At 67.1% G+C, this 115,343-nt stretch carries 103 protein-coding genes, 3 tRNA genes and 1 pseudogene (2 of these 107 cut by a window edge); 51 read left to right on the top strand and 56 right to left on the bottom strand.

Translation table 11 applies throughout. The annotated features are described in order from the left end of the window. The 4 genes from glp to HWX25_RS14695 all read right to left on the bottom strand — a co-directional run. A protein-coding gene (glp, locus tag HWX25_RS14710) for a gephyrin-like molybdotransferase Glp (protein WP_175908917.1) crosses the window boundary here: on the bottom strand, positions 1-1,044 show its 5' portion. The gene continues 204 nt to the left of window position 1, outside the view; the window shows 1,044 of its 1,248 coding nt (coding positions 1-1,044); its start codon is at positions 1,042-1,044; its stop codon lies beyond the left edge, outside the window. Positions 1,045-1,311: 267 nt separating this feature from the next. After that, a complete protein-coding gene (gene thrC, locus HWX25_RS14705) occupies positions 1,312-2,763 on the bottom strand; it encodes a threonine synthase (RefSeq protein WP_175908916.1) in 1,452 nt (483 codons plus the stop codon). Between the two features lie 14 nt (positions 2,764-2,777). Continuing rightward, positions 2,778-4,106: a homoserine dehydrogenase gene (locus tag HWX25_RS14700; protein WP_175908915.1), complete on the bottom strand. Its 1,329-nt coding sequence runs from the start codon at positions 4,104-4,106 to the stop codon at positions 2,778-2,780. Between the two features lie 56 nt (positions 4,107-4,162). Then, on the bottom strand, positions 4,163-5,401 hold the full coding sequence (locus HWX25_RS14695) for a pyridoxal phosphate-dependent aminotransferase (RefSeq protein ID WP_175908914.1): 1,239 nt from the start codon (positions 5,399-5,401) through the stop codon (positions 4,163-4,165). Between the two features lie 316 nt (positions 5,402-5,717). Here HWX25_RS14695 and HWX25_RS14690 point away from each other — a divergent pair, with 316 nt between their 5' ends. The 9 genes from HWX25_RS14690 (at position 5,718) to HWX25_RS14650 (ending at position 14,081) form a co-directional block, all read left to right on the top strand. Then, positions 5,718-6,092, top strand: coding sequence for an Mth938-like domain-containing protein (locus HWX25_RS14690; RefSeq protein WP_175908913.1), 375 nt, complete (start codon positions 5,718-5,720; stop codon positions 6,090-6,092). 134 nt (positions 6,093-6,226) lie between these two features. Continuing rightward, positions 6,227-7,903, top strand: a complete 1,677-nt coding sequence (locus HWX25_RS14685) for a glycosyltransferase family 39 protein (RefSeq protein ID WP_059693280.1) — start codon at positions 6,227-6,229, stop codon at positions 7,901-7,903. A gap of 13 nt (positions 7,904-7,916) precedes the next feature. After that, positions 7,917-8,288 carry an EamA family transporter gene (locus HWX25_RS14680; protein ID WP_014896865.1) on the top strand — a complete coding sequence of 124 codons (372 nt, stop codon included), beginning with the start codon at positions 7,917-7,919 and terminating at the stop codon, positions 8,286-8,288. Between the two features lie 137 nt (positions 8,289-8,425). Beyond that, positions 8,426-9,577 (top strand): DegT/DnrJ/EryC1/StrS aminotransferase family protein, encoded by a 1,152-nt coding sequence (locus HWX25_RS14675; RefSeq protein WP_175908912.1) that lies wholly within the window; start codon positions 8,426-8,428, stop codon positions 9,575-9,577. Between the two features lie 6 nt (positions 9,578-9,583). After that, positions 9,584-10,606, top strand: a complete 1,023-nt coding sequence (locus tag HWX25_RS14670) for a glycosyltransferase (protein WP_059529818.1) — start codon at positions 9,584-9,586, stop codon at positions 10,604-10,606. Then, positions 10,603-11,550, top strand: a complete 948-nt coding sequence (locus HWX25_RS14665; RefSeq protein ID WP_175908911.1) for a formyltransferase — start codon at positions 10,603-10,605, stop codon at positions 11,548-11,550. The genes HWX25_RS14670 and HWX25_RS14665 overlap by 4 nt, the downstream gene beginning before the upstream one ends. Further along, positions 11,547-12,602: a bifunctional UDP-4-keto-pentose/UDP-xylose synthase gene (locus tag HWX25_RS14660; RefSeq protein ID WP_059529811.1), complete on the top strand. Its 1,056-nt coding sequence runs from the start codon at positions 11,547-11,549 to the stop codon at positions 12,600-12,602. The genes HWX25_RS14665 and HWX25_RS14660 overlap by 4 nt, the downstream gene beginning before the upstream one ends. Before the next feature lie 12 nt (positions 12,603-12,614). Continuing rightward, the gene (locus tag HWX25_RS14655) at positions 12,615-13,511 is read left to right on the top strand and encodes a polysaccharide deacetylase family protein (RefSeq protein ID WP_059529808.1); all 897 of its coding nucleotides are present in this window, start codon (positions 12,615-12,617) and stop codon (positions 13,509-13,511) included. A 108-nt stretch (positions 13,512-13,619) separates the two neighbouring features. Continuing rightward, positions 13,620-14,081, top strand: a complete 462-nt coding sequence (locus HWX25_RS14650) for a peroxiredoxin (protein WP_006756046.1) — start codon at positions 13,620-13,622, stop codon at positions 14,079-14,081. 192 nt (positions 14,082-14,273) lie between these two features. On the opposite strand, the pseudogene HWX25_RS33900 reads toward HWX25_RS14650, so the two are convergent. Next, positions 14,274-14,518, bottom strand: a pseudogene (locus HWX25_RS33900) (hypothetical protein); the annotation flags it as partial. Between HWX25_RS33900 and HWX25_RS14645 the strand changes: the two are divergent. Together HWX25_RS14645 and HWX25_RS14640 are read left to right on the top strand one after the other, a co-directional pair. Next, a complete protein-coding gene (locus HWX25_RS14645; protein ID WP_175908910.1) occupies positions 14,414-16,222 on the top strand; it encodes a PhoH family protein in 1,809 nt (602 codons plus the stop codon). The pseudogene HWX25_RS33900 and the gene HWX25_RS14645 overlap by 105 nt on opposite strands. A 236-nt stretch (positions 16,223-16,458) precedes the next feature. After that, entirely contained in the window at positions 16,459-17,517 is a 1,059-nt protein-coding gene (locus HWX25_RS14640) for a C40 family peptidase (protein WP_175908909.1), read from the top strand. A 124-nt stretch (positions 17,518-17,641) separates the two neighbouring features. On the opposite strand, the gene HWX25_RS14635 is transcribed toward HWX25_RS14640, so the two are convergent. The 10 genes from HWX25_RS14635 to HWX25_RS14590 all read right to left on the bottom strand — a co-directional run bounded on the left by HWX25_RS14635 (position 17,642) and on the right by HWX25_RS14590 (position 25,281). Further along, entirely contained in the window at positions 17,642-18,652 is a 1,011-nt protein-coding gene (locus HWX25_RS14635) for an inorganic phosphate transporter (protein WP_059449911.1), read from the bottom strand. A 10-nt stretch (positions 18,653-18,662) separates the two neighbouring features. Further along, positions 18,663-19,289, bottom strand: a complete 627-nt coding sequence (locus HWX25_RS14630; RefSeq protein ID WP_044847234.1) for a DUF47 domain-containing protein — start codon at positions 19,287-19,289, stop codon at positions 18,663-18,665. A 146-nt stretch (positions 19,290-19,435) separates the two neighbouring features. Continuing rightward, positions 19,436-20,818: a replicative DNA helicase gene (locus HWX25_RS14625; RefSeq protein ID WP_044847233.1), complete on the bottom strand. Its 1,383-nt coding sequence runs from the start codon at positions 20,816-20,818 to the stop codon at positions 19,436-19,438. Positions 20,819-20,953: 135 nt separating this feature from the next. Then, complete coding sequence (gene rplI / locus HWX25_RS14620) at positions 20,954-21,406, bottom strand: 50S ribosomal protein L9 (protein ID WP_047900882.1); 453 nt, start codon at positions 21,404-21,406, stop codon at positions 20,954-20,956. Positions 21,407-21,433: 27 nt separating this feature from the next. Further along, entirely contained in the window at positions 21,434-21,709 is a 276-nt protein-coding gene (gene rpsR / locus HWX25_RS14615) for a 30S ribosomal protein S18 (protein WP_004193360.1), read from the bottom strand. A 4-nt stretch (positions 21,710-21,713) separates the two neighbouring features. Beyond that, on the bottom strand, positions 21,714-22,013 hold the full coding sequence (gene priB, locus HWX25_RS14610) for a primosomal replication protein N (RefSeq protein WP_006486250.1): 300 nt from the start codon (positions 22,011-22,013) through the stop codon (positions 21,714-21,716). 40 nt (positions 22,014-22,053) lie between these two features. Then, positions 22,054-22,428 carry a 30S ribosomal protein S6 gene (rpsF, locus tag HWX25_RS14605; protein ID WP_006755436.1) on the bottom strand — a complete coding sequence of 125 codons (375 nt, stop codon included), beginning with the start codon at positions 22,426-22,428 and terminating at the stop codon, positions 22,054-22,056. Between the two features lie 242 nt (positions 22,429-22,670). Beyond that, positions 22,671-23,570, bottom strand: coding sequence for a zf-HC2 domain-containing protein (locus tag HWX25_RS14600; protein ID WP_175908908.1), 900 nt, complete (start codon positions 23,568-23,570; stop codon positions 22,671-22,673). After that, positions 23,560-24,207 carry an RNA polymerase sigma factor gene (locus tag HWX25_RS14595; RefSeq protein WP_175908907.1) on the bottom strand — a complete coding sequence of 216 codons (648 nt, stop codon included), beginning with the start codon at positions 24,205-24,207 and terminating at the stop codon, positions 23,560-23,562. The genes HWX25_RS14600 and HWX25_RS14595 overlap by 11 nt, the downstream gene beginning before the upstream one ends. Before the next feature lie 162 nt (positions 24,208-24,369). Next, positions 24,370-25,281 carry a LysR family transcriptional regulator gene (locus HWX25_RS14590; protein WP_059529794.1) on the bottom strand — a complete coding sequence of 304 codons (912 nt, stop codon included), beginning with the start codon at positions 25,279-25,281 and terminating at the stop codon, positions 24,370-24,372. A 171-nt stretch (positions 25,282-25,452) separates the two neighbouring features. Between HWX25_RS14590 and gcl the strand changes: the two genes are divergently transcribed. The 4 genes from gcl (at position 25,453) to lysM (ending at position 29,957) form a co-directional block, all read left to right on the top strand. Beyond that, complete coding sequence (gene gcl / locus HWX25_RS14585; RefSeq protein WP_059529790.1) at positions 25,453-27,228, top strand: glyoxylate carboligase; 1,776 nt, start codon at positions 25,453-25,455, stop codon at positions 27,226-27,228. A 44-nt stretch (positions 27,229-27,272) separates the two neighbouring features. Then, a complete protein-coding gene (gene hyi, locus HWX25_RS14580; RefSeq protein WP_011657073.1) occupies positions 27,273-28,082 on the top strand; it encodes a hydroxypyruvate isomerase in 810 nt (269 codons plus the stop codon). A 54-nt stretch (positions 28,083-28,136) separates the two neighbouring features. Then, positions 28,137-29,030 (top strand): 2-hydroxy-3-oxopropionate reductase, encoded by an 894-nt coding sequence (locus HWX25_RS14575; protein ID WP_059693297.1) that lies wholly within the window; start codon positions 28,137-28,139, stop codon positions 29,028-29,030. A 456-nt stretch (positions 29,031-29,486) separates the two neighbouring features. Then, positions 29,487-29,957, top strand: coding sequence for a peptidoglycan-binding protein LysM (gene lysM / locus HWX25_RS14570; protein WP_021162125.1), 471 nt, complete (start codon positions 29,487-29,489; stop codon positions 29,955-29,957). Between the two features lie 83 nt (positions 29,958-30,040). On the opposite strand, the gene HWX25_RS14565 is transcribed toward lysM, so the two are convergent. After that, positions 30,041-31,063 carry an asparaginase gene (locus HWX25_RS14565; RefSeq protein ID WP_175908906.1) on the bottom strand — a complete coding sequence of 341 codons (1,023 nt, stop codon included), beginning with the start codon at positions 31,061-31,063 and terminating at the stop codon, positions 30,041-30,043. A 271-nt stretch (positions 31,064-31,334) separates the two neighbouring features. On the opposite strand from HWX25_RS14565, the gene HWX25_RS14560 reads away from it, so the two are divergent. The 3 genes from HWX25_RS14560 (at position 31,335) to HWX25_RS14550 (ending at position 33,218) form a co-directional block, all read left to right on the top strand. Continuing rightward, the gene (locus tag HWX25_RS14560; protein ID WP_044843641.1) at positions 31,335-31,625 is read left to right on the top strand and encodes a PsiF family protein; all 291 of its coding nucleotides are present in this window, start codon (positions 31,335-31,337) and stop codon (positions 31,623-31,625) included. A gap of 317 nt (positions 31,626-31,942) precedes the next feature. Further along, positions 31,943-32,404 carry a hypothetical protein gene (locus tag HWX25_RS14555; RefSeq protein ID WP_059464355.1) on the top strand — a complete coding sequence of 154 codons (462 nt, stop codon included), beginning with the start codon at positions 31,943-31,945 and terminating at the stop codon, positions 32,402-32,404. 226 nt (positions 32,405-32,630) lie between these two features. Next, positions 32,631-33,218 (top strand): YSC84-related protein, encoded by a 588-nt coding sequence (locus HWX25_RS14550; protein WP_059817611.1) that lies wholly within the window; start codon positions 32,631-32,633, stop codon positions 33,216-33,218. A gap of 99 nt (positions 33,219-33,317) precedes the next feature. Here the strand turns inward: HWX25_RS14550 and HWX25_RS14545 are convergent, their stop codons facing one another. From HWX25_RS14545 to mltG, 9 genes are all read right to left on the bottom strand, one after another. After that, positions 33,318-34,382, bottom strand: a complete 1,065-nt coding sequence (locus tag HWX25_RS14545) for a glycosyltransferase family 4 protein (RefSeq protein ID WP_059529776.1) — start codon at positions 34,380-34,382, stop codon at positions 33,318-33,320. Positions 34,383-34,667: 285 nt separating this feature from the next. After that, positions 34,668-35,843, bottom strand: coding sequence for an AAA family ATPase (locus HWX25_RS14540; RefSeq protein WP_175908905.1), 1,176 nt, complete (start codon positions 35,841-35,843; stop codon positions 34,668-34,670). A gap of 22 nt (positions 35,844-35,865) precedes the next feature. Then, positions 35,866-37,038, bottom strand: a complete 1,173-nt coding sequence (locus HWX25_RS14535) for a mechanosensitive ion channel domain-containing protein (protein ID WP_175908904.1) — start codon at positions 37,036-37,038, stop codon at positions 35,866-35,868. A gap of 96 nt (positions 37,039-37,134) precedes the next feature. Next, a complete protein-coding gene (locus HWX25_RS14530; RefSeq protein ID WP_006755340.1) occupies positions 37,135-37,491 on the bottom strand; it encodes a Rap1a/Tai family immunity protein in 357 nt (118 codons plus the stop codon). Between the two features lie 120 nt (positions 37,492-37,611). Further along, complete coding sequence (locus tag HWX25_RS14525) at positions 37,612-38,322, bottom strand: ankyrin repeat domain-containing protein (protein ID WP_059817616.1); 711 nt, start codon at positions 38,320-38,322, stop codon at positions 37,612-37,614. Between the two features lie 43 nt (positions 38,323-38,365). Further along, on the bottom strand, positions 38,366-39,145 hold the full coding sequence (locus HWX25_RS14520) for a TatD family hydrolase (RefSeq protein ID WP_059529764.1): 780 nt from the start codon (positions 39,143-39,145) through the stop codon (positions 38,366-38,368). 79 nt (positions 39,146-39,224) lie between these two features. Next, positions 39,225-40,253: a DNA polymerase III subunit delta' gene (locus HWX25_RS14515; protein WP_175908903.1), complete on the bottom strand. Its 1,029-nt coding sequence runs from the start codon at positions 40,251-40,253 to the stop codon at positions 39,225-39,227. Positions 40,254-40,271: 18 nt separating this feature from the next. Next, complete coding sequence (gene tmk, locus HWX25_RS14510; RefSeq protein ID WP_059529758.1) at positions 40,272-40,892, bottom strand: dTMP kinase; 621 nt, start codon at positions 40,890-40,892, stop codon at positions 40,272-40,274. Then, positions 40,892-41,911, bottom strand: a complete 1,020-nt coding sequence (gene mltG, locus HWX25_RS14505) for an endolytic transglycosylase MltG (RefSeq protein WP_059529755.1) — start codon at positions 41,909-41,911, stop codon at positions 40,892-40,894. The genes tmk and mltG overlap by 1 nt, the downstream gene beginning before the upstream one ends. 77 nt (positions 41,912-41,988) lie before the next feature. Here mltG and HWX25_RS14500 point away from each other — a divergent pair, with 77 nt between their 5' ends. Both HWX25_RS14500 and HWX25_RS14495 read left to right on the top strand, forming a co-directional pair. Continuing rightward, positions 41,989-43,023: a folate-binding protein YgfZ gene (locus tag HWX25_RS14500; protein WP_175908902.1), complete on the top strand. Its 1,035-nt coding sequence runs from the start codon at positions 41,989-41,991 to the stop codon at positions 43,021-43,023. Between the two features lie 76 nt (positions 43,024-43,099). After that, positions 43,100-43,945: an NRDE family protein gene (locus tag HWX25_RS14495; RefSeq protein WP_175908901.1), complete on the top strand. Its 846-nt coding sequence runs from the start codon at positions 43,100-43,102 to the stop codon at positions 43,943-43,945. 19 nt (positions 43,946-43,964) lie between these two features. On the opposite strand, the gene HWX25_RS14490 is transcribed toward HWX25_RS14495, so the two are convergent. The 5 genes from HWX25_RS14490 to HWX25_RS14470 form a co-directional block, all read right to left on the bottom strand. Then, positions 43,965-44,405, bottom strand: coding sequence for a GNAT family N-acetyltransferase (locus HWX25_RS14490; protein ID WP_044843655.1), 441 nt, complete (start codon positions 44,403-44,405; stop codon positions 43,965-43,967). Between the two features lie 34 nt (positions 44,406-44,439). Continuing rightward, positions 44,440-45,399, bottom strand: a complete 960-nt coding sequence (locus HWX25_RS14485; protein ID WP_175908900.1) for an alpha/beta hydrolase — start codon at positions 45,397-45,399, stop codon at positions 44,440-44,442. A 61-nt stretch (positions 45,400-45,460) separates the two neighbouring features. Further along, positions 45,461-46,459 carry an NADP-dependent oxidoreductase gene (locus tag HWX25_RS14480; protein WP_175908899.1) on the bottom strand — a complete coding sequence of 333 codons (999 nt, stop codon included), beginning with the start codon at positions 46,457-46,459 and terminating at the stop codon, positions 45,461-45,463. 108 nt (positions 46,460-46,567) lie between these two features. Next, entirely contained in the window at positions 46,568-47,047 is a 480-nt protein-coding gene (locus HWX25_RS14475) for a PaaI family thioesterase (RefSeq protein ID WP_011885047.1), read from the bottom strand. Beyond that, entirely contained in the window at positions 47,044-47,358 is a 315-nt protein-coding gene (locus HWX25_RS14470; RefSeq protein WP_059529737.1) for a Dabb family protein, read from the bottom strand. The genes HWX25_RS14475 and HWX25_RS14470 overlap by 4 nt, the downstream gene beginning before the upstream one ends. A gap of 882 nt (positions 47,359-48,240) precedes the next feature. Here HWX25_RS14470 and HWX25_RS14465 point away from each other — a divergent pair. Next, the gene (locus tag HWX25_RS14465; protein WP_175908935.1) at positions 48,241-50,382 is read left to right on the top strand and encodes a hypothetical protein; all 2,142 of its coding nucleotides are present in this window, start codon (positions 48,241-48,243) and stop codon (positions 50,380-50,382) included. Between the two features lie 145 nt (positions 50,383-50,527). On the opposite strand, the gene HWX25_RS14460 is transcribed toward HWX25_RS14465, so the two are convergent. From HWX25_RS14460 to HWX25_RS14440, 5 genes are all read right to left on the bottom strand, one after another. Then, a complete protein-coding gene (locus HWX25_RS14460; protein ID WP_059817633.1) occupies positions 50,528-51,928 on the bottom strand; it encodes a sensor domain-containing diguanylate cyclase in 1,401 nt (466 codons plus the stop codon). 297 nt (positions 51,929-52,225) lie between these two features. After that, positions 52,226-53,404, bottom strand: a complete 1,179-nt coding sequence (locus tag HWX25_RS14455; RefSeq protein ID WP_059693340.1) for an acetyl-CoA C-acyltransferase — start codon at positions 53,402-53,404, stop codon at positions 52,226-52,228. A gap of 51 nt (positions 53,405-53,455) precedes the next feature. Beyond that, on the bottom strand, positions 53,456-54,088 hold the full coding sequence (gene pncA, locus HWX25_RS14450; protein WP_175908898.1) for a bifunctional nicotinamidase/pyrazinamidase: 633 nt from the start codon (positions 54,086-54,088) through the stop codon (positions 53,456-53,458). Between the two features lie 43 nt (positions 54,089-54,131). Then, positions 54,132-56,216: a 3-hydroxyacyl-CoA dehydrogenase NAD-binding domain-containing protein gene (locus HWX25_RS14445; RefSeq protein ID WP_175908897.1), complete on the bottom strand. Its 2,085-nt coding sequence runs from the start codon at positions 56,214-56,216 to the stop codon at positions 54,132-54,134. A 181-nt stretch (positions 56,217-56,397) separates the two neighbouring features. Next, positions 56,398-58,041: a 3-(methylthio)propionyl-CoA ligase gene (locus HWX25_RS14440; RefSeq protein ID WP_175908896.1), complete on the bottom strand. Its 1,644-nt coding sequence runs from the start codon at positions 58,039-58,041 to the stop codon at positions 56,398-56,400. Positions 58,042-58,205: 164 nt separating this feature from the next. On the opposite strand from HWX25_RS14440, the gene HWX25_RS14435 reads away from it, so the two are divergent. From HWX25_RS14435 to HWX25_RS14415, 5 genes are all read left to right on the top strand, one after another. Further along, positions 58,206-59,774, top strand: coding sequence for a protein adenylyltransferase SelO (locus HWX25_RS14435; protein WP_175908895.1), 1,569 nt, complete (start codon positions 58,206-58,208; stop codon positions 59,772-59,774). A 38-nt stretch (positions 59,775-59,812) separates the two neighbouring features. After that, entirely contained in the window at positions 59,813-60,244 is a 432-nt protein-coding gene (gene msrB / locus HWX25_RS14430) for a peptide-methionine (R)-S-oxide reductase MsrB (protein WP_059529717.1), read from the top strand. A gap of 124 nt (positions 60,245-60,368) precedes the next feature. Next, positions 60,369-60,899 (top strand): septation protein A, encoded by a 531-nt coding sequence (locus tag HWX25_RS14425; protein ID WP_011352350.1) that lies wholly within the window; start codon positions 60,369-60,371, stop codon positions 60,897-60,899. A 1-nt stretch (position 60,900) separates the two neighbouring features. After that, the gene (locus HWX25_RS14420; protein WP_059529714.1) at positions 60,901-61,209 is read left to right on the top strand and encodes a BolA family protein; all 309 of its coding nucleotides are present in this window, start codon (positions 60,901-60,903) and stop codon (positions 61,207-61,209) included. An 18-nt stretch (positions 61,210-61,227) separates the two neighbouring features. Next, positions 61,228-62,010 carry a peptidylprolyl isomerase gene (locus HWX25_RS14415; RefSeq protein ID WP_059529712.1) on the top strand — a complete coding sequence of 261 codons (783 nt, stop codon included), beginning with the start codon at positions 61,228-61,230 and terminating at the stop codon, positions 62,008-62,010. A 164-nt stretch (positions 62,011-62,174) separates the two neighbouring features. On the opposite strand, the gene HWX25_RS14410 is transcribed toward HWX25_RS14415, so the two are convergent. Both HWX25_RS14410 and purL read right to left on the bottom strand, forming a co-directional pair. After that, the gene (locus tag HWX25_RS14410) at positions 62,175-62,717 is read right to left on the bottom strand and encodes an N-acetyltransferase (protein ID WP_175908894.1); all 543 of its coding nucleotides are present in this window, start codon (positions 62,715-62,717) and stop codon (positions 62,175-62,177) included. Next, entirely contained in the window at positions 62,717-66,781 is a 4,065-nt protein-coding gene (gene purL, locus HWX25_RS14405) for a phosphoribosylformylglycinamidine synthase (RefSeq protein ID WP_175908893.1), read from the bottom strand. Before purL ends, HWX25_RS14410 begins: the two co-directional genes overlap by 1 nt. Before the next feature lie 330 nt (positions 66,782-67,111). Here purL and HWX25_RS14400 point away from each other — a divergent pair, with 330 nt between their 5' ends. The 3 genes from HWX25_RS14400 (at position 67,112) to pgi (ending at position 71,743) form a co-directional block, all read left to right on the top strand. Continuing rightward, positions 67,112-68,413 carry an FAD-dependent oxidoreductase gene (locus tag HWX25_RS14400; protein WP_059817645.1) on the top strand — a complete coding sequence of 434 codons (1,302 nt, stop codon included), beginning with the start codon at positions 67,112-67,114 and terminating at the stop codon, positions 68,411-68,413. Positions 68,414-68,464: 51 nt separating this feature from the next. Then, positions 68,465-70,009, top strand: coding sequence for an NAD(P)H-hydrate dehydratase (locus tag HWX25_RS14395; protein WP_175908892.1), 1,545 nt, complete (start codon positions 68,465-68,467; stop codon positions 70,007-70,009). Between the two features lie 111 nt (positions 70,010-70,120). Beyond that, the gene (gene pgi, locus HWX25_RS14390) at positions 70,121-71,743 is read left to right on the top strand and encodes a glucose-6-phosphate isomerase (RefSeq protein ID WP_175908891.1); all 1,623 of its coding nucleotides are present in this window, start codon (positions 70,121-70,123) and stop codon (positions 71,741-71,743) included. 75 nt (positions 71,744-71,818) lie between these two features. Here the strand turns inward: pgi and HWX25_RS14385 are convergent, their stop codons facing one another. Further along, entirely contained in the window at positions 71,819-72,520 is a 702-nt protein-coding gene (locus HWX25_RS14385; RefSeq protein ID WP_059529693.1) for an ABC transporter ATP-binding protein, read from the bottom strand. Here HWX25_RS14385 and HWX25_RS14380 point away from each other — a divergent pair. After that, positions 72,519-73,193, top strand: a complete 675-nt coding sequence (locus tag HWX25_RS14380) for an arylesterase (RefSeq protein ID WP_059693358.1) — start codon at positions 72,519-72,521, stop codon at positions 73,191-73,193. The two genes, HWX25_RS14385 and HWX25_RS14380, sit on opposite strands and share 2 nt — an antisense overlap. A 112-nt stretch (positions 73,194-73,305) precedes the next feature. On the opposite strand, the gene HWX25_RS14375 is transcribed toward HWX25_RS14380, so the two are convergent. The 7 genes from HWX25_RS14375 to tig all read right to left on the bottom strand — a co-directional run bounded on the left by HWX25_RS14375 (position 73,306) and on the right by tig (position 81,957). Next, positions 73,306-75,240 (bottom strand): SurA N-terminal domain-containing protein, encoded by a 1,935-nt coding sequence (locus HWX25_RS14375; RefSeq protein ID WP_175908890.1) that lies wholly within the window; start codon positions 75,238-75,240, stop codon positions 73,306-73,308. 137 nt (positions 75,241-75,377) lie between these two features. Then, a tRNA-Asp gene (locus HWX25_RS14370) sits at positions 75,378-75,454 on the bottom strand. A gap of 23 nt (positions 75,455-75,477) precedes the next feature. Next, positions 75,478-75,553 (bottom strand) — tRNA-Val (locus HWX25_RS14365). A gap of 206 nt (positions 75,554-75,759) precedes the next feature. Beyond that, a complete protein-coding gene (gene lon / locus HWX25_RS14360) occupies positions 75,760-78,183 on the bottom strand; it encodes an endopeptidase La (RefSeq protein ID WP_044843675.1) in 2,424 nt (807 codons plus the stop codon). Positions 78,184-78,380: 197 nt separating this feature from the next. Next, positions 78,381-79,652 (bottom strand): ATP-dependent Clp protease ATP-binding subunit ClpX, encoded by a 1,272-nt coding sequence (gene clpX / locus HWX25_RS14355; protein WP_006754177.1) that lies wholly within the window; start codon positions 79,650-79,652, stop codon positions 78,381-78,383. 164 nt (positions 79,653-79,816) lie between these two features. Beyond that, positions 79,817-80,470, bottom strand: coding sequence for an ATP-dependent Clp endopeptidase proteolytic subunit ClpP (clpP, locus tag HWX25_RS14350; protein WP_006496351.1), 654 nt, complete (start codon positions 80,468-80,470; stop codon positions 79,817-79,819). A 140-nt stretch (positions 80,471-80,610) separates the two neighbouring features. Then, the gene (gene tig, locus HWX25_RS14345; protein ID WP_059817653.1) at positions 80,611-81,957 is read right to left on the bottom strand and encodes a trigger factor; all 1,347 of its coding nucleotides are present in this window, start codon (positions 81,955-81,957) and stop codon (positions 80,611-80,613) included. A 387-nt stretch (positions 81,958-82,344) separates the two neighbouring features. Here tig and HWX25_RS14340 point away from each other — a divergent pair, with 387 nt between their 5' ends. Beyond that, positions 82,345-83,490: a glycerate kinase gene (locus HWX25_RS14340; RefSeq protein ID WP_175908889.1), complete on the top strand. Its 1,146-nt coding sequence runs from the start codon at positions 82,345-82,347 to the stop codon at positions 83,488-83,490. 62 nt (positions 83,491-83,552) lie between these two features. After that, positions 83,553-84,002, top strand: coding sequence for a MarR family transcriptional regulator (locus tag HWX25_RS14335; RefSeq protein ID WP_059693366.1), 450 nt, complete (start codon positions 83,553-83,555; stop codon positions 84,000-84,002). 154 nt (positions 84,003-84,156) lie between these two features. Here the strand turns inward: HWX25_RS14335 and HWX25_RS14330 are convergent, their stop codons facing one another. Together HWX25_RS14330 and HWX25_RS14325 are read right to left on the bottom strand one after the other, a co-directional pair. Further along, positions 84,157-85,155 carry a 2-dehydropantoate 2-reductase gene (locus HWX25_RS14330; protein ID WP_175908888.1) on the bottom strand — a complete coding sequence of 333 codons (999 nt, stop codon included), beginning with the start codon at positions 85,153-85,155 and terminating at the stop codon, positions 84,157-84,159. Positions 85,156-85,256: 101 nt separating this feature from the next. Next, on the bottom strand, positions 85,257-86,402 hold the full coding sequence (locus tag HWX25_RS14325; RefSeq protein ID WP_175908887.1) for a LuxR C-terminal-related transcriptional regulator: 1,146 nt from the start codon (positions 86,400-86,402) through the stop codon (positions 85,257-85,259). Between the two features lie 302 nt (positions 86,403-86,704). On the opposite strand from HWX25_RS14325, the gene HWX25_RS14320 reads away from it, so the two are divergent. From HWX25_RS14320 to HWX25_RS14305, 4 genes are all read left to right on the top strand, one after another. Then, positions 86,705-87,751, top strand: coding sequence for a porin (locus HWX25_RS14320; RefSeq protein ID WP_175908886.1), 1,047 nt, complete (start codon positions 86,705-86,707; stop codon positions 87,749-87,751). Between the two features lie 22 nt (positions 87,752-87,773). Continuing rightward, entirely contained in the window at positions 87,774-88,991 is a 1,218-nt protein-coding gene (locus tag HWX25_RS14315) for an MFS transporter (RefSeq protein ID WP_175908885.1), read from the top strand. A gap of 15 nt (positions 88,992-89,006) precedes the next feature. Continuing rightward, complete coding sequence (locus HWX25_RS14310; RefSeq protein ID WP_175908884.1) at positions 89,007-90,116, top strand: class II histone deacetylase; 1,110 nt, start codon at positions 89,007-89,009, stop codon at positions 90,114-90,116. Positions 90,117-90,213: 97 nt separating this feature from the next. Beyond that, positions 90,214-90,444, top strand: a complete 231-nt coding sequence (locus HWX25_RS14305) for a hypothetical protein (protein ID WP_059529650.1) — start codon at positions 90,214-90,216, stop codon at positions 90,442-90,444. A gap of 113 nt (positions 90,445-90,557) precedes the next feature. Here HWX25_RS14305 and HWX25_RS14300 read toward each other — a convergent pair whose 3' ends face one another. Both HWX25_RS14300 and HWX25_RS14295 read right to left on the bottom strand, forming a co-directional pair. Then, positions 90,558-90,896 carry a hypothetical protein gene (locus tag HWX25_RS14300; protein WP_244138771.1) on the bottom strand — a complete coding sequence of 113 codons (339 nt, stop codon included), beginning with the start codon at positions 90,894-90,896 and terminating at the stop codon, positions 90,558-90,560. A gap of 139 nt (positions 90,897-91,035) precedes the next feature. After that, positions 91,036-91,122: transfer RNA gene (locus tag HWX25_RS14295), tRNA-Leu, on the bottom strand. Between the two features lie 236 nt (positions 91,123-91,358). On the opposite strand from HWX25_RS14295, the gene hpnD reads away from it, so the two are divergent. Then, positions 91,359-92,192: a presqualene diphosphate synthase HpnD gene (gene hpnD, locus HWX25_RS14290; RefSeq protein ID WP_175908883.1), complete on the top strand. Its 834-nt coding sequence runs from the start codon at positions 91,359-91,361 to the stop codon at positions 92,190-92,192. A 24-nt stretch (positions 92,193-92,216) separates the two neighbouring features. Here the strand turns inward: hpnD and HWX25_RS14285 are convergent, their stop codons facing one another. From HWX25_RS14285 to HWX25_RS14275, 3 genes are all read right to left on the bottom strand, one after another. Further along, positions 92,217-93,440 carry a DUF1501 domain-containing protein gene (locus HWX25_RS14285; protein ID WP_059693483.1) on the bottom strand — a complete coding sequence of 408 codons (1,224 nt, stop codon included), beginning with the start codon at positions 93,438-93,440 and terminating at the stop codon, positions 92,217-92,219. A gap of 67 nt (positions 93,441-93,507) precedes the next feature. Next, positions 93,508-94,920: a DUF1800 domain-containing protein gene (locus tag HWX25_RS14280; RefSeq protein ID WP_175908882.1), complete on the bottom strand. Its 1,413-nt coding sequence runs from the start codon at positions 94,918-94,920 to the stop codon at positions 93,508-93,510. Between the two features lie 120 nt (positions 94,921-95,040). Beyond that, a complete protein-coding gene (locus HWX25_RS14275; RefSeq protein WP_059529638.1) occupies positions 95,041-95,319 on the bottom strand; it encodes a hypothetical protein in 279 nt (92 codons plus the stop codon). Between the two features lie 267 nt (positions 95,320-95,586). Here HWX25_RS14275 and ompR point away from each other — a divergent pair, with 267 nt between their 5' ends. The 4 genes from ompR (at position 95,587) to HWX25_RS14255 (ending at position 99,056) form a co-directional block, all read left to right on the top strand. Next, on the top strand, positions 95,587-96,312 hold the full coding sequence (gene ompR / locus HWX25_RS14270) for a two-component system response regulator OmpR (RefSeq protein WP_004199523.1): 726 nt from the start codon (positions 95,587-95,589) through the stop codon (positions 96,310-96,312). 40 nt (positions 96,313-96,352) lie between these two features. Then, positions 96,353-97,714 carry an ATP-binding protein gene (locus tag HWX25_RS14265; RefSeq protein WP_059693488.1) on the top strand — a complete coding sequence of 454 codons (1,362 nt, stop codon included), beginning with the start codon at positions 96,353-96,355 and terminating at the stop codon, positions 97,712-97,714. Positions 97,715-97,903: 189 nt separating this feature from the next. After that, positions 97,904-98,452, top strand: coding sequence for a peroxiredoxin (locus HWX25_RS14260; protein WP_031399305.1), 549 nt, complete (start codon positions 97,904-97,906; stop codon positions 98,450-98,452). Positions 98,453-98,528: 76 nt separating this feature from the next. Then, a complete protein-coding gene (locus tag HWX25_RS14255) occupies positions 98,529-99,056 on the top strand; it encodes a carboxymuconolactone decarboxylase family protein (RefSeq protein ID WP_175908881.1) in 528 nt (175 codons plus the stop codon). Positions 99,057-99,199: 143 nt separating this feature from the next. On the opposite strand, the gene ispF is transcribed toward HWX25_RS14255, so the two are convergent. Both ispF and ispD read right to left on the bottom strand, forming a co-directional pair. Continuing rightward, on the bottom strand, positions 99,200-99,685 hold the full coding sequence (gene ispF / locus HWX25_RS14250; RefSeq protein WP_059817673.1) for a 2-C-methyl-D-erythritol 2,4-cyclodiphosphate synthase: 486 nt from the start codon (positions 99,683-99,685) through the stop codon (positions 99,200-99,202). Between the two features lie 28 nt (positions 99,686-99,713). Then, positions 99,714-100,424, bottom strand: coding sequence for a 2-C-methyl-D-erythritol 4-phosphate cytidylyltransferase (gene ispD, locus HWX25_RS14245; protein WP_059693491.1), 711 nt, complete (start codon positions 100,422-100,424; stop codon positions 99,714-99,716). A gap of 108 nt (positions 100,425-100,532) precedes the next feature. On the opposite strand from ispD, the gene mfd reads away from it, so the two are divergent. The 4 genes from mfd (at position 100,533) to HWX25_RS14225 (ending at position 107,008) form a co-directional block, all read left to right on the top strand. Further along, positions 100,533-104,003 carry a transcription-repair coupling factor gene (gene mfd / locus HWX25_RS14240; RefSeq protein WP_175908880.1) on the top strand — a complete coding sequence of 1,157 codons (3,471 nt, stop codon included), beginning with the start codon at positions 100,533-100,535 and terminating at the stop codon, positions 104,001-104,003. A 96-nt stretch (positions 104,004-104,099) separates the two neighbouring features. Then, complete coding sequence (gene argE, locus HWX25_RS14235; RefSeq protein WP_175908879.1) at positions 104,100-105,320, top strand: acetylornithine deacetylase; 1,221 nt, start codon at positions 104,100-104,102, stop codon at positions 105,318-105,320. Between the two features lie 61 nt (positions 105,321-105,381). Continuing rightward, positions 105,382-106,401 carry a threonine/serine dehydratase gene (locus HWX25_RS14230; RefSeq protein ID WP_059817680.1) on the top strand — a complete coding sequence of 340 codons (1,020 nt, stop codon included), beginning with the start codon at positions 105,382-105,384 and terminating at the stop codon, positions 106,399-106,401. 133 nt (positions 106,402-106,534) lie between these two features. Beyond that, positions 106,535-107,008, top strand: coding sequence for a DUF3574 domain-containing protein (locus HWX25_RS14225; protein ID WP_244138770.1), 474 nt, complete (start codon positions 106,535-106,537; stop codon positions 107,006-107,008). 87 nt (positions 107,009-107,095) lie between these two features. Here the strand turns inward: HWX25_RS14225 and HWX25_RS14220 are convergent, their stop codons facing one another. Next, positions 107,096-109,615: a penicillin-binding protein 1A gene (locus HWX25_RS14220; protein ID WP_175908878.1), complete on the bottom strand. Its 2,520-nt coding sequence runs from the start codon at positions 109,613-109,615 to the stop codon at positions 107,096-107,098. A 437-nt stretch (positions 109,616-110,052) separates the two neighbouring features. Here HWX25_RS14220 and HWX25_RS14215 point away from each other — a divergent pair, with 437 nt between their 5' ends. The 4 genes from HWX25_RS14215 (at position 110,053) to HWX25_RS14200 (ending at position 113,452) form a co-directional block, all read left to right on the top strand. After that, positions 110,053-110,733, top strand: a complete 681-nt coding sequence (locus tag HWX25_RS14215) for a PspA/IM30 family protein (RefSeq protein ID WP_044843730.1) — start codon at positions 110,053-110,055, stop codon at positions 110,731-110,733. A 78-nt stretch (positions 110,734-110,811) separates the two neighbouring features. After that, positions 110,812-111,993: a tetratricopeptide repeat protein gene (locus HWX25_RS14210; RefSeq protein WP_175908877.1), complete on the top strand. Its 1,182-nt coding sequence runs from the start codon at positions 110,812-110,814 to the stop codon at positions 111,991-111,993. A 249-nt stretch (positions 111,994-112,242) separates the two neighbouring features. Beyond that, the gene (gene mscL, locus HWX25_RS14205) at positions 112,243-112,674 is read left to right on the top strand and encodes a large conductance mechanosensitive channel protein MscL (RefSeq protein WP_034207569.1); all 432 of its coding nucleotides are present in this window, start codon (positions 112,243-112,245) and stop codon (positions 112,672-112,674) included. A 331-nt stretch (positions 112,675-113,005) separates the two neighbouring features. After that, the gene (locus HWX25_RS14200; RefSeq protein WP_027784713.1) at positions 113,006-113,452 is read left to right on the top strand and encodes a hypothetical protein; all 447 of its coding nucleotides are present in this window, start codon (positions 113,006-113,008) and stop codon (positions 113,450-113,452) included. Positions 113,453-113,529: 77 nt separating this feature from the next. Here HWX25_RS14200 and HWX25_RS14195 read toward each other — a convergent pair whose 3' ends face one another. After that, complete coding sequence (locus HWX25_RS14195) at positions 113,530-114,423, bottom strand: NAD(P)-dependent oxidoreductase (protein WP_175908876.1); 894 nt, start codon at positions 114,421-114,423, stop codon at positions 113,530-113,532. Between the two features lie 134 nt (positions 114,424-114,557). Here HWX25_RS14195 and HWX25_RS14190 point away from each other — a divergent pair, with 134 nt between their 5' ends. Continuing rightward, positions 114,558-114,767 (top strand): dodecin, encoded by a 210-nt coding sequence (locus tag HWX25_RS14190; protein ID WP_006755984.1) that lies wholly within the window; start codon positions 114,558-114,560, stop codon positions 114,765-114,767. 220 nt (positions 114,768-114,987) lie between these two features. Further along, positions 114,988-115,343 carry the 5' portion of a LysR substrate-binding domain-containing protein gene (locus tag HWX25_RS14185; RefSeq protein ID WP_006762467.1) on the top strand. 574 nt of this gene lie beyond the right edge of the window, so the window shows 356 of its 930 coding nt (coding positions 1-356); its start codon is at positions 114,988-114,990; its stop codon lies off the right edge, out of view.

The raw sequence follows: 115,343 nt of genomic DNA, 5'->3' as shown, positions 1-115,343 counted from the left end.
GAAGTCCGCGCGCAGCGACAGCGCACGCGGCGCGACGTCGCGCACGCCGGACAGGCGCAGCAGGAACGGCCGCACGAACAGCAGGAACGTGACGAAGCTCGACACGGGATTGCCCGGCAGCCCGATGAAATGCGCGTCGGGACGCGCGTCGCCGCGGCGCACCGCGCCGAACGCGAGCGGCTTGCCCGGCTTCATCGCGATCTGCCACAGCGCGAGCCGCCCCTCGGCCTCGACGGCCGGCTTCACGTGATCCTCGTCGCCGACCGATACGCCGCCGCTCGTCAGGATCACGTCGTGATCGCGCGCGGCCTCGCGCAGCGTGTCGCGGGTCGCGGCGAGCGAGTCGGGCACGATCCCGAAGTCGGTCACATGGCAGCCGAGCCGCTCAAGCAGCCCGCGCAGCGTGAAGCGGTTCGAATTGTAGATCGCGCCGGGTTTCAGCGGCTCGCCCGGCATCGTCAGTTCGTCGCCGGTGAAGAACACGGCGACGCGAATCCGCCGCGCGACCGACAGCTGCGCGCAGCCGACCGACGCGGCCAGCCCGAGCGCCTGCGGCGTGAGCCGCGTCCCGGCCGGCAGGATCACCGAGCCCTGGCGGATGTCCGCGCCCTGCGCGGTGATCCATTCACCGGCCTTCGGCGTGTGGAGGATTTCGACCGCATCGCCGTCGGCCGACGTCTGCTCCTGCATCACGACGGCGTCGGCGCCGGGCGGCACCGTCGCGCCGGTGAAGATCCGCGCGGCCGTGCCCGCCGCGAGCGGCGCGGCCGGGTGGCCGGCCGGGATCCGCTGCGACACCGGCAGGCGCCGCTCGCCGTGCAGCAGGTCAGCGACGCGCACCGCATAGCCGTCCATCGCGCTCGTATGCATCGGCGGCACGTCGAGCGGCGAGCTCACGTCGGCCGCCAGCACACGGCCGAGACCGTCGAGCGTGGCGACGGTTTCGGCGCCGTGCAGCGGCTTCGCGGCTTCGAGCAGCGCGGAGAGCGCTTCGGCGGTCGACAGCATCGGCGCGCGCGGCGCCGCGGGATTCGGGTTCGACATCGATGGAATCGGGGATCGTTGGAATCAATACGTCATTGTAGCGACGCCATCGCGCCCACGCGCGATATGCCGGACATGCGGCAACTGTGATCGGCGCGATCGCGCTGCACTGGCACTTGTTTCGCGCGCCATCCGGCAACGCGCCCGCGCGCGGCCGCCACCAAGCGAAACGGCCGGAACCCCGATCCGTGCGACGAATCGGCATTCCGGCCGTCCTGAGTCGCGGAGCTTGCGACCCCGCGGCCCGGCGCTGCTCCGGGTGCTACGTTATGCGCCCGTATGCGCGGCGATGAAGTCCTTCACCTGCTGCGCATCGGCCTTCACGACCTCGAAACGCTGCGGCAGCGCCTCGAGCCCGTCGAATGCGGCCGGCCGCTCGGCCTCACGATCGAGCGCCTCGCGGATCGTCTCGCCGAACTTGATCGGCTGGGCCGTCTCGAGCACGATCATCGGCACGCCCGCGTCGAGGTGCTCGCGCGCGACCTTCACGCCGTCGGCCGTGTGCGTATCGATCATCGTGTCGTAGCGCGAGAACACGTCGCGGATCGTCGCGATGCGGTCCGTGTGGCTGCTGCGACCCGACACGAAGCCGAACTCGGCGACGCGCGCGAAGTCGCCGCTCGCCGCGAGATCGAAACCGCCCTTCTCCTCGACGTCGCGGAACAGCTGCATCACGCGTGCCGGATCGCGGCCGAGCAGGTCGAACACGAAGCGCTCGAAGTTCGACGCCTTCGAGATGTCCATGCTCGGGCTGCTCGTGTGATACGTGTTTTCCGCGCTGCGCACGCGATATGCGCCGGTGCGGAAGAACTCGTCGAGCACGTCGTTCTCGTTGGTCGCGACCACGAGCTTCGCGATCGGCAGGCCCATCATCCGCGCGATGTGACCCGCACAGACGTTGCCGAAGTTGCCCGAGGGCACCGTGAACGACACGCGCTCGTCGTTGGACGTCGTCGCCGCGAAATAGCCCTTGAAGTAGTACACGACCTGCGCGACGACACGCGCCCAGTTGATCGAGTTGACGGTGCCGATCTTCTGCTGCGCCTTGAACGCGTGATCGTTCGACACGGCCTTCACGATGTCCTGGCAGTCGTCGAACACGCCTTCGACCGCGAGGTTGAAGATGTTCGGATCCTGCAGGCTGAACATCTGGGCGGTCTGGAACGCGCTCATCTTCTTGTGCGGCGACAGCATGAACACGCGCACGCCGGCCTTGCCGCGCATCGCGTATTCGGCCGCGCTGCCCGTGTCGCCCGACGTCGCGCCGAGGATGTTCAGCGCTTCGCCGTGCTTCGCGAGCGTGTACTCGAACAGGTTGCCGAGCAGCTGCATCGCCATGTCCTTGAACGCGAGCGTCGGGCCGTTCGACAGTTCGAGCAGCGAGATCGGCGCGCCGTTCTCGCTGCCGAGCGTCTTCAGCGGCGTGATGTCGGACGCGTTCTCGCCGTGGCGCGTGTTGCTGTACACGGCGGCCGTATACGTGCGGCGCGTGATCGCGCGCAAGTCGTCGGCCGGCACGTCGTCGCAGAACTTCGACAGGATCTCGAACGCGAGATCCGCGTACGGCAGCGTGCGCCAGCGGGCCAGTTCGTCGGCCGACACCTTCGGGTACTCGGCCGGCAGGTACAGCCCGCCGTCCTTCGCGAGACCGCCGAGCAGGATGTCGGAGAACGTGTGGCGCTCGCCGATGCCGGCGCCGCGCGTGGAGATGTAGTTCATGTCGTTCCTGGTCCTCAGTTCAGCGCTTCCATGCGCAGCTTCGTCACCTTCGAGACCACCGTCGCGAGGCCTTCGATCTGCGCGATCGCCGCGTTCACGTGCTTCTCCAGCGTCTCGTGCGTGATCAGGATGATGTCGGTTTCGCCGTTCGCGTCGTCGACCTGCTCCGATTCCTTCTGCAGCAGCGCGTCGATCGAAATGCCCGTCGCGGCGAGGATGCGCGTGATGTCCGCGAGCACGCCCGTCTGGTCGGCCACGCGCAGGCGCAGGTAGTAGCCGCTCGTCACTTCCTCGATCGGCAGGATCGGCGTGTTCGACAGGCTGTCCGGCTGGAACGCGAGATGCGGGACGCGATGCTCGGGGTCGGCCGTGTGCAGGCGCGTGACGTCGACGAGATCCGCGACGACCGCCGACGCGGTCGGTTCCGCGCCCGCACCCTTGCCGTAATACAGCGTCGTGCCGACCGCGTCGCCGTGCACGACGACCGCGTTCATCGCACCCTCGACGTTCGCGAGCAGGCGCTTCTCGGGAATCAGCGTCGGATGCACGCGCAGCTCGATGCCGTTTTCGGCGCGGCGCGTGATGCCGAGCAGCTTGATCCGGTAGCCGAGTTCTTCCGCGTAGCGGATGTCGGTCGCGTCGAGCTTGCTGATGCCTTCGACGTACGCGCGGTCGAACTGGACCGGCACGCCGAACGCGATCGCGCTCATGATGGTCGCCTTGTGCGCGGCGTCGACGCCTTCGATGTCGAAGGTCGGATCGGCTTCCGCGTAACCGAGCTCCTGCGCGGCCTTCAGCGCGGTTGCGAAGTCGAGGCCGCGATCGCGCATTTCCGACAGGATGTAGTTCGTCGTGCCGTTGATGATGCCGGCGATGTACTGGATGCGGTTCGCGGTCAGGCCTTCGCGCAGCGCCTTGATGATCGGAATGCCGCCGGCGACGGCCGCCTCGAACGCGACCATCACGCCCTTTTCGCGCGCGGCCTCGAAGATCTCGGTGCCGTGCACCGCGAGCAGCGCCTTGTTCGCCGTCACGACGTGCTTGCCGTTCGCGATCGCGCGCAGCACGAGCTCGCGCGCGATGCCCGTGCCGCCGATCATCTCGGCGATGATCGAAATCGACGGATCGTCGACGACCGCATTGAAATCGTCGGTGATCTGCGCGGTGCCGGCGTTACCGCCGAGCGCGGCCTGCGCCTTGGCCGGTTTGCGCACCGCGATGCGCGCGACCTCGATGCCGCGCCCCGCGCGTCGCTTGATTTCTTCCTGGTTGCGGTGCAGCACCGTGAAGGTGCCGCTGCCGACGGTGCCGAAGCCCAACAGGCCAACTTTGATCGGTTCCATGCTGCGTGTGATCGATGAGTAAGAATGAATGAATGAATGCCGGGGACCTTGTCCGCTCAGACCGAATGGCGCTTGCGGTAGCCGTCGAGGAAGCGCGCGATCCGGTTGATCGAATCGGTCAGGTCGTCGAGGTTCGGCAGGAAGACCACGCGGAAGTGATCCGGCGCCGCCCAGTTGAAGCCCGTCCCCTGCACGAGCAGCACGCGTTCCTCGAGCAACAGGTCGAGGATAAACTGCTGGTCGTTCTGGATCGGATAGAGCTTCGGATCGAGACGCGGGAACATGTACAGCGCGGCCTGCGGCTTCACGCAGGTCACGCCCGGAATCGACGTGAGCATGTCGTACGCCAGCTCGCGCTGCTTGTACAGGCGCCCGCTCGGCACGATCAGCTCCTTGATGCTCTGGTAGCCGCCGAGCGCGGTCTGGATAGCGAACTGCCCGGGCACGTTCGCGCACAGGCGCATCGACGACAGGATCCCGAGCCCTTCCAGATAATCCTTCGCGCGCCGGCGGTTGTCGCCGCCGAGGCCCGACACGGCCATCCAGCCCGCGCGATAGCCGCACGAGCGATAGCTCTTCGACAGGCTGTTGAACGTGACGGTGATCACGTCTTCCGACAGCGAGCCCAGCGCCGTGTGCTCGAGCCCGTCGTAGACGATCTTGTCGTAGACCTCGTCGGCGAACACGATCAGCCCGTGCTGGCGCGCGATCTCGAGCAGATCGCGCAGCAATTCGTCGGAATAAAGCGCGCCGGTCGGGTTGTTCGGGTTGATCACGACGATCGCCTTGGTGTTCGGCGTGATCTTGCGGCGGATGTCGTCGAGGTCGGGCATCCACGCGTTCTGCTCGTCGCACACGTAATGCACGGGCGTGCCGCCCGACAGGCTCACGGCGGCCGTCCACAGCGGGTAGTCGGGCGCCGGCAGCAGCACTTCGTCGCCGTCGTTCAGGAGCGCCTGGGTCGCCATCACGATCAGTTCGGACGCGCCGTTGCCGATGTAGATGTCGTCGAGACCGACGCCGACGACACCCTTTTGCTGCGTGTAGTGCATCACGGCCTTGCGGGCCGAGAACACGCCCTTCGAATCCGAATAGCCGGACGACGCCGGCAGGTTGCGGATCATGTCCTGGATGATTTCGTCCGGCGCGTCGAAACCGAACGGCGCGAGGTTGCCGATGTTCAGCTTGATGATGCGGTGGCCTTCTTCCTCGAGGCGCTTCGCGTGCTCGAGCACCGGGCCACGGATGTCGTAGCAGACGTTGAGCAGCTTGTTCGACTTCTGAATCGGTTTCACGACGACACGGTTCCTGGGTTGGCCTTGCGGCCGGGGGACGGGATCAAAACTGGAGAGCGGCCGGTCTGTGCGCGCTGTCTAGACTGGGGAAAATGCGGGCGGTCGGACGCGGCTTGTGGCGACGCACGATGCAAGTGGCGCCCGGGGGCGACCAAAAAGTTATAATTTAGCGGATTTTGGCCGACTTTCGCAATGCACCATGGCCGCTCCGGGCCCGCGCCGTCAGGCGTCCCGCGCGCGGCGGTCGCGAAACCGGCCGCCCGGGCCCGTGCGGCCCTTGCCAGACACTCCCTCCACGGAACCGCGGAATACCGATTTGAAACTGCACCAGGACGCGAGCGGCGCGCTCAACACCGTCACCGGCTACGGCCCCGATTATGTCGACGTCAACCTCCAACGCCACGAAAGAAGCGTCATCGTGCTGCCCGGCGCACCGGTGCGGGACTGGCCCGTGTCGTCGTTCGACGCGCTCGCGCCCGAGCATTTCGCGATGCTGCTCGACCCGGCGCCCGAGCTCGTGATCTTCGGCAGCGGCGCACGGCTGCGCTTCCCGCACCCGCGTCTCGTGGCCGCGCTCACGGCCAAGCGGATCGGCGTCGAGACGATGGATTTCCAGGCCGCCTGCCGCACCTACAACATCCTGATGGCCGAGGGCCGCAAGGTCGCCGCCGCGCTCTTAATTGAACGTTAATCACTGTTGCGGTAAAACTCGGGCCGGCACACCGGGTCGATCCCCGGATCGTCGTCCGGGTCGATGACCGGCAAGCCGACCGCCCCGGCGCAACCCGCCGGCGGCTCTCACAACAACCAACAGGCTGAAAATCCATGAACGATACGCCGTCGAGGCTACCGCTCAACCGCATCACGCTCGTCCTCCTGCTCGTCGCACTCGCGATCGTCTGGTTCGCGCCGCTCGGGCTGCGCCACCTGATCCCGAGCGACGAAGGCCGCTACGCGGAAATGGCGCGGGAAATGTTCGTCACCGGCGACTGGATCACGCCGCGCTACAACGGCTACAAGTACTTCGAGAAGCCGCCGCTGCAAACGTGGCTGAACGCGCTGACGTTCGCGTGGTTCGGCATCGGCGAATGGCAGGCGCGCCTCTACACGGGCCTCGCCAGCTTCGCCGGCGTGCTGCTGGTCGGCTTCACGGGCGCGCGCCTGTTCAACCCGCTGTCCGGCTTCCTCGCGGCCGTCGTGCTCGCGTGCTCGCCGTACTGGAACCTGATGGGCCACTTCAACGCGCTCGACATGGGGCTCGCGTTCTGGATGACGCTGTCGCTCTGCTCGCTGCTGCTCGCGCAGCGGCCCGGGCTGCAGGCGGGCGCGGCGCGCGGCTGGATGTGGGCGTGCTGGGCCGCGATGGCGTTCGCCGTGCTGTCCAAGGGCCTTGTCGGCCTGATCCTGCCCGGCGCCGTGCTGGTGCTCTATACGCTGATCGCCCGCGACTGGGCGCTGTGGAAGCGGCTGTATCTGGTCAGCGGGCTCGTGATCTTCTTCGCGATCGTCACGCCGTGGTTCGTGCTCGTCCAGCAGCGCAACCCCGAGTTCTTCAACTTCTTCTTCATCGTCCAGCAGTTCCGCCGGTACCTGACCCCGGAACAGAACCGCCCGGGCCCGCTCTACTATTTCGTGCCGGTGCTGCTGGTCGGCTTCCTGCCGTGGCTGTCGGTCGCGTGGCAGAGCCTCCGCCATGCACTGCGCATGCCGCGTCAGCCGAACGGCTTCTCCCCGATGCTCGTGCTGCTGATCTGGAGCGCGTTCATCTTCCTGTTCTTCAGCGCATCGCATTCGAAGCTGATCTCGTACGTGCTGCCGGTCGCGCCCGCGCTCGCGCTGATGATCGGCGCGTACCTGCCGCTGATGAGCGCCGACCGGTTCCGCCGTCACCTGCTCGGCTACCTCGTGTTCTTCGTCGTCGCGGCGTTCGGGATCATCTTCCTCGCATATCAGGGCGACGCCCGCACGCCGAATGCGCTGTACCGCGCGTTCCAGCTATGGCTGTACGCGGGCCTCGCGGTCGCGGGCGCGCTGACGCTCGCGGCTGCATGGCTGAACCGTCGCGTGGGCGTCGCGGCCGCGATCACCGCGTTCGGCGCCGCGTGGCTCGCGTTCGGCACGATCGGCGGCACCGGTCACGACGAATTCGGGCGCTACAGCTCGGGCGCGCTGCTCGCGCCCGCCGTGCGCGCCGAACTGGCGAAGCTGCCGCCCGACACGCCGTTCTACTCGATCGAGATGCTCGATCACACGTTCCCGTTCTATATGGGCCACACGACGATCATGGTCCAGCGCCAGGACGAACTCGCATTCGGGATCTCGGTCGAGCCGAACAAGTGGATCCCGACCGTCGACCAATGGATCGAACGCTGGAAGCAGGAAACCCATGCGCTCGCGATCATGCCGCCCGGCCAGTACGACACGCTGGTCAAGCAAGGCGTGCCGATGCGCGTGATCGCGCGCGACAACCGCCGCGTGATCGTCGAGAAACCGCAATCGTAAGGACGCCCGCCGCATGAATCCCGTTTCGTTCGTCTGCATCATCACCGGCGTGATGCTCAACGCCTGTGCGCAACTCCTGCTGAAAGCCGGCGTCAACGCCGTTGGACACTTCGAATTCAGCCGTGCGAACATCATCCCGGTCGGCCTGAAGATCGCGACCCAGCTGCCGATCATCGGCGGCCTCGGCTGCTACGTGCTGAGCGTGGTCGTCTGGATTCTCGGGCTGTCGCGGGTCGACGTGTCGATCGCGTACCCGATGCTGTCGCTCGGCTACGTGGTCAACGCGTTTGCCGCCTGGTACCTGTTCGGCGAGGTGCTGTCGGTCCAGCGGCTCGTCGGCATCGGCATCATCCTGATCGGCGTGCTCGTGCTCGCGCGCAGTTGAGCGCGCCCCGGCCCGGCGGCATTAAGCGTCCGCCTACAAAAAATCACGGTACGAATCCGGCAACCGGTGTTTAATGCCGGTTTCGGGCCGGATCGCCCGACCCCTTTATTACCAGCCATTACAGGCCACAAGCGTTCATGAGCCAGACTACCGCTCCGTTCCTGCCGTTCACCCGCCCCGAGATCGACGAGGAAACCATCCAGGGTGTCGTCGAAGTGCTGCGCTCGGGCTGGATCACCACCGGCCCGCAAAGCCAGAAATTCGAGGCAGCACTGTCCGAGTACTGCGGCGGCCGTCCGGTCCGCGCGTTCAATTCGGGGACCTGCACGCTCGAGATCGGCCTGCGCATCGCGGGCGTCGGCCCCGGCGACGAGGTGATCACCACGCCGGCGTCGTGGGTGTCGACCAGCAACGTGATCCTCGAGACGGGCGCGACGCCCGTATTCGCCGACATCGACCCCGTCACGCGCAACATCGACCTCGACAAGCTCGAGCAGGCGCTCACGCCGCGCACGAAGGCGATCATCCCGGTCTACCTGGCCGGCCTGCCGGTCGACATGGACCGCCTGTACGCAATCGCGCGCACACACAACCTGCGCGTGATCGAGGACGCCGCGCAGGCGCTCGGCTCGACCTGGAAAGGCAAGCGCATCGGCGCAATCGGCGACATCGTGTCGTTCAGCTTCCACGCGAACAAGAACCTGACGACGATCGAAGGCGGCGCGCTCGTGCTGAACAACGAGGACGAGGCGACGCTCGCGCAGAAGTACCGCCTGCAGGGCATCACGCGCACCGGCTTCGACGGGATGGACTGCGACGTGCTCGGCGGCAAGTACAACCTGACCGATGTCGCCGCGCGCGTCGGCCTCGGCCAGCTGCCGCACCTCGAGCGCTTCACCGCGCAGCGCAGCGCTCTCGTGCGCGCGTACTTCGACGCGCTCGACGGCGGCCCGGCCGTGAAGCTGGGGCTCGGCCTGCCCGTCGCCGATTTCGAGAACAGCAACTGGCACATGTTCCAGGTCACGCTGCCGCTCGACCGTCTGTCGATCTCGCGCGCCGATTTCATGGCGCAGATGAAGGAGCGCGGGATCGGCACGGGCGTCCACTACCCGGCCATCCATCTTTTCACGCTGTATCGTGCACGCGGCTTCAAGGAGGGCATGTTCCCCCACGCCGAACGATACGGCGCATCGACCGTCACGCTGCCGCTCTTCACCCAGATGACGGAAGACGACGTGCGTCGCGTGGCCGACGCCGTCAACCAGATTTGCGAACAATACGGAAAATAAGCGTACATGAATCACCTTGAAGCACGCGCCGGGCATCCGGGCGCCGCGAACCCGGAGGTATCGGTCATCATCCCCGTGTACAACGAGGAAGAGGGCCTGGCCGCGCTATTCGCGCGCCTGTACCCGGCACTCGACGCACTCGGCACGTCGTACGAAGTGATCCTGATCAACGACGGCAGCCGCGACCGCTCGGCCGCGATGCTGGCGGACCAGTTCCACGTGCGCCCCGACACGACGCGCGTCGTGCTGCTCAACGGCAACTACGGCCAGCACATGGCGATCCTCGCCGGCTTCGCGCAGTCGCGCGGCGACATCGTCATCACGCTCGACGCCGACCTGCAGAACCCGCCCGAGGAAATCGGCAAGCTGATCGCGAAGATGCGCGAGGGCTACGACTACGTCGGCTCGATCCGCAAGCAGCGTCAGGACAGCCTGTGGCGGCGCAAGGCATCGCAGATGATGAACCGGCTGCGTGAGCGCATCACGCGGATCAAGATGACCGACCAGGGCTGCATGCTGCGCGCGTACAGCCGCCGCATCATCGACACGATCAACGTGTGCGGCGAAGTCAACACGTTCATCCCCGCGCTGGCCTATACGTTCGCGCAAAACCCGACCGAAATCGAGGTCGCGCACGAAGAACGCTTCGCGGGCGAGTCGAAATACTCGCTGTACAGCCTGATCCGGCTGAACTTCGACCTCGTGACGGGCTTCTCGGTCGTGCCGCTGCAGTGGCTGTCGTTCATCGGCGTGATCCTGTCGCTCGGCTCCGCCGCGCTGTTCGTGCTGCTGCTCGTACGCCGTTTCATCGTCGGCGCGGAAGTGCAAGGCGTGTTCACGCTGTTCGCGATCACGTTCTTCCTGCTCGGCGTGATCATCTTCGCGCTCGGCCTGCTCGGCGAATACGTCGGCCGCATCTACCAGCAGGTGCGTGCACGGCCGCGCTACCTGATCCAGGCCGTGCTCGAACAGCATGACGGCATGCCGGCGGTGCCGGCCGGCACGAATCGCACGGGGGTGTCGCAATGAAGCCGCGCGCCGTCGTCTTCGCGTATCACAACGTCGGCGTGCGGTGCCTGCAGGTGTTGCTGGCACGCGGCGTCGACGTCGCGCTCGTCGTCACGCACGAGGACAACCCGAACGAGAACATCTGGTTCGGCAGCGTCGCATCCGTCGCCGCCGAGCACGGGATCCCGGTCGTCACGCCGGCCGACCCCACCGATCCGGCACTGCGCCGCGCGGTAGCCGACGCGCAGCCGGACTTCATCTTCTCGTTCTACTACCGCCACATGCTGCCGGTGGACCTGCTCGCGATCGCGCCGCGCGGCGCGTACAACATGCACGGTTCGCTGCTGCCGAAATACCGGGGTCGGGTACCGACCAACTGGGCCGTGCTGAACGGCGAAACGGAAACCGGCGCGACGCTGCACGAGATGGCTGCGAAGCCCGACGCCGGCGCGATCATCGGCCAGACCGCGGTGCCGATCCTGCCGGACGACACGGCCACGCAGGTGTTCGACAAGGTGACGGTGGCCGCCGAGCAGACGCTCTGGCGCGTGCTGCCCGCGCTGCTCGCGGGCGATGCGCCGCATCTGCCGAACGATCTCTCGAACGGCAGCTACTACGGCGGACGCAAGCCGGAGGACGGCCGCGTCGACTGGTCGAAGCCGGCCGCGCAGGTCTACAACCTGGTTCGCGCGGTCGCGCCCCCGTATCCGGGCGCGTTCACCGACGTCGGCGGCACGCGGTTCGTGATCGCCCGCGCGCGCCTCGCGGCGCCCGGCAGCGCGGTCGCCGCGGCCGCGGCGGATTTGCCGCCCGGCCTGCACGTAAGCGATAATGCGCTATTCGGCGTCTGCGGCGACAGCCGCGCCCTATCCATTCTCGAGCTGTGGCAGCAGCGCGACGGCAGCGAAACCGTCGTGACGCCCGCGGAATTCGCGCAGTTCATTCATTCTTCCCGTCATTCATGAAAGCAAAAAAAGTCCTGATCCTGGGTGTGAACGGCTTCATCGGCCATCACCTGTCGAAGCGCATTCTTGAAACCACCGATTGGGAAGTGTTCGGCATGGACATGCAGACCGATCGGCTGGGCGACCTCGTCAACCACGAGCGGATGCACTTCTTCGAAGGCGACATCACGATCAACAAGGAGTGGGTCGAGTATCACGTGAAGAAGTGCGACGTGATCCTGCCGCTCGTGGCGATCGCGACGCCCGCGACCTACGTCCAGCAGCCGCTGCGCGTGTTCGAGCTCGACTTCGAGGCGAACCTGCCGATCGTGCGTTCGGCCGTCAAGTACGGCAAGCACCTCGTGTTCCCGTCGACCTCCGAGGTCTACGGCATGTGCTCGGACGAGCAATTCGACCCGGATGCATCGGCACTCACCTACGGCCCGATCAACAAGCCGCGCTGGATCTACGCGTGCTCGAAGCAGCTGATGGACCGCGTGATCTGGGGCTACGGGATGGAAGGCCTGAACTTCACGCTGTTCCGTCCGTTCAACTGGATCGGCCCGGGCCTCGATTCGATCTACACGCCGAAGGAAGGCAGCTCGCGCGTCGTCACGCAGTTCCTCGGCCACATCGTGCGCGGCGAGAACATCAGCCTCGTGGACGGCGGCTCGCAGAAACGCGCGTTCACCGATATCGACGACGGCATCAGCGCGCTGATGAAGATCATCGAGAACAAGAACGGCGTCGCGTCGGGCAAGATCTACAACATCGGGAATCCGAAGAACAACTTCTCGGTTCGCGAGCTCGCGCACAAGATGCTCGAACTGGCCGCCGAATACCCGGAATACGCCGGCTCCGCGAAGCAGGTGCAGCTCGTCGAAACGACGTCGGGCGCCTACTACGGCAACGGCTACCAGGACGTGCAGAACCGCGTGCCGAAGATCGACAACACGATGCAGGAGCTCGCATGGGCGCCGCAATCGACGTTTGACGACGCGCTGCGCAAGATCTTCGAAGCGTATCGCGGCCATGTCGCCGACGCGCGCGCGCTGGTCGAGCAGCAGAACTGACGGGACGCTCGCTTGGCTCGTATCGTCCTCAAGATCGACGTCGACACGCTGCGCGGCACGCGCGAAGGCGTGCCGAACCTCGCGCGCATCTTCGACCGCTTCAGTGCGCGCGCGACCTTCCTCTTCAGCCTCGGGCCCGATCACACGGGCTGGGCGCTGCGGCGCGTGTTCCGCCCCGGCTTCCTGAAGAAGGTGTCGCGCACGTCGGTGGTCGAGCATTACGGCGTGAAGCAGCTGATGTACGGCGTGCTGCTGCCGGGCCCCGACATCGGCCGCCGCGCGATCGCGGACATGCGCGCGATCCACGAGGCCGGCTTCGAATGCGGGATCCACACGTGGGATCATGTGTACTGGCAGGACAACGTGCGCGTGCGCGATCGCGACTGGACCGCGCGTGAAATGCAGAAGAGCCACGCGCGCTTCGTCGACGTCTTCGGCGCGCCGCCCGTCACGCACGGCGCGGCCGGCTGGCAGATGAACGACGCGGCGTTCGAGCAGATCGACGCATGGGGGATGCGCTATGCATCCGACGGTCGCGGCCATTCGCCGTACCTGCCCGTGGTCGGCGGCCGCACGCTGTCGCACGTGCAGATGCCGACCACGCTGCCGACGCTCGACGAAGTGCTCGGCATCGACGGCATCGACACGCACAACGTCGCCGCGCATATCCTGAAGTTCACGGAGACCAATCCGCACGACCAGGTGTTCACGCTGCATGCGGAACTGGAAGGCCAGAAGCTCGCGCCGGTGTTCGAGCAGCTGCTCGCCGGGTGGCGTGCGCAGGGCCATACGTTTGCGACGATGGGCGATTACCACGCGACGCTGGACCGCGACTCGCTGCCATCGTACCCTGTCACGTGGGGCGAGATTCCCGGCCGCTCCGGCGAACTGATCGTCCAGCCCGACTGAGTTCGCGCGCGCCGGCGCCGCCGGCCCCGCCCTTGCGGCGTGCCGCCGCGACGTCCCGCCGTACCGCGCCGCCCGAGCGGCGCCTTTCCATAACAACAGGAGAAACACGTGTCCGTCGAAGTTGACCGTCAAGTTCCCGATTTCACCGCACCGGCTACGGGCGGCGACATTTCGCTGTCCGACCTGAAGGGCAAGAAGCTCGTCCTGTATTTCTATCCGAAGGACAACACGCCGGGCTGCACGACCGAAGGCCTGCAGTTCCGCGATCTCTATCCGAAGTTCAAGAAGGCCGGCGCCGAAGTCATCGGCGTATCGCGCGACAGCCTGCGCTCGCATGACAACTTCAAGGCAAAGCTCGAACTGCCGTTCCCGCTGATCTCCGACGCCGACGAAGCGCTGTGCGCGCTGTTCGATGTCATCAAGATGAAGAAAATGTATGGCAAGGAAGTGCGCGGAATCGAGCGTTCGACGTTCCTGATCGACGCCGACGGCGTGCTTCGCCAGGCATGGCGCGGCATCAAGGTGCCCGGTCACGTGGACGACGTGCTAAGTGCTGTACAAGCGCTTTGAGCCGCGTTATATTGGGCCGCAATGAATGCCAGTTCGCCCCATATTTCTCGTAGCTGCACCGGTGCCCGTTGCGATGCTTTCCGGCACCTGACGCGCATTACGACGGTATCAGCCGAGCCGCATGTCCCTGTCGACGGGGCAGCGGCTTTTTTTATGGACTGCGCGCCGGCCCTCGGTCCGGCCCTCACCCCGTCAAGGAGCTGATCGACACTTAGGCGAACCGGCTAGACGATATTCCTGTGCGCCACCGCGCGCAAACTGCATGCGTGTACGTCACGCAGGATGCGATCAGCGGCGCACTTCATGCGACACGATTCCTCCCGAGGGACACCATGCCTTTGCCTACCCCCCCCAGCAAGCTCGGCAGCCTGCTGCCGCCCGACGAATACAAGGCGAAAGCGCGGCCCGCGAAAGCCGCGAAGAAATCCGCCGAAGGGGACGCATCCACAGCCGGTGACTATGGCCCGGCCAGCGTGGCCCAACCGATGACCGAAGCCGCGAACACGGCCGCGCCGCTGCGCGCCGTCGCGTCGTCGGCGCAAGAAGCCGCGAGCACACCCGCGCGCGGCCGCAAGACCAAACAGACCGCGGCGCTGCTGCAGCCGATGCAGGCGCCGGTCGAAGCAGCGCCCGCCGCGCCGGTCGAGGCACGCCACGACAAGCCCGCCGCCGGGAAACCGGCCGCGGCGCCCGCACGCGATGCCGGCGCCGCGACGAAGTCGCGCAGCCGCAAGCCGGCCGAGGCCGAACTGCAAAAGTTGTTCGTGCTCGACACCAACGTGCTGATGCACGACCCGAGCAGCCTCTTCCGCTTCGAGGAACACGACGTCTATCTGCCGATGATGACGCTCGAGGAACTCGACAACCACAAGAAGGGGATGTCGGAAGTCGCGCGCAACGCGCGCCAGGTGAGCCGCACGCTCGACGCCCTGGTCGCCGACGCGGGCCTGATCACGAACGGCATTCCGCTGTCGCGCCTCGGCAGCCGCGAGGCGCTCGGCCGCCTGCACTTCCAGACGACGCTCACCAACATTCCGCCCGTCGAAGGCCTGCCCGAAGGCAAGGCCGACAACCAGATCCTGGGCGTCGTGCGCGCGCTGCAGCGCGACCGGCCGGACCGTCAGGTCGTGCTGGTGTCGAAAGACATCAACATGCGGATCAAGGCGCACGCGCTCGGCCTGCCCGCGGAAGACTACTTCAACGACCAGGTACTCGAGGACAAGGACCTCCTCTATACCGGCGTGCGCGAACTGCCGCAGGACTTCTGGACCCGGCACGCAAAGGGCATGGAGAGCTGGCAGGACACGAAGACGGGCACCACGTATTACCGCGTGACGGGCCCGCTCGTCGCGTCGATGCTCGTCAACGAGTTCGTCTATCTCGAGCCGCAGAACGGCGAACCGACGTTCCATGCGATCGTCCGCGAGCTGAACGGGAAGACGGCGCTGCTGCAGACGCTGCGCGACTACAGCCACCACAAGAACAACGTGTGGGGCATCACCGCGCGCAACCGCGAGCAGAACTTCGCGCTGAACCTGCTGATGAACCCCGAGATCGACTTCGTCACGCTGCTCGGCCAGGCCGGCACCGGCAAGACGCTCGTCGCGCTCGCGGCCGGCCTCGCGCAGGTGCTCGACGACAAGCGCTACAACGAGATCATCGTGACGCGCGCGACCGTGCCCGTCGGCGAGGACATCGGTTTCCTGCCCGGCACCGAGGAAGAGAAGATGCAGCCGTGGATGGGCGCATTCGACGACAACCTCGAAGTGCTGCAGAAAACCGACGACGCAGCCGGCGAATGGGGCCGCGCGGCGACGCAGGAGCTGATCCGTTCGCGCCTGAAGGTGAAGAGCATGAACTTCATGCGCGGGCGCACGTTCGTCGACAAGTACCTGATCATCGACGAAGCGCAGAACCTCACGCCGAAACAGATGAAGACGCTCGTCACGCGCGCGGGCCCCGGCACGAAGATCGTGTGCCTCGGCAACATCGCGCAGATCGACACGCCTTACCTGACCGAAGGCAGTTCGGGCCTGACCTACGTCGTCGACCGCTTCAAGGGTTGGGGCCACAGCGGCCACGTCACGCTCGCGCGCGGCGAACGCTCGCGGCTCGCCGACTACGCGTCGGACATCCTCTAACGCGCGACCGGCTGCCCGCCAGCCGTCAACGCCATGCGGCGCTCCGTTTCCGGAGCGCCGTTTTTATTTTTGGGGTCGGAAACGTTGGTCACGCTTCGTTACGCAACAGCCTCACTTACGCGCGAAACTTCAAGTAAATTCTCAGGAATGGTTGCCTAAGCCCCGCCGGAACGTCTACCATCGGGTCTGTCTGTTGTCATACGATTCGCGAGCGTTCCGCGCTCGTCCGCCTTGTCATGCTTCGAATCTGGGTTCCCGTCGCCGTCGTTTCACTGCTCGCGGCCTGCTCCAGCGTGCCGCCGCAGTCGGCCTCGCGCACCTCCGGCATGAAGATCACGACGCCGCGCGCGTTCCCGGCGCCCGCCAATTTCCCGAAATTCGTCGATCACAGCGTCGGTCAGGAAGAGATTTCGATCCAGGCGATGAGCCTCGTCGGCGTGCCGTATCGCTGGGGCGGCAACACGCCGACGAGCGGCTTCGACTGCAGCGGGCTCGTGCGCTACGTGATCGGCCGCGCGGCCGACGTGAACCTGCCGCGCACGACCGCCGACATGAGCAGCCGCGGCGTGTCGATCGACCCCGACCAAGTCGCGCCGGGCGACCTGATCTTCTTCAATACGACCGGCCGCCCGCATTCGCACGTCGGCATTTACGTCGGCAAGCTGCGCTTCGTCAACGCGCCGTCGACCGGCGGCACCGTGCGGCTCGACTACCTGACGAACCCGTACTGGGCCAAGCGCTTCGACGGCATTCGTCGCGTCGCGCCGCCGCGCGGCACGCCGACGCCGTTCGATGCACCGACCTACGAGGCACGGCGCGATGCGCCGACGGCCGCACCGGCCCCGGTCGTTGCAGCCGCCTCGCCGCGACAGCCGGCCTACGCTTCGTCACAAGCCGGCGCGGCACCGTCGCCGGCTCCAGTCATCCAGGCAGTGCCGGTCGTATCGACCGCAGCGGTCGCCCCGGCAGCCGCCACGACCGCCGATCCGTACGAACCTCCGTCGCCGCGCATGCCGGCAGCCCAGCAGCAGGCGGCATCCGCGAATGGCGAGATGACCGCGACGACGGCGACCACGGCCCCGACGGAAACCGGCACGCAGATTCCGACGATGGCACTGACGGCCGCCCAGGCTGCCGCGTTCGATGCGGAGCCCCCGCCCGCCGCCGCCGCGACGTTGCCGCGCGGCGTCGAGCCCGTGCAGGTACTGCGTGCGTCGACGCAATCCGCACCGCTCGGCCCGCGCACCGGCACCGCGGACGATCCGATCGCCCGCTTCGCGAACGGCAGTTACTGACCGGCCTCATCCCGGCCACAACCCCGCCATTCCCGGCCCATCTGCGCCTTTCCCGATCTCCAAAGAAAATGCGCCGCAACCTTTCGGTGTGCGGCGCATGTCGCGTCGTCAGTGAGCGTCGGAATCAGAAGATCTGATGCCCGACCCACCATCCGCCCGCGGCGATCAGCGCGGACGCCGGAATCGTCAGCACCCAGGCCCACACGATATTGCCGGCAACGCCCCAGCGCACGGCCGACAGCTTCTGCGTCGCGCCGACGCCGACGATCGCACCGGTGATCGTGTGCGTGGTCGACACCGGAATGCCGAGGAACGACGCGATGAACAGCGTGATCGCCCCGCCGCTTTCGGCACAGAAACCGCCGACCGGCTTGAGCTTCGTGATCTTCTGGCCCATCGTGCGGACGATGCGCCAGCCGCCGAACAGCGTGCCGAGACCCATCGACAGGTAGCACGCGCCGATCACCCACGCGGGCGGCGCGTCGGACGTCGCCGACGCATAGCCCGACGCGATCAGCAGCATCCAGATGATACCGATCGTCTTCTGGGCGTCGTTGCCGCCGTGACCGAGGCTGTACAGACCGGCCGACAGCAGCTGGAGCCGGCGGAAGCGCCGGTCGACCTTGCTGGGTGCGGTACGGAAATACAGCCACGACACGCCGAGCATGAACAGCGAGCCGAGGATGAAGCCGAGCAGCGGCGAGATGAAGATGAACGCGACGGTCTTCATCAGGCCGTCGATGTTCAGCGAGCTCCAGCCGGACTTCGCGAGCGCGGAGCCGACGAGGCCGCCGATCAGCGCATGCGACGAGCTCGACGGAATCCCGTAATACCACGTGATCACGTTCCAGCCGATCGCACCGACCAGCGCGCCGAACACGACATAGTGGTCGACGATCTCGGGATCGATCGTGCCTTTACCGACCGTCTGCGCGACTTTCAGGTGGAAGATGAAATACGCGATGACGTTGAACGCGGCCGCGAACACCACGGCCTGCTGGGGTTTCAGCACCCCGGTCGACACGACGGTGGCGATCGAGTTCGCCGCGTCGTGAAAGCCGTTCATGAAGTCGAATACGAGCGCGACGAGCACCAGCGTCGCGACCATCCATAGGGCGAGTTGTATCGAATGCATCGTGATCCGCTCAGGCGTTTTCCAGCACGATGCCTTCGATGATGTTCGCGACGTCCTCGCACTTGTCGGTGATCTCCTCGAGCAGTTCGTAGATCGCCTTCAGCTTGATGAGCGTCTTCACGTCGTCTTCCTCGCGGAACAGCTTCGACATTGCCGCGCGCAGCACGCGATCGGCCTCCGACTCCCAGCGGTCGATCTCCTCGCACTGCTTGAGGATCTGCGCCGACTGCTTCATGTCGGACAGCAATCCGACGGCCTGCTGCACGTGCTGCGCCGACTGCGTGACGATGTGCGCGAGCTGGCTCGCCTCGGACGTGACGGATTGCACGTCGTACAGCGATACGGCCGTCGCGACGTCCTCCATCAGGTCGAGGATGTCGTCCATCGTCGTGATCAGCTTGTGGATCTCGTCGCGATCGAGCGGCGTGATGAAGGTCTTGTGCAGCAGATCGATCGCTTCATGCGTCAGCTTGTCAGCGGCCTTCTCGGCGGTCTGCACGTTTTGCTTGTGAATCTCGGCGTCGGCGAGATTGTCGATCAGCAGTTCGAGCTCGCGGCCACCGGAAACGATGTGCTTCGCGTGCGCGTTGAAGAGTTCAAAGAACTTGCCCTCGGTGGGCATGAATCGACCGAACATGGGATTCCTGAGAGATTGTCAAACGACTGTCACGAAAACGGGCGATATTGTACCGTTTTCGGTTGCGACGCGACGCGCGCATATGCGCGCGCCGGGATTGGATACAACGCTTGGTGAAATAACGGTTTACATCTGGCGAAGAAGTGTTACTCGCCGTAGAAGTTCTGCGCCCCCGCAAAGTTGTCGAACTTCGTGTATTGGCCCAGGAACGTGAGCCGAACGGGTCCGATCGGGCCGTTACGCTGCTTGCCGATGATGATTTCGGCCGTACCCTTGTCCGGGCTGTCCGGATTGTAGACCTCGTCACGATAGATGAACAGGATCACGTCCGCGTCCTGTTCGATTGCGCCCGATTCACGCAAATCGGACATCACCGGGCGCTTGTTCGGACGCTGTTCCAGCCCGCGGTTCAACTGCGACAGCGCGATCACCGGTACATCCAGCTCCTTGGCCAGACTCTTCAGCGATCGCGAGATTTCCGAGATTTCGGTCGCGCGGTTCTCGCCCTGCGACGAGCCCGACATCAGCTGCAGGTAGTCGACGATGATCAGACCGAGCTTGCCGCACTGGCGGGCCAGACGCCGCGCGCGCGAGCGCAATTCCATCGGGTTCAGGCCGCCCGTCTCGTCGATGAAGAGCTGCGCCTCGCTCATCTTCTGCACCGCGTGCGTCAGCTTCGGCCAGTCTTCGTCCGTCAGCCGGCCGGTACGCATCCGGTGCTGGTCGAGCCGGCCGATCGAACCGAGCATACGCATCACAAGCTGCGTGCCCGGCATTTCCATCGAGAACACCGCGACCGGCAACCCGTACTCGACCGCGACGTATTCGCCGATGTTCATCGAAAATGCGGTCTTACCCATCGACGGCCGCCCTGCGACGATGATCAGTTCGCCGCCGTGCATCCCGGACGTCATCCGGTCGAGGTCGACGAAGCCCGTCGGCGTGCCCGTGACGTCGCTCGGGTTCGCGGTGTGATACAGCGTGTCGATGCGCTCGACGACCTGCGTGAGCAGCGGGCCGATCTCGAGAAAGCCCTGGTTGCCGCGCGCGCCCTCTTCGGCGATCGAGAACACCTTCGATTCGGCCTCGTCGAGCAGCTGGCGAACTTCCTTGCCCTGCGGATTGAACGCGTCGGCCGAGATTTCGTCGGCGACCGACACGAGCCGACGCAGCACCGCGCGGTCGCGCACGATTTCCGCGTAGCGACGGATGTTCGCGGCGCTCGGCGTATTCTGCGCGAGTGCGTTCAGGTACGCGAGGCCGCCGACGTCGTCGGCCTTGCCGGACGTGGTCAGCGCTTCGTACACGGTCACGACGTCGGCCGGGCGCGTCGACGCGATCAACCGGCCGATGTGCTCGTAGATGATCCGATGGTCGTAGCGATAGAAGTCGCCCTGCGACAGGAAGTCGGCAATCCGGTCCCATGCCGCGTTGTCGAGCAACAGGCCGCCGAGCACCGACTGCTCGGCTTCGACCGAATGCGGCGGGACTTTCAGCGATTCGATTTGAGGATCTTGCGGCGCGTTCATGGGTTGGGATTATCGCGAATTGATCGCGGCAGCGCTACCGCTCCGGCGATCGGGCAATAAAAAAGGCAGGCCCCGGTTGCCCGGGCGCCTGCCCTTGTCCGGACGGCGGAAGCCGCCCGGAAAGCTTGCATACGCTTACGCGTGGTCGCCGATCACGTTGACCGTGACGTCGACGACGACGTCCGTGTGCAGCGCGACCTGAACGTTGTGCTCGCCGATCATCTTCAGCGGGCCTTCCGGCATGCGAACTTGCAGCTTCTCGACTTCGAAACCTGCCTTCTTCAGCAGTTCCGCGACGTCGCCGTTCGTGACCGAGCCGAACAGACGGCCGTCGACGCCCGACTTTTGCGTGATTTCGAACGACTGGCCGTTCAGCTTCTCGCCGACTGCCTGCGATGCCGCCAGCTTTTCAGCGGCGATCTTTTCGAGTTCAGCGCGGCGAACTTCGAATTCGGCGATCGCTTCCTTCGTTGCACGGCGAGCCTTGCGGTTCGGGATCAGGAAGTTGCGAGCGTAACCGTCCTTGACCTTGACGATATCGCCCAGGTTGCCCAGATTGGCGACTTTTTCCAACAGAATGATTTGCATTCGAATTCTCCTTATTGCGTCGCCTGATTACGCCTTGTGCTGATCGGTGTACGGCAGCAGCGCGAGGAAACGCGCACGCTTGATTGCCGTGTCCAGCTGACGCTGATAGTGCGCCTTCGTACCCGTCAGACGAGCCGGCGTGATCTTGCCGTTTTCGCCGATGAAGTCCTTCAGCGTTTCCGTGTCCTTGTAGTCGATCTGCTCGACGCCGGCAGCCGTGAAACGGCAGAACTTCTTGCGCTTGAAGAGCGGGTTTTGTTGCTGACGACGCTTGTCGAATTTCTTACCAGTCGGGCGGGCCATGATTTCAGTCCTTTCCTATGTCCTGCAATGCAGTGATGTGAAACACCAAGGTTCTCGCGTTGCGGCTCTTCTTTGCCAGAAAGCCCGTGAACAGCGTTTCGACGCCCATCTCACGACTTTCCAGCTTGCCGCTCGCCTCACCGGCCGCCACCGCCTCGATCGTCATTTCGACCTGACGGGGAATGCCTGCTTCGACGACTTCCGTGCGGTGATGCAACGTGGCGCTTGCGATCGGAACACCTGCCGGCGTATATCGCACCGGTGCGCGTTCGACGACGCTCGCCGTCAATTGCAACCTGTTCACGTGAGTGGCGCGCTCCTTGATGGCTTAATGAGTGACGAACTTAAGCCTGCGCTTCGGTCGGCTGAGCTGCAGCCGCCTTCTTGGCTTCTTCGCGCTGAACTTCCTTCATCATCGGCGACGGGCCGGTCTCGGCCTTCTTCATCTTGACGATGAGGTGACGCAGCACGGCGTCGTTGAACTTGAACGCGTGTTCGAGTTCGTCGAGCGTCGTCTGGTCGCACTCGATGTTCATGCAGACGTAGTGAGCCTTCGCGAGTTTCTCGATCATGTAGGCCAGCTGGCGACGGCCCCAGTCTTCGACACGGTGGATCTGGCCGCCGTGCGTCGTGATCGTGGTCTTGTAACGCTCGATCATCGCGGGCACTTGCTCGCTCTGATCGGGGTGCACGATGAATACGATTTCGTAATGACGCATTACACACTCCTTGTGGATTAAAGCCACCCGGGCGTCTGAACCGGTGTGGCAAGTGAGAAGCCGAAGATTCTAACCCGGATACGGGGCGCATGCAACACCGATCGACGATTTCCGACCGGATTCGGCCATGTTTTCAAAGACTTGAACGGCGCCGACAGCCGAAAAGGCCGTCGGCGCACCTGTTCATGAATCGGGGACGGAGCATCGCGCATGGGATAACGTTCCGGCGACGCGGCCTGCCGTCACTCGCTGCGCGCCCCGCCCAGTCGCGCGTCGAGCGCCGTCCTGAACGCGTCCAGCGCCGACGGCTCGGCGTCGGTCACGGCCCACCACGTCATCCCGGCCGCATCCCAGCGGTCGAGCGCGTACCCCTGCGACACGGCCGCATACGGCGCAGCTTGCCGCCCGACGCCGGCCGGCCACACGTACACGTCGATCACGTGCTGCCGATACCGGTAGACGAGCACTGCGACGCGACGCCGCCCGACATAGTCGAGCCGCCCCCCGGCCAGCGGGAAACCGCTCGCCGACAGGTCCTCGACCGGCGGCGCATAGTCGAGTCGGCCGTTGAACCACGGCTTGACCGTATGCCGGTCGGTCGAGATCACGTCGATGTCGCGCGCCGACAGGCCGGCCCGAACGTGGCTCGCGACCAGTTCGTCGACCGTCTGGCCGGTTTCGGCGTGGCGCGTGGACACCACCATCCCGGCGGCCGCGGCCAGCGCGATCACCAGCGCCATGCCCCAGCCGAGTCCCGGCAGCGCCGGGACACGCGGCCCCGGCCCGGCAGGCGCCGGGCGAGCCGGCTCGCCGCGCCCGGTCGGCCATGAAAACCAGCGGCGACCGTTCGGTCGAGGCCGCGGCCGCGCCGCCACGTCAGGCCCAGGTGCCGCGTGGGCCTGGCTGCGCTCTCCCGCGCCGCCCGCCGCCGGCAGCCCCGCGAGGATGCTCGCCCGCAGCGCATTCGGCGCGCGATGATAGTCGGCCTGCCGCACGATCCGCCCCAGCGCGACGATTCGTTCGCGTTCGCGGCGGCACGCGTCGCACCCTTCGACATGCCGCTGGATGCGCAATGCATCGGGCGCCGACAGCTCGCGGTCGACGTCCGCGTCCAGCAACGCTCGCGCTTCGTTACAGTCCATCGATCGCCTCCGATGCGGTTCCGCTTGCCGACGCTCGTCCCGGCGCGGGTTTGGACGTCGACGCCGGCGCCGCCGCGTCGCCCAGCAGCGCGGCGAGCCTGCGCCGGCCGCGCGCAAGCCGCGACATCACGGTGCCGACGGGCACGTCGGCGATCGCCGCGATCTCGCGGTAACTCAAATCCTCCATCTCGCGCAGCACCAGCACCTCGCGATATTCGGGCGCCAGCTTCGCGAGCGCCGTGTTCACGAGCCGCACGTTCTCGCCGCGCAGCAACTGCGCGAGCGGATCCTCGGTCGCCGGCTGCCAGTCGTCGGGCACCTCCGTGTCGTCGAGCGTATCCGGCAATGCAACCTCGTGCGCGTGGGTACGGCGGCGCCATTCGGTGTACCAAGTGTGGCGCACGATCGTCAGCAGCCACGGCCGCGCGTTGTCGCCGCGGCACGAGTCGACGAAGCGCAGCGCGCGCATGCACGCGTCCTGGACGACGTCGTCCGCGTCGCCCGCATTGCCGCTCAGCCAGCGCGCGAGGTTGTACGCGGCGTCAAGATGCGGCAGCACGAGCGCGCGAAACCGCTCGCCGCGCGCGACCGCGTCGCCCTCCGTCCGTTCGTCGACCGCCTGTCCGGCTTGCCCCACATGGCCTCCCTCGTCCCGGCGGCCGAAGCCGCGCCCGTTCCGCGCCCGGTGCCCGGACAGACCGGCAGCGTGCGCACTCGATGACCTTACCGCCGCTGCGTCGAGTTTATTCCCGCATGCAGCCGACGATGCGCAAAAAAATGCCGGAACCTGCCGCGCCCGTTACGGCGTGGTGCTCCAGTAGCCTGGGCGCGCATACGCTTCGCGCAGGTAGTCGATGAAGTAGCGCACGCGCGCGGGCACGTAGCGTTGCTGCGGATAGACCGCGAGGATGTCGTAGTCCGGCAGCGCATATTCGTCGAGCACCGTCTCGAGTTCGCCCGTCTCGAGCTGCGCGGCAATTTCCCAAGTCGAGCGCCAGCCGAGCCCGAGGCTTTCCGCCACCCAGCGATGCAGCAGCTCGCCGTCGTTGCAGTCGAGATTGCCGGCCACCCGCATCGTCACGATCTTGCCGTGGCGCTGGAAATACCAGCCGCGGTTCTGGCCCCCCTGCAGGTTGAAGGCGAGACAGTTGTGCCTGAGCAGGTCGTCGAGCGACTTCGGCCGGCCGTGGCGGCGGAAATAGTCGGGCGTGCCGCACACGACACGCCGGTTCGACGCGAGCTTTACCGCGACGAAGTTCGGGTCGACCGAGCCGCCGATCCGGATCGACAGGTCGTAGCCTTCGCGCACGAGATCGACGACGCGATCGGTCAGGTTGAACGACAGCTGCATTTCCGGCTTGTCGACGAGGAAACCGGGCGCGTGCGGCGCCACGTGCTTGCGGCCGAACGCGGCCGGCGCGGATACGATCAGGTGCCCGCTGACCGCGCGGCGGCCGGCGGCCAGCTCGTTCTCGGCCTGGTCCCATTCGGACAGCAGCCCGCGGCAGCGCTCGAGGAACGCGGCGCCCTCCTCGCTCACCACCAGCCGCCGCGTCGAGCGGTACATCAGCTTCACGCCGAGGCGCTTCTCCAGCGCGTCGATGCGCCGCCCGAGCACCACCGGCGACACACCCTCCTCGAGCGCGGCCGCCGCGAGGCTGCCCGCGTCCGCGACCCGCACGAACGTCTCGATCTGCTTGAAACGATCCATCTCCCGTCTCCGTCCCGGCTCCGACACCGGCGGGAAGCCCCGTCCGGCCGTCATTCCATACTTTTAGTTTCGAAATAAGCGACTTCGGCTGATCTTATCAAACCTTTCCTGCGTCCCTAAAGTGTTCCCAACAGACCGATTCGCAAGATCCGCACATTCAAGGAGACATTCATGGCCAAGATGAGAGCCGTCGACGCAGCCGTACTCGTGCTCGAGAAGGAAGGCATCCAGACCGCATTCGGCGTGCCGGGCGCGGCAATCAACCCGTTCTATTCCGCGATGCGCAAGTCGGGCGGCATCAGCCACGTGCTGGCCCGCCACGTCGAGGGTGCGTCGCACATGGCCGAAGGCTTCACGCGCGCCGCGCCGGGCAACATCGGCGTGTGCATCGGCACGTCGGGCCCCGCCGGCACCGACATGATCACCGGCCTCTACTCCGCATCGGCCGACTCGATTCCGATCCTCGCGATCACGGGCCAGGCACCGCGTGCGCGCCTGTACAAGGAAGACTTCCAGGCCGTCGACATCGAGTCGATCGCGAAGCCCGTCACCAAATGGGCCGTCACCGTGCGCGAGCCGGCGCTGGTGCCGCGCGTGTTCCAGCAGGCGTTCCATCTGATGCGCTCGGGCCGCCCGGGCCCGGTGCTGGTCGACCTGCCGATCGACGTGCAGCTCGCCGAGATCGAATTCGACATCGACACTTACGAACCGCTGCCGGTCTACAAGCCCGCGGCGACCCGCGCGCAGATCGAGAAGGCGCTCGCGATGCTCAACGACGCGGACAAGCCGCTGATCGTGTCGGGCGGCGGCGTGCTCAACGCGGCGGCCGAAGACCTGCTCGTCCAGTTCGCCGAAACGATCGGCGTGCCCGTGATCCCGACGCTGATGTCGTGGGGCGCGATTCCGGACGACCACCCGCTGATGGCTGGCATGGTCGGCCTGCAGACGTCGCACCGCTACGGCAACGCGACGATGCTCGCGTCCGACTTCGTGCTCGGCATCGGCAACCGCTGGGCGAACCGCCACACGGGCAGCGTCGAGGTCTACACGAAGGGCCGCAAGTTCGTGCACGTCGACATCGAGCCGACCCAGATCGGCCGCGTGTTCGGCCCGGATCTCGGCATCGTGTCGGATGCGAAGGCCGCGCTGGAGCTGTTCGTCGCCGTCGCGCAGGAATGGAAGGCCGCCGGCAAGCTGAAGGACCGCAGCGCGTGGGTGTCCGAGTGCCAGGAACGCAAGCGCACGCTGCAGCGCAAGACCCACTTCGACAACGTGCCGGTCAAGCCGCAGCGCGTGTACGAAGAAATGAACAAGGTGTTCGGCCGCGACACGTGCTACGTCAGCACGATCGGCCTGTCGCAGATCGCCGCCGCGCAGTTCCTGCACGTGTTCAAGGCGCGCAACTGGATCAATTGCGGCCAGGCCGGCCCGCTCGGCTGGACGATCCCCGCCGCGCTCGGCGTGCGTGCGGCCGACCCGCGCCGTCCGATCGTCGCGCTGTCGGGCGACTACGACTTCCAGTTCATGATCGAGGAGCTGGCCGCCGGCGCGCAATTCAAGCTGCCGTACGTGCACGTCGTCGTGAACAACTCGTACCTCGGCCTGATTCGCCAGGCGCAGCGTGCGTTCGACATGGACTACTGCGTGCAGCTTGCGTTTGACAACGTCAACGCACCGGAGCTGAACGGCTATGGCGTCGACCACGTGGCGGTCGCCGAAGGCCTCGGCTGCAAGGCGCTGCGCGTGTTCAAGCCGGAAGAGATCGAGCCGGCGCTGAAGCAGGCGCAGGCGCTCGCGGAAGAGTTCAGCGTGCCGGTCGTCGTCGAAGTGATCCTCGAGCGCGTGACGAACATCTCGATGGGCACCGAAATCGACGCGATCAACGAGTTCGAGGAACTCGCCGAGAAGGCCGAACACGCGCCGACCGCGATCTCGATGCTCGACTGATCCGCACGACATTTTTTGACTGACCGACCGAAGAGGCTTAGCTCATGCCGAAGTTTGCTGCAAACCTGACCATGCTGTTCAACGAAGTGCCGTTCCTCGACCGCTTCAAGGCGGCCGCGGACGCGGGCTTCGACGCCGTCGAGTTCCTGTTCCCGTACCCGTACGCGAAAGAGGAGCTCGCCGAACGGCTCGAGACGCACCGCCTGCGCCTCGTGCTGCACAACCTGCCCGCCGGCAACTGGGACCAGGGCGAGCGCGGCATCGCGTGCCTGCCCGATCGCGTCGGCGAGTTCCAGGAAGGGGTTGGCCGTGCGATCGAGTACGCGAAGGCGCTGAAGGTGCCGCAGCTGAACTGCCTCGTCGGCATTCCGTCGGCGAGCACGGCGCGCGACAAGACGTTCGTCACGATCGTCGACAACCTGCGCTTCGCCGCCGACGCGCTGAAGCGCGAAGGCATCCGTCTGCTGGTCGAGCCGTGCAACAGCTTCGACATCCCCGGTTTCGCGCTGAACCGCTCGTCCGAAGGGCTCGACGTGATCCGCGCGGTCGGCTCGGACAACCTGTTCCTGCAGTACGACATCTATCACATGCAGCGCATGGAAGGCGAACTGGCCGCGACGATCGAACGCAACCTCGCATCGATCGGCCACGTCCAGCTCGCGGACAACCCGGGCCGCAACGAGCCGGGTACGGGCGAGATCAATTACGCGTTCCTGTTCGCGCTGCTCGACCGGCTCGGCTACGCCGGCTATGTCGGCTGCGAATACAAGCCTCGCACCACCACGACGGAAGGGCTCGGCTGGCTGCAAAGCGTCGCCGGCTGCGCACCGGGCTCGGCGCGTCGCGCCGCCTGAGATCCGCCCTTCCCGCGGCTTTCCCACATACGCCCCAATAGGAGACTTTCACACATGGCAACCATCGGTTTCATCGGCCTCGGCATCATGGGCGCGCACATGGCGCGCAACCTGCTCAAGGGCGATCATCAGCTCGTCGTGAACGGTGCGTTCCCGATTCCCGACGACCTGCGCGCCAGCGCGAAGGTCGTCGCGAACTCGACCGAAGTCGCGCAGAACGCCGACATCATCATCTCGATGGTGCCGGACACGCCCGACGTGCGTAACGTGCTGTTCGCCGACGACGGCGTCGCGAAGGGTCTGACGGCCGGCAAGCTCGTGATCGACATGAGCTCGATCTCGCCGCTCGACACGCAGGAATTCGCGAAGCAGATCAACGCGCTCGGCTGCGACTACCTCGACGCGCCGGTGTCCGGCGGCGAAGTCGGCGCCCGCGAAGCGACGCTGACGATCATGGTCGGCGGCCCGGAGAAAGCCTTCGAGCGCGCGAAGCCGCTGTTCGAGAAGATGGGCAAGAACATCACGCTCGTCGGCGACAACGGCGCGGGCCAGACCTGCAAGGTCGCGAACCAGATCATCGTCGCGCTGAACATCGAAGCGGTCGGCGAAGCGCTGCTGTTCGCCGCCCGCTCGGGCGCCGATCCGGAGCGCGTGCGCCAGGCGCTGATGGGCGGCTTCGCCGCGTCGCGCATCCTCGAAGTGCACGGCGCGCGCATGACGAAGCGCACGTTCGATCCGGGCTTCCGCATCGAGCTGCACCAGAAGGACCTGAACCTCGCGCTCGACGGCGCACGCAAGCTCGGCCTCGCGCTGCCGCACACGGCGAGCGCGCAGCAGCTGTTCAGCGTGTGCGCATCGCACGGCGGCAAGGCGTGGGATCACTCGGCACTCGTGCGTGCGCTCGAGATCATGTCCAACTTCGAGATCGGCCAGACGCCGGCCGCGTAACGCCGACGCAACGACGCGCGTATCGCTGCAACGGCGAACGCGTGACGCACACACGCGATCCGGCTACGGCCGGTCGCATCGATGCGCGCCTGCGCGTGCATCACGATGGGGCGCCCCGCCGCGCATTGCTGAAATGCGTGCATGGCGGGGCGAAAAACGCCGCTCTGGGCTGAGAGCGGCGTGGTGGGGTCCGCAGCGGCACCCGGCGACGCCGGGGAAGCCTTGGTCGGTCAGACGTCGTCGTCGGGTGTCCGCCTGTCGGATTTCGCGTATTACACTTCTTTACGTTCGGGCGTGCGATTTTTCATGCAATCGTCGCGATGAACGCCTACACTTTCGCCACGCCTTTCGAGAAATCCGCCGCGCCTGCGCTCACTCCGGTGATCGCGCCCAGCGCGGTGTTTTTTTCGCCACTTCACGGCGCGTTTTCTTTTCAACCACCTAGGGAGTGCAGCGATGGGTCTTCTTTCGTTTATCAAAGAGGCGGGTGAAAAACTGCTGGGTCACGCCGATGCGCAAGCAGCGGAAGATCCGAATGCCGCGAACCAGACCGCGGCCGATGCGATCAAGAACTACATCAACACGCAAGGTCTCGACACGTCGAACCTGACGGTCGCGTTCGACGGCGCATCGCGCACCGTCACGCTGTCGGGCAGCGTCGCCGACCTCGACACGAAGGCGAAGGTCAAGGTCGCCGCAGGCAACGTGCAAGGCGTCGCGGGTGTCAACGACGACGATCTGCAGCCGGACGATCCGGAAGTTCAGTACCACGACGTGAAGCCGGGCGACACGCTGTCGGCGATCGCCAAGGAAGTGTACGGCGACGCGAACAAGTACCCGGCGATCTTCGAGGCGAACAAGCCGATGCTGTCGAGCCCGGACCGGATCTATCCGGGCCAGAAGCTCGTTATTCCGCCGCAGTCCTGAGCATTCGCGCAGCACTGACGCAAAAAAGGCAGGCCGATGGCCTGCCTTTTTTTCATGCGCGCCGCCCGATCGGCGGCCAGCGGTCACAGCGTGTCGAATGCGCGTTGCAGCGCGTCGCGCCCGTTCATGCCGTTCGCGAGCGCGAGCATCAGCAGCACGCGTGCCTTGAACGGGCTCAGCGACCCGGCGCTCACGAAACCGAGCGCGTCGTCGTTCGCGGCGCCGTTGCGCATCACGTGCCCCGAGCCGACGCGCGACGCACGCACCACGGCGACACCCGCTTTCGCCGCATCGGCGAGCGCCGCCTGCAGCGTCGCGTGGATCGACCCGTTGCCGGTGCCCGCGACGACGAGGCCGCGCACGCCGGCCGCGACGAGCGCGTCGACGGCCGTGCGCGTCACGCCCGCATAGCTCGCGACGACTTCGACCGGCGGCCACGTGGCCGCGATCGCCAGGTGCGCATCGCGCGAACGCGTCACGCGGCGCGCGAATTCGACGCGGCCGTCCTGCACCCAGCCGAGCGCGCCCAGTTCCGGCGACTGGAATGCGTCGACCGCGTAAGTGCTCGTCTTCACGACGTCGCGCGCGCCGTGGATCCGGTTGTTGAACGCGACGAGCACGCCCTGCCCGCGCGCGGCCGGGTGAGCGGCGACCGTCACCGCGTTCAGCAGGTTCAGCGGCCCGTCGGACGACAGCGCGGTGGCCGGCCGCATCGCGGCCGTCAGCACGACCGGCTTGTCGCCGGTCACGACCAGATGCAGCGCGTACGCGGTTTCCTCGAGCGTGTCGGTACCGTGGGTGATCACGATGCCGTCGATCGCCGGATCGGCCATCAGCGCGTCGATGCGCGCGGCGAGCGTATTCCACAGCGGCAGCACCAGATCCTTGCTGTCGATGCTGGCGACCTGCTCGGCATCGATGCGCGCGACCGACGCGAGCGCCGGCACCGCGTCGAGCAGGAAATTGACGCCGAGCGCGCCGGCCTGATAGCCGGCCGTGCTGGCGGCGTCCGGCGCGGCGCCGGCGATCGTGCCGCCGGTGGCGAGTACGGCGATGCGCGGCAGCGCCGGCGCGGACGAAGAAGTTGCGGAGTTCGGAGTATTCATGGCCGCGATTGTAATGGCTCGCGGCGGGCATCCGGTAGGTCACGTTCGCGAGACCGGAGCCGAACGCGTCGCGTCATGGTTTGTCCCGATCGCCGGCGAGCGCACGCCGTCAACGGCCACGCCGCCCGCCGCGTTATAGGAATGCCGTTTTGGTGTTTTCACATTGATTTGCCATAATCGGAGCGCGCGGCGCGATGTGACCCTGTTCCGTTGCGCCGGGCTTCGTGACGGCGTCGATATAAAACGCAATTCACCCCATGGGAGTGTCGAAATGAAAATCCAATCGCTCGTAGCCGCAGTGCTTCTCGGCGGCATGCTGGCTTCCCCCGCTTTCGCGGCGAACAGCCAGCAGGACAAGATGAAGGCCTGTAACACCCAGGCCGCCGGCAAGACGGGCGACGAACGCAAGGCGTTCATGAAGGACTGCCTGTCGGCCAAGCCCGCGAAGAAGATGTCGCAGCAGGAAAAGATGAAGGCCTGCAACACCCAGGCCGCCGACAAGAAGGGCGACGACCGCAAGGCGTTCATGAAGAGTTGCCTGAGCAGCCAGCCGGCCGCCTGAGTTCCGGCGCTCCCGCGCGAATGCCGCGCACCGCTTCGGCGGGCGCGGCATTTTTATTTTCGTTGCACGCGCATCGACGCGCGCGATGACGCCGGATGCGTTGCCGTGCCGTCCGGCCGACGGCATCGCCGCCGTCGCCATATGCTCCACCGCCCTCCCGCCGCACTCTCCCGCGAGCCGTACGAATGCCGCCACATGGTGCGGCAATTCGCCGCGATTTCTTCTATGATGGCTGCAACGCGGCCCACCCAAGTACAAGAAGCGCCATCGGGCCGCCCTCGAGACGGACGCGCACGCCGCGTCAAACGGAGGCATGGATGGCATGGAGACAACACCGCTGGTTCCGCCGCTGGCTGATCGTGATCGTGTTCTGGGCCGTGCCCGTCGCGATCGTCGCCGTGCGCGAGATCCGCGAGGAAATGGCGTACAACAAGGCCGACCTGCAGCTCGCGCTGACCACTTGGCAGCTCACCGATGCACAGCAGGCGGCAGGCGCCGCCGCGAAGTGCCACGGCGATCCTGACGCGGCGCGCGCCGCCGGCTGCCCGGCCGACGTGCTGGCCGCCAACGCGGCACGTCAGCAGGCGGCCCGGGACGAATACGTGGTGCGCCGCAATACGCTCGCCGGTTATCTGTGGCACGCATTCGTCGGCTACTGGGTCGTGCCGGCCGCGTTCCTGTTCGCGTGCGGGGTCGTGATCGCGCTGATCCGCCGCGCGCTGCGGCGCCCGCCGATCAAGCCGCCCGCCCCGCCGGCACCGCCCGTCACGCCGCACTGACGCGCAGCAACGCCCCCTTCCCTTTTCCTGCCGTCCCCGGCCGGCCGCGCGACGTATCGCCGTACGCGCGCCGGTCCGTCCGTTGGCGCGCCGCGACACCCCAAAACGATTTGACGCCTTTTCATGCACGAATGAAAAGGGGTTGTAATCCACTGTGATATAACTGCCGACGTGATCCGCTCCTTGAGCGAGACTCACTCCGAACATCACCCGATGGAGAAGAACGATGCAAAAACGGAACCTTGTGCTGAAAGCCGCCGCTGCGCTCATCGTCGGCAGCCTTGCGCTCACCGGTTGCACCACCACCCCCGACAAGCCCGACAATGCCGCGACCAACGCGTCGAAGCGTCAGGCGATCGACTCGAGCGTCGATGCAACGCTGTCGCGCATGTATTCCACGGTCAAGGGTTCGCGCGAACTCGTCGCGAAGTCGCGCGGCGTGCTCGTGTTCCCGGACGTGATCCAGGCAGGCTTCATCGTCGGCGGCCAGACGGGCAACGGCGCGCTGCGCGTCGGCGGCAGCACGGTCGGCTACTACAACACGTCGTCGCTGTCGGTCGGCCTGCAGGCCGGCGCGCAGTCGAAGGCGATCGTGTTCCTGTTCATGACGCAGGAAGCGCTCGACGAATTCCGCGGCTCGGATGGCTGGGCAGCCGGCGCCGGTGCATCGGTCGCGCTCGTGAAGATGGGCGCGAACGGCGCGGTCGACACGACCACGGCCACCGCGCCGGTCCAGGTCATCGTGCTGACCAATGCCGGCCTGATGGGCGATGTGTCGATCAACGGCACGAAGGTCTCGAAGCTGAAGATCTGACGCCGAGGCGTCCTCGCCCGTGCGCACCGCGCGCGGGCGATGTACAAACGGCGATGTCCTTGCGGGCATCGCCGTTTTTTTATCCGCGCGCGTGACGCGTCAGGTCGTCGAATCGATCACCTTGAAGCGCGAGCGCTTCTGCGCGCGAATCAGCGACTGGTACACGTCGACATACTGCTGCGCCATCCGCCGCGACGTGAAGCGCTCCTCGAAGCGCTGCCGCACGCGTGCGCGCGGCAGCAGGTGCAGCCGGTTCACGGCGGCCACCGCGCTGATCTCGTCTTCGACGATGAAGCCCGACACGCCTTCGTCCAGCACCTCCGGCACCGCGCCGCGATTGAACGCGATCACCGGCGTGCCGCACGACATCGCCTCGATCATCACCAGCCCGAACGGCTCCGGCCAGTCGATCGGAAACAGCAGCGCATGCGCGCCCGACAGGAATTCGGCCTTCTGGTGGTCGGCGATCTCGCCGATGTATTCGACGTGCGGGAGGGCGAACAGCGGCTTGATCTCGCGTTCGAAGTATTCCTGGTCCGCCGCGTCGATCTTCGCTGCGATCCGGATCGGCAGCCCGCACTGGCGTGCGATGCGGATCGCCGTGTCGACCCGCTTCTCCGGCGAGATCCGGCCGAGGAACGCGAGATAGCGCGGCTCGACGGGCTGCGGCAGGTACAGTGCGTCGGGCAGCCCGTGGTACACGGTCGTCAGCCATTTCGCCTGCGGCAGCGGCTGGCGCTGCGAATTCGAGATCGAGATCACCGGCGCGGTGTTGAACGTGTCGAACACCGGTTGCTGCTCCGGCAGGTCGAGCCGGCCGTGCAGCGTCGTCACGTACGGCGTGTCCTGCCGGTTGAAAACCGAAAACGAGTAGTAGTCCATGTGGAAATGGAGCACGTCGAAATCCTTCGCGCGGCGCGCGACCGTCTCCATCAGCAGCATGTGCGGGGCGACGCGATCGCGGATCGACGAGTCGAGCCGCAACGCGCGCGGCCACACCGGTTCGAGCCTGGCCCGGGTCGTCGAATCGCCGCTGGCGAACAGCGTCACGTCATGGCCGAGGTCGACGAGCGCCTCGGTGATGTAGGACACGACGCGTTCCGTGCCGCCGTACAGCTTCGGCGGCACGGATTCGGTCAGCGGGGCGATCTGGGCAATTCTCATGGTCCACGTCTCCTGTGTCCTCGGTCGGCCGGCACGGGGGGCAGATGCACACCGCGCTGCATGCGGCATGCGGCCGGCATCGCGCCGGCCGAACATCCCATTATTATTCGCGATCCCGATGCCCGGAAGCATCGGGCTTTCATTTTATGGACGTTGTTACAGACAGGATACATTCGCCCGCAGGCCGCCCATACCGCTTCGGGACGGCCGGACCGGCGCGACGGGCATCCGGCGACGGGCGACCGACGGCCTGTCGCCGGCGGGCCGCGCACACCGCCCCGCCCGTCAGCGGGACGGCCACTTCCACGGCGGCAGGTTGCGCGTATCCGCGTCGACGAGCACGGTCGCGCCGAGCTGCTTGTCGAGCACCAGCGACTCGCAGCCGGCCTCGCGTTCGAGCGTCGCGATGAGCCGCGCCGCGTGCGACACGACCAGCACCTGCGAACGTTGCGCGGCCTGCGCGATCAGGCGGCCGAGCGCCGGCAGCAGATCGGGGTGCAGGCTCGTCTCCGGTTCATTCAGCACCATCAGCGCGGGCGGCCGCGGCGTCAGCAGCGCGGCCGCGAGCAGCAGATAGCGCAGCGTGCCGTCCGACAGCTCGGCGGCCGACAATGGCCGAAGCAGCCCCGGCTGGCGCATCAGCACGTCGAAGCGGCCGCGGCCGCCCGGGTTGTCGATGTCGATCGAGGCGCCGGGAAACGCGTCGTCGATCGCCGCATCGAGCGCGGCGGCATCCCCGATTTCGCGAATCGTCTGCAGCGCGGCGGCCAGGTCCGCGCCGTCGTCCGCGAGCACCGGCGTGTGGGTGCCGATGTGCGACTGCCGGGCCGGCGCCTGCGCATCCGTGCGGAAATGGTCGTAGAAGCGCCACGACCGGATCCGCTCGCGCACCGCGATCATCTCCGGCGCGCCGACCGGATCGGCGAACTCGGTCATCATGCTGTCGAAGCTCGCGACCGGCTGCGGCACCGTGTGCCAGTCGCCCGACCCGGTGCGCGCGCGAATCTGCGCGCCCTGCCGGTCGACCAGCAGCGTCGACGGGCGCAGCAGCGCGCCGCCCCAGATGCATTCGCGCTTCACGACGGGATCGAGCGAGAACTGCGAACGGCTCGGGACCGGCAGGCCGAGATCGATCGCATAACCGAAATCGTCGCCCGCGAAACCGAGCTTGAGGCTCACGGGCCCGTTGCGCACCGTACCGGTCACCGGCATTTCGCCGCTCAGCATGGCGCGCGAAAAGCGCTCGGGGCCGGCCCAGAGCGTCGACGGCAACCCGCCTTCGCGCGCGAGCGACGGAATCACGCGCCCCTGCGCCGTATCGGCGAGCAGCCGCAGCGCGCGGTACACGCTCGACTTGCCGCTGCCGTTCGGCCCCGTGACGACGGTGAGCGCCGCGAGCGGCACGATCAGCTCGCGCAGCGAGCGGTAGTTGGCGATGGCGAGCGTGTTCAGCGCGGTCATGGAAAGGAGGATCGGCACGCGTTCAGCGGCCTTCGGTGGCCTTTGGATCGGCCGCGGTGTTGGCCGCCGTGCTGGCGGCGGGCGGCCGCGCGTGCGGCCGTTCGGGGTTCGGCTCGTCCAGCGCCGCATCGTGCGGATACAGCTCCATCCGGCTGCGCGGCAGGCATTGCGGAAAACGCGCCTGCAGGTAGGCGATCAAGCCCTCGCGCACGCGACAGCGCAGATCCCAGCACGCCGACGAGTAGGCCGCGCTGACGAGCGCGCGCAACTGCATCGTGCGCTCGGTCGCGTCGGTCACCTGCAGCACCTGCACGCGGCCGTCCCACTCGGGCGCCGCATGGACGAGCCGCGCGAGTTCCTCGCGCAGCGGTGCGAGCGGCGTGCGGTAGTCGACCGACAGGTACACCGTGCCGATGATCTCCGAGCTGCTGCGCGTCCAGTTCGTGAACGGGTTTTCGATGATCCACTGCAGCGGAACGACGAGCCGGCGCTGGTCCCACAGCCGCACCGACACGAACGAGCCCGTGATTTCCTCGATGCGGCCCCACTCGCCCTGGATCACGACGACGTCGTCGAGCCGGATCGGCTGCGTGAGCGCGATCTGCAGCCCGGCGATCAGGTTGCCGAGCACTGGCCGCGCGGCGATGCCCGCAACCAGCCCCGCGACGCCGGCCGACGCCAGCAGGCTCGCGCCGACCTGGCGCACGTTCGGGAACGTCATCAGCGCGGCGCCGGTGCCGATGATCACGATCAGCACCATGACGGTTCGCACGAGCACCTTGGCCTGCGTGTGGACGCGTCGTGCGTGGAGATTGTCGGCCGCGTCCATCGGATGGGCCTGGATGATCGCGTCGCCGACGCCGGCCGCGAGCCGCACCAGCAGCCAGGTCAGCGACACGATGGAACCGACCGCGGCCGCGGTGCGCATCCCGCCCACGAACGACATGCCTTCGTCCGCCTGGATCCACAGGAACTCGAGCGCGAGCAGCGCGAGCGTGACGAGCGACGGTTTGTCGATGTAGCGCAGGATCACGCTCATCAACGGATACGGTTGCGCGATGCGCTTGACGATGCGTGCGCCGACACGGTGCACGATCACGACGACAAGCACGACGATGACCGACACGCCCAGCGTGCCGAGCCACGCATGCAATGGCGCATCGGCGATGCGCTGCAATTCCTCGATTGAAATCATCGGCGCCCGGGATGCTTCGGTTATGAGGCGCGGCGGCCTCGTCCTGGATGCGTCGGCGACGTCCGGGCAACGCGCGCGCCCGGCCGCGGCGTCAGATCAGCTGCCGCCCCTGCACGGGAACGCCTTGCCGAGACCGAGCGACACCGCGGTGCTCGCGTTGTAGTCGGCCAGCTTCGGGTTCTCCGCGATGTACTTGCGCACCGCGTCGGTCATCTGCTGCGCCCGGATGTCGGGCGGCAGGCAGAAATACTGACCGACGCGCGGCCCCGTGGTGCCGCCGATCGCGTCGATCGTGTTGTAGACGCCATCGGCGGCGCCTTCGATGTAGGCCGCGCACGACGCCCGCGACTTGACGTCCGTCTTCGCGCACAGCCGGTCGAGATCCGCGCCCGTGAAAGCCGCCGCCGACAACGGCACGGCGAACGCCGCGGCACAAAACATAGCCCGCAACATGGTGTTCCTTATGTCAATGCGGCCCGGGGGCCGCTTGCTGCGCTGACCGGCGCGGCGGCCGGACGCCCACGGACGGCCGGATTCCAGCCGTCCGGGCGCTGCGCCACCGCGCCGAAACCGTCATTTTGCACTCTTTTGGGCATCTGCCGGCGCCGACGCACCGACGCGCACCGTCCGCTTGCTCAGGATGTCGATCGCGTCCGGCGCCTTGTAGTGCTTCGCGAACTCGAGCGCGGTGATGCCGAGCTGGTTCTTCACCTGCGGATCGGCACCCTGGTCGAGCAGCAGGTTGACCGTCGTCGCGTGGTTCCCGCGCGCGGCCATCATCAGCGGCGTCGTGCCGTTCGGCGATGCGGTGTCGATATACGCGTCGTGGTCGAGCAGGATCTTGACGACCTCGTCCTGGCCGTTGGTCGCCGCGTAATGCAGCGGCGCCCAGCCCTTCTTGCTGACTTCCGCGCCCTTGTCGATCAGCAGCTTGACGAGCCCGACGTCGCCGTTCAGCGATGCGAGCATCAGCGCGTTCTCGCCGGCCTTGTCTTCCTTCTCCAGGTCGACGTTCGGCGTCGTGGCGATCGCGGCGGCAACCTTGTCGGACTTCTCGCGCGCGGCGATCACGAGGATCGGGTCGCCGTTCGGCGCGAGCGTGTTCGGATCGAGCTTGCCGCTCTTGAGCTGCTTGCCGATGTCGGCGATGTCGTCGAACTTGACCGCCTTGACGATCGCGTCGAGCGACTCGGCATGCGCGCCGGCGGCGGCGAAGAGGCCGCTCGCGACGAGCGCGGCGGCGACGAGTGCGCGCTTGGGCAGATATGTGGTCGGCTTCGTCATTGTTGTGGGCTCCTTCCCTGAGTTGTCGGCTGGCCGCGCGTCGTTAGCGGGCGATCTTGAAAAGCCGGAAAAAGTTCTGTGTCGTCGCATCGGCGAGCGCCTCGACGGCAATCCCGCGCTCGGATGCGATAAAGCGTCCGACATGGCTGACGTACGCAGGTTCATTCGGCTTGCCGCGATACGGCACCGGCGCGAGGTACGGCGAGTCGGTTTCGATCAACAGCCGGTCGAGCGGCACGCGCCGCGCGACGTCCTGCACGTCGGTTGCATTCTTGAACGTGACGATCCCCGACAGCGAGATATGGAAGTTCTGCGCGAGCGCCTGCTCGGCGACGGGCCACGGCTCGGTGAAGCAGTGCATCACGCCGCCCGGCACGTCCGCGCGCTCCTCGGCCATGATCCGCAGCGTGTCTTCCGACGACGAGCGCGTATGGACGATCAGCGGCTTCATTGTCGCGGTTGCCGCGCGGATGTGCGTGCGAAAGCGTTCGCGCTGCCACTCCATGTCGGCGATCGAGCGGCCCTCGAGGCGATAGTAGTCGAGGCCCGTCTCGCCGATCGCGACGACCTTCGGGTGCGCGGCCAGCTCGATCAGTTCGGCGAGCGTCGGCTCCCGCGCGTCCTCGTGATCCGGGTGCACGCCGACCGAAGCGTACACGTTGTCGTGCGCCTGCGCGATGGCGAGCACGTCGGGCAGCGTCTCGAAGTCGACCGACACGCACAGCGCGTGCGTGACGTCGTGCTCGCGCATGTTCTCCAGCACGGCAGGCAGGCGGTCGGCGAGACCCTTGAAATTGATGTGGCAGTGAGAGTCGACGAACATCGTGGTTCCTGAATACGGTTGGCGGGCGCTCATGCGCTCGCCGGCAATCGTTTCCTCACGCGAAGGAAACAATACGCGCTCACGCGAACATTTCCCGATAACCGAGAAACAGTTCCTCGAATACGAGCCGGGCATTGAGCGGATGGTTTTCGACCGTCCGCTGGCGCGTCACGGCCTTCATGAAGCGCGCGAACGCATTCGCGTCGACGCCTTCCGCGCACCGCGCGAGCTCGGCCGCCTGCATCGGGAAGTAGCGCGGCGCGCCCGCCATCCGCTGCGCGAGCAGATCGTACAGCCAGCGCTGCAGCCAGCCGAGCACCAGCGGCACCGGCAGCTTCTGCAGCGTCTCGCCGCACGCGAACGGATCGCACGCGGCGCCGGCCGCGAGCTGGCCGAGCGTGAAATCGCGCAGCGGGCGGTTCTCGTCGCTCGCGAGCGCCAGCGCGGCAAGCGGCGCGCCGCCGGCCTCGGCAAGCAGCGCGCGCGCATCGCCGATACCCTGCGCCGCCAGCCACGCCGCGGCCGCGTCGGGCGCCGGCACGGTCATCGGCCACTGCCGGCAGCGGCTGATGATGGTCGGCAGCAGCCGGTCGATGCGCGCCGACACCAGCAGGAACACCACGCCGGACGGCGGCTCCTCCAGCGTCTTCAGCAGCGCGTTCGACGCGGCGACGTTCAGCGCCTCGGCCGGGTACAGCACGACGACGCGCGCGCCGCCGCGGTGCGAACCGACCCCGCAGAAGTCGAGCAACGCACGCACCTGCTCGATCTTGATTTCCTTGCTCGGCGTGCGCGTCTTCTTGCCGCCTTCGTCCGCGTCGGCCGGCTTCGCGTCGTCCGTGGCGCCCGGCGCCTCGCCCGCGAGCGCCTCGGGCAGCACGATCCGGTAGTCCGGATGGTTGCCCTGCGCGAACCACGTGCAGGCCGCGCAGGTGCCGCACGGCTCGCCGTTCGGCTGCGGCGCCTCGCACAGGAAGCCCTGCGCGAGATGCTGCGCGAACTGCAGCTTGCCGATCCCGGCCTGGCCGTGCAGCAGCAGCGCATGCGGCCACTGCGCACGCAGTTGCTGCAGGCGGTTCCAGTCGTCGGTCTGCCACGGATAGATCATGTGGTGCGTTCCTTCGTGTTACAGCGCGGCGAGCACGCGTTCGAGCTGCTGGCGGATTTCGGGAATCGTCTGCGTCGCGTCGACGATCGCGAAACGATGCGGCGCTTCTTCCGCGCGCCGCAGGTATTCGCCGCGGGTGCGCGCGAAGAATGCGTCCGACTCGCTTTCGAACTTGTCGGGCATGCGCGCGGCGCCGCGGCGCTCGCTCGCCACTTGCGGCGCGACGTCGAACAGCACGGTCAGGTCGGGCTGGAAACCGCCCTGCACCCAGCGCTCGAGCGTCTCGAGCTTGTCGCGCGGCAGCCCGCGGCCGCCGCCCTGGTACGCGAACGTGGCGTCGGTGAAGCGATCGGACACGACCCAGTCGCCGCGCGCGAGCGCGGGCTCGATCACGAGCGCGAGGTGCTCGCGGCGCGCGGCGAACATCAGCAGCGCTTCGGTCTCGAGATCCATCGGCTGGTTCAGCAGGATTTCGCGCAGCTTCTCGCCCAGTTGCGTGCCGCCCGGCTCGCGGGTCACGACGACCTGCCGGCCGCTCGCGGCCAGCCTGGCCTGGAGACGTTCGCAGAACCATTGCAGGTGGGTGGTCTTCCCCGCCCCGTCGATGCCTTCGAACGTGATGAATTTACCGCTCGCCATTATTGACCTCGTATGTACTTGTCCACGGCCTTGTTGTGGTCGCCGAGCGTGTCCGAGAACACGCTCGTGCCGTCGCCCTTCGCGACAAAATAGAGCGCGCTCGTCTGGGCCGGATTGATCGCCGCCTGCAGCGCGGCGACGCCCGGCAGGGCGATCGGCGTCGGGGGCAGCCCGCGGCGCGTGTAGGTATTGTAGGGAGTGTCGGCCTGCAGGTCGCGCTTGCGCAGGCGGCCGTCGTACGCATCCCCCAGGCCATAGATCACCGACGGATCGGTCTGCAGCGGCATCCCGATGCGCAGCCGGTTCGCGAACACCGCCGCGACGAACGCGCGATCGGCCGCGTGGCCCGTTTCCTTTTCGACGATCGACGCGATCGTCAGCGCTTCGTAAGGCGTCTTGTACGGCAGTCCGGGCACGCGCGCGGCCCACGCCTCGTCGAGACGCGTCTGCATCAGGTGGTACGCACGCCGGTAGATGTTCAGATCGCTCGTGCCCTTGTCGAACAGGTAGGTGTCGGGGAAGAACAGCCCCTCGCCGCTGCCGCGCTGGATCGCGTTGTCCGGCGCACCGATCGCGCGCAACAGTTCGGCGTCGCTCATGCCGGCCGTCGCGTGCGCGAGATCGGGATTGCCGTCGAGTTCCGCGCGCATCCGCTTGAAGGTCCAGCCTTCGATCACCGTCGCGACGTATTCGTTCACGTCGCCCCGCGCGATCTTCTGCAGCACGTCGTACGGCGTGATGCCTGTCTTGAATTCGTAGTTGCCGGACTTGAGCCGGCTCGACAGCCCGAGCAGGCGCGTCATCGCGACGAAGCCGAGCGGCTCGACCGGAACGCCGCCGCGCTTGAGCTGCAGCGCGACGCTCTTCACGCTGCTGCGCGGCTTGATCGTGACGTCGAGCGACGCGGCACCCAGCAGCAGCGGCCGGGTCGCCCAGTAATACCCGCCGCCCGCGCCGGCAGCGGCCACAACGACGGCCAGCGCCACGACAGTCGCGGCGCATTTCTTCAGTAGGGACATGGAAACGTGACTCAGGTAAGACCCATATAATACTTGCTCGCCTTCGTCAAAGTCAGGGTTGACTGTTCCCTCATTCCATGAGCACACCGTTCGCTTCACCGGCTGCCCAGCCCGCATCCGTCTCGCTCCCCGTTTTCTCCCGCCCGTCCGCCGCCGATTTCGACGCGCCGGGCGCCTGCATGCCGCTCGCGCAGTTCGGCGTGATCGACGTGGCCGGCGACGACGCCGCGACGTTCCTGCACAGCCAGCTCACCAACGACATCGAGCATCTCGATGCCGCGAGCGCGCGCCTGTCCGGCTATTGCTCGCCGAAGGGCCGCCTGCTCGCGTCGTTCCTCGCGTGGCGCGCCGGTCACGGCGTGCGCCTGCTCGTCTCGAAGGACGTCCAGGCCGCCGTGCAGAAACGGCTGTCGATGTTCGTGCTGCGCGCGAAAGCGAAACTGACGGACGCGAGCGACGCGCTCGCGGTGGTCGGCTTCGCGGGCGACGTGCGCGACGCGCTGTCGGGCATCTTCGACGCGCTGCCGGACGGCGTGCACGTGAAGGTCGACGGCCCGGCCGGGGCGCTGATTCGCGTGCCGGACGCGGCCGGCCGCAAGCGCTACCTGTGGATCGGGCCGCGCGCGGAAGTCGACGCGCGTCTCGCCGCGCTCGCCGGCACGCTGCCGGTCGTGTCGCCGGCCGTGTGGGACTGGCTCGACGTGCGCGCGGGCGAGCCGCGCATCACGCAGCTGGCCGTCGAACAGTTCGTGCCGCAGATGGTCAACTTCGACGTGATCGGTGCCGTTAACTTCCGCAAGGGGTGCTACCCGGGCCAGGAAATCGTCGCGCGCAGCCAGTACCGCGGCACGATCAAGCGCCGTACCGCGCTCGCGCACGTCGCCGGCGAGACCGACACCGTGCATGCCGGCGTCGAGCTGTTCCACAGCGACGACCCGGGCCAGCCGTGCGGAATGATCGTCAACGCGGCGGCCGCGCCCGCGGGCGGCGTCGACGCGCTCGTCGAGATCAAGCTGGCCGCGCTCGACAACGGCACGGTGCACCTCGGTGCGGCCGACGGTCCGGCGCTCGCGTTCGACGCGCTGCCGTACGCATGGCCGACGGAAGCGTGACGCACTGACAACCCGTTCGCACGCCGGCTCGCACATGGGAGCCGGCGCCCGACGTTTCCTGCGAGAGATTCGCCCGATGTGTCTGATCGCCTTCGACTGGCAGCCTGATGCCGCCGCCGGTCCAGTCTTTACCCTGACCGCCAACCGCGACGAATTCTTTCGCCGCACGAGTGCACCGCTTTCGTGGTGGGAGGATGTGCCGGGCGTGCTCGCCGGCCGCGATCTCGAAGCGGGCGGCACGTGGCTCGGCGTGTCGCGCGACGGCCGCTTCGCGGCGCTGACCAATTACCGCGCGCCGTTCGACATTCGCGCAGGCGCGCCGACCCGCGGCAAGCTCGTGTCCGATTTCCTCCGCGGCCCGTCCGTCGCGCCGCTCGACTACCTCGGCGAGCTGGCCGAGCACGCGGCTGTCTACAACGGCTTCAACCTGCTGGTCGGCGACTGGAAGCGGCGCGAACTCGCGTGGCTCTGCAATCGCGCGGCCGAAGGTGAAACCGGGATCGCCGCGCCGGTCGCGATCGGCGCCGGCGTGCATGCGCTGTCGAACGCGCGGCTCGATACGCCCTGGCCGAAAGTCGTGCGCAAGCGCGCCGAACTCGGCACGCTGCTGACCGACAACCCGACTCCGTCGCTCGACGAGCTGATCGAGCTGATGCGCGATCCGCATGTCGCGGACGACGACGCGCTGCCGCATACCGGCATTCCGGTCGAGCGCGAGCGTGCGCTGTCGGCTGCGTTCATCGAGACGCCCGAATACGGCACGCGCGGCACGACCGCGCTGCGCGTGACGATGAAGGAAGGCGTGCGGCTGACGGTCGACATCAAGGAACGCTGCGACGACGACGGCTCGCACCGCACCGTTCGCCCGGGCAGTTTCGAGCGCGCGTTCTCGTTCGACATCGACGCGACGCAACCGCGGTGAGCCTGCCGCCCGCGCGGCACTAGGGCGCGCGCGCCATCTCGACGTGCGGCACGCCGATTTCGACGAACGGTTCGCCGATCGCCGCGAAGCCGTGCCGCACGTAGAACGACACCGCGGCATCCTGCGCGTAGAGCCGCACGACCGGCTCGCCGCGATGCCGCGCCGCGTCCAGCAGCGCATGCAGCACGGCCGATCCCGCGCCCTGCCCGCGCGCGTCGGCCAGCACCGCGACGCGGCCGATCGTGCCGGTGCGCAGCAGCCGTCCCGTCGCGACCGCGCGGCGCGCGCCGGTCGCCGCATCGACACGGTAAGCCACCGCGTGCAGCGACAGCGGATCCTCGTCGTCGAGCTCCCATTCCGGCGGAATCCGCTGCTCGCGCACGAACACCGCATCGCGAATACGCGCGGCATCGCCGCCCAGCACGGCCCAGTCACCCGTTTCCACCCAGCCGTCGGTCATCGCTTCCTCCGCGCGGCGCCGGGCGCCGCCGCCGTCAAACGTCGTCGAATGCGGCCTTGAGCGCCGCCACCGCGTCGGCATGCGCGGCCCGCACCTCCGGCACGTAGCCGCCCATCTTGAAGAACTCGTGGATCATCCCCGGATAGCAGACCAGCGTAACCGCATTGCCGGCCGCGCGCAGCTTGTCCGCGTACGCGGCGCCCTCGTCGCTCAGCGGGTCGTATTCGGCCGTCGCGATCCAGGCCGGGGCCACACCGGCGAACGACGGCGCGAAGCGCGTGCCGTCGAGCGGCGCGAAGCGCCAGTCGTCGCGGTCGGATCGATCCCGCACGTATTGCGTGAAGAACCACTGGATCGTGTCCTGCGTCAGCAGGTAGCCGTTCGCGAGCCGTCCATGCGATTCGGTGTCCTGGTAGCCCGTCACGCCCGGATAGATCAGCAGCTGCAGCGCAAGGTCGATGCCCGCGTCGCGCGCGAGCACCGCGCAGACGGTCGCGAGCGTGCCGCCCGCGCTGTCGCCGCCGACCGCGAGCCGCGCCGCATCGATGCCGAACACGGCGGCCTCGCGATGCAGCCAGCGCAATGCGTCGTCGGCGTCGTTCACCGCGGTCGGGAACCGGTGCTCGGGCGCGAGCCGGTAGTCGACCGACAGCACCGCGCACTGCGCGTCGCGCGCGAACATCCGGCACAGCGCGTCGTGCGTGTCGACGCTGCCGACCGTGAAACCGCCGCCGTGGTAATAGACGAACGCCGGCAGCGGTTCGGCGAGGCTCGGCTCGACCGGCAGGTACAGCCGCGCGCCGATCGTGCGGCCATCGCGCGTGGGCACGACGCAGGCCTCGACCGAATGCATCGGCGCGGGCGCGACATCGAGGATCGGCGCGCTCTTCTCGTACGCGGCGCGCGCCTGCTGCGGCGTCTGGTGGTGATAGGACGGGCGTTTCGCGCGCTCGACCATGTCGAGTATCTGGGCGATCTTCGGATTCAGCGGCATCGGTGAGGACGGCGCGTGCGGCGCCGCGAACGGACAAGCGTCACATGATGCCACGCGCGGATCAGACGAGCTGCACGAACTGCTTGCCGAAATTGCGGCCTTTCAGGAGCCCGAGGAACGCGTCCGGCGCCCGCTCGAGTCCGTATGCGATCGTCTCCCGGTAATGCAGCTGCTTCGTCGCGACGAGCTCGCTGAGCTCGGCCAGCGCGGGCGGCCATGCGTCGGGGTATTCGAACACGATGAAACCCTGCATCGTCAGCCGCGAGCGCAGGATCAGGCCCGGATTCGCGAGCGGCACGGGCACGCCGTCGTAGCCGGCAATCATCCCGCACACGGCGATCCGGCCGAATGCGTTCATCCGCGCCATCGTCGTGTCGAGCACGGCGCCGCCGACGTTCTCGAAACAGCCGTCGACGCCGTCCGGCGTCGCGGCAGCCAGATCGTCGGCCAGCCGGCCGGCCTTATAGTCGACGCACGCGTCGAAGCCGAGCGTGTCGACCACGTAGCGGCACTTGTCGGGGCCGCCCGCGATACCGACCGCACGGCATCCGGCGCGCTTCGCAAGCTGGCCGACGACGCTGCCGACCGCGCCGCTCGCCGCGCTGACGACGATCGTTTCGCCGGCTTTCGGCGCGATGATCCGGTTCAGCCCGACCCACGCCGTCACGCCCGGCATGCCGGTCACGCCGAGCCAGGCGGACAGCGGCACCCGCGACGTGTCCACCTTGCGCAGCCCGTTGCCGTTCGACGTGCCGTATTCCTGCCAGCCGAACTGGCCGACCACGTGCTCGCCGACAGCGAAATCCGGGTGACGCGATTCGATCACCTCGCCCGCCGTGCCGCCGATCATCACCTCGTTCAGCGGCTGCGGCACCGCGTATGACTTCGCGTCGTTCATGCGTCCGCGCATGTACGGATCGAGCGACAGGAAATGGTTGCGGACCCGCAGCTCGCCGTCGGCGAGCTGCACGAGCGGCGTTTCGACGAGCCGGAAGTTGTCGGCGCTCGCGGCGCCTTGCGGGCGTGACACGAGCAGAATCTGGCGATTGATCGTGTTCATGGCTGTCTCCTTGGCTCCGTTCGCAGCGTGACGCGGGCCCGCTGCGAATCCGTGCCGCAAAACAAAACGGCCCTGCCCATAACCAGGCAGGGCCGCGCGTTCCGGCGCTTACGCGTCGCTCGGGCCGGGGTGGGCATCCGGCGCCGTACGCGTGCGTTGTCGCTTGATGTCGCGGCCGACCGCGAGCCGCCGCATGTACTTGAACGTGCCGAGCGCCTTCGCGACGAAGTTGCCGTCGCTGTCGCGCACTTCACCTTCGCAGTACGCCATCGTCGTCGAACGATGCATCACGCGCCCGTATGCGCGCAACTCGCCGCGCCCGGGCTGCATGAAATTCACCTTCATCTCGACCGTGACGACGCCGACGCCGTCGTCGGTCAGGCTCCGGGCGGCCATCGCGAGCGCGATGTCCGACAGCGTCATCGTCACGCCGCCGTGCGCGATGCTCCACGTGTTCATGTGCCGCTCGTCGAGCGGCAGCACGATCTCGCTCGCGCCATCCTTCGCGGACACGAGCCGCACGCCGAGCAGATCGACGAACGGGCTTTCGATCGACGGGCCGTCCGTCGGGGATGCCGCGTCGCTCATCGTGCGCTGTCGGACAGGTAGTCGACGCACTGGCGCGATTCGGCCACGGCAACGACGAATTTCTTCACTTCCTGGTGAACCGGGTGCACCTGGTACGCATCGAGCGCGGCCTGGTCCGTGAAATCGGACACGAGCACGACGTCGGACGTGGCTTCCAGGCCCGGCGTCGCGATGCCGACGTCGAGTTGCAGGATGCCCGGCACGAGGTCGCGGCAGCCTTCGAGCTTTTCCTTCAGCTTCAACGCGTTTTGCGCACGCGTGCCGCCTTCCGCCGATTCTTTCAGCTTCCACATCACGATATGTCTGATCACTTCCGTTGCTCCTGTTCGTTGGCGTGCGTGCTGCCGGCGCGCCGCTGGGGCGGCGGACGACGCACCCCGTCTGTTGTCGGTCTGCGCTGTTTGCCCGCGGGCGCGGGCGGGCCGGGACGAAACGAGTCGAATATCGACCGTCGTCCGGTCGTTCCGACGACGATACGCGATTTTTCACCGCATCGATATTCGACGACGCGATCCGGGAAACGGCGGCAGGCACCAAGCCTACCAAACTTGACGACCGCGATGGGGCGATCATGCAGCGGGCGGCCCGCATCGGTTGGCGTGCGGCGGCAATGGCGTCCGTCTGCGGCCGAATGGCAGGAACGCGCATTGCTCGGCCGAATCGCCCGGCTTCACGTTGCTCTTGGCTCGACTCCGGTCCGGCATCAATCGCCGGATCACCGGATTGAAGCGCCATTACCAACTATTTGATCGATCGTTATCCGGATTCGTTATTCATATTTTCATATATCGTACGTTTTACCGGTTGGAGGAGTAATAATTGCGATTTAACAGGCAATTAAATATTCGAGAATTCATACAACATCATTGACTTTGACTTTCATCGAAATTTAGAATCCCATACAACGTCTTTCGTCCGATTTTTCAGAACCGCACGAACATCGCCCTTCGCCTTCGCGAAGGCTTTCTCCAGTGACTACACCCGCATCAAAACGGGCGGCGCGTCCTTTTGCCTTCACTTTTCGGCATTGATCGTCCATTCGATTAATACCGTTCAATTCGCCCCCCCAGCATCACGCGACGATTAATCCGGACATTTTCAGAACGCCCGCGACGCGGCACAAAGCGGATCAAACCGTCCGCTCATTCAGCATTCCGATAAAAATCACATGCATCAGGAGGGTCGTCATGAACCTGCACCGCTTCACGAAATCGCTGTGTCTCGGATTCGTCTGCGCGGGCCTGCTCGCCGCCTGCAACGACGACGACGTCCAGTCGAGCGGTACGCCGTCGAATAGCGCCGCACTGTCGTTCCGCATGGACGCCGGCGGGCAAATCAATGCGTTCTACCGGCAGGACAAGGTCGCCGCGCACCTGCTGGTGCGCTCGTCGACGAAACCGCGTCTGCTCGTGGTGTTTCCGGCCGGCAATAGCGGCACCGGGCTGTGGTTCGACGACGTCGCTCAGCCGGTGAACTGGAGTCTCGACACGCCGCCGTCCGCGCTGTCGGCGCCCGACCCGCGCGGTCGCGCGCTGTACGGCATCGGCGCCGACGTGTCGGTCGACACCGACACGCTGACGATCCGCCAGGGCCTGCTCGGCAACGTGCGCTTCCTGCGCGACTTCAACGGCGGCGCGACGATTCCGCCGGAGATCGTCACTGCCCCGACGGTCCAGGGCAGCGCCGCACAATGGCAGCGCGACCGGATCGACGGCGCGCCCGGCCAGATGCTGCGCATCACGCTGCGCGACGGCGGCAGCATCGCGACGGCCGCGGGCGGCAAGCTCGTGCTGCGCGCGGCGGCCGGCGCACATACGCTGAAACTGCACGTCGACGCGCTGTCGGGCGAGACGCCGCTGTCGCCGATCCTGCGCGCGGACCTGCTCGCGCCGTCCGTGAATCCCGACCCGGTCAGCCAGAACGTGCTCGAATTCCTGAGCTTCCACGACAAGCTGCTGGCCGGCTCGTGGCAATACGACACCTACTTCGGCCGCGACACGCTGATCTCGGTGCGCATGCTGATGCCGGTGCTCGAGCCCGCGGCGATCGAGGCCGGGCTGACGTCAGTGCTAAGTCGCCTGTCGAACGACGGCAAGGTCGCGCACGAGGAAGGCATCGGCGAATTCGCGCTGGTCGATAACGCGAAGCACGGCCGGCCGAACGATGCAACGCCGACCTACGATTACAAGATGATCGACAGCGACTACCTGCTCGCGCCGATCGCGGCGGCCTGGCTGATCGACGACGCGCGCGGCCAGGCGCGCGCGGCCGCCTATCTCGCGCAACGCGGCAGCGACGGCCAGACGAACGGCAGCCGGCTCGTCGTCAACCTCCTGCACGTCGCGGCGACTGCGCTGCCGTTCGCCCAGCAGCCGTCGGTGGCGAACCTGATCCACCTGCGGCCCGGCGAGATCGTCGGCAACTGGCGTGACAGCACCGACGGGCTCGGCGGCGGCGTCTATCCGTACGATGTGAATGCGGTGCTCGTGCCGGCCGCGCTGCGCGCGGCGAATGCGTTCCTCGCGCGCGGCCTGCTCGATCCTTACCTGGACGCCGGGCAACGCGCAGCGCTCGCGAACACGGCGACCGAAGCGGCGACCTGGGAGCAGCAGGCGCCGCCACTGTTCCAGGTGAGCGTGCCGGCCGCGCAGGCCGCGACCGACATATCGGCCTATGCGCCGTCTGCCGGTGTGCCGGCCGGCGCCGCGCCGAGCGCGCCGCTGATGTTCTACGCGCTGTCGCTCGACCAGCAAGGCACGCCGATCCCGGTGATGAATTCCGACGGCGGCTTCGCGCTGCTGTTCGGCACGCCGCCGGACGACCAGCTTCAGCGGATCGTCGCCGACGTCACGCGGCCGTTCCCGACCGGGCTCGTCACCGACGTCGGGATGCTGATCGCGAACCCCGCGTATGCGAACCAGGCGCTGTGGCCCAAATTCACGAGTTCCGCGTATCACGGCACGGTGATCTGGTCGTGGCAGCAGGCGATGTGGGTCGCCGGGCTCGACCGCCAGCTCGCGCGCCAGGATCTGTCGGACACGACGCGCACGCTGCTGACGCAAGCCCGGCAGACGATCTGGCAGGTGATCTCGAACGGACGCGACATGCGCACGTCGGAAATGTGGACCTGGTCGTACATGAACGGCCGGTACCAGACCGATGCATTCGGCACCCGCAGCGCGGATGCAACCGAGGCCAACGCGGCGCAGCTGTGGAGCACGACGTATCTCGCGATCCGCGATCCGCAACTGCGCGCGGGCAAGTACTGGTGGCAGGCGTCGCAGCGGATGCAGGACGCGCAGCCGGAGCGTGCGGCGGCCATCGCGTCGCGTTAGCCGATGCGCCAGTAAAACGAAAGCCCCGCACGCTCATGCTCGTGCGGGGCTTCATTCCGAATGCGTGCGAGACGAACCTGCCTCGCGTCGCGCCATCATGTTGCGGCCGCGCGCACTACGTAGTCGAATGCGCGACGGCCGCTCGTCAGTGCGCGACCACGCGATTGCGCCCGTCGCGCTTCGCCTGGTACAGCCGTTCATCGACCGCTCGCAGCAACGCATCGACCGTGCTCCCGTCGACACCGTACTGCGCAACGCCGACGCTGACCGTCACCTGCACGCGCTTGAAATCCAGCCCGAACGGCGAACTCGCGATCGACGAGCGCACGCGCTCGGCCGTCATGCGCGCGCCTTCGAGCGGCATCTCGGGCAACAGCGCCATGAATTCCTCGCCGCCGACCCGTGCGAGCGCACCGGCCGGACGAATCGCCTCGAGACACTGGCGCACGACGCCGCGCAGCACCTCGTCGCCGATCTGGTGCCCGTACGCGTCGTTGATGTTCTTGAAGTTGTCGAGATCGAGCGCGAGCAGGCAAAACGGCGTGCCGTCGCGCTCCGCGCGCACGATCTCGCGCTCGACCTGCGCGATGAACTGGCGGCGGTTCGACGCTCCCGTCATCGGATCGGTCGCGGCCATGTATTCGAGCTTCTGGTTCGTGCGCCGCAACTCCTGCAACGCACTCTCGGTGCGCGCCATCGATTCCGACAGCCGGCTCATCAGGTCTTCCTGGCTGTAGATCGCCGAGAACGAGCGCGTCGTCTGCAGCGCCTGCACGACGCCGTAGCTGAGCAGGAAGAACCCGCCCGCGAAGATCGCATGCGCGAGCCACCACATGTGGTTCCAGGGCTTGCCGAGGATGAACGCGAGCGACGACAGCGCGAACGCCATGATCGACACGCCGTAGATCACCATCAGCGGCGAACGGATGCGCCGCGCGAGCAGCACGCCGACGTTGAGCAGCGAAAACACCAGCGCGCCGCCTTCCATCGACAGTCGCGTGCCCAGCGCGCCCGCGACCGGCGAATACGCGATGTATGCGACCGCCACGTTGACGACCAGGAACAACACGATCCACGGCAGCCACGTTCGCGCGCGCGTACGCTTCTCGAACCGATCGGGCGGCTGCGAATACGACAGCAGCCCCGTCAGCAGCAGGATCGACATCACGAGGCGCGATGCGGGCCCGTACAGCAGGAACAGCCAGATGTTGTGATGCGCCATCCCGGTGAACAGGCCGTGCATCGCATAGATCATCGCGAAGCCCAGAAAGCCGAGTGTCAGCCAGCGCAACAGCGGCTCGCCGGACGACCGGTAGCACACCCAGGTCACGTAGGTGACGAATGCGCCCTCGAGGGTCGCGGCCGCGATCGCGATTTCATGGAAGGCGTGGCTCTCGAACACGACGTGCGGGTCGCTGAAGAACCACAGATAGGCGATCAGATAGGCTGGCAGCAATGCGAAGCCGACCAGCAGGCATTTCGCATAGAGCCTCGCGGCCGCGCTGACGACGCGCGGCGGTTCCCCGGCTGCATAGGTCGTGCTCAATTCGGTCCCCGTTCGGTCTGCTGCGTGGTTCGAACGTTCACGGTGCCGGACACGCGCGATGCATCGACTGCGCCGGCTACCGGAAACGCATCACGTGCGTCGGTGCGATGCACGCGTTGCCCCATCCCGCCGAAAGGCAAATGTCAGAGCAAGTATAGGTGCGGCAATTCGTTTGACAAGTAAGGGGAAACGGCAGCATCGAACCGGCACCGTTTGCTTCCCGATCCTTTCGAATCGCATTCGACGGCCGCGGCTTGCGTCGGCGCAAGCGGCGGCCGTCGGCCGGCATGCAAAAAATCAGACGATTTCGAACAGGCCGGCGGCGCCCTGCCCGCCGCCGATGCACATCGTGACGACCACGTATTTCACGCCGCGCCGCTTGCCTTCGATCAGCGCATGGCCCGTCAGGCGCGCACCGGACACGCCGTACGGATGGCCGACCGCGATCGCGCCGCCGTTCACGTTCAGGCGGTCGTCAGGAATCCCGAGCGTATCGCGGCAGTACAGCACCTGCACCGCGAACGCTTCGTTCAGTTCCCACAGGCCGATGTCGTCGACCTTCAGCCCCGCCTGCTTCAGCAGCCTGGGCACCGCGAACACCGGGCCGATGCCCATTTCGTCCGGCTCGCAACCGGCGACCGCGAAACCGCGGAACACGCCGAGCGGCTGCAGCCCTTCGCGCTGTGCGACATCCGCGTTCATCACCACGCACGCCGACGCGCCGTCCGAGAACTGGCTCGCGTTGCCCGCGGTGATCACGCCGCCCGGCACGGCCGAACGGATCTTCGACACGCCGTCGAGCGTCGTGTCGGGCCGGATGCCTTCGTCGGCCGACACCGTCACGTCCTGCGTGAACAGCCGGCCCGTCGCCTTGTCGGCGATGCCCGCGCGTACGGTGATCGGCACGATCTCGTCGTTGAAGCGCCCGGCTTCCTGCGCGGCCGCGGCCCGCAGTTGCGACCGCACGCCATACTCGTCCTGCCGCTCCTTCGAGATTCCGTAGCGCTTCGCGACGTTCTCAGCCGTCTGAAGCATGTTCCAGTAGATCTCGGGCTTGTGCTCGACGAGCCAGCCCTCCTGGATCATGTGCCGGTTCATCTCGTTCTGCACGCACGAGATCGATTCGACGCCGCCCGCGACATACACGTCGCCCTCGCCCGCGATGATCCGTTGCGCGGCGAGCGCGATGGTCTGCAGCCCGGACGAGCAGAAACGGTTCACCGTCATCCCCGGCACGCTTACCGGCAGCCCGGCGCGCAGCGCGATCTGCCGCGCGATGTTCGCGCCGGTCGCGCCTTCGGGGTTCGCGCAGCCCATGATCACGTCCTCGATGCGCGCGGGGTCGAGCTTCGCGCGTTCGAGCGCGGCCGCGACCACGTGGCCGCCGAGCGTCGCGCCGTGCGTCATGTTGAATGCGCCACGCCACGATTTCGCGAGCGGCGTGCGTGCGGTCGATACGATTACGGCTTCGGTCATGCGAGTCTCCTTCGGTCCTGCTTCATGTCCTGAATCGGGGATGGGAATGCGCTACGCCGTCGGGCGCGCGCCCGCGGACGTCACATGTGCGACGCCCGCCGCCTGCATCTGTTGCCATGCGTGCGCGAGCGACCCGTTCAGGTCGATCGCACGGCACGCATCGTTGATCACGGCGGCCTCGAAGCCGGCCGCGCGCGCATCGAGCGCGGACCACGCGACGCAATAGTCGGTCGCGAGCCCGCAGCACCACACGCGCTTCGCGCCGAGCTCGCGCAGATAGCCGGCGAGCCCCGTGCGCGTCGTGCAGTCGGCTTCGACGAACGCGGAATAGCTGTCGACCTGCGCGTCGCCGCCCTTGCGGATCACGAGCCTCGCATGCGGGATGTCGAGGTCGCGATGCAGCGCCGCGCCTTCGGTGTCCTGCACGCAATGCACGGGCCACAGCACCTGCTCGCCGTACGGCAGCGCGAGCGTCGAGAACGGCTCGCGCCCCGGATGATTCGCCGCGAACGACACGTGGTCGCGCGGGTGCCAGTCCTGCGTCAGCACGACCTGGTCGAAGCGTCGCGCGAGCGCGTTGATCACCGGTACGACCGCGTCGCCGTCCGGCACCGCGAGTGCGCCGCCCGGCATGAAGTCGTACTGCACGTCGATCACGAGCAACACGTCGTCAGTGCGTTTCATTGCGTTTCTCCTTGCAAGCCCGGTCGCGCCGTCACGCCCGGCGTCAGCCGTTGAACCCGCGTCCGGCCTTCGCCAGTTCGACGATCGACGGCGCGAGCTGCCACGCATCGCCGTTCGGCGCGGCCGCATAGCGGCGGATCGCGCGCTCGACGTTGTAGAGGCCGACCATGTCCGCGTACAGCATCGGGCCGCCACGCCACAGCGGGAAGCCGTAGCCGGTCAGATAGACCATGTCGATGTCCGACGCCTTCGACGCGATCTTCTCCTCGAGAATCTTCGCGCCTTCGTTGACGAGGGCGAACACGAGCCGCTCGACGATCTCGTCGTCGCCGATCCTGCGCCGCTCCACGCCGCGCTCCTTCGAATACGCGACGACCATCTCGTCGACGAGCGCCGACGGCTTCGCCTTGCGCTCGCCCGGCACGTAGTCGTACCAGCCGCCGCCCGTCTTCTGGCCGAAGCGGCCCTGTTCGCACAGGCGGTCGGCGATCTTCGAGTAATGCAGATCGGGCTGCTCGACATAGCGGCGCTTGCGGATCGCCCAGCCGATGTCGTTGCCGGCGAGGTCGCTCATCCGGAACGGGCCCATCGCGAAACCGAACTTCTCGATCGCGCGGTCGACCTGCGCGGGCAGCGCGCCTTCCTCGAGCATGAAGAGTGCCTGGCGGATGTACTGCTCGATCATCCGGTTGCCGATGAAGCCGTCGCACACGCCCGATACGACCGCCGTCTTGCGGATCTTCTTCGCCACCGCCATCACGGTGGCGAGCACGTCCTTCGCGGTCTGCGCGCCGCGCACGACCTCGAGCAGCTTCATCACGTTCGCCGGGCTGAAGAAGTGCATGCCGACCACGTCCTGCGGCCGCTTCGTGAACGCGGCGATCTTGTCGACGTCGAGCGTCGACGTGTTCGACGCGAGAATCGCACCGGGCTTCGCCACCGCATCGAGCTGGCCGAACACCTGCGCCTTCACGCCGAGTTCCTCGAACACGGCCTCGACGATCAGGTCCGCATCCTTCAGGTCGTCGTAGGACAGCGTCGGCGTGATCAGCGCCATGCGCGCGTCGAGCTTCTGCTGCGTGAGCTTGCCCTTCTTCACCTGCGCGTCGTAGTTCTTGCGGATCGTGGCCAGCCCGCGGTCGAGCGCGTCCTGCTTCGTCTCGAGCAGCGTGACGGGCAGGCCCGCGTTGATGAAGTTCATCGCGATCCCGCCGCCCATCGTGCCCGCGCCGATCACGCCGACGCGGCGAATCTCGCGCACCGGCGTATCGGCCGGCACATCGGGAATCTTGCTCGCCGCGCGCTCGCCGAAGAATGCATGGCGCAGCGCGCGGCTTTCCGGCGTCATCATCAGCGCGACGAAACCGTCGCGCTCGGCGACGCTGCCCTTGTCGAAACCGTTCAGCACGCCGGCCTCGATCGCGTCGATGCACTTGTGCGGCGCGGGGAAGTTCGGCGCGGCGGCCCGTGCGGAATTGCGCGCGAACTGGATGAAGCCCGCCGCATTCTCGTGGACGATCCTGCGATCGCGCACGCGCGGATGCGGCCCCTGCCGCGCGCCGACCTTGCGCGCGAACGCGACGGCCGCGTCGAGCAGGTCGCCGTCGGCCATCTCGTCGAACAGTCCGCTCGTCGCGAGCTGCTCCGACGGCACCGGCGCGCCCGACACGATCATGTTCAGCGCGGTTTCGAGGCCCACCGCGCGCGGCAGGCGTTGCGTGCCGCCCGCGCCCGGCAGCAGGCCGAGCTTCACCTCCGGCAGCGCGACCTGCGCGCCGGGCGCCGCGACGCGATAGTGCGCGCCGAGCGCGAGCTCCAGGCCGCCGCCCATCACGACGCTGTGCAGCGCCGCGACGACCGGTTTCGCGCTCGCCTCCACCGCGCGGATCACGGTGTGCAGCGTCGGTTCCTGCAGGGCCTTCGGGGTATTGAATTCGGTGATGTCGGCGCCGCCCGAGAACGCGCGGCCCGCGCCGGTCAGCACGATCGCCGTGACCGACGGATCCTGCGCGGCGCGATCGAGCGCATCCATGACGCCCTGGCGTGTCGACAGGCCGAGCCCGTTGACGGGCGGATTGTTGAGCGTGATGACGGCCACGCCGTCGCGAGTCGAGTAATCCACTGCCATCTGCCTGCCTCCATGCATCGCGCGCCGGGGTGGCTGCGCTTCATTGTGCGCGGTCGAACGGCCGCATGTCCGGATCGAACGGAGGCAGCATACAACGAAAAAGCACGGTCGTTCAATTTGATTTTTTTCCGATCCGGGGCCGGATCGGGAGACCGCGCGGCGGGCCGTCGCCGGCCGCGGCTTACGGCTCGCCGACCGCCGTCGGCAGCACGTAGTTGCGGAACGTCTCGCGCAGCTTCAGCTTCTGCAGCTTGCCGGTCGCGGTGTGCGGCAGCGATTCGACGAACACGACGTCGTCGGGCACCCACCACTTCGCGACCTTGCCCTCGTAAAACGCGAGCAGCGCGTCGCGCGTCAGGTTCGCCCCTTCGCGCGGCACCACGACGAGCAGCGGACGCTCGGTCCATTTCGGATGCGCGCACGCGATGCAGGCGGCTTCGGCGACACCGGGGTGCGCGATCGCGACGTTCTCGATGTCGATCGAGCTGATCCATTCGCCGCCGGACTTGATCACGTCCTTGCTGCGGTCGGTGATCTGCAGGAAGCCGTCGGGATCGATCGTCGCGACGTCGCCGGTCGGGAACCAGCCGTCCGACAGCGGCGACGTATCGCTCCCGAAGTAGCGATCGATCACCCAGGGCCCGCGCACCTGCAGTTCGCCGAACGCGACGCCGTCCCACGGCAATTCGTTGCCGTCGTCGCCGACGATCCGCATGTCGACACCACAGATCACGCGCCCCTGCTTTTCCAGCAACCGGCGCTGCGCGTCGAGCGGCCGCTGCGACTGTGCCCAGTTCAGCGTCGCGAGCGTGCCGAGCGGCGACAGCTCGGTCATCCCCCACGCATGGATCACGCGCACGCCGTATTCGTCCTCGAACGTGCGCAGCATCGCGGGCGGGCACGCGGAGCCGCCGATCACCGTGCGGTTCAGCGTCGAGAAACGCACGCCGGCCTCGCGCATGTAGTTCAGCAGCCCGAGCCAGACGGTTGGCACGCCCGCGGAAAACGTCACGCGCTCGGCCTCCATCAGTTCGTACAGCGACTTGCCGTCGAGATCCTTGCCGGGCAGCACGAGCTTGCCGCCCGTGAGCGGCACCGCATACGGCAGCCCCCACGCGTTCACATGGAACATCGGCACGACGGGCAGCACGGCGTCGAGCGCCGACAGGTTCATCGCGTCGGGCAGCGCGGCGCCGTATGCGTGCAGCACCGTCGAGCGATGCGAATACAGCACACCCTTCGGGTTGCCGGTCGTACCCGACGTGTAGCACAGCCCGGACGCCTGCAATTCGTCGAGACGCGGCCAGTCGTAGCGGCCGTCCTCGGCGTCGACGAGCGTTTCGTAGCAGAGGAACGGCGTCGCGCCGGACGGCAGATGCGCGGCGTCGGTCATCGCGATCCAGCCTTTCACGTGCGGACATTGCGGCGCGATCACGTCGATGAGCGGCGCGAAATTGATGTCGAAACAGACGTAGCGGTCTTCCGCGTGATTGACGATGTAGGCGATCTGCTCAGGGAAGAGACGGGGGTTGATCGTATGGCACACGGCGCCCATCCCGCCGATCCCGTAATACGCCTCCAGATGCCGGTAGCCGTTCCAGGCCAGCGTGCCGACGCGGTCGCCCGATTCGACGCCGAGCCGCGCGAGCGCCTGCGCGAGCCGTTTCGCGCGCTGCTCGCAGTCGCGGTACGTGTAGCGATGCAGGTCGCCTTCCACGCGCCTCGACACGATCTCCGTGTCGCCCGCATGACGCGCGGCGTGCGCGATCAGCGACGACACCAGCAACGGCATGTCCATCATCTGGCCCAGCAACGGCTTACCCATCGTCTTGTTCTCCCGGAAGGACGCGAATCGGTGACCAGCCTCGAAACGGTGCGCCAGCTTGCAGCCTGTCCACGGCCCGGACAGGTCTGGCGCAAGGCGCGCGGGCCGCCATGCGGGCGGCGCGGCGCCGCCTTACAATATCGGCTTACCCAGAGGCGCTCAACATGTCGTTTTCCCGAAGCGCAGCCGATACGGCTGACACTCTCCCCGACCTCGCCGCGACGCTCGGCGCGCCGGCCACCGGCGCGTTCGTCACGCTCGGCGACGCGTTTCATACGCGGCTGCCGGCCGCGCCGCTGCCCGCGCCGTACGTCGTCGGCTTTTCCGACGAAGTCGCGAACCTGCTCGGGCTGCCGGTGTCGCTCGGCCAGCAGCCCGGGTTCGCCGAGCTGTTCGCCGGCAACCCGACGCGCGACTGGCCGGCGAGCGCGATGCCGTATGCGTCGGTGTATTCCGGTCACCAGTTCGGCGTGTGGGCCGGCCAGCTCGGCGACGGCCGCGCGCTGACGATCGGCGAACTCCCCGGCGCGGACGGCCAGCGCTACGAACTGCAGATCAAGGGCGGCGGCCGCACGCCGTATTCGCGGATGGGCGACGGCCGCGCGGTGCTGCGCTCGTCGATCCGCGAATTCCTGTGCTCGGAAGCCATGCATCACCTCGGCATCCCGACCACCCGCGCGCTCACGGTGATCGGCTCCGACCAGCCGGTGGTGCGCGAGGAGATCGAGACGTCGGCTGTCGTCACGCGTGTTTCGGAGAGCTTCGTGCGCTTCGGCCACTTCGAGCATTTCTTCTCGAACGATCGCCCAGACCTGCTGCGCCAGCTCGCCGATCACGTGATCGACCGCTTCTATCCCGCATGCCGCGACGCCGACGATCCGTACCTCGCGCTGCTCGAAGCCGCAATGCTGCGCACGGCCGACCTCGTCGCGCAGTGGCAGGCGGTCGGCTTCTGCCACGGCGTGATGAACACCGACAACATGTCGATCCTCGGCGTGACGATCGACTACGGCCCGTTCGGCTTCGTCGACGCGTTCGACGCGAACCACATCTGCAACCACTCCGACACGAGCGGCCGCTACGCGTACCGGATGCAGCCGCGCATCGCGCACTGGAACTGCTACTGCCTCGCGCAGGCGCTGCTGCCGCTGATCGGGCTGCAGCACGGGATCGCCGACGACGATGCGCGCGCCGAGCGCGCGGTCGACGACGCGCAGGCCGTGCTCGCGAAGTTTCCCGAACGCTTCGGCCCCGCGCTCGAACGCGCGATGCGCGCGAAGCTCGGCCTCGAGCTCGAGCGCGAGAACGACGCCGAGCTCGCGAACAAGCTGCTCGAAACGATGCACGCGAGCCATGCGGACTTCACGTTGACGTTCCGCCGGCTCGCGCAGCTGTCGAAGCACGACGCGAGCCGCGACGCGCCGGTGCGCGACCTGTTCATCGATCGCGACGCATTCGACGCGTGGGCGAACCTCTATCGCGCACGGCTGTCCGAGGAAACGCGCGACGACGCGGCCCGCGCGGCCGCGATGAATCGCGTGAATCCGAAATACGTGCTGCGCAACCATTTGGCTGAAGTCGCGATCCGGCGCGCGAAGGAAAAGGATTTTTCCGAAGTCGAGCGACTCGCGCAGGTGCTGCGCCGGCCATTCGACGAACAACCGGAACACGAAACGTATGCGGCATTGCCGCCCGACTGGGCCGGGTCGCTCGAAGTGAGCTGCTCGTCGTGACCCGCACGACCCGACCGACCGATCAGGAGAACATCCACATGTCACACGATTCCGACGACAAGACCTTCCCGTACCAGAAGGACGATGCCGAACTGCGCCGCCGGCTCACGCCGATGCAGTACGAGGTCACGCAGCATGCGGCGACCGAGCGCGCCTTCACCGGCGAATACACCGACACCGAGGACGCCGGCATCTACAAATGCGTCGTCTGCAGCACGCCGCTGTTCGAATCCGGCGCCAAGTTCCATTCGGGCTGCGGCTGGCCCAGCTACTTCAAGCCGCTCAACGGCGAGGTGATCGACGAGAAGATCGACCGCTCGCACGGCATGGTGCGCGTCGAGGTCCGCTGCAATCATTGCGGCGCGCATCTCGGCCACGTGTTCGAGGACGGACCGCGCGACAAGACCGGTTTGCGGTACTGCATCAATTCGGCTGCGTTAAACTTCGAGTCCCGACCCGAAAACGAATGAGCGGCACCGGACGGATCGGTCGGACAGCCTGCCCGGCTGCCCCGATCCCGGACGGTGGCGCCTGGCGGGTCCCCACAACGGTGAAAGGCCGCGCGATGCGGCCTTTCACGCAGCTGCGAGCGCCATGAAATTCCTGTTCGATCTGTTTCCCATCATCCTGTTTTTCGCCGCCTTCAAGGTCTGGGGCATCTTCACCGCCACCGCCGTCGCGATCGTCGCGACACTGGCCCAGGTCGCGTGGGTGGCCTTCCGGCACCGGAAGGTCGACACGATGCTGTGGGTCAGTCTCGGCGTGATCGTCGTCTTCGGTGGCGCCACTCTCGTCCTGCATGACGAGAAATTCATTCAATGGAAACCGACTGTGCTGTACTGGCTGTTTGCGATCGGGCTGCTCGCCGCACGCTATGCGTTCGGCAACAACCTGATCGAGAAGATGATGGGCAAGCAGCTCACGCTGCCGCACCCCGTGTGGGACAAGCTGAACGTCGCGTGGGCGCTGTTCTTCGCGGTGCTCGGCGTCGCGAACCTGTACGTGGTGCACAACTTCACCGAATCGCAGTGGGTGAACTTCAAGCTGTTCGGCACGACGGGCGCGATGGTCGTGTTCATCATCCTGCAGAGCCTGTGGCTCACGAAGTACCTGAAGGACGAATGACATGACCGACGCCTTTCTCGCCGCCTCTCCCGACGAACGCATCGCGCTGATCGAAGCGCGCCTGAGCGCAGCGCTCGCGCCGCTGTCGCTCGCGGTGCGCGACGACAGCGCGCAGCACGCGGGCCACGCCGGCGCGGCCGCCGGCGGCCACTACACGGTGACGATCGTGTCGGCCGCCTTCGCGGGCAAGCCGCGCGTCGCGCGGCACCGGCTGGTGTATGATGCGCTCGCTGATGCGATGCAGCGCGGCATTCACGCGCTCGCGATCGTGGCTTATACGCCCGAAGAATTCAACGAATCTTCAATCTAGTCTCAACAGGAATTCCCGATGATCCTGAAATCCCCCCGCCTGTGGGTCGCGGCGGCTGCATTCGCAGCGGCACCGGCATTCGCCCAGAACATCGCCGTCGTCAACGGCACGCCGATTCCGAAGTCGCGCGCCGATGCGATGGTCGCGCAGCTCGTCCAGCAAGGCCAGACCGACAGCCCGCAGCTGCAACAAGCCGTGCGCCAGGAACTCGTGAACCGCGAAATCCTGATGCAGGAAGCGATCCGCGAAGGCATTCCGAACCGTCCGGACGTGAAGGCGCAGGTCGCCGTCGCGCAACAGACCGTCGTGCTGCGCTCGATGATCGAGAGCTTCCTGAAGAAGAACCAGCCGACCGATGCGGAAGTGAAGGCGCGCTACGACGATCTCGTGAAGGGCGCCGGCGGCAACCGCGAGTATCACCTGCACCACATCCTCGTCGACAGCGAGCAGCAGGCGAAGGATCTGATCGCGAAGATCAAGGCCGGCGCGAAGTTCGAGGATCTGGCCAAGCAGTACTCGAAGGATCCGGGCTCGGGCAAGAACGGCGGCGACCTCGACTGGTCCGATCCGAAGGCGTACGTGCCGGAATTCGCGGCCGCCGCGCAGAAGCTCCAGAAAGGCCAGATGACCGACGCGCCGGTGAAGACGCAGTTCGGCTGGCACATCATCCGTGTCGACGACGTCCGCGACATCGCCCCGCCGCCGTTCGACCAGGTGAAGGCGCAGATCGCGCAACAGCTCGTGCAGCAGAAGCTGCAGGCGTTCGAGGAAGGCCTGCGCCAGCAGGCGAAGATCCAGTAACGTCGGCGACGATCGCCCACGCAAAGGCCGCTCCCCGGAGCGGCCTTTTCTTTTTCACGCATGCCTGTGGTCGGCCAGCCCTCGCGGCGGCCGCGCAAAGAAAAAGCCGCTTCGAGGCGGCTTTTCAGGACTGCGGGATAACGTTCGCGCAGCGCGGCGAGCCGCTATGCCGGATAAAACACATCGTGGTAGCGGACTTCACCCGACGGCCGCGGCGCGGCTTCTTCGAACGCCAGCGCGAGAAAATACTCGGGCGGCGCATCCGGGAACACCAGATCGCCGGACTGCACGAAGTCGAAGCGCGCGTAATACGCGGGATCGCCGAGCACGACGCAGCCGCGCGCACCGAGCCGGCGCAACGCGTCGAGCCCCGTGCGCACGAGCCCCGCGCCGATGCTTTGCCGCTGGCATTCGGGCAGCACCGCGAGCGGTGCGAGCCCGTACCATTGCTGGCTGCCAGCCGGCTCGCCGTCGATCGACACCGGCGAAAACGCGACGTGACCGATCACGCGCTCGTCGCGCTCCGCGACGAGCGACACGCTGAGCACACCCTCCGCGCGCAGCGCATCGACGATCTGCCGTTCGAACTGACCGTGCTGCGGCTCGTCCGCGAACGCGGTCACGATCACGCGACCGATCGCATCGACATCGCTCGCGCGTTCGTCGCGCAGCGTGACGATCTCGACCGGTGCGTGCGGATCGAACATCAGCCGATCCAGCGGCGTGCGTTACGGAACACGCGCATCCACGGGCTCGCTTCGCCCCAGCCTTCCGGATGCCAGCTCATCGTGACCGTGCGGTGCACGCGCTCCATGTGCGGCATCAGCACCGAGAAGCGGCCGTCGGCCGTCGTGACCGACGTGATGCCGGCCGGCGAGCCGTTCGGGTTGAACGGATAACGCTCGGTCGCCTCGCCACGGTGGTCGACGTAGCGCATCGCGACCGCGACGCGATCGATGTCGCCCTGCTGCGAGAAGTCCGCATAGCCTTCGCCGTGTGCGACCGCCACCGGAATCCGCGAGCCTTCCATCCCCGCGAAGAAGATCGACGGCGACTTCTCCACTTCGACGAACGAGAAGCGCGCCTCGAACTGCTCCGACTTGTTGCGCGTGAACTTCGGCCATGCCTCCGCGCCCGGAATCATCGACGCGAGGCTCGACAGCATCTGGCAACCGTTGCAGATGCCGAGCGCGAACGTGTCGGGACGCGCGAAGAAGGCCGAGAACATGTCGGCGAGATTCGCGTTGAAGCGGATCGTCTTCGCCCAGCCTTCGCCCGCACCCAGCACGTCGCCGTACGAGAAGCCGCCGCATGCCACCGCGCCCGCGAAATCGGCGAGCGTCGCGCGGCCGGCCAGCAGGTCGCTCATGTGCACGTCGTGCGCATCGAAGCCCGCGCGGTCGAACGCATAGGCCGTCTCGAGATGCGAGTTCACGCCCTGCTCGCGCAGGATCGCGACACGCGGGCGGGCGCCCGTCGCGATGAAGGGTGCTGCGATGTCGTCGGCCGGATCGAAGCTCAGCACCGGCGAGATGCCCGGGTCGGCCGCGTCCAGCAGCGCGTCGTATTCGGCATCCGCGCAAGCGGGGTTGTCGCGCAGGCGCGCGATGCGCCAGCTCACTTCGCTCCACGCGCGATGGAGTTCAGCGCGCGGCGCGTCGAACACCTTCTTCGCGTCGCGGTACACCTCGATCACGTCGCGATCGTTGACCGTGCCGATCACGTGCGAGCACGCCGACAGACCGAACTCGCGCAGCGCGCCGAGCACCGCGTCGCGATCGGCCGCGCGCACCTGCACGACGGCGCCGAGTTCTTCCGAGAACAACGCGCGCAGCGTGCGATCCTCGCGACGGCCGCTCGTCTGCTTTGCCCAGTCCTTCGCGTCGCCGTAGTCCGATTCGTGATTCGGGTCGAGCGTCAGCATGTCGACGTTCAGCGACACGCCCGCGTGACCCGCGAACGCCATTTCGCACACCGTTGCCCACAGGCCGCCGTCCGAGCGGTCGTGGTACGCGAGCAGCTTGTCTTGCGCGTTGAGCGACTGGATCGCGTTGAAGAAGCGCTTCAGGTCTTCCGGATCGTCGACGTCCGGCGTCGTATCGCCGACCTGCTGCGTGACCTGCGCGAAGATGCTGCCGCCCATCCGGTTCTTGCCGCGGCCGAGATCGATCGCGATCAGCACGCTGTCGCCCGCGTCGGCGATGCGGCGCAGTTGCGGCGTCAGGTGACGGCGCACGTCCTCGACCGGTGCGAACGCGGAGATGATCAGCGACACCGGCGACACCACTTCCTTCGCGACGCCCTGCTCGTCCCACTTGGTCTTCATCGACAGCGAATCCTTGCCGACCGGGATGCCGATCCCGAGCGCCGGGCACAGCTCCATGCCGATCGCCTTGACCGTGTCGAACAGCGCGGCGTCCTCGCCGGCCGTGCCGCACGCGGCCATCCAGTTCGCCGACAGCTTCAGCTTGTCGAGCGACGCGATCGGCGCGCTCGCGATGTTCGTGATCGCCTCGCCGACGGCCATGCGGCCCGATGCCGGCGCGTCGATCACCGCGAGCGGCGTGCGCTCGGCCATCGTCATCGCCTCGCCCTTGAAGCCCGCGTAGTCGAGCGCGGTCACCGCGCAGTCGGCCACCGGCACCTGCCACGGGCCGACCATCTGGTCGCGCACCGACGTGCCGCCGACCGAACGGTCGCCGATCGTGATCAGGAACGACTTGCTGCCGACCGTCGGGTGCTTCAGCACGTCGACCGCGACTTCCGACAACGCGATGCCCGTCACCTCGACCGGCGCGCGCTCGGTCGCGACGCGCGCGACGTCGCGGTGCATGCGCGGCGGCTTGCCGAGCAGCACTTCCATCGGCATGTCGACCGGGAATTCCTCGATGCCCGTTGCTTCGTCGTCGACGAGCTTCAGTTGGCGTTCGTCGGTCGCGACGCCGACCACCGCGAACGGGCAGCGCTCGCGTGCGCAGATCGCCTCGAAGCGCGGCAGGTCGGCCGGCGCGATCGCCAGCACGTAGCGCTCCTGCGCCTCGTTCGACCAGATTTCACGCGGCGACAGGCCCGATTCCTCGAGCGCGACCTTGCGCAGTTCGAAGCGCGCGCCCTTGCCCGCGCCGTCGACGATTTCGGGGAACGCGTTCGACAGGCCGCCCGCGCCGACGTCGTGGATGCTCAGGATCGGGTTTTCCGCGCCGAGCTGCCAGCAGCCGTTGATCACTTCCTGCGCGCGCCGCTCGATTTCCGGGTTGCCGCGCTGCACCGAGTCGAAGTCGAGTTCGGCCGTGTTGGCGCCGGTCGCCATCGAACTCGCCGCGCCGCCGCCCATGCCGATCCGCATGCCAGGGCCGCCGATCTGGATCAGCAGCGAACCTGCCGGCACGTTGTGCTTGTGCGTGTGTTGATCCGCGATGTTGCCGAGGCCGCCCGCGATCATGATCGGCTTGTGATAGCCGCGCACCTGGCCGCCGACGTTCTGCTCGTACACGCGGAAGTAGCCGCCGAGGTTCGGACGGCCGAATTCGTTGTTGAACGCGGCGCCGCCGAGCGGGCCGTCGATCATGATCTGCAGCGGCGACGCGATGCGGTCCGGGCGGCCGTATGGGCCGTGCGCATCGTTCGGGTTGCGCTCGCCGACCGGCTGCGCCGCGTCGCGTGCGTTTTCCCACGACTGGCGTGCGTCCGGCAGATCGAGGTTCGACACGGTGAAGCCCGTGAGGCCGGCCTTCGGACGCGCACCGCGGCCCGTCGCGCCTTCGTCGCGGATCTCGCCGCCCGCGCCGGTCGCCGCGCCCGGGAACGGCGAGATCGCCGTCGGGTGGTTGTGCGTCTCGACCTTCATCAGCGTGTGAGTGAGCTCGGTGTGACGACCGTAGCGTTCGCCCGGCTCGCCGGCCGCGCCCGCGTTGCGCGGGAACCAGCGCTCGGCTTCGGCGCCGACCATGATCGACGAGTTGTCCGAATACGCGACGATCGTGCCTTGCGGGCTCAGCTTCTCGGTGTTGCGGATCATCGCGAACAGCGACATGTCCTGCGCTTCGCCGTCGATCGTCCACTGCGCGTTGAAGATCTTGTGGCGGCAATGCTCGCTGTTCGCCTGCGCGAACATCATCAGTTCGACGTCGGTCGGGTTGCGTTCGAGCTTGCGGAACGCGTCGACCAGGTAGTCGATCTCGTCGTCGGCGAGCGCGAGGCCCAGCTCGACGTTCGCGCGCTCGAGCGCGGCGCGGCCGACGCCCAGCACGTCGACGGTCGCGAGCGGCTTGGCCGGCAACTCGTCGAACAGGTGCTTCGCGTCGTCGCGCGCGGCGACCACGCTTTCGGTCATCCGGTCATGCAGCGCGGCCGCGACGGCTGCACGCGCGTCGTCGGACAGCGCCTTCTTGCCGCCGAGCAGGCCCGACTTCAGCGTGACCGTGAATTCGACGCCGCGTTCGATGCGGCGCACCTGCGTGAGGCCGCAGTGCTGCGCGATGTCGGTCGCCTTGCTCGCCCACGGCGAAACGGTGCCGAAGCGCGGCAGCACGACGAACGTCTCGGCCGTGCCCTTCTCGGCCGCCGGCTCGAACGGCGCGCCGTAGTGCATCAGCGCGTCGATGCGTGCGCTGTCGTCGGCCGACAGCGGCTCGGCCGCATTGACGAAGTGCAGGAACTGGCCGCGCACCGCGACGATGTTGGCGTCGATTTGCCTGAGCGTGTCGAGCAGACGGGTTTGACGGAAATCGGAGAGGGCCGAAGCGCCGGGAAAACACGAGAAGTGAGCCATGGGCTGGACTGACGTCGATGAGTCGCGCGAGGTGGCGACGTGGGGCGAAAGGAAGGCCGTAATTATACCCGGAAGTCGGCCGTCCCAGACCGGCTGATCGGCACCCGTCACGCACCGCAACGGTGCGTCGGCATCCGCGGCGCACAGCCGGCCGCCGGACCGGCACGCACGGCCGCGGCGGCCGGCGACCACGCGATGGCGGAATCGGACGAGGTCGCGCGACGCCGGTTCGCGCGATTTTGGCGCTATCATTCCCGGTTCACCGGGCCGGGAGCCCGTCAGCGAATCCTCACCGGGCGGCATGCATGCCGCCCGTCATCGAAGCAATCCATGGATGTCATCGTCATCGGCGGCGGAATCAGCGGCGTCGCCACCGCCTACCAGCTGCGCGCGGCCGGCCATCGTGTGTGCGTGGTCGAACGCCACGCGACCGTCGCGCAGGGCGCGACCTACGGCGACGGCGGCACGCTGCTGCCGAGCCCGCTCGACGTCTGGTTCGGGCCGACCTTCATGCGCCAGCGCCAGCCGCGTGACGCCGGCATCGTCTACAAGCCGGGCTTCAACGGCGGCGTGCGCCGCTTCGTCAAGCAGCTCGCCGCGCTGCGTGAGCCCGACGCATTCGCCGCGCAGTATGCGCGGCTGCGCCCGCTGATCGACGCGTCGCGCGAGTCGCTCGCCGACATCGAGGCGCGCCTCCAGATCGAATTCGAGCAGAAACCCGGGATCCTGCACGTCGTGCGCGACCCGCGCGACTGGGAAGCGCTGCAACCGGCACTCGACCTGCTGCGTGCGCTCGACCAACCGTACCGGGTGCTCACGGCCGACGAATGCGCGGCGCTCGAGCCTTCGGTGCCGGCCGAGCCCGGCTTTGCCGGCGGCGTGCTGCTCGAGAGCGAGCGCACCGGAAATTGCCCGCTGTTCGCGAAACTGATCAAGCAGACGCTCGACGAGCACGGCGTGCAGTTCCGCTTCGGCGCGGACGTCGCCGCGATCCGCGTCGACACCGGCCGGGCCGCGGTCGAGCTCGCGCCGGCCGGCGGCCGGCACGCGACGAAGGCGCACGAGGTCGACGTCATGTCGGCCGACGCGATCGTGGTCGCCGCGGGCGCCGGCAGCCTGCCGCTGCTGGAGCGTCTCGGCTGGCGGCTGCCGCTGCATCCGGTGCGCACGCATACGCTGACCGCCCCGGTCGCTTACGAAGAACATGCGCCGCACCTGAGCGTCGTCGATTCGATCAAGCGGATTTCGATCACGCGCACCCACCAGCGGCTGCGCATCGGCGGCGGCGCCGTGCTGCAGAGCCTCGCCGACACCGCGAAGCCGCTCCCCGAGCCGCTGTCCGAGGCCGCGCTCGCGCTGCTCGGCCAGGCCGTCCACGACTGGGTGCCGGGCGCCGCGAAGATTTCCGCCGCGCTGTCGTGGCAAGGCACGCAGCTGCTGTCGCCGGACGGCCTGCCGGTCGTGGGTCCGACCCCGCATCCGCGCGTGTTCGTCAATTTCGGGCATGGCCCGGCCGGTTGGGGCCTCGCGTGCGGGTCTGCTAAAGTGGTGACAGACTGTCTGAGCGGCGACACGCAGCAGTGGCCCGCCGACACGCTCGCCGCGCTGAGCCCCGCGCGCTTCACGACCTGACCGCCACGGGCCCGTCCCGGGGCGGCCTCCTCCCGCCGCCATGACCCCGCGATGACGAATCCCCGCCCGCTTCCCGACTCCGCCCCGCTCGCGCTGCTGCGCGTCGCCGACCTGCGCGCGGCCGAGGCCGCCGCGACCGCCGAACTGCCGCCGCACACGCTGATGGGCCGCGCGGGCGCCGCCGCCGCGCGCTGGCTGTCCGAACGGGTGGCCGGAGACGACCGCCCGGTCTGGTTCGCGGTCGGCCCCGGCAACAACGGCGGCGACGCGCTGGTGGCCGCCGCACAACTGCAGCAGCTCGGCGTCGCGACGCAGGCCTGGATGCCGGTGCCGGTCAAGCCCGACGATGCGCAATGGGCGCTCGGCCTCGCGCGCGCGGCCGGCGTGCCGCTGTCGACCGAACCGCCCGCCTCGCTCGACGATTACGCGTGGGTCGTCGACGGGCTGTTCGGCATCGGCCTCGCGCGCGCACTCGACGGACCGTTCGCCGCCCAGGCCGCGCGCATCGCCGCACATGCCCGAAGCGGCGGCCGCGTGCTCGCGCTCGACGTACCGAGCGGGCTCGACAGCGACACGGGCCGGATCGTCGGCGCGGGCGTGGCCGTCACCGCGACGCACACGCTCACCTTCATCGGCGCGAAGCCGGGGCTTTATACCGGCGACGGCCGCGACCTCGCCGGCGAGATCGACATCGCGTCGCTCGACGTCGCACCGCCCGCCGCGCCAGCCGTCGTGCTGAATGCACCGGCACGGTTCGCCGCCGCGCTGCCCGCCCGCGCGTTCGCTTCGCACAAGGGCACGTTCGGTAGCCTGGCGGTGCTCGGCGGCGACACCGGCATGTGCGGCGCGCCGATCCTCGCCGCGCGTGCCGCGCTGTTCGCGGGCGCCGGCAAGGTGCATGTCGGCTTCCTCGGCGCCGGCGCGCCGCCGTACGACCCGCCGTTTCCCGAACTGATGCTGCATCCCGCGGACAGCCTCGAGCTCGATGCGATGTCCGCGATCGCGGCAGGCTGCGGCCTCGGCGCGCGCGAGGCCGCGGTCGCCCTCGTGCGCGACGTGCTCGCGCACGACGCCGCGACCCTGCTCGACGCCGACGCGCTGAACCTCGTCGCGACGCACGCCGACCTCGCCGCCGCCGTCGCCGCCCGCGGCGCCCGGGGCAACGCGTGCGTGCTGACACCGCATCCGCTCGAGGCAGCGCGGCTACTCGGCAGCGATACCGCGACGGTGCAGCACGACCGGCTGGCCGCGGCGCAGACGCTGGCCGCGCGCTACGCGAGCATCGTCGTGCTGAAGGGTTCGGGCACGGTGATTGCGGCGCCCGACGGCCGCCTGACGATCAATCCGACCGGCAATGCTGCGCTCGCCACCGGCGGCACCGGCGACGTGCTCGGCGGCCTGATCGGCGCGTTGCTCGCGCAGCGCGTCGCGCCGTACGAAGCCGCGCTTGCGGGCGTATACCTGCACGGCCTCGCGGCCGACACGCTGACCGCGAACGGCACGGGGCCGGCCGGCCTCACCGCGGGCGAACTCGCGCCGATGGTGCGCACGCTGATCAATCGCCTTTTTTACCCGTCGGCGCGCGCCGACATATAACGCCGCTATACTGGGTGCCCCGCCGCACGGCGGGCCCGCTCGTCCGCCGGCGTTCCGATCCCGATGCGCCGGCGCGGCATTCCTCCCGATTCACGCTTCACTCGAACCGCCATGACGCTGAATTCGCTCCCCGCCTGGACTGCCCTTCAATCCCACTTCGAACAAATCCGCCACGCGCGGCTGCGCGACTGGTTCGCGCCGGAAAACGACCGCGCGCCGACCCGCGCCGAACGCTTCACGATCCCCGGCGGCGGCCTTGCGGCCGACTTCTCGAAGAACCGCATCAACGACGACACGCTGCGCCTGCTCGTGCAGCTGGCCCGCGAAGCGGGCGTCGAGGCGCGCCGCGACGCGATGTTCGCCGGCGAGATCGTCAACCCGACCGAAGGCCGCGCCGCGCTGCACACGGCATTGCGCGCGACCGACCCGCACGCGCCGTTCCATGCGCAGGTCAGCGCCGAGCGCGCGAAGATGGCGACCTTCGCACGCGCCGTGCGCAGCGGCGCGTGGACCGGCTACACCGGCAAGCGCATCCGCCACGTGATCAACATCGGCATCGGCGGCTCGGATCTCGGACCGAAGATGGTCACGCATGCGCTGCACCATGTCGCGACGCCCGACATTTCGACTCATTTCGTATCGAACGTCGACGGCGCCGATCTCGCGCGCGTGCTCGAACAGGTCGACCCGGAGGAAACGCTCGCGATCATCGTGTCGAAGACCTTCACGACGCTCGAGACGATGACGAACGCACGCTCGCTGCGCGACTGGTTCGTCGCGCGCGGCTGCCCGGAAGATGCGCTGGCGAAGCACTTCGTCGGCGTGTCGGCGAACCCGGCCGAAGTCGTGAAGTTCGGCATCTCCGCCGACAACGTGTTCGAAATGTGGGACTGGGTCGGCGGCCGCTATTCGCTGTGGTCGGCGGTCGGCCTGTCGATCATGATCGCGATCGGGCCCGAGCAGTTCGACGAACTCCTCGCCGGCGCGAACGACATGGATCGCCATTTCCGCGAAGCGCCGCTCGAGCGCAACCTGCCGGTGCTGCTCGGCCTGATCGGCATCTGGTATCGCAACTTCTTCGGCTCGCAGAGCTATCTCGTCGCGCCGTATTCGGAAGCGCTGCACTACCTGCCGTCGTACTTGCAGCAGCTGGAGATGGAAAGCAACGGCAAGTCCGCACGCCTGGACGGCACGTTCGTCGACTACCCGACGTCGGCCGTCACGTGGGGCGAGCCGGGCACCAACGGCCAGCACGCGTTTTTCCAGATGCTGCACCAGGGCCCGACGATCGTGCCGATCGACTTCATCGCGGTACTGACACCCGAGCATCCGCTCGCGAGCCATCATCCGAAGCTGCTCGCGAACTGCTTCGCGCAGAGTGAAGCGCTGATGCTCGGCCGCACGCTCGACGAAGCGCGCAAGGTCGCCGGCCCCGGCAAGGAAGCGCTTGCGCCGCACCTGACCTTCCCCGGCAACCGCCCGACGACGACGCTGCTGGTGGATGCGCTGACGCCGCGCACGCTTGGCGCGCTGATCGCGCTCTACGAGCACAAGGTGCTGGTGCAGGCAACGGTATGGGACATCAATCCGTTCGACCAGTGGGGCGTCGAGCTCGGCAAGATTCTCGGCAAGGTCGTCGAATCCGACCTGTCGGCCGAAGCGGTCGATCCCACGAAGCACGATTCGTCGACGACCGCGCTGATCGAGCGCGCGCGTGCGGCGCTCAAGCGCTGACGCGACAGCGTCGAACGCACGCCGGCCGCACCGGGTGAGCCACCCTGCGCGGCCGGCAAGAAATTCGGTCTCGCGCTATGCCGCGTGCGGCGCGACGATGCGGCCGGCGTCGATGGTGATCGTCGTCGCGCAGCGCCGCGCGAGTTCGGCATCGTGCGTGACGAGCACGAGCGTCGCGCCGTGCGTGCGGTTCAGTTTGAACATCAGGTCGATGACGGCGTGGCCGGTGGCTGCATCGAGACTGCCGGTCGGTTCGTCGGCGAACAGGATTGCGGGATGCGTGACGAACGCGCGCGCAAGCGCGACGCGCTGTTGCTCGCCACCCGACAGCAGCTTCGGATAATGCGCGGTGCGCTCGCCGAGACCGACCTGCACGAGCAACGCGCGTGCCCGATCGGCGGCGTCGCGCGCGTTGATGCCGCCTTGCAGCTCGAGCGGAAGCATCACGTTCTCGAGTGCCGTCAGGTGCGGCATCAACTGAAACGACTGGAACACGAATCCGACCGCGCCGTTGCGCAGCGCGGCGCGCTCGTCCTCGTCGAGCTGGTCGAGCGCGCGGCCGAGCAGGCGAACCGTGCCGCTCGTCGCGCTGTCCAATCCCGCAAGCAGGCCGAGCAGCGTCGATTTGCCCGACCCCGATGCGCCGACGATCGCGAGGCTGCTGCCGGGCCGCACGGCGAACGTGATGCCGTCGAGGATCGTCAGCTCGCCCGTTGCGTCGGCGACCCGCTTGCACACGTCATGGACTTCGATGATCGGATCGGTAATCTTGAACATGGACACGACATTCCGCTGGAAAAGACGCGCGGCGTTCGCCGCGCTGCTGGGTACCCTGCTCGCAGCAAACGTGCCCGCACGCGCCGCAACGGCGGCGGCCTCGACATCGGGCCAGCCCGCGCTCGTCGTGCTCGGCGACAGCCTGTCGGCCGAATACGGGTTGCCACGCGACACCGGCTGGGTTGCGTTGCTGCGGCAACGGCTCGCGACCGAGCGAATCGATTATAGCGTCGCGAACGCAAGCGTCAGCGGCGACACCACGAGCGGCGGCCGCGCGCGACTGCCTGCGGTGCTGCAACGGCTCAAGCCGTCGATCGTCGTCGTCGAACTCGGCTCGAACGACGCGCTGCGCGGCGTGCCGCTCGCGACGACCGAACAGAACCTGCGCGACATCATCGCCGATGCGCGGCAAGCGCGCGCGAAGGTCGTGCTGGTCGGCATGTACGTGCCGCCCAACTACGGGCCCGATTACACGCAGAAATTCCATGCGGTCTACACGCGCCTGTCGAAGGAACTCGGCGTACCGCTCGTGCCGTTCCTGCTGGCCGGCATCGAGAACAAGCCGGAGATGTTCCAGTCGGACCAGATGCATCCCGCGCAGCAGGCACAGGGCATCCTGCTCGACAACGTCTGGCCGGCGCTGAAGCCGCTGCTCGGCAAGCCGCGCGGCTGACCTCGCGGCGCCCCATCGCCGGAAAGCAAAAAGCCCCGCTTCGGGCGGGGCTTTGTGTTGCTGCACGCGAAACCGGGAACGGCGCTTCGCTTGGTTGTCGCTTGGCTGTGGCTTAGTTGCCGCCATCCTGCGACTGGCTCTGCGTGGTGCCGTACAGCTTCACCTTCGAGCGGTCACGCAGCGCGGCGAGATACGCTTCGCCTTCGCTTTGCGCTTCGACCTGCGCCATCTGCTGCTGCGCGGCCGCGAGCTGCTGCGGATCGACGGCCGTGCCCGGGATCACCGCGTTCACGCGATAGATCGCGTAGCCGTCCACGCCGAGATCGACACCGACGTATGCCGGCAGCGTCTTCGCATCGACCTTGTAGACGGCGCTCAGCGCCGCCGGCGTCAAGCCCTGCGACTGCGTGCGCGACACCTTCTGCGCGGCCGTGAAGCCATCGACCGACTTCGACTTCTGCAGCTCGGCCAGCTTCGCCGCGCCGTCCTTCTTGGCGAGTTCCGCGGCCTGCTCGGCGATGACCTTCTGACGCACCACGTCCTTGATCGTGTCGAGTGCCGGCACGGCCGCCGGCTTGTAGTCGGTCACGCGCGCCGAGATCAGCGTGTTGTTGCCCACGTCGATCGCCTGCGTGTTGTTCTGGCTCTTCACCGAGTCGTTCGCAAACACCGCAGCGAGGAACTTCGGATTGTTCAGCGGGCTCGTCGGCGGCAGTTGCGGATTCGGCGTCGGCGTGACGGTGGCCGTCTGGATCGTCAGCTTGTACTTGTCGGCGGCCGGCTGCAGCGTCTTCGCCTTTTCATAGACGGTCGACGTGAAGCCTTCCGCGTTGTCCGAGAACGCCTTCGCCGCGTATTGCTGCTTCAGGTCGACTGCGATCTGGTCCTTCACGTCCGCGAACGGCTTGACCACCGACGGCTTCACTTCCGTCGCCTTCAGGATGTGGAAACCGAGATCCGATTGCACGATACCGTTCACGTCGCCCTGCTTCAGCGCGAACGCGGCATCGTCGAACGCCTTGCCGCCCGCCGTCGAGCCACGCGTGATGAAGCCCAGATCGCCGCCCTTCGCCGCCGACGGTGCGTCCTGCGAGCTCTTCTGCGCGATCTGCGCGAACTGGTCCGGATGCGCCTTCACGTCGGCCAGCAGCTGCTCGGCCTTCGCCTTCGCGGTCGCCTTGTCAGCCGCGCTTGCGTCGCTCGCCGCGGCGATGAAGATGTGGCTCACGCGCACCTGCGCTTCCGAGCGGAAGTGCGTCGGGTTGTCGTCGTAGAACTTCTTGATGTCGGCATCGGTCGGCTGCGCGCTCGCGGCGGCAGCAGCCGGCGAATAGACGAGATACTGGATCGTCGCGGTTTCCGGCGTCGCGAAGCCCTGCTTGTGCGCGTCGTAGTATGCGGTGAGCTGTGCGTCGGTCGGCTGCACCTTCGTCGCGTAGTCGCTCGTCTTCAGCACGAGCGCCTGCACTTCTCGCTGCTGCGCAGCCAGTTCCGACAGCCGTTGCGCCGGCCCCTTCGGCGTGAATGCGCTCGCCACGATGCTCGCCGGAATCTGCTGCAGCGCGAGGCTGTAGCGCACGCGTTCCTGGTACTGCTCGGGCGTCATCCCCTGGAACGACAACAGTTGCGCGTAGCGCTGGACGTCGATCGTACCGTCGGGTTTCTTCAGCGACGCGATCATCGGGTCGCTCATCAGCGCGTCGCGCACCGCATTGTCGGATGCGGTCAGGTGCAGGCGCTGCGTCTCGTCGGCCAGCACGCGTTGCTGGATCAGGCCGTCGAGCACTTGCTTGCGATGTTCGGGCGTGTCGAATGCCTTGATGTCGAACTGCCCGCCGAGCGCCTGGCGCGCCTGGTCGATCTGCTGGCGGAACGCGCCGTCGAATTCGACCCGCGTGATCTTGTGCCCGTTGATCGCCGCGACGTTCGCGCTGTCGTCGAAGAAGCCGCGGAAACCTTGGATCCCGACGAAACCCAGCCCCGGCAACACGATCAGGAGCAGGAGCGCCATCATCAGGCGCTGGTGATTACGGAAGAAATCGAGCATGCGTGACGGGAAAATTGGACAAAACGTCCGATATTACAACATACGGGGTGGCACGGGAGAAAAGCAGGTGCGCAACGAACGGGCGCAACCGACGACGCAAATGAAAAAGCCCGCACAAGGCGGGCTTTCTCATTTTCTGGCGGAGCGGACGGGACTCGAACCCGCGACCCCCGGCGTGACAGGCCGGTATTCTAACCGACTGAACTACCGCTCCTTGGTCTGGCTGAATCAGGAAACTGGTGGGTGCTGAGGGGTTCGAACCCCCGACCTACGCCTTGTAAGGGCGCCGCTCTACCAGCTGAGCTAAGCACCCGTTTCCGATTCGTTCTGGCTGCGATCTGCGTTTCGGCATCAACAACCAGCGAGCCCGCAAGTTTAATTCATCCCCGATCATTTTGCCAAGCCCGCACGCGAAAAATTTTAACGCGTCGCTCAACCCGCGATGTCGAAGCACATAAAAAAAACCCGCGGACACGCCGCGGGTTTCGTGAACAACCGTCAGAGACGGCGTTCAGGTTTTCAGTGCTTGACGACTTCCGTCGAGCCGGCATCCTTCGCCGCCTCGCCGACCGGTGCCGCAGCCTTCGCCTCCTCTTCCGGCGGCAGCGGGGTCGGCGTACGTTCGAGCGCGAGCTCGAGCACCTTGTCGATCCAGCGGACCGGCACGATCTCGATCGCGTTCTTCACGTTGTCCGGAATGTCCGCGAGATCCTTCACGTTCTCTTCCGGGATCAGCACGAGCTTGATGCCGCCGCGATGCGCAGCCAGCAGCTTTTCCTTCAGCCCGCCGATCGGCAGCACTTCGCCACGCAGCGTGATCTCGCCCGTCATCGCGACATCGGCACGCACGGGGATCCCCGTCAGCACCGACACCAGCGCGGTCGTCATCGCACCGCCGGCGGACGGACCGTCCTTCGGCGTCGCGCCTTCCGGCACGTGGATGTGGATGTCCTGCTTCTCGAACGCCTCGTCCTTGATACCCAGACGGCGCGAACGCGAGCGCACGACCGAACGCGCAGCCTCGACCGACTCCTTCATCACGTCGCCGAGCGAACCCGTGCGGATCACGTTGCCCTTGCCCGGCATCACCGCGGCTTCGATCGTCAGCAGGTCGCCGCCGACTTCCGTCCACGCGAGGCCCGTCACCTGACCGACCTGGTTTTCCTTCGCCGCGAGGCCGAAGTCGTACTTGCGCACGCCGAGGAACGTATCGAGGTTCTCTCCATCGACCTTGATCGCGCCCGATGCCTTCTTCAGCAACAGCATCTTCACGACCTTGCGGCAGATCTTCGACACTTCCCGCTCGAGCGAACGCACACCGGCTTCGCGCGTGTAGTAGCGGATGATGTCGCGGATCGCCTGCTCGGTGACCTCGATCTCGCCGTCCTTCAGACCGTTGTTCTTCTTCTGCTTCGGCAGCAGGTAGCGCTGCGCGATGCTGACCTTCTCGTCTTCCGTGTAACCCGACAGACGAATCACCTCCATCCGGTCGAGCAGCGGCGGCGGGATGTTCAGCGAGTTCGACGTCGCGACGAACATCACGTCCGACAGGTCGAAGTCGACTTCGATGTAGTGGTCGGCGAACGTGTGGTTCTGTTCCGGATCGAGCACTTCGAGCAGCGCCGACGACGGATCGCCGCGGAAATCCATGCCCATCTTGTCGACTTCGTCGAGCAGGAAGAGCGGATTGCGCACGCCGACCTTCGCCAGGCTTTGCAGGATCTTGCCCGGCATCGAGCCGATGTACGTGCGGCGGTGACCGCGGATCTCGGCTTCGTCACGCACGCCGCCGAGCGCCATCCGGACGAACTTGCGGTTCGTCGCACGAGCGATCGACTGGCCGAGCGAGGTCTTGCCGACGCCCGGGGGCCCGACGAGGCACAGGATCGGCGCCTTCACCTTGTCCACGCGCTGTTGCACCGCGAGGTACTCGAGGATACGTTCCTTCACCTTCTCGAGGCCGAAGTGATCCTCGTCGAGCACCTGCTCGGCGTTCGACAGGTCGTTGTTGACCTTGCTCTTCTTGCGCCACGGCAGGCCGATCAGCGTGTCGATGTAGTTGCGCACGACGGTCGCTTCGGCCGACATCGGCGACATCAGCTTCAGCTTCTTGAGTTCGGCATCGGCCTTCTTCTTCGCTTCCTTCGGCATGCGCGCGGCATTGATGCGCTTCTCGAGTTCCTCGAGGTCCGCACCCTCTTCGCCTTCGCCCAGTTCCTTCTGGATCGCCTTGACCTGCTCGTTCAGGTAGTACTCGCGCTGGCTCTTTTCCATCTGGCGCTTCACGCGCCCGCGGATGCGCTTTTCGACCTGCAGGATGTCGATCTCGGCTTCGAGCTGCGCGAGCAGGTGCTCGAGGCGCTCGATGACCGGGAACATCTCGAGGATGTGCTGCTTCTGGTCGAGCTTCAGCGGCAGACGCTCGGCGATCATGTCCGCGAGGCGACCGGCTTCATCGATGCCCGACAGCGACGTGAGAATCTCCGGCGGGATCTTCTTGTTCAGCTTCACGTACTGGTCGAACTGCGACACGATCGCACGGCGCAGCGCTTCCGTTTCCGCGCTGTCGGCGTGATCGGGCTCGAGCGGCATTACTTCACAGGAGAACTGCGTCTCCTGCTCTTCGATCGACAACGCCTTCGCACGCTGCAGGCCCTCGACGAGCACCTTCACGGTGCCGTCCGGCAGCTTCAGCATCTGCAGGATGTTGGCGATACAACCGACCTCGTACATGTCCTTTTCGGTCGGTTCGTCCTTGGCCGCGGTTTTCTGGGCGACGAGCATGATGTGCTTGCCGCCTTCCATCGCTGCTTCGAGGGCCTTGATCGATTTCGGCCGGCCCACGAAGAGCGGAATCACCATGTGCGGGAAAACGACGACATCCCGCAGCGGCAGCAGCGGGAGCGTGATGCGTTCCGGCGGGAGAAGTTGGGTGCCTGACATTTCATTTCCCCATGAGTGGAATCAATTGTTCGGTAATTGAGGCCGCCACAACGAATTGCAAGCCTTCAAGTGCGGGAAATATTCGGTAAGAAAGTAACCACCGCGTGTCGAGTCAGAGTTACCCACAAGATAAACGAAAAAAAGCCGCCCACGGACTCATGAACGGCCTTTTTCGCAGAACATCGTCGGCAAGCCGGTCAGTTCGAACCCGCCACCTTCGGCGTGTCCTCATAGATCAGCAGGGGTTTGCCGTCGCCATCGATGACGTTCTCGTCGATGATGACCTTGCTGACCCCTTTCATCGCCGGCAGCTCGTACATCACGTCGAGCAATGCCTGTTCGATGATCGAACGCAAACCGCGCGCGCCGGTCTTGCGGCGGATCGCCTTGCGGGCGACTGCCTGCAGCGCGCCCGGCCGGATTTCCAGCTCGACGCGCTCCATCGCGAACAGCTTGTGATACTGCTTGACGAGCGCATTCTTCGGCTCGACGAGAATCTTCATCAGCGCGGCTTCATCGAGCTTGCCGAGCGTCGCGACCACCGGCAGACGGCCGATCAATTCGGGGATCAGACCGAATTTGATCAGATCTTCCGGTTCCGTTTCGCGCAGCACTTCGCCCGCATCGCGTTCCTGCTTGCTCTTGACCGTCGCGCCGAAGCCGATGCCCGTCTTTTCGGTACGATCGGTGATCACCTTCTCGAGACCGTCGAACGCACCGCCGCAGATGAACAGGATGTTGGTCGTGTCGACCTGAATGAAATCCTGGTTCGGGTGCTTGCGGCCGCCCTGCGGCGGCACCGACGCCATCGTACCCTCGACGAGCTTCAGCAGTGCCTGCTGGACGCCCTCGCCCGACACGTCGCGCGTGATCGACGGGTTGTCCGACTTGCGGCTGATCTTGTCGATTTCGTCGATGTAGACGATCCCGCGCTGGGCCTTGTCGACCTCGTAGTTGCAGTTCTGCAACAGCTTCTGGATGATGTTCTCGACGTCCTCGCCGACGTAGCCGGCTTCGGTCAGCGTCGTCGCATCGGCGATCACGAACGGCACGTTCAGCAACCGCGCGAGCGTCTGCGCGAGCAGCGTCTTGCCGGAGCCCGTCGGGCCGATCAGCAGGATGTTGCTCTTCGACAGCTCGACGTCGTCCTTCTTGTCGAGGTGCTTGAGGCGCTTGTAGTGGTTGTACACGGCCACCGCGAGGATCTTCTTCGCGCGCTCCTGGCCGATCACGTACTGATCGAGGATGTCGCGAATTTCCTGCGGGCTCGGCAGATCCGACCGGGACAGGCTGGCCTCGACGCCGGCGGCAGCCGCCTCGTCTCGAATGATCTCGTTGCAGAGGTCGATGCACTCATCGCAGATGAATACCGACGGGCCCGCGATGAGTTTCTTCACCTCATGCTGGCTCTTCCCGCAAAACGAGCAATACAACAGCTTCTCGCTGTTCGAACCTTTTTTGTCCGCCATGAATGTAGAGCCTCCGGACAGGTAAATGACATGATACGCCGAATGCTCCGGACGCCGCGCCTAGGGCGCGACCGGAGCCGGCTGGATGCGCTTGCCGCAGATGCTCAGAGCACTCGGGACGTTGCAGGGGCACCGCGCGAATCGGGGCGGCACCCCACTTAAGCTCACGGGCGCTTCAGCAGCACCTGATCGATCAGCCCGTACGCCTTCGCATCTTCGCTCGACATGAAGTTATCACGGTCGGTGTCGCGGGCGATGCGCTCGACGTCCTGACCCGTATGCTGCGCGAGCAGGTTGTTCAGCCGTTCCTTCAGGTAGAGGATTTCGCGTGCCTGGATCTCGATGTCGGACGCCTGGCCGCGCGCGCCGCCGAGCGGCTGGTGAATCATCACGCGCGAGTTCGGCAGCGCGAAACGCTTGCCCTTCGCGCCCGACGCGAGCAGGAACGCGCCCATGCTGGCCGCAAGGCCCATGCAGAGGGTCGACACGTCCGGCTTGATGAACTGCATCGTGTCGTAGATCGCCATGCCGGCAGACACCGAACCGCCCGGGCTGTTGATGTAGAGGCTGATGTCCTTGTCGGGATTCTCGCTCTCGAGGAACAGCAGTTGCGCAACCACGAGGTTGGCGGTCTGGTCGTTCACTTCACCGACCATGAACACCAGGCGCTCCTTCAGGAGACGCGAATAGATATCGTACGAACGCTCGCCGCGGCCGCTCGTTTCGACGACGATCGGCACCAGCCCCAGCGCTTGCGCCTCGAAACCCTGCGGCGCGTTCGAAGCAAGCATGTCCAGCAATTCAGCGCGAGTGATCATTCAATGAACCTTGTTCGAATGGAAAATTGAACGGAGGGAAGCCGCCCGCTCAATCGCCATATTAATGGCAACCGTGCGCTTGACGTAAAAACGGCGTGCGGGCCGTCGCTCCGACAGCCGGCACGCCGCTAGAGCGACACTTACGCTTGCGCCGATGCGCTCGCGAGTGCCTCGAAGCTCACTTCCTTGTCCGTCACCTTTGCCTTGCCCAGCACGAAGTCGACGACGTTGCTTTCAACGACGAACGCTTCCATCTCGGCGAGGCGCTGCTGGTTCGAATAATACCAGCGGACCACTTCCTTCGGGTCTTCGTAGCTCTTCGCGAACTCGTCGACTTCCGCGCGGATCTGCTCCGGCTTCGCTTCGAGGCTGTTCGACTTCACGAGCTCGGCCAGCACGAGGCCCAGCTTCACGCGACGCTCTGCCTGCTCGGCGAACATCTCGGCCGGGATCGGTGCGTCCTTCGCGTTCGGCACGCCGCGCTGCGCCAGATCCTGGCGAGCCATTTCGACGAGACGTTGCTGGTCCTGCTCGATCAGCGCCTTCGGCACGTCGAGTTCGGAAATCTTCAGCAGCGCGTCCATCACCTGGTTCTTGACGATGGCTTGCGTGCGACGCTTCGCTTCGCGCTCGAGGTTTTCCTTGATTTCGGCGCGCATCTTCGTCAGGTCGCCGTCTTCGATGCCGAGCGACTTCGCGAACTCGCCGTCGATTTCCGGCATGTGCGGCCACTCGATCTTCTTCATCGTGACCGTGAATTGCGCCGTCTTGCCCGCCACGTCCTTGCCGTGGTAATCGTCCGGGAACTTCAGGTCGAACGTACGCTGTTCGCCAGCCTTCAGGCCCAGCGCCGCCGTTTCGAATTCCGGCAGCATGCGGCCTTCGCCGAGCACGAACGGGAAGTCTTCGGCCGTGCCGCCCTGGAACGCGACGTCGTCGATCTTGCCGACGAAGTCGACCGTCACGCGGTCGCCGTTCTTCGCTGCAGTGTCCGCGCCGCCGTCGCCATGCTCGCCGGCTTCGCCGCGAGCGTGGTAGTGCACGCGCTGCTTGCGCAGGATTTCCAGCGTGCGGTCGATTTCGGCGTCGCCGATCGACGTCGTCGAGCGCTCGACTTCAGCCGTCGCCAGATCGCCGATCTTCACTTCCGGGTAAACCTCGAACGTCGCGTCGAACGCGTATGCGTCCTCAGCCTGCTCCTGCTTCGGCTCGAAGCTCGGCTGGCCGGCGACGCGCAGGTTTTCCGCGCGGCTGATCGTGAAGAATTCCTGGCCGATCTTGTCGCTCAGCACTTCCGCCTCGACCTGACCCGAGTACTGCTGGGCGACCATCTTGAGCGGCACCTTGCCCGGGCGGAAACCCGGCATGCGAACGTTCTTCGCGAGTTTCTGGATACGGGCGTCGATTTCCTTCTGCACGGTGTCCTTCGGCAGGGAAATCGTCACGCGGCGTTCAAGCTTGCCGAGGTTCTCAACAACGTTAGCCATGGCTTCAATCGTCCTAAAATTATTCGAGCGAATCGGGTTTTCCTTGCCGTGCCTGCCTGCGGCGTGAGGTGCATCGCATGCACACGCCGCGCCGGAGCGCCACGCCATCCCTGCACGCGCCGGATGGCTAGCGCAAGCGGCTCGGAGCACGGCTTTGGCCGGAAGAATCGACTATTCTAGCAAACAATTTTCCTCGTACCGCCAGATCGGTACGACAACGATGCCGACCGGCCATGCCGCCCGCTCCCGCGCACGGCAATGCGCGCGGATCGCCGCTATGCCGAACGGCGTATCCACCGCGGGCCCGCCATCCTGTAAGCTCCGAATGAGGATGCGCCGCGATTGCGGCCGCCATTCTTCACACCAATCACGCCTTCCGGAGACACCATGCCGCAACACCCGTCCGCGCCTGTCGTCGTCATCGCGCCCGATTCGTTCAAAGGCTCGCTTTCCGCCGAGCAGGTCGCGGACGCGATCGCCACCGGCATCCGCCGTGCCCGTCCCGACGCGGTCGTGCGCTGCTGCCCGATGGCCGACGGCGGCGAAGGCACGCTCGACGCGATGCTAGCGAGCGGCGGCACGCGGCGCACGGTGCGGGTGGCCGGCGCATCGCTCGCGGCACGCGACGCGGCGGTCGGCGTGATCGACGCGCGCACCGCGATCGTCGAGACAGCCGAGATCGTCGGGATCACCGACGCGGTCGGCATGAGCGTGCCCGTCGACGCGCGCAGCACGCGCGGCATGGGTGAAGCGATCCGCACGCTGCTCGACGAGGGTGTGCGCCGCTTCTTCGTCGCGCTCGGCGGCAGCAGCACCAACGACGCGGGCGCCGGGTTGCTCGCGGGCCTCGGCCTGCAATGCTTCGACGCGGCCGGCCAGCCGGTCGAACCCGTCCCGGCGCGGCTCGCCGATATCGCGCGGATCGACGCGTCGGGGCTCGATCCGCGCCTGAAGGAAACTGAATTCATCGGCATGTCCGACGTCGACAACCCACTGACGGGCGCGCACGGCGCGACCGCGGTGTTCGGTCCGCAAAAGGGCGTGACACCCGAGCACGTTGCGACCCTCGACGCCGCGCTCGGCCGTTTCGCCGACCTGCTCGAGGCCGCGCTCGACCGGCGAGGCCGTGAGCTGCCAGGCGCCGGCGCCGCGGGCGGCCTCGGATTCGCGCTCCACATGCTGGGCGCACAATTCGAAGCCGGTGCGGAAGTCGTCGCGCGGCAGATCGGGCTCGATGCCGCGCTCGCCGGCGCCGACTGGCTGATCACCGGCGAAGGCCGCTCCGACGTGCAGACGCTGCACGGCAAGGCACCGTTCATCGCCTGCCGTCATGCGCGGGCCGCGGGCGTGCCCGCGTCGCTGCTGTCGGGCGCGGTCGACCCGGCCGCACTGCCGCGCCTGTCCGAACACTTTTCCGGCTGCTTCTCGCCCGCGCCCGGCCCGATTACGCTCGACGTCGCAATCCGCGACGCGGCGAACCTGCTCGCGAACGAAGCCGAACAGTTGACACGGCTGAAGTACGGCGCACACTGACCGTTGACCCGAGCGCGCGATACAGGAACAATCGGGCCCGCCCTTTTTCTTCAGGATTCGACATGAAAGGCCGCCAAGCCGGGCTCGATCAGTTTCTGACCTATCGCCTCCATGCGCTCACGAAGCGATCCGACCGCGGGATCGCCGACGTGTACCGGCACAAGCTGGACATCTCGCTGCCCGAGGCGCGGGTGATCGCCGCCGTCGGCGCCTTCGGTCCGTTTTCGATCATGGATCTCGCTCGCCACACCAACCTCGACAAGAGCCAGGCGAGCCGCGCGGCGGAAGCGCTGCTGCGCCAGGGGCTGCTCCAGCGCAGCGCGAGCGAGGAAGACGGCCGGATCGTGCTGATCGCGCTGACCGCCGACGGCCGCGCGCTGCATCGCAAGATCATGCCGATCGTGCGCAAGTGGAATGACGGCTTGCTCGCTTGCCTGTCCGACAGCGAGCGCCAGACGTTCGAGCGACTGCTCGACAAGGTCGTCGCGAACGCGGTCGAACGCGACGACTGAATCGCAATACGGGCGCCTTCGGACCACCCGAGTCGCGCAAGGGCAAGCCCAAGGGCAGCGTGCCCGGCTTCCCTTGCCGTGGCTACCGGACGACTGCCCGGCACTTCTTCATCCTTCTTCTCGTGCCGGCCATCGGCGCGGCCATTCGCCTCCGTTATAGCCCGCTGTTTGCCGCACGCTGACGCAGCAATCCCAGCACCGCGTCGCAATACGGCGTCGGCACGTCGAGCTTGCGTCCCAGTTCCGGAAACACGCCGAGGATCGGCCCGATTTCCAGTGCTCGCCCGGCCTCGAAATCCTGCAGCATCGATGTCCTGAATGCACCGAGCTTGCGCGTCACGGCAATCCGCTCCGGCCCGCTCATTCCCGTATCGAGACCGAGCTTCGCGCCGATCGCGGCCGCCTCCTCCATCATCCGCAACGCGAGGTCGTGCGTGAACGGATCGTCAAGCAGTTGCGAGGCGGTCGAACCCGTCAGCGCGCTCAACGGGTTCATGTTCATGTTGCCCCACAGCTTTGCCCAGATTTCGGTGCGGATCGCCGCGGTCGACTCGACGTCGAAGCCGCCCGCGGCGAGCGCCGCCGCGAATCGCGCGGTCGACGCATCGAGCCGCGGATCGGGCGAGCCAATGATCAGACGGTTGCCGCGACCGCGGCGCACGATACCGGGCGCGTCGGTGCTCGACGAGAGGTGCACAACGCAGCCAATCGCCTGCGCGGGCGGCAGCGCCGCCGAGACCGCCCCCGCCGGATCGACCGCATCGAGCGGCACGCCGTCGAGCGGGCCCGCGAACCCGTGCGTGAACCACCACGGCAGCCCGTTCATCGCGGCGACGATCACCGTGCCGGGCCCGACCAGCGGCGCGATGCGCGCGGCCAGCGCCGGCAATGCCTGCGCTTTGAGCGCGATCACCACGTAGTCCTGCACGCCGAGCGCGGCCGCGTCGTCGCTCGCACGCACCGGGATCGACGACTCGGTGCCCGCTTCGTCGATCATGCGCACGCCGTGCGCGTTCAGGGCATCGAGTGTCGCGCCGCGCGCGAATGCGCTCACCGTCATGCCGGCCCGCGACAGCGCGGCCGCGAGCAACCCGCCGATCGCGCCGACACCGACCACCGCCGCGCGCACCGACCCTGAATTCGTGTCGTTCATGATGGAAATCCGTCTACCGGGAGCTGACGAGCATAGCGCCAGATGGTTGCGGCTACAACCATTCACGCAAGCATCTGCGTGACCGTGTTCGCATGAGCGATTCAGCGCGGTGCGATGCCCGCCTCCACAGGCTCGTCGTCGGTCGAGCCGCCCGTCGCGCCGAGCACGCCGGCGATCTGGCTCTTGTCGTGCATGCCGAGCTTGCGGTACGCGCAGCGCAGATAGTGACGCACGGTCGTCGGCGAAATCGCCATCTGCTGCGCGACCTCCTTGTGCGAACGGCCGGCACCGTAATAGCGGATCGCCGCCAGCTCGCGCGGGCTCAGCCGGTCGAGCAGCGAGCGCGGCCGCGCCTCGATCTGGAACAGTCCCGCGACGGGCACGCACTGGATGCGCAGCGCGTCGCCGATGTACGGCTGGCCCGACTGGCGCCGCACATGCGCGACCAGCGGCTCCGGCACGCGCGGGCCCGTCCACGCCGGCCATTCAGTCCGCAGCACGTCGTCGAATCCGTGGTCAGCGTGATGCAGCACGCCGAAGTTGTCGCACAGCGCGCGCGCCGCCGGCGCCACCGCATCGGCACGCTCGCGCGTGAGCTGTGCCGCACGGTTGATCGTCAGCGCGGCCGCCAGATGCGGAATCACTTCCTCGAAGCGGCTCGCGTCGTCGTCGCTGAACGGACGGTTCAGGCCCTGGCGGTAGATCGACATGAACGTCGTCAACCCGAAGCGGCGATCGAGCGTACACACGCACATCAGTTGCGCCAGCCCGTACTTCACGCACCAGTCGCGAAACCGCGCGTCGAACCCGGGTTCGACGACCGACAAGCGCACCGCGCGACCATGCGCGCCGAGCAGCGTGCGCTGCGCGAGCGGATCGCAGTCGCGCACGCGTTTCCAGTCGCCGAAGAACGCGTGCGGAAGACGGTACAGGAAACTGTTGTGCATCACCGGGCCGGTCGGCACGTGCGTCGCGACGCCGGTCCATGCGGCGTCGAACGGGATGAGCCCCTGCAGCAGCGAAAAGAAGCGGCACTCGAATTCGCCGATGCTCGACTGCGCGGCGAGCGCGTACAGGTCGAGCAGCATCAGGCCGAGTTCGCGTCGCGCCGCGTCGCCGCGCGTCACGCCGTCGAAATCGGCGCGGCGCGACGGCAGCGGCGGCCATGCGGATTCGTCGAGCACGATCGCGGCCGGCACATCGCGCAGCGCATCGGGATCCTGCCTGATATCCGTGGTGATCCTCACCTTCCGCTCCCCTGCCCGATCGGGCCGCTGATGCGCGCAATGCAGACCGGCCGATTATAGCGACCGGCATTTTTGGCGGGCCCCGCCACCAGAACACGCGGCAACCCCATCCATTTGAACGGTGCGCCGCCCGTTGCTGCTGCGCAGCACGCCGCGCTGAGGTGTCGCGGTACGTCCATCCCGTGCACCGCGGGTTTTCCTCACCGTTCATCTGCACGACTGTTCAGCGGTTTTCCCGCTGCCGACACTGCGTCGCGACAACACCAACGACAAGCGATGCAGGACGGAATGGAGATCCCAACGTGATGACACCCCGCTTCATCAGCACGGCCACGGCCACCGCGGCGCTCGCCGCGTGCAGCCTCGCCGCGCACGCGCAATCGACTCTCACGCTGTACGGCGCGCTCGACGCCGGCGTGCAGTACCTGACGCATGCCGACGGACGGCAAGCGGCCGTGCGATTGCAGAACTACGGCATCCTGCCGTCGCAGGTCGGGCTGAAAGGCACCAAGGATCTCGGCGGCGGATGGCGCGCGCTGTTCAAGCTCGAACAGGGCCTCAACGTCAACGACGGCACATCGACCGCCCCGGGCTACGCGTTCTTTCGCGGCGCATACGTCGGCATCGCGGGGCCCGTCGGCACCGTGACGCTCGGCCGGCAGTTCAGCGTGCTGTTCGACAAGACGCTGTTCTACGACCCGCTGTGGTACGCGTCGTACAGCGGCCAGGGCGTGCTCGTGCCGATGAACGCGAACTTCATCGACCACTCGATCAAGTACCAGTCTCCGACGTTCGCCGGCTTCGATGTCGAGGCCCTCGCCGCGACCGCCGGCGTCGCGGGCAACGCGCGCGCCGGGCGCGTGCTCGAGCTCGGCGGTCAGTACGCCAGCAACGGACTGTCGGTCAGCGCGGTGCTGCATCAGGCGCACGGCGACGCGTCGGCCGCAGAGGACGCGTCCGCGCGCCGCCGCGAACTCGGCACGCTCGCCGCGCGTTACGCGTTCGCGACGCTGCCGCTCACCGTCTACGCGGGCGTCGAACGCCTGACCGGCGACCTCGAAGCGGCGCGCACGATCGTCTGGGGCGGCGCCCGTTATCTGACATCGGGCGGAATCGGGCTGAACGCGGGCGTCTACCACACCGATTCGCACACGCCGACGATCGGCCACCCGACGCTCTTCATCGCCAGCACCACCTACGCGCTGTCCAAACGCACCGTCGCCTACATGAACCTCGGTTATGCGCGCAACAGCGGCCAGAGTTCGCAGACCGTCTACGAATACGACCCGACACCGCTCGCCGGCGCATCGCAGTTCGGCGCGATGGTCGGCATGTATCACCTGTTCTGATTCCGTCCAGCGAGATCCCGCCATGAAAACCCTTTGCTCCGATGCCGCGCCGTCGTCCGACGGCCGCGCGGCGCCTTTCGCGCGCTCGACGCTCGTCGCGCTCGTCGTGTTCGCGGCCATTACGCCGCTGCTGCTGCTCGTCGCGCCGGCCGTCGCCGGTCAACTGGCGACGCAGCTCGGGCTGTCCGCGTCGCAGATCGGCACCTACTTCTTCGTCGAACTCGGCGCGTTCAGCCTCGCGACCGTGCCGTCGTACCTGTGGCTCGGCCGCGTCGATGCGCGCCGCGTCGCCGCGTGCGCGATCGCGCTGTTCGGCGCGGGCAATCTCCTGACCGCGTTGTGGATGCCCGGCTTCGTCGCGCTGCTCGCGCTGCGAGCCGTCACCGCACTCGGCGGCGGCTCGCTGATGGTGCTCTGCATGACCAGCGCGGCCACGAGCGAGAACAGCGATCGCGTGTACGGGCTGTGGGTCGTCGGCCAGTTGGTCGCCGGTGCGGTAGGCCTGTTTGTGCTGCCGCACGTGTTCGCCGCGTTCGGGCTGCGCGCGCTGTACGTCGCGCTCGCCGCGCTCGCGCTGGTTGCCGCGCCGTTGTCACGCGGCTTTCCGGCGACGCTCGGTGCGCGGACCGCGTCGGCCCGGGCCGCGCGCGGCGCCGCGACGGATGCATCACGGCTCTTCGTCGCGCTCACGATCGGCGCGGTACTGAGCTTCTATCTCGCGATCGGCAGCGTGTGGACGTTCGCGAGCCGCGCGGCGGCGGAAGCCGGACTCGACCAGCAATCGACCGGCAACGTGCTCGCGATCGCGAGCGTGATGGGGATAGCCGGCGCGGCGCTCGCATCGTGCGCGGGCGGCCGGCTTGCGCGGCGCACGATGCTGGCCGCCGGTTACGCGCTGCTCGTGGCGTCGCTCGTCGCCCTCGCCGCGCTGCCGCATGCGAGCGGCTACGGCGCCGCGATCTTCGCGTTCAAGTTTGCGTGGACGTTCGTACTGCCGTTCATTCTCGCGACCGTCGCGCAGATCGACACGTCCGGGCGGCTCGTCGCGACGCTCAATTTCGTGATCGGCGCGGGCCTCGCGGCCGGCCCGCTCCTCGCCGGGCTGTTGCTCGATGCCGGCGGCACGATGCACACGCTGTTCGCGGCCGCGACGGCCGTCGCGATCGCGTCGTTTGCCGCGCTGCGCCATATCGATCGGCGCGCGCGGATGTCCATCACTTCCGTTTCTTCCCAACCGTGACAGGTCGACCCATCCATGAATCGCACTGCCTTCTTCACCGATGAACGCACCTTCTGGCACACCGGCGGCACGCACGCGCTGTTCTTCCCGGTCGGCGGCTGGGTCCAGCCGCCGTCGAGCACCGGCTACGCGGAATCGCCCGATTCGAAGCGCCGCCTCCTGTCGCTCGTGCAGGCGTCGGGCCTGGCCAACCACCTCGACATGCGCGGTGCCGCGCCGGCCACCACCGGCGATCTGCTGCGCATCCACCCGGCGAGCTATCTCGATGCGTTCCGCGCGCTCAGCGATGCGAACGGCGGCGACCTCGGCGATCTCGCGCCGTTCGGCAAGGGTAGCTACGAGATCGCCGCGCTGTCCGCGGGTCTCGCGATCGCGGCGGTCGACGCCGTCGTCGCCGAGCGCGCGGCGAACGCGTTTTCGCTGTCGCGACCGCCCGGCCATCACTGTCTGCGCGATCGCCCGATGGGCTTCTGCCTGCTCGCGAACATCCCGATAGCGATCGAGGCCGCACGCGCGAAGCATGGCATCGACCGCGTGGCGGTGATCGACTGGGACGTGCATCACGGCAACGGCACGCAGTCGATCTACTACGACGATCCGGACACGCTGACGATCTCGCTGCATCAGGACCGCTGCTTTCCGCCCGGCTACAGCGGCGGCGATGAGCGCGGCGCAGGTGCGGGCATCGGCGCGAACCTGAACGTGCCGTTGCTCGCGGGCAGCGGCGACGACGCGTATCGCCATGCGTTCGAGCGGATCGTGCTGCCGGCGCTGGAGCGGTTCCGGCCGGAACTGATCGTCGTCGCGAGCGGCCTCGATGCGAACGCGGTCGATCCGCTCGCGCGCATGCAATTGCATACGGACAGTTACCGGTACATGACGCGCGCGGTAAAGGAGGCGGCGCAACGCCATTGCGGCGGGCGGCTCGTGATCGTCCACGAGGGCGGCTATTCGGAAGCGTACGTGCCGTTCTGCGGACTCGCGATCGTCGAGGAACTGGCCGGTATCCGAACCGATGTCGCCGATCCGATGCTGGATCTCGCGATCGCGCAGCAGCCGGGCGAGCGGTTCGTCGCGTTCCAGCGCGAACTGCTCGACGAACTGGCCGTGTCGTTCGGCTTGTAACGCGCGCTCACCAACGATGCGGAGCCGGCCCTTGCGCGATCGGTGCGGATGGGGTTTCCTGTGCTTTTACACCTGCCAGGTCCGGCCCCCTCTTCAGATGAAATCGTCTCCGCGCGATCCCGACACCAACGACAAAGCGCGCCGCCAGCCTTCGAAGCTCGCACTGAATATCGCCGCCGTGCTGGTCGGGCTCGTCACGTTCGCGATCGGCGCGGCGTGGTTGATCTATAGCTGGATCGTCGATCGCGAAGCGCAGTATTTCGCGATTCCGCTGGTGTTCTCGGTGCCGGTGATCGTGGCGGTCGCGGTGCGGAGTTTCTGGGACTAGGCACGCTTGAAACGACGAAGCGCCGCGGTCGGTGGACGCGCGGCGCTTCTTTTTCAGGTCCAGTACAGGTATCTGCGGCGAGCAGCAAGCCTCCCCGTTCGGCCTGGAACCGTTCACAGGCCCGCGCGTGCGCACGGATTCGGGACCGGCCCCTGATAGCCGTGGATGGCGCTCAGCGCGGAACCCACCAGCACCGTGCCGAGCGATTTCAGCATGGCTTCCGTCGTCGTGGGCTCACCGCTCGAGATGGGCCGCCCCGAGTAGGCCATGCACCCCGGTGACGGCGCGATCGCCTGCACGGGCCGTGCGCTCCATGCGACGTTGTCGGCAGGCGTGGCGGCATACGCCGGTATTGCCAGCGTCAGAGAAAGAAGGGAAATCAGCATGCGTGCGAGGTTGGTCATCGATGGTCCCCGGTCGAACAACCCACGTGAATGAATGGCGTTGTTCATGATATGCGCAGCCGGTTTTCCGTGCCTGCGAAAGCGTGCGCACTCCCCCGCGGAACCACACCAACAAAAAAGCGCTGCCGGTCAGCCAACCGGCAGCGCTTTCTCGGGAACGGCCCTTGGCGGGGCACGTTCAACTTCGTGGTGCGTGAGGCCGGACTCGAACCGGCACACCCTTGCGGGCGTCAGGACCTAAACCTGGTGCGTCTACCAATTTCGCCACTCACGCGGATTTCTGTCGCCTCATCGCGTGGCACGCAAGATGCGTTCTCCACGCGCCCGGGACTTCATGCCGAACCGAAAACCGGCACACCCGATCAGGCGAGCGCGAGATTCTACCCGATCTGCGCAGCATTGTCTCGCCCCACCGGCGCCCGTCGAAGAGCGGTGCTAGAATGCCGCGCTCGACGTGCCGGCCATGCGCCGGCGCGCGTCCCCGAACCCGCCTCCGCCACGATCCCACCCGTGAACTTCGACGACTACTGTCAGCAAAAGGCCGCCCCCGCAGGCTCCAGCGTCTACTACGCGCTGCGCCAGGCGCCGCTCGCCGCCGAACCGCGGCTGACGGCCCTGTTCGCGCTGCGCCGCGAACTCGAGGAAACCGTCAAGGAAACCAGCGATCCGACCGTCGGACACACGAAGCTCGCGTGGTGGCACAAGGAACTCGCGGCGCTCGCCGCCGGCGAACCGTCGCATCCGGTCACGAAGGCGCTCGCGCAACACCACCCGGCGATCGGGGCCGAATCCGATGCGCTGCGCACACTCGTCGACGGTTACGGGATGGATCTCGAACAGGCGCGTTACCTGGATTTCGCGAACCTGCAGCGCTACATCGCGCAGGTGGGCGGCACCTTTGCGTCGCTGGTCGCGCGCGCAAGTGCCGCGAATCCGGCCGACCCGCAACCGTGGGCCGCGGATGCCGGCCGCGCGCTGATGCTCGCGCAATTCGTGCAGGAACTCGGCAACGACGCGCGGCACGGCCGCATCTATCTGCCGATCGACGAACTGCAACGCTACAACGTGACCGCTGCCGACCTGCTGAACCGCCGCTACAGCCCGGCTTTCACCGAGCTGCTGCAGTTTCAGACGGGCCGCGCACGCGACGCGCTGGCCGCCGCCGACGCAGCAGTCCCCGCATCCGAGCGCCGCGCGCAACGCACGCTGCGCGCGCAGATTGCACTGGCCGGTGCGCTGCTCGACGAAATCGAGCGCGACGGCTACCAGGTGCTGCACCAGCGCATCGCCCTGACACCGATCCGCAAGCTGTGGATCGCGTGGCGCGCGGCACGCCGCCGCTGACCCGCGCCGTCACCCTCCCCGGCATCACACCTTCAGCAGCGGCAGCGTATCGAAGCGCTGCTGCAGCACGTGCGTCGCATCGAGCCCCCACCACGGCCCGAGCACGGTCGCATACAGCTGACGGAAATCGACCGCGACCGGCAGGTTGCCGTTGCCGTCGAGATGCCCGAGTGCCGGCGCCGCGCCGTACAACCCGCCCGCCACGCGCCCGCCCATCACGAAATGCGGCGCGGCGGTGCCGTGATCGGTGCCGTTGCTCTGGTTCTCGCGCACGCGCCGCCCGAATTCCGCATACGTCATCACGAGCGTCTGGTTCCAGCGCCCGAGTTCGATCAACGCACCGCGCATCGCACTCATCCCTTCCGCGAACTGCTTGAGCAGCGCAGCCTGCTGCCCCGGCTGGTTCTGGTGCGTATCGAAACCGTTGAGCGTGAGCCGCAACACCGCGACGCCGTCCTGCGCGCCGGGCCCCGACGCCTCGCATGCCGCGAGCACCTGCATCGCGGTCTTCACCGACGTACCGAATGTACCGGCCGGAAAGGCGGTCCTGAACTCGCGCATGCCGCCGCGCGGGCGCAGCCGGTCGGCCGCCTTCACGATGTCGTTCTCGACGTCGATGATGTGCGCGAGCGCCGGGTTCCGCTCGCGCAGCGACGACGGTTCGGCCAACCGCGCCGCGCGGATGAACTGCGCCGGATTGACGAGCGCGATCGCGCGCGCGCCGTTCGCGAGCGGCCCCATCTCCGCGCTGCCGAGCACGACGCCGTCGGCCGCGAAGCCCGGCGGCACCGGCGCCTGCGCGAACGTGCGCGTGAGCCAGCCTTCGTGCAGGTACTGGTCGGAGCGCGACGCGGTATCCCAGATCTCGATCGAGCGGAAATGCGACAGGTTCGGCTGCGGATAGCCGACGCCCTGCACGACCGCGACTTGCCCGTCGCGCCACAGCGGCATCAACGGCGCGAGCGACGGGTGCAGCCCCGTATGCGCATCGAGCTGCAGCACCTGGTCTCGCTTGATGCCGATGCTTCGGCGAAACTGGTAGTAGAGCGGATCGGCATACGGCACCACAGTGTTGAGGCCGTCGTTGCCGCCCTTCAGCTCGACGAGGATCAGCACGTTCGCATAGCCGGCCGCCGGCTGCCGCCCCGCCGCGGCGATCGATGTCGCCGCCTGCGCGGGCGGCTGCCACAACGACACGCCCGCCGCGGCCGCGGCGCCCGTCAGCGTCAGAAAATCACGTCGGTTCATCGTGCATCCTTCGGTTTGCCGCGCGGCATGGCCACCGCGGCAGCGCACCTGTTCATCGTCGTTTCGGTCATTTCAGTTGATAGGCCGGATCCATCAGCAACGCCTCGAGATACGCGCTGCCGGTCGAGTCCGTATCGATGGCCGCGACCGGCGACACCGGCAGCACCGCGTGCTGCAGTTGAAGCTCGGTCGACAATCCGGCAATCGCCTGCGGCCGTGCACGATACTGCGCAAGCCAGCGTTCGAGGTCGAATCGCAGGCCGCCGCGCGCGGGCCGGGCCGGCGCGCCGCGCATGCCGGCGGTCTCGGTCGCGCGGAATAGTTGCTCGACGAACTGCTTGCGCGCAAGCAGCGTCGTGCTGTTGATCCACATCGCGCCACCCGGCCAGCCCTTCACGTTCGGCGGATAGAACAGGTTCTGCCCGAGCGTGCGCACGGTGTTCGCGAGCATCTGCGGATCGCCGTACGCGACATCGAACAACCGCACCGATCCGACGACGAACTCGGCCGGCGACTTCACGAGCACGCCGCGATTGCGCGGATCCCAGAATTCGTCGGTCGACCAGAGCGCGGCGAGCGCCGCGCGTATGTCGTAACCGCTCGCACGAAACCGCTCGGCGACGACATCGAGCGCGCCGGCGTCGGGCGTATCGGATACGAACTCGCGCCACAGCTTGCCGGCGATAAAGCGTGCTGTGTCGGGCCGCTTCAACAGGATGTCGAGAAAGCCGTCGCCGTCGAACGCACCGGTCTCGCCGAGTATCGTCTTGTCGCCCGCGTCGTGCCATTCGGGCCGCACCACGAAGCGCAGCGTATCGGGATCGACGCTCCAGCCGGTCATCGCGCGCGCGGCCTCGGTGACGTCGTGCTGCGTGTAATGCCCTTCGCCGAGCGTAAACAGCTCCATCACCTCGCGCGCGAAGTTCTCGTTCGGACGGCCCTTGCGGTTGCTCGCGCCGTCGAGATACTGAAGCATCGCCGGATCCTTCGCGACCGCATGCAGGAGCGTGCCGAAGTTGCCGAGCGCCTCGCGGCGAAACAGCGCATTCTGCGCAGCCATCGTCTGCGGATACGGGACCTTGTCCTGCCCGGACGTGAAATGCCCGTGCCAGAACAGCGTCATGCGCTCGGTGAGCGGCGACGGCGTCACGACCATCTCGTTGACCCACGCCGCACGCAACGCATCGTAGCTGCGATTGCGCTCGCCCTGCTCGTCGCGCCGCATGTCGGGCGTCAGCGCCTGTCGCTGCGCGCGGGTCGGCGGTAACTCGGCGAGCCAGTCGGGCCAGGGCGTCACAGGGTCGCGACGCACGTTGCCGAGCGTGTCGGCCACGACTTGCGCGCGCGTCATCCCGACGATGCGGGCGACCTCGGCCGGTGTGGGAGAAAAGCCGGTGCGGCTCAGGAAGAACAGCGCATCGTCGGCGTCGAGCGGCGCCTGCATCGCGGGCGATGCCGGGGCGGCAGCGTTCGCTTTCATCGTCGTGGACTCCCGGAACGCACCGGCGGTGCGGATGCCGGTACAACGGCAGCAGGCATCCGAAAGTTGACGGAAAAATTGCTACGGAATCTTTCCGCGCCGCGCGTGGGCGCGTGCGGATCAGCGCTTGTACAGCTCGCGAACGGCGTCCTCGATGTGCTGGCGCAACAGGTGGCGCTCCTCGGGCGTCATGTGCCCGTCGCGGCGGCGCTGTTCGAGATCGGGAGGCACGGCGGAACGGACCGCCATGTCGGCGGCGCGGTCGGGCTGCGGCGCTTTGCCGCGCGGCAGCTTGCGCGACGAGGCGCCCTGCTCGGGGCGCTGCGCATACGCGAAGTTCGACGCATATGGACCGGCAAGTGCGATCGTCAGCATCAGTGCAATCCGGGCAGATCGCATGAGCGTCCTCGCTTCTTTGGTCGATTTGTTCCCTTCGTCACGCGGCAACCGGTTACCTCTGGTACTTGAAAAACCCTGCGGAATTCGGGCGTACAAAGATGAAAGATGGAGTGCAGGGGAGTATCTACCGAATTTCGGCTTCGAGTAAAGGAATCTCTATAGCCTGCCTTTACTCCGCGCGACACTACGGGTAAATTTTGTAACGGACTGTAACGCGCGAAAATACGCGACCGTGCGTAATTTCCCATTCGCGATAAGATGCCGCTCATGGAAACGAAAAACCCCTCCAAGATTCTCGTCGTCGACGACGACCCGCGCCTGCGCGATCTGCTGCGCCGCTATCTCGGCGAGCAGGGTTTCAACGTGTACGTCGCGGAAAACGCGACCGCGATGAACAAGCTCTGGGTGCGCGAGCGCTTCGACCTGCTCGTGCTCGACCTGATGCTGCCGGGCGAGGACGGCCTGTCGATCTGCCGCCGCCTGCGCGGCAGCAACGACCGCACGCCGATCATCATGCTCACCGCGAAGGGCGAGGACGTCGATCGCATCGTCGGCCTCGAGATGGGCGCCGACGACTACCTGCCGAAGCCGTTCAATCCGCGCGAACTCGTCGCGCGCATTCACGCGGTGCTGCGCCGCCAGGCGCCGGCCGAGCTGCCGGGCGCGCCGTCTGAAACCACCGAGGTGTTCGAGTTCGGCGAATTCTCGCTGAACCTCGCGACGCGCACGCTGACGAAGTCCGGCCAGGAAATTCCGCTGACGACCGGCGAATTCTCGGTGCTGAAGGTGTTCGCGCGTCATCCGCGCCAGCCGCTGTCGCGCGAAAAGCTGATGGAGCTCGCGCGCGGCCGTGAATACGAAGTGTTCGACCGCAGCCTCGACGTGCAGATCTCGCGCCTGCGCAAGCTGATCGAGCCGGATCCGGGCAGCCCGCGCTTCATCCAGACCGTCTGGGGCCTCGGCTACGTGTTCATTCCGGACGGCGCCGCCTGATCTTTCTCCTTTCCGGTTTCGCCCGTCCTCGGCCCGTCCCATGCGTATCGACCGGCGCCTCCTGCAGCTCGCGTTCGGCGGGCTGTTCTGGCGCACCTTCCTGCTGATCGCGCTGCTGATCTCGGTCAGTCTCGCCGCGTGGTTCCAGAGCTTTCGCGTGATCGAGCGCGAGCCGCGTGCGCAGCGCGTCGCGCTCCAGCTCGTCGCGATCGTGAAGCTCACGCGCACCGCCCTGCTCTATTCCGATCCCGATTTGCGGCGCGCGCTGCTGCAGGATCTCGAGAGCAACGAGGGCGTGCGCGTGTACCCGCGCGAAAAAACCGACAAGTTCAAGCTGCAGCCCGACGAATCGCTGAACCGCCTGATCGAACACGACATCCGCAGCCGTCTCGGCGACGACACCGTGATCGCGCAGTCGGTCAACGACATACCGGGCGTGTGGATCAGTTTCAAGATCGACGACGACGACTACTGGGTCGCGCTCGACCGCGACCAGCTCGACAGCGTCACCGGCCTGCAGTGGGCCGGCTGGGGCCTGTTCGCGCTCGCGCTGTCGCTGTTCGGCTCGGCGTTCATCACGAGTCTCGTGAACCGGCCGTTCTCGCGGCTGGCGCTCGCCGCGCGGCAGATCGGCTCGGGCCAGACGCCCGAGCTGCTGCCCGAGCGCGGGATGGGCGTCGCGGCCGAGACCAACCGCAGCTTCAACCAGATGGTGCGCGATCTCGAACAGCTCGAGGCCGACCGTGCGCTGATGCTCGCGGGCATCTCGCACGACCTCCGCACGCCGCTCGCGCGGCTGCGCCTCGAGACCGAGATGAGCCCGTCCGACCAGGCGACCAAGGACGCGATGGTCGACGACATCGAGCAGATGGACCGCATCATCGCGGCCTTCATCGATTACGCGCGCCCGTCGCAACGCAAGCCCGAGCCCGTCGACCTGTCGTCGATCGCGCAGGAAGTCGCCGCGCGCGTGGCGGGCGAGGACGGCGTCGAGATCCGCACGCGGCTCGCGGCGACCGCCGTGATCGAAGCCGACGAGACCGACATGCGCCGCGTGATCGGCAACCTCGTCGAGAACGCGCGCAAATACGGCCAGAGCCGCGACGACGGCGTGTCGCGCATCACGCTCGAAACGCGCGTGACGCACGCGCGCGTCGAGCTGTCGGTGAGCGACGAGGGCCCCGGCATCCCCGAGGACCAATTGCCGCTCGTGATGCGGCCGTTCTACCGTGTCGACACGGCGCGCACCAAGGCGGACGGCACGGGGCTCGGCATGGCGATCGTGCTGCGCCTGGTCGGCCGCTATCGCGGCGCGCTGCGCCTGCGCAACCGCAGCCCCGAAGCGGGCCTCGAAGTCACCCTCGAATTCCCCGGCGCCGGCAAGGCGCGTGCGACGGCGTGACGCGTTCGCGCACGCTTCTTGCGCGTCACACTATCGGCGCGGTTGAAAAAAACTATGGGAATCGTTAGCCAAAATCTATTGAAGCGCTTTGTTAATAGTGTTACAGTCCTGCCCATGCTGTCACACCAACGTTGCAGCACCGAGGTAGCTTGACTCAGTCTTCTTCCCAACTCATACAGGAGTATCCGCATGAAAACCGTGGGCGATAAACTCGAAGCATTCACCGTCGTAGCCGCGAAGCCGGGCTTCAACAATCACGAGGAAAACGGCCAGTCGGCGTTCGAGACCGTCACCGAAGCGTCGTTCCCGGGCAAGTGGAAGATCATCTACTTCTATCCGAAGGATTTCACGTTCGTGTGCCCGACGGAAATCGTCGAGTTCGCGAAGCTGACGAAGCAGTTCGAAGAGCGCGACGCCGTCCTGCTCGGCGGCAGCTCGGACAACGAATTCGTGAAGCTCGCATGGCGCCGTGAGCACAAGGACCTGAACAAGCTGAACCACTACTCGTTCGGCGACGTCAAGGGCGAGCTGATCGACCAACTCGGCGTGCGCGACAAGGAAGCCGGCGTGGCCCTGCGCGCGACGTTCATCGTCGATCCGGACAACACGATCCAGCACGTTTCGGTGAACAACCTGAACGTCGGCCGTAGCCCGGAAGAAGTCCTGCGCATTCTGGACGGCCTGCAAACGGACGAACTCTGCCCGTGCAACCGTGCAGTCGGCGGCGCAACGCTGTAAGCGCATCGATGCACGAAGCCCGCGGCGCACATCCTGCCTGCGGGCTTTTTTAACGGCCAACCCATAGGAGATATCAATGGAATTCATCGACTCGATTAAGGCGCGTATCCCCGACTACGCGAAGGACATTCGCCTGAACCTCGACGGCACGATCTCGCGCTCGTCGCTCGAAGGCACCGATGCAGTCGGCGTCGCGCTGGCCGCGGCGGTCGCGGCGAAGAGCACCGTGCTCGTGAAGACGATCCGTGAAGCCGACGTGCTGTCGCCCGAAGAGACGAACGCCGTGCTGACGGCGGCCGCGCTGATGGGGATGAACAACACCTGGTATCCGTATGTCGAGATGGCCGACGACGCCGACCTGAAGACGCAGCGCGCCGAGCTGCGGATGGGCGCGTATGCGTCGCACGGCGGCGTCGACAAGCGCAGGTTCGAGATGTACGCGCTCGCCGCATCGATCGTCGGCAAGTGCCACTTCTGCGTGAAGTCGCACTATGCGCTGCTGAAGAACGAGCAAGGCATGACGACGACGCAGCTGCGCGACGTCGGCCGTATCGCGTCGGTGATCAACGCCGCCGCACAGGTGATCGCCGCCGAAGGCGAATAAGCCGTCGCGCAAGCGGCAGCGCGGTGCACTGCGGCGGCCATGCGCGCGGCACCGCACCGCAAAACGAAAATGCCACGCAAGCGCGTGGCATTTTTCATTCCGGCGGCGCGACCGGCGCGCCGCGTCGGATCGGCTTCAGACGCTCACGCGCCCTGCTTCACCAGCAACGCGGCGGCCTGCGCCTCGATGCCCTCGCCACGGCCGAGATAGCCGAGCTTCTCGTTGGTCTTCGCCTTCACGTTCACGCGCTCGAGCGGCAGCCCGAGATCGGCCGCGATGTTCGCTCGCATCCCGTCGATGTGCGGCGCGAGCTTCGGCGCCTGCGCGATCACCGTGCTGTCGACGTTCTGGATCGCGAAACCGGCCGCCTTCACGCGGGCGACGCACTCGCGCAGCAGCACGCGGCTGTCCGCGCCCTTGAACGCCGCGTCGGTGTCGGAGAAATGGCGGCCGATGTCGCCCAGCGCCGCCGCGCCGAACAGCGCGTCGGTGATCGCGTGCAGCAGCACGTCCGCGTCCGAATGACCGAGCAGGCCGCGCTCGTAAGGAATCGTCACGCCGCCGATGATGAGGGGGCGCCCCGCGACGAGCTGGTGCACGTCGTAGCCTTGTCCGATTCTGAAATCCATGCGTAGTCCGGTTGAGATGAGGTGAAAGTCAGGAAGCGTTCGTGGAGCGCGCGAGGATCGCTTCCGCAAGCGCGAAATCTTCCGGGTATGTGACCTTGAAGTTGCGCAGGCTGCCCTGCACGACGCGCGGCGTGTGCCCGGCCCATTCGATCGCGCTGGCCTCGTCGGTCAGGTCGTGCCCTTCGCGCTGCGCGCGCAGGATCGCGTCGCGCAGCATGCCGATGCGGAACATCTGCGGCGTCTGCGCCTGCCACAGCGCGTCGCGCGATTCGGTGCGCGCGATCGCGTCGCCGCCGGCCGGCACGCGCTTGAGCGTATCGGCCACCGGCAGTGCGACGATGCCGCCGACCGGGTCGTCCTTCAGCGTCGCGACCAGCGTGCGGATCAGCTCCGGCGTGATGCCCGGGCGCGCGGCGTCGTGCACCAGCACCCAGTCCTGGTCGGTCGCGCCGAATTCGGCCAGCTCGAGCAGCCCGTTGAGCACCGACGCCTGCCGCGAGCCGCCGCCGCAGCGGCGCACCGCGAAACGCAGGCCCGCGAAGCGGCGCGCGTCGAAGTGCGTGTCGTCGGGTGCGAGGACGACGAGCGTCTGCGCGAATTCGCTGCACGCGTCGAACGCGGCGAGCGTGTAATGCAGGAGCGCGCGGCCGGCCAGCGTGCGGTATTGCTTCGGCACGGCAGAGCCGGAACGGCTGCCTGTGCCGGCGCAAGGAATCAGGGCGAAAAGTCGGGGAGTCACGAAGGGGAAACGCCGGAAAGATGAAATCGAGAAGCGGATTTTATAATAGGTCTTTCGTCTCGACCGGCGCACCGCGATGCGCCCGTGCCCGCCACCCCTGCCGTCCCTATGCCAGACAACGCTTCCACCCCGTTCGCCTCGCCCGTCGCCCGCGTCAAACCGGGCCAGCGGTTCGCCTTCGACGGCGCGCACGGCTCCGCCGACGCACTCGCCATCGCCCGCTATCTCGCCGACAACCGCGACGCGGTCCCGCTCCTCGCGGTGATCTGCGCGAACGCGGTCGACGCGCAGCGGCTGTCGCAGGAACTCCGCTATTTCTCGCCCGACGCGCGCGTGCGCCTGCTGCCGGACTGGGAAACGCTGCCGTACGACACGTTCTCGCCGCACCAGGATCTCGTCTCCGAGCGCCTCGCGACGCTGCACGACCTCGGCGAGGGCCGCTGCGACATCCTGCTGGTGCCCGCGACCACGGCGCTGTACCGGATGCCGCCCGCATCGTTCATGGCCGCATATACGTTCGCGTTCGCGCAGGGCGAGCGGCTCGACGAGGCAAAACTGAAGGCGCAGCTCACGCTGGCCGGCTACGAGCACGTGAGCCAGGTCGTGCGCCCCGGCGAATACTGCGTGCGCGGCTCGCTGCTCGACCTGTACCCGATGGGCTCGCCGCTGCCCTACCGGATCGACCTGTTCGACGACCAGGTCGACTCGATCCGTGCGTTCGATCCCGATACGCAACGCAGCCTCTATCCGGTGCGCGACGTGCGCCTCCTGCCCGGCCGCGAGTTTCCGTTCGACGAAGCCGCGCGCACGGCCTTCCGCAGCCGCTGGCGCGAAACCTTCGAAGGCGACCCGAGCCGCGCGCCGATCTACAAGGACATCGGCAACGGCGTGCCGTCGGCCGGCATCGAGTATTACCTGCCCCTCTTCTTCGACGAGACGGCCACGCTGTTCCACTACCTGCCGCAGGATGCGCACCTCGTGTTCACCGGCGACCTCGAAGCGTCGATCCGACGCTTCACGGCCGACACGAAGCAGCGTCACGCGTTCCTCGCGCACGATCGCGAGCGGCCGATCCTCGAGCCGCAGCGCCTGTTCCTGTCCGACGAGGATTTCTTCGCGTTCGCGAAGCCGTTCGCGCGCGTCGTGCTGCCCGCGCAGCCGGCGGGCGGCTGGGCGACGGGCCTGCCCGAGCTCACCGTCGACCGCCATGCCGACGATCCGCTCGCCGCGCTGCGCACGTTCGTCGAATCGTCGGGCAAGCGCGTGCTGCTGACGGTCGAGTCGGCCGGCCGCCGCGAAACGATCCTGCAACTGCTCGCCGAGCATCACCTGCGCCCCGCGTCGAACGACCACTTCACAGGCTGGCTCGAAAGCGACGCGCCCTTCGCGCTCGGCGTCGCGCCGCTCGCGAGCGGCTTCGCGGTGCCGGGCGAAGGCTACGCGATCGTCACCGAAACCGAGCTGTACGGTGCGCTCGGCCGCCGCGCCGGGCGCCGCCGCCAGGAACAGGCGAGCAACGTCGATGCGATGGTGCGCGACCTGTCGGAGCTGAAGGTCGGCGATCCGGTCGTGCATGCGCAGCACGGCATCGGCCGCTACATGGGCCTCGTGTCGATGGATCTCGGCGAAGGCGAGACCGAATTCCTGCATCTCGAATACGCGGGCGAGAGCAAGCTCTACGTGCCGGTCGCGCAACTGCACGTGATCTCGCGATACAGCGGCGCCGATCCCGACAGCGCGCCGCTGCACGCGCTCGGCTCGGGCCAGTGGGAGCGCGCGAAGCGCAAGGCCGCGCAGCAGATCCGCGACACGGCCGCCGAGCTGCTGAACCTGTATGCGCGCCGCGCGGCCCGCGAAGGCCATGCGTTCGCGCTCGAGCCGCGCGACTACGTGAAGTTCGCGGAAAGCTTCGGCTTCGAGGAAACGCCCGACCAGGCCGCGGCGATCGCGGCCGTGATCGGCGACATGACGAGCGGCAAGCCGATGGACCGCCTCGTGTGCGGCGACGTCGGCTTCGGCAAGACCGAGGTCGCGCTGCGCGCCGCGTTCATCGCGGTGATGGGCGGCAAGCAGGTCGCGCTGCTGTCGCCGACCACGCTGCTCGCCGAGCAGCACACGCAGACCTTCGCCGACCGTTTCGCGGACTGGCCGGTGCGCATCGTCGAGCTGTCGCGTTTCAAGACCGCGAAGGAAGTGAACGCGGCGATCGCGCAGATCAACGAAGGCAGCGTCGACATCGTGATCGGCACGCACAAGCTGCTGTCGTCGGACGTGCAGTTCAAGCGCCTCGGCCTCGTCATCATCGACGAGGAACACCGCTTCGGCGTGCGCCAGAAGGAAGCACTGAAGGCGCTGCGCGCGGAGGTCGACGTGCTGACGCTGACCGCGACGCCGATCCCGCGCACGCTCGGCATGGCGCTCGAGGGGCTGCGCGATTTCTCGGTGATCGCGACCGCGCCGCAAAAGCGGCTCGCGATCAAGACCTTCGTGCGGCGCGAGGAAGAAAGCGTGATCCGCGAGGCGATGCTGCGCGAACTGAAGCGCGGCGGCCAGGTGTACTTCCTGCACAACGAGGTCGAGACGATCGAGAACCGCAAGGCGATGCTCGAGGAACTCGTGCCCGAGGCGCGCATCGTGATCGCGCACGGCCAGATGCACGAGCGCGAACTCGAACGCGTGATGCGCGATTTCGTCGCGCAGCGCGCGAACGTGCTGCTGTGCACGACCATCATCGAGACCGGCATCGACGTGCCGAGCGCGAACACGATCATCATGCATCGCTCGGACAAGTTCGGCCTCGCGCAGCTGCACCAGTTGCGCGGCCGGGTCGGCCGTTCGCACCACCAGGCGTATGCCTACCTGCTGGTCCACGACCCTCAGTCGCTGACCAAGCAGGCGCAGCGCCGGCTCGAGGCGATCCAGCAGATGGAGGAACTCGGTTCGGGCTTCTATCTCGCGATGCACGACCTCGAGATCCGCGGCACCGGCGAGGTGCTCGGCGACAAGCAGTCGGGCGAGATCCACGAGATCGGCTTCCAGCTTTACACCGACATGCTGAACGACGCGGTGAAGGCGCTGAAGAACGGCAAGGAGCCCGACCTCACCGCCCCGCTCGCCGCGACGACGGAAATCAACCTGCACGCGCCCGCGATCCTGCCGGCCGACTACTGCGCGGACGTGCAGGAGCGGCTGTCGCTGTACAAGCGTCTCGCGAACTGCGAACACGGCGACGCGATCGACGGCATCCAGGAAGAGCTGATCGACCGCTTCGGCAAGCTGCCGCCGCAGGCGCACGCGCTCGTCGAGACGCACCGGCTGCGGCTGGCCGCGAAGCCGCTAGGCATCGTCAAGATCGACGCGAGCGAGGCGGCGATCGGGCTGCAGTTCGAGCCGAACCCGCCGATCGATCCGATGCGGATCATCGAGATGGTGCAGAAACATCGGCACATCAAGCTCGCGGGCCAGGACAAGCTGCGCATCGAGACGCGCTCGCCCGACCTCGCGATTCGCGTGTCGACGATCAAGGAGACGCTGCGCGCACTCGCGCCGCGCGCGGACACGGCGAGCGCGGCACGCTGACGGCATGGCCGCGATGCTGCACCGCATCGCGGCCGGCGAAGGCGGGCGAACGCGTTTTTGAGTATGATTTTCCCATTCATCAGACGGAGTTTTGCCATGTCCACTCTCGACGCGCCGGCGCCGTCCGCCGCAACCCAAGGCGACGCTTCGCTCGTCAGCCTGCCCTGGATCAAGCAGCTGGTGTCGATGGACACGACGAGCCGCGTGCCGAACCTCGGCCTGATCGAAACGGTGCGCGACGCACTTGCCGCGAAGGGCATCGCGTCGACGCTCACTCACGATCCGCGCGAAGGCTGGGCCAACCTGTTCGCGACCGTGCCCGCGCACGACGGCTCGACCGACGGCGGCATCGTGCTGTCGGGGCACACCGACGTCGTGCCGGTCGACGGCCAGCAGTGGGACAGCAACCCGTTCGCGCCGGAGCTGCGCGACGGCCGCCTGTATGGCCGCGGCACGTGCGACATGAAGGGCTTCATCGGCGCGGCGCTCGCGCTGCTGCCGGAGATGCAGGCGACGAAGCTCGCGAAGCCGATCCATTTCGCGCTGTCCTATGACGAGGAAATCGGCTGCGCGGGCGCACCGCTTCTGATCGCCGATCTCGTCAAGCGCGGCGTGAAGCCGTCCGGCTGCATCGTCGGCGAGCCGACGAGCATGCGGCCGATCATCGCGCACAAGGGCATCAACGCGTACCGCTGCTGCGTGCGCGGCCACGCGGCGCACTCGTCGCTGACGCCGAAGGGCCTGAACGCGATCGAATACGCGGCGCGCCTCATCTGCCACATCCGCGACATCGCCGAGCGCTTCCGCGCCGAGGGCCCGTTCGACGAGCTGTACGACGTACCGTTCACGACCGCGCAAACGAGCACGATCCAGGGCGGCAACGCGATCAACACGGTGCCGGCCGAATGCCGGTTCGACTTCGAGTTCCGCAACCTGCCGACGCTCGACCCCGAGCAGATCTTCACGCGCATCGAAGCGTATGCGCAGGAAACGCTGCTGCCGCAGATGCGTCGCGAGCATCCGAACGCGGCGATCGAGTTCTCGAAGATCGCCGCCGCACCCGGGCTCGATGCGACCGAACAGGCCGCGATCACGCAGCTCGTGCGCGCGCTGACGGCCGACCAGGACAAGCGCAAGGTCGCATACGGCACCGAGGCCGGCCTGTTCGAACGCGCGGGCATCCCGAGCATCGTGTGCGGGCCCGGCAACATCGAACAGGCGCACAAGCCGAACGAGTATGTCGAACTCGCGCAGCTCGCCGCCTGCGAGCAGTTCCTGCGCAAGTTCATCCGCAGCATGTCGGTCGACGCACACTGACTGCCCCCCCGCCACGCCGGCCTGCGTGCGCGGGCCGGCCCACCCCGCCATCCGCCACGTCATGTCGACTGAACAACAGGGCACCGCCCATACGACGATCGACGGCGAGCCGATTCCGACGCTCGACGAAATCGCCGCGCAGCATTTCGCGTTGTCGCCGTGGGTCGCGCGCACGCCCGTGTTCGAGCGCGCCGACCTGCCGTCCCTCGAGGGCACGCACGTCAACTTCAAGTTCGAGCTGCTGCAGGTGAGCGGCAGCTTCAAGGTGCGTGGTGCGTTCACGCACCTGCTGGCCCTCGACGAAGCGCGCAAGAACGCCGGCGTCACGTGTGTGTCGGCCGGCAATCATGCGGCAGCCGTCGCGTACGCGGCGATGCGGCTTGGCAGCAGCGCGAAGGTCGTGATGTTCCACACCGCGAGCCCGGCGCGCATCGCGCAGTGCAAGCAGTACCGCGCGGAAGTCGTGCTCGCCGGCAGCGCGTCGCAGGCGTTCGACCTCGTGCGGCGGATCGAGGCCGAGGAAGGCCGCTTCTTCATCCATCCGTTCAACGGCTATCACACGATTCTCGGCACCGCGACGCTCGGCTACGAATGGGCGACGCAGACGCCCGATCTCGACGCGGTGATCGTGCCGATCGGCGGCGGCGGGCTCGCGGCCGGCATGGCGACCGCGCTGCGGCTCGCGAATCCGCGCGTGCACGTGTATGGCGTCGAACCGGAAGGCGCCGACGCGATGAGCCGCAGCTTCGCGGCGAATCACACGATCAAGATGAGCGCGATGCAGACCATCGCCGACTCGCTGATGGCGCCGCACACCGAGGAATACAGCTACCAGCTGTGCCGGCGCCACGTCGACCGCATCGTCACGGTGTCCGACGACGCGCTGCGCGCGGCGATGCTGTTCCTGTTCTCGCATCTGAAGCTGGCGGTCGAACCGGCGTGCGCGGCCGCGCTCGCGGCGCTGCTCGGCCCGCTGCGCGAAACGCTGCAGGGCAAGCGGGTCGGCGTACTGCTGTCGGGCACGAACACCGACCCCGCGACGCTCGGCATGCATCTCGCGCACGCGAAACTGCAGCACTGACGCCGTGCACGGCACCCCGGGTTATCCCCAGTTTATGTTGACAGCCCTGTTGATAACCCGCCGGACATGCACGCAAGTGGTTGAGCGCGCAGCGTTTTACGCGCGCGAAGCACGCCGGACGCGAAATAGGCAGATGCCGCCTTCGAACGCCCATCCCGCGACGTGGCGACGTCGCGCGCACCACGCGATCGGCATCGCCGCCATCGCGCTGCTCGCCGGTTGCGCGGCGCCGCCCTCGCCCGTCGTCGACACGCCCACGGCCTGCGTGCAGCCGCCGGACGCGCACCGGATGCTGCAGGCCGACCTGCTGTTCGGGCGCGATATCGCCGGACGCGGCCCCGTCACCGATGCGGAACGCGCGGCGTTCCTCGCCGACGTCGTCACGCCGCGCTTTCCGGACGGCTTCACCTACTGGGACACCCGCGGCCAATGGCGCGACCGCGCCACCGGCCGCATCATCCGCGAAGCGAGTTTCGTGGTCCGCATCGTCGCCGACGATACGGCCAACACGCACGCGCGGCTTGCCGAGATCCGGCAAGCGTACCGCGAGCGCTTCCGGCAGGAGTCCGTCGGCATCACGCTCGTGCCGGCCTGCGCGTCGTTCTGATTCGTCTTCATCGCCGGCGCACGGCGACACGCAAAAGAAAACGGGCGCCCGAAGGCGCCCGTCGCATGCGAAACATCCGCGTATCGCTTACTTGTTCTGGAACATGTCCATGATCTGCTGCTTCTCCTGCTGCGTGACGGGCGGCGGTGCGAGCCCCTCCGAGCCGGCCGAGCCGAGCGCGTCGTTCGCGCTGATCGCGTTCGCGGCCGGGTTGATGTCCACGCTCGCGACGAAGCCGTTGCCCGGTGTGCGATCAGCGTAGTAAAGCTCGCCGTCGATCGAGGTCAGCCCGTCCGGCATCGGCATCTGCTGCTCGGGCACGCCGTTCAGCGCGGTGCGCATGTAGTTCACCCAGATCGGCAGCGCGAGCTGCGCGCCGAATTCGCGGCTGCCGAGGCTCTTCGGCTGGTCGAAGCCCATCCAGGCGACGGCGACGAGCGACTGCTGATAGCCGGCGAACCAGCCGTCCTTCGCATCGTTCGTCGTACCCGTCTTGCCCTGCAGGTCGCTTCGGCCGAGCGCGTTGGTGCCCGCGCCCGTGCCGGCCGTCGCGACCGTGTGCAGCAGGCTGTTCATCACGTATGCGTTGCGGCCTTCGATCGTGCGCGGCGCGGTGCCGCCGGCGATCACCGGCTGCGACTTCTGCAGCGGCTGGCCGCGCGCGTCGTCGACTTCGGCGATCAGGTACGGATCGACCTTGTAGCCGCCGTTCGCGAACACCGCGTAGCCGGTCGCGAGCTGCAGCGGCGTCACGAGGCCGGCACCCAGCGCCATCGGCAGGTACGGCGGCGTCTTCGCCGGATCGAAGCCGAAGCGCTGCGTCACGTACTCCTGCGCGTACTGCGTGCCGATCGACGCGAGGATCCGGATCGAGACCAGGTTCTTCGAACGCTGCAGGCCCGTGCGCATCGACATCGGACCGTCGGGCTGATCGTCGTCCTTCGGCTCCCACGCGGTGCCGCCCGGCACGCTCGGCGGGAAGTACAACGGCGCATCGTTGATGATCGTCGCCGGTCCGAGGCCCTTGTCGAGCGACGCCGAATAGATGAACGGCTTGAACGACGAACCCGGCTGGCGCCACGCCTGCGTCACGTGGTTGAACTTGCTCTTGTTGAAGTCGAAGCCGCCGACGAGCGAGCGGATCGCACCGTCCTGCGGCGCGATCGCGACGAGCGCGCCTTCGACCTGCGGCAGCTGCACGACCTGCCAGCCCGCCTTGCCGTCCTTCAGCACCCGCACGATCGAGCCCGGCTTGATCCGCAGCGTCGCGTTCGCGCGCGGGCTCAGCGCGGCCGACACGAAGCGCAGCCCGGCCGGGCCGATCGTCGTCGTCGCGCCGCCGACAAACTGCACCTCGACCGCGTTCGGCGACGCGGCCAGCACCACCGCAGACTGCAGGTCGCCGTTGTCCGGGTGATCGGCGAGCGCATCGTCGATCGCCTCGTCTCGATCGTCGCCGGCCGCCGGCAGGTTGATCGAGCCTTCCGGCCCGCGATAGCCGTGGCGGCGCTCGTAATCGAGAATGCCGCGACGCACGGCCTGGTACGCCGCTTCCTGGTCGGCCGAGTTGATCGTCGTCGTGACGGTCAGCCCGCGCGTATAGGTTTCGTCCTTGTATTGCTGGTACATCATCTGCCGCACCATCTCGGCGACGTATTCGCCGTGCACCGCGTACTGGTTGCCCGGCGTGCGCACGTGGATCTCTTCCTTCACCGCCTGGTCGTACTGCGGCTGCGTGATGTAGCCGATCTCGAGCATGCGCTTCAGGATGTACTCCTGACGCACCTTCGCGCGCTTCGGATTGACGACCGGGTTATACGCGGACGGCGCCTTCGGCAGCCCCGCGAGCATCGCCGCTTCCGCGAGCGTGATGTCCTTCAGGTCCTTGCCGAAATACACGCGCGCGGCGGCCGCGAAACCGTACGAGCGCTGGCCCAGGTAGATCTGGTTCATGTACAGCTCGAGGATCTGGTCCTTCGTCAGGGCCTTTTCGATCTTGTACGCGAGCAGCATCTCGTAGATCTTGCGCGTATACGTCTTCTCGCTCGACAGGAAGAAGTTGCGCGCGACCTGCATCGTGATCGTGCTCGCGCCCTGGCGCGCGCCGCCGTGCATCAGGTCGGCGACGCCCGCGCGCAGGATGCCGAGGAAGTCCACGCCGCCGTGCTCGTAGAAGCGGTAGTCCTCGATCGCGAGCACCGCCTTCTTCATCACGTCGGGAATGTCCTGGAAGCGCACGAGGCTGCGGCGCTCCTCGCCGAACTCGCCGATCAGCACGTGATCGGCAGTAAACACGCGCAGCGGCACCTTCGGCTGGTAGTTGGTCAGCGCGTCGAGCGACGGCAGTTGCGGTGCCATCACGACGAGTGCGTAGCCGACGATCAGCGCACCGACGATCGCGAGCGTCGCGAACAGGCCGACGAACCACAGCGCGACGCGCGAGCCGAACGAACGGCGATCGCCGCCCCCGCCGCCGCGACGCTGCGCGCGCCGATCGTCGCCGCGGTCGTCGTCATCGGGGTAATAGGCTCCCGACGGCGAACGGCGCAACGTGTAGTGAGGTTCGTTCCGATCGGAAGGAGAAGACGGTCGTTTGATAATTGGCATGTCGGAATGGCGGGCGGCGTGGCGCCCTCGGACGCATGCGGAAAATGCAAGCGGATGAATCAGAGTGGGTGCATCGTGGCAACTGTCACGTCGACAGACCCCGCCGCGCGGCGATCCGTTCCCGCGACGTGACAGCGCATTTTAATGAAATCGACCGATCGGCTTGGCGATTTTTTGTAAAAATTCCCGCACAAGCGTGAATTGCGGAACGTATTGGCGCCATGCTCCGCCTATTATGGACTCGCAACCCGGTGCGTGCCGCGCCGTTTCTTTCAGCTGCGAAAGGTGTAAATCCGCGCACGCCTCGCGCTTGAACTCCGGCACTTAAGCCGTATTTAAGGGGCCGGCGGTGTAATATCCGCCAGCTCACGCGGGTCGGAACCGATTCGCGACGGGCATTGCCGCTGACGCGGCACCTTTCAACCACGGAGGATTTCATGTCGCTTTTCGACTCTGTTTCGCGCACGATCAAAGGCCTGCTGAACGATGCGGCCGACTCGGTACAGGATCCGTCGCGCGACGCACGGCAGATCGTGCGGGAGCTCGACGACAGCATCGGCCGTGCCGAGAATTCGCTGATCGAGATCGAGGCACAAGTCGCGACCCAGCGCAGCAAGCGCGATGCGGCCGACGACAAGGTGAAGAAGTACGAAGACGGCGCGAAGCGCGCGCTGCAGGCCGGCGACGAAGCGCTCGCACGCGAGGCGCTCGCCGCGCAGTCGAACGCGGAAGCCGAGCGCGATGCGCTCGCGGCCGAACTGACGACGCTCGAGCCGTCGGTCGACAAGCTGAAGGGGCAGATCGCCGACATGCGTCAGCGCCGCAACGACCTGAACGCGCGCTCGAACATCCTGCAGGCCAAGCAGGAAATCGCGCAGGCGAAGGACGTCGCGGCCAGCGCGCTGGGCGGCATCGGCGGCAAGAACCTCTCCGAGGACTTCCAGAAGCTCGAGGACAAGGTCGCGCTGCAGAACGCGCGCTCGGACGCCCGCCTGAATTCGGCCGACACGTCGAGCGGCAAGGCGCTCGACGACAAGCTCGCCGCGCTGAACAAGGGCCCGTCGGTCGAGGACCGCCTCGCCGCGCTGAAGAAGCAACTCGACACGCCCGCGCAGTAACGGCAACCGCGCCGCGGCCCGCCGGGCCCGCGGCGCGCACCGATCGTCAGGAGACGGGCGCTCGCGCCCGGTTCGACCATGAAGAAATCTCTCGCCGCTCTCGGCCTTTCGCTGATGCTGCTGTCGTCCGCCGCGTTTGCGGTCCCGTCGCTGCAGCAGGTCGAGCAATCGATCGCGCAGCGCAACTGGCAGCAAGCCGACACGCAGCTGTCGCAAGTCATCGACGCGCATCCGAACAATGCGCATGCGCGCTACCTGTACGCCCAGGTGCTGGACCGCGAAGGCCGCGCGTCCGACGCGCTCGCGCAACTGCAGCGGGCGAAGTCGCTCGATCCGCAACTGCGCTTCACCGACGCGTCGCGTTTCGCGCAGACCGAATCGCGCATTCGCGCCGACGCCGCGCGCACCGGCGGCAACGCACCGTCGGCCACCCAGGCCGGTTCGTTGCAATCGTCGCTCGCGCCCGCCGCGCCGGTCGCGAAACACGGTCCGTCGACCGGCATGTGGATCGGCCTCGGGCTGATCGTCGCGATCATCGCGTTGGTGCTGCGCTGGACGTTGCGGCGCGCGCGCTCCGCCGACAACAGTCGCGCCGACGACGAACGCCGCACGCAATTGAAGCGCGCGACCGACGTGCTGAACGACATCCGTCCGCTGAAACTCGACGCGAAGCTGTCGACGGCACCGGGCGCCGCCGCGCTCACCGGCGAACTCGAAGGCATCGAGACCGATGCACGCACGCTCGTCGAGACGCTGTCGAACGGCAAGAACCCGGTGCCGCCGTATCGCATCGACGAACTCGAACAGCGCCATGCGAGCGTGAAGGCGCGCGTCGAGGGCCGCCCCGATCCGAGCGCGCAGCCCGCGGCGCCCGCGAACGGCGGCGGCTCCGTGTATGCGCAGGAAGCCGATCGCATGACCGGCACGCAAGGCCAGCCATATCAGCAGCAACCGTACCCGCAGCAGCCGTATCCGCAACAGCAGCCGCCCGTCGTGGTCCAGCAAGGCGGTGGTTTCGGCGGCGGAATGGGCGGGCTGCTGACGGGCGTGCTGCTCGGCGAGGCGATGTCCGGCGGCCGCGAACGCGTGGTCGAACGCGACGTGATCGTCGACGACCAGCGCCGGCGCCAGGAGAACAACGATCCGGGCTTCGACTTCGGCCGCGGCGACAGCTCGAACTGGAGCGACGGCAACGGCGGTGGCGGTGGCGGCGTCGATCTCGGCAGCAACGACGACGGCTGGACCGACGACAACACCTGAGCCGTGCACACGCGGGCGTCGACGCATCGCGCCGCGCCCGCTCCCTCACACCGCGCTTCCTTTCATTTCCGCTCGCGCCGGCCCCGTCCGTGATTTGTTAATCATTTCAAGATGGGCTACCGGCAATGGGGCACGTTCGCTATCATGCGGCCATCGGCGTGCCTCCGATCCCCCTCCGACCCGCCAGACGCTTCGCAGCCCTGCGCGTCGCGGCACGCCTCCCCTCGCCCAACCAGGAGAAAGCCGCTCATGAGCATAATCAAGGAATTCAAGGAGTTCGCCGTCAAAGGCAATGTGATGGATCTCGCCGTCGGCGTGATCATCGGTGGCGCATTCTCGAAGATCGTCGACTCGGTCGTGAAAGACCTCATCATGCCGGTCATCGGCGTGCTGACGGGCGGTCTGGATTTCTCGAACAAGTTCGTTCTGCTCGGCACCATCCCTCCGTCGTTCAAGGGTAATCCCGATTCGTTCAAGGACCTGCAGGCCGCGGGCGTCGCCGCATTCGGCTACGGCTCGTTCATCACCGTGGCGATCAATTTCGTGATCCTCGCGTTCATCATCTTCCTGATGGTGAAATTCATCAACAAGCTGCGCAAGCCTGAAGAAGCCGCGCCGGCTGCGACGCCGGAAGACACCGTGCTGCTGCGCGAGATCCGCGATTCGCTCAAGCAACGCTGAGCACTGCGCAACGCAGCATCCGCCGGGCCCGCCAAGTGCGGGCCTTTTTCATGGGCGCGCGCCGTGCGCGGCCTGTCTCACTTTTTTGTGACGCGCGAATGCACGCGCGGGAAAAGCAGGTCTATGATGGAGACTAAACGACAGTACGGGCGCCAAGACGCTGGCTGTGTCGATCATCGTGGCAAGCGGGTCGACGGGAGACATTGATCGTCGTACCGCACGAGTGCAGCATTTTCGTGTGCTATAAAGGATCGACATGCGGCGTACATAGCCGGGAGTGGGTCGCATGAAAGTGCCGCATTTCTTGCAATTGTTTTTGAGGCGAGTGTTTATGTCCTTCCCGAAAAAACGTCGACGTGCGCAACAGGACGGCCAGGAGTCGTTCCTCGCGGTATTGCGCCACTCGAAACCGTTCGCGCAGCTCGACACCAAGATTGCCCGCGCCCGTGCGCAGGACGAGCCCGTCCTCTATGCGCATGTGCTGCCCGGCCTCGACGTGCTCCTGTGCAGCGTACGCGGCGCTCAGCCGCCCTATCCGGCCATCGCCGAACTGCGCAAGCGCTGCATCGAATCGATCGCCAACGCACTCGAGCAACCGCTCGACGGCCTCGAGAACGGGGGGTACTGGTACGAGGCGAACGGCTTCGGCTTCCTCGTGTTCGCGAGCCGCGCCCGTGCGCGCATCCTGCCCGAATTTGGTGCAGGCACGAAGGCGAGCCTGCGCGGCGGCCTCGGACGCCAGAACGCCGGCGATACGACACCGCGCTCCCTCGGCTGAACCGACACCGACACGATGGGCCGCCTCCGGGCGGCCCATCGGCCATTCAGACTTCCCGCTTCACCGTCGCCGCGCGATCACCGCGCCGTCGCGCGCCCGTTGCCGGGCCGGACGATGTCGATGAACGCGGCGAAATCGGCACCGGCGAGCCCCTGCGCGGCGCCCAGCCGGAGCACCTGCTGCACCGTGGCCGACACGGGCATCACCGCGCCGGTGTCGCGCGCGGCGTCGGCGATCGCGTCGACGTCCTTCTGGAACGTGCTCAGCGCGCCGATCGGCGGATGACCGCCTGACGTCATGCGCGGCACGAAGGTCTGCAGCAGCACCGAATCGGCCCACCCGCCCGCCAGTGCGTCGGCCAGACGCGCAGCGTCGATGCCGCTCGCCTGGGCGAGGCCGACCGCTTCCGCAATCGCGGTCACCGTCGCGGTGACGATCGCCTGGTTGCAGAGTTTCGCGGTCTGGCCCGCGCCCGCGTCGCCCATGTGCGTGATGCGCGACGCGTAGGTGTCGATCAGCGGCCGCACCGCGTCGAGGTCGGCCGCGCCGCCGCCCGCCATTACCGCGAGCGTGCCGGCCTGCGCGCCGGGCACGCCGCCCGACACCGGCGCGTCGATCCAGCCGACGCCGAGCGCGGTCGCACGCGCCGCGTAGTCGCGCGTCGCCGCAGGCGGAATGCTCGAATGATCGACGATGCGCTTCAGGCGGCGCGCATTCGCATCGCCGGCAAGGAGCCCGTGCTCGCCGAACGCAACGTCGCCGACCGCGTGGCCGTCGAGCACGCACACGAACACCGTGTCGACGCGCTCGGCCAGTTCGCGCGGCGTGTCGACCACCTGCGCACCATCCTTTTCAAGCGCCTCGGCCTTGGCGCGCGTCCGGTTCCATACGCTGACCCGATGGCCCGCCGCCAGCAAATGCCGAATCATCGGCGCGCCCATCAATCCCGGTCCGCAAAATCCGACTTCCACGATGTTCCTCGTCTCCAATTGGGGTTGCACTTGCCGCCCATCATACCTATCACTCAAGAAGCCGGACACGCACGGCGCCGTCTCGGGCCCGCCGCTTGCGCCGGCGCACACACCGACATCCCAGGGAGCGCATCATGAGCGACCACGTCTACAAGCTGATCGAACTGACCGGTTCGTCGCGGCAATCGTGCGACGACGCCATCCGCAACGCGATCTCGAAAGCCGGCAAGACGCTGCACAACCTGCACTGGTTCCAGGTCACCGAAACGCGCGGCCACATCGAAGGCGACCAGGTCATCCACTGGCAGGTCACGCTGAAAGTCGGCATGCGCATCGACGACTGACGCACGCGCGTCACGCGCGGTGCCCTTGCCACCGGATGCGTGCAATGCGCATCCGCGCGGTGCCGCGCCCACCCGCATCACGCCCCTTTCAGCCCCTTCGCGAGGCCGGGCCGACGCGCGTCTGCGGGTATCCATCTCTTGACGCTGACTTTCGTTCATATTAAAAACCATATACCCACATCACCCCTCGATCAGCCCAGCCATATAAACTGGAGAAATCATGAGTCAGCAACGCGAGGCGATCGACACGTACCTCTTGCGCGTCTTGCACACCTTGTTGATGGAGCGCAGCGTCACGCGCGCGGCCGTCAAACTGAACCAGTCGCAACCGGCGATCAGCGCCGCACTGCGGCGCCTGCGCGACATCACCGGCGACCCGCTGCTCGTGCGCGGCAAGTCCGGCATGGTTCCGACCGAATACGGATTGCGCCTGCTCGAGCCGGTGCAGAACGCACTGCGCGAAATCGAGCGCATCAAGTTCCAGCAGCACAATTTCGACCCGGCCACGTCGATCCGCTGCTACCGGATCGGCTGCCCCGACTACCTGAACGTGCTGTTCGTGCCGACCGTCGTCGA

The organism is Burkholderia sp. BCC1640, assembly GCF_902833125.1.
GTDB classification, from domain to species: Bacteria; Pseudomonadota; Gammaproteobacteria; order Burkholderiales; family Burkholderiaceae; genus Burkholderia; species Burkholderia diffusa.
This window is presented reverse-complemented; position numbering and strand designations above follow the sequence as displayed.

Coding starts and splice junctions, on each gene's coding strand:
- HWX25_RS14210 (WP_175908877.1), top strand. CDS start 110,812: ATGAAGAAATCTCTCGCCGCTCTCGGCCTTTCGCTGATGCTGCTGTCG.
- msrB (WP_059529717.1), top strand. CDS start 59,813: ATGTCACACGATTCCGACGACAAGACCTTCCCGTACCAGAAGGACGAT.
- HWX25_RS14330 (WP_175908888.1), bottom strand. CDS start 85,155: ATGAACGACACGAATTCAGGGTCGGTGCGCGCGGCGGTGGTCGGTGTC.
- mfd (WP_175908880.1), top strand. CDS start 100,533: ATGCCAGACAACGCTTCCACCCCGTTCGCCTCGCCCGTCGCCCGCGTC.
- HWX25_RS14645 (WP_175908910.1), top strand. CDS start 14,414: ATGCCTTTGCCTACCCCCCCCAGCAAGCTCGGCAGCCTGCTGCCGCCC.
- HWX25_RS14680 (WP_014896865.1), top strand. CDS start 7,917: ATGAATCCCGTTTCGTTCGTCTGCATCATCACCGGCGTGATGCTCAAC.
- HWX25_RS14630 (WP_044847234.1), bottom strand. CDS start 19,289: ATGTTCGGTCGATTCATGCCCACCGAGGGCAAGTTCTTTGAACTCTTC.
- HWX25_RS14665 (WP_175908911.1), top strand. CDS start 10,603: ATGAAGCCGCGCGCCGTCGTCTTCGCGTATCACAACGTCGGCGTGCGG.
- rpsR (WP_004193360.1), bottom strand. CDS start 21,709: ATGGCCCGCCCGACTGGTAAGAAATTCGACAAGCGTCGTCAGCAACAA.
- argE (WP_175908879.1), top strand. CDS start 104,100: ATGTCCACTCTCGACGCGCCGGCGCCGTCCGCCGCAACCCAAGGCGAC.
- HWX25_RS14525 (WP_059817616.1), bottom strand. CDS start 38,322: ATGACGAAGCCGACCACATATCTGCCCAAGCGCGCACTCGTCGCCGCC.
- HWX25_RS14565 (WP_175908906.1), bottom strand. CDS start 31,063: ATGAATACTCCGAACTCCGCAACTTCTTCGTCCGCGCCGGCGCTGCCG.
- lysM (WP_021162125.1), top strand. CDS start 29,487: ATGGGTCTTCTTTCGTTTATCAAAGAGGCGGGTGAAAAACTGCTGGGT.
- HWX25_RS14590 (WP_059529794.1), bottom strand. CDS start 25,281: ATGGATCGTTTCAAGCAGATCGAGACGTTCGTGCGGGTCGCGGACGCG.
- HWX25_RS14220 (WP_175908878.1), bottom strand. CDS start 109,615: ATGCCAATTATCAAACGACCGTCTTCTCCTTCCGATCGGAACGAACCT.
- HWX25_RS14310 (WP_175908884.1), top strand. CDS start 89,007: ATGAATCGCACTGCCTTCTTCACCGATGAACGCACCTTCTGGCACACC.
- HWX25_RS14675 (WP_175908912.1), top strand. CDS start 8,426: ATGAGCCAGACTACCGCTCCGTTCCTGCCGTTCACCCGCCCCGAGATC.
- HWX25_RS14280 (WP_175908882.1), bottom strand. CDS start 94,920: ATGAAAGCGAACGCTGCCGCCCCGGCATCGCCCGCGATGCAGGCGCCG.
- HWX25_RS14375 (WP_175908890.1), bottom strand. CDS start 75,240: ATGCTCGATTTCTTCCGTAATCACCAGCGCCTGATGATGGCGCTCCTG.
- HWX25_RS14380 (WP_059693358.1), top strand. CDS start 72,519: ATGGACACGACATTCCGCTGGAAAAGACGCGCGGCGTTCGCCGCGCTG.
- HWX25_RS14200 (WP_027784713.1), top strand. CDS start 113,006: ATGTCCTTCCCGAAAAAACGTCGACGTGCGCAACAGGACGGCCAGGAG.
- HWX25_RS14485 (WP_175908900.1), bottom strand. CDS start 45,399: ATGCCGCTGAATCCGAAGATCGCCCAGATACTCGACATGGTCGAGCGC.
- clpP (WP_006496351.1), bottom strand. CDS start 80,470: ATGATCACTCGCGCTGAATTGCTGGACATGCTTGCTTCGAACGCGCCG.
- ispF (WP_059817673.1), bottom strand. CDS start 99,685: ATGGATTTCAGAATCGGACAAGGCTACGACGTGCACCAGCTCGTCGCG.
- HWX25_RS14600 (WP_175908908.1), bottom strand. CDS start 23,570: ATGGACTGTAACGAAGCGCGAGCGTTGCTGGACGCGGACGTCGACCGC.
- HWX25_RS14660 (WP_059529811.1), top strand. CDS start 11,547: ATGAAAGCAAAAAAAGTCCTGATCCTGGGTGTGAACGGCTTCATCGGC.
- HWX25_RS14260 (WP_031399305.1), top strand. CDS start 97,904: ATGAAAACCGTGGGCGATAAACTCGAAGCATTCACCGTCGTAGCCGCG.
- HWX25_RS14545 (WP_059529776.1), bottom strand. CDS start 34,382: ATGAGAATTGCCCAGATCGCCCCGCTGACCGAATCCGTGCCGCCGAAG.
- HWX25_RS14435 (WP_175908895.1), top strand. CDS start 58,206: ATGTCGTTTTCCCGAAGCGCAGCCGATACGGCTGACACTCTCCCCGAC.
- HWX25_RS14530 (WP_006755340.1), bottom strand. CDS start 37,491: ATGTTGCGGGCTATGTTTTGTGCCGCGGCGTTCGCCGTGCCGTTGTCG.
- tmk (WP_059529758.1), bottom strand. CDS start 40,892: ATGGCGAGCGGTAAATTCATCACGTTCGAAGGCATCGACGGGGCGGGG.
- HWX25_RS14425 (WP_011352350.1), top strand. CDS start 60,369: ATGAAATTCCTGTTCGATCTGTTTCCCATCATCCTGTTTTTCGCCGCC.
- HWX25_RS14495 (WP_175908901.1), top strand. CDS start 43,100: ATGTGTCTGATCGCCTTCGACTGGCAGCCTGATGCCGCCGCCGGTCCA.
- HWX25_RS14415 (WP_059529712.1), top strand. CDS start 61,228: ATGATCCTGAAATCCCCCCGCCTGTGGGTCGCGGCGGCTGCATTCGCA.
- rpsF (WP_006755436.1), bottom strand. CDS start 22,428: ATGCGTCATTACGAAATCGTATTCATCGTGCACCCCGATCAGAGCGAG.
- HWX25_RS14670 (WP_059529818.1), top strand. CDS start 9,584: ATGAATCACCTTGAAGCACGCGCCGGGCATCCGGGCGCCGCGAACCCG.
- HWX25_RS14400 (WP_059817645.1), top strand. CDS start 67,112: ATGGATGTCATCGTCATCGGCGGCGGAATCAGCGGCGTCGCCACCGCC.
- HWX25_RS14285 (WP_059693483.1), bottom strand. CDS start 93,440: ATGAACCGACGTGATTTTCTGACGCTGACGGGCGCCGCGGCCGCGGCG.
- rplI (WP_047900882.1), bottom strand. CDS start 21,406: ATGCAAATCATTCTGTTGGAAAAAGTCGCCAATCTGGGCAACCTGGGC.
- lon (WP_044843675.1), bottom strand. CDS start 78,183: ATGTCAGGCACCCAACTTCTCCCGCCGGAACGCATCACGCTCCCGCTG.
- mscL (WP_034207569.1), top strand. CDS start 112,243: ATGAGCATAATCAAGGAATTCAAGGAGTTCGCCGTCAAAGGCAATGTG.
- HWX25_RS14540 (WP_175908905.1), bottom strand. CDS start 35,843: ATGACCGCGCTGAACACGCTCGCCATCGCCAACTACCGCTCGCTGCGC.
- HWX25_RS14475 (WP_011885047.1), bottom strand. CDS start 47,047: ATGAGCGACGCGGCATCCCCGACGGACGGCCCGTCGATCGAAAGCCCG.
- HWX25_RS14395 (WP_175908892.1), top strand. CDS start 68,465: ATGACGAATCCCCGCCCGCTTCCCGACTCCGCCCCGCTCGCGCTGCTG.
- HWX25_RS14265 (WP_059693488.1), top strand. CDS start 96,353: ATGCGTATCGACCGGCGCCTCCTGCAGCTCGCGTTCGGCGGGCTGTTC.
- HWX25_RS14420 (WP_059529714.1), top strand. CDS start 60,901: ATGACCGACGCCTTTCTCGCCGCCTCTCCCGACGAACGCATCGCGCTG.
- HWX25_RS14560 (WP_044843641.1), top strand. CDS start 31,335: ATGAAAATCCAATCGCTCGTAGCCGCAGTGCTTCTCGGCGGCATGCTG.
- purL (WP_175908893.1), bottom strand. CDS start 66,781: ATGGCTCACTTCTCGTGTTTTCCCGGCGCTTCGGCCCTCTCCGATTTC.
- HWX25_RS14300 (WP_244138771.1), bottom strand. CDS start 90,896: ATGAACAACGCCATTCATTCACGTGGGTTGTTCGACCGGGGACCATCG.
- HWX25_RS14515 (WP_175908903.1), bottom strand. CDS start 40,253: ATGATCTATCCGTGGCAGACCGACGACTGGAACCGCCTGCAGCAACTG.
- clpX (WP_006754177.1), bottom strand. CDS start 79,652: ATGGCGGACAAAAAAGGTTCGAACAGCGAGAAGCTGTTGTATTGCTCG.
- HWX25_RS14555 (WP_059464355.1), top strand. CDS start 31,943: ATGGCATGGAGACAACACCGCTGGTTCCGCCGCTGGCTGATCGTGATC.
- tig (WP_059817653.1), bottom strand. CDS start 81,957: ATGGCTAACGTTGTTGAGAACCTCGGCAAGCTTGAACGCCGCGTGACG.
- thrC (WP_175908916.1), bottom strand. CDS start 2,763: ATGAACTACATCTCCACGCGCGGCGCCGGCATCGGCGAGCGCCACACG.
- pgi (WP_175908891.1), top strand. CDS start 70,121: ATGACGCTGAATTCGCTCCCCGCCTGGACTGCCCTTCAATCCCACTTC.
- HWX25_RS14385 (WP_059529693.1), bottom strand. CDS start 72,520: ATGTTCAAGATTACCGATCCGATCATCGAAGTCCATGACGTGTGCAAG.
- HWX25_RS14255 (WP_175908881.1), top strand. CDS start 98,529: ATGGAATTCATCGACTCGATTAAGGCGCGTATCCCCGACTACGCGAAG.
- gcl (WP_059529790.1), top strand. CDS start 25,453: ATGGCCAAGATGAGAGCCGTCGACGCAGCCGTACTCGTGCTCGAGAAG.
- HWX25_RS14440 (WP_175908896.1), bottom strand. CDS start 58,041: ATGGGTAAGCCGTTGCTGGGCCAGATGATGGACATGCCGTTGCTGGTG.
- mltG (WP_059529755.1), bottom strand. CDS start 41,911: ATGTCCCTACTGAAGAAATGCGCCGCGACTGTCGTGGCGCTGGCCGTC.
- HWX25_RS14535 (WP_175908904.1), bottom strand. CDS start 37,038: ATGATTTCAATCGAGGAATTGCAGCGCATCGCCGATGCGCCATTGCAT.
- HWX25_RS14445 (WP_175908897.1), bottom strand. CDS start 56,216: ATGGCAGTGGATTACTCGACTCGCGACGGCGTGGCCGTCATCACGCTC.
- HWX25_RS14700 (WP_175908915.1), bottom strand. CDS start 4,106: ATGGAACCGATCAAAGTTGGCCTGTTGGGCTTCGGCACCGTCGGCAGC.
- HWX25_RS14215 (WP_044843730.1), top strand. CDS start 110,053: ATGTCGCTTTTCGACTCTGTTTCGCGCACGATCAAAGGCCTGCTGAAC.
- HWX25_RS14410 (WP_175908894.1), bottom strand. CDS start 62,717: ATGTTCGATCCGCACGCACCGGTCGAGATCGTCACGCTGCGCGACGAA.
- HWX25_RS14575 (WP_059693297.1), top strand. CDS start 28,137: ATGGCAACCATCGGTTTCATCGGCCTCGGCATCATGGGCGCGCACATG.
- HWX25_RS14225 (WP_244138770.1), top strand. CDS start 106,535: ATGCCGCCTTCGAACGCCCATCCCGCGACGTGGCGACGTCGCGCGCAC.
- HWX25_RS14275 (WP_059529638.1), bottom strand. CDS start 95,319: ATGCGATCTGCCCGGATTGCACTGATGCTGACGATCGCACTTGCCGGT.
- HWX25_RS14480 (WP_175908899.1), bottom strand. CDS start 46,459: ATGAACACGATCAATCGCCAGATTCTGCTCGTGTCACGCCCGCAAGGC.
- HWX25_RS14340 (WP_175908889.1), top strand. CDS start 82,345: ATGCCGCAACACCCGTCCGCGCCTGTCGTCGTCATCGCGCCCGATTCG.
- HWX25_RS14520 (WP_059529764.1), bottom strand. CDS start 39,145: ATGTTCGTCGACTCTCACTGCCACATCAATTTCAAGGGTCTCGCCGAC.
- HWX25_RS14190 (WP_006755984.1), top strand. CDS start 114,558: ATGAGCGACCACGTCTACAAGCTGATCGAACTGACCGGTTCGTCGCGG.
- pncA (WP_175908898.1), bottom strand. CDS start 54,088: ATGAAACGCACTGACGACGTGTTGCTCGTGATCGACGTGCAGTACGAC.
- HWX25_RS14685 (WP_059693280.1), top strand. CDS start 6,227: ATGAACGATACGCCGTCGAGGCTACCGCTCAACCGCATCACGCTCGTC.
- HWX25_RS14625 (WP_044847233.1), bottom strand. CDS start 20,818: ATGAACGCGCCGCAAGATCCTCAAATCGAATCGCTGAAAGTCCCGCCG.
- HWX25_RS14305 (WP_059529650.1), top strand. CDS start 90,214: ATGAAATCGTCTCCGCGCGATCCCGACACCAACGACAAAGCGCGCCGC.
- HWX25_RS14455 (WP_059693340.1), bottom strand. CDS start 53,404: ATGACCGAAGCCGTAATCGTATCGACCGCACGCACGCCGCTCGCGAAA.
- hyi (WP_011657073.1), top strand. CDS start 27,273: ATGCCGAAGTTTGCTGCAAACCTGACCATGCTGTTCAACGAAGTGCCG.
- ompR (WP_004199523.1), top strand. CDS start 95,587: ATGGAAACGAAAAACCCCTCCAAGATTCTCGTCGTCGACGACGACCCG.
- HWX25_RS14335 (WP_059693366.1), top strand. CDS start 83,553: ATGAAAGGCCGCCAAGCCGGGCTCGATCAGTTTCTGACCTATCGCCTC.
- HWX25_RS14635 (WP_059449911.1), bottom strand. CDS start 18,652: ATGCATTCGATACAACTCGCCCTATGGATGGTCGCGACGCTGGTGCTC.
- HWX25_RS14315 (WP_175908885.1), top strand. CDS start 87,774: ATGAAAACCCTTTGCTCCGATGCCGCGCCGTCGTCCGACGGCCGCGCG.
- HWX25_RS14640 (WP_175908909.1), top strand. CDS start 16,459: ATGCTTCGAATCTGGGTTCCCGTCGCCGTCGTTTCACTGCTCGCGGCC.
- HWX25_RS14550 (WP_059817611.1), top strand. CDS start 32,631: ATGCAAAAACGGAACCTTGTGCTGAAAGCCGCCGCTGCGCTCATCGTC.
- HWX25_RS14500 (WP_175908902.1), top strand. CDS start 41,989: ATGAGCACACCGTTCGCTTCACCGGCTGCCCAGCCCGCATCCGTCTCG.
- HWX25_RS14490 (WP_044843655.1), bottom strand. CDS start 44,405: ATGACCGACGGCTGGGTGGAAACGGGTGACTGGGCCGTGCTGGGCGGC.
- HWX25_RS14230 (WP_059817680.1), top strand. CDS start 105,382: ATGTCGACTGAACAACAGGGCACCGCCCATACGACGATCGACGGCGAG.